At 58.0% G+C, this 113,018-nt stretch carries 111 protein-coding genes, 3 tRNA genes, 1 pseudogene and 1 riboswitch (1 of these 116 running past the window's edge); of the genes and pseudogenes, 57 read left to right on the top strand and 58 right to left on the bottom strand.

What is annotated here, in order from left to right; translation table 11 throughout:
- The 3 genes from ACR0DY_RS12525 to ACR0DY_RS12535 form a co-directional block, all read right to left on the bottom strand.
- A partial coding sequence (locus ACR0DY_RS12525) for an ABC transporter ATP-binding protein (protein WP_480898391.1) occupies positions 1–920 on the bottom strand: 920 nt, incomplete at its 3' end.
- 1 nt (position 921) lies between these two features.
- Positions 922–1,971 carry an ABC transporter ATP-binding protein gene (locus ACR0DY_RS12530; protein ID WP_480481603.1) on the bottom strand — a complete coding sequence of 350 codons (1,050 nt, stop codon included), beginning with the start codon at positions 1,969–1,971 and terminating at the stop codon, positions 922–924.
- Positions 1,972–2,033: 62 nt separating this feature from the next.
- Positions 2,034–3,773: an ABC transporter substrate-binding protein gene (locus tag ACR0DY_RS12535; protein WP_480481601.1), complete on the bottom strand. Its 1,740-nt coding sequence runs from the start codon at positions 3,771–3,773 to the stop codon at positions 2,034–2,036.
- Between the two features lie 474 nt (positions 3,774–4,247).
- Between ACR0DY_RS12535 and ACR0DY_RS12540 the strand changes: the two genes are divergently transcribed.
- On the top strand, positions 4,248–5,030 hold the full coding sequence (locus ACR0DY_RS12540; RefSeq protein ID WP_480476380.1) for a DeoR/GlpR family DNA-binding transcription regulator: 783 nt from the start codon (positions 4,248–4,250) through the stop codon (positions 5,028–5,030).
- Positions 5,031–5,095: 65 nt separating this feature from the next.
- Here the strand turns inward: ACR0DY_RS12540 and ACR0DY_RS12545 are convergent.
- The 6 genes from ACR0DY_RS12545 to ACR0DY_RS12570 all read right to left on the bottom strand — a co-directional run bounded on the left by ACR0DY_RS12545 (position 5,096) and on the right by ACR0DY_RS12570 (position 9,920).
- Positions 5,096–5,170 (bottom strand) — tRNA-Glu (locus ACR0DY_RS12545).
- Between the two features lie 26 nt (positions 5,171–5,196).
- Positions 5,197–5,271: transfer RNA gene (locus ACR0DY_RS12550), tRNA-Glu, on the bottom strand.
- 98 nt (positions 5,272–5,369) lie between these two features.
- Entirely contained in the window at positions 5,370–7,112 is a 1,743-nt protein-coding gene (gene recJ / locus ACR0DY_RS12555) for a single-stranded-DNA-specific exonuclease RecJ (protein WP_480481599.1), read from the bottom strand.
- A gap of 93 nt (positions 7,113–7,205) precedes the next feature.
- Positions 7,206–8,189: a class II fructose-bisphosphatase gene (glpX, locus tag ACR0DY_RS12560; protein WP_267366140.1), complete on the bottom strand. Its 984-nt coding sequence runs from the start codon at positions 8,187–8,189 to the stop codon at positions 7,206–7,208.
- A 69-nt stretch (positions 8,190–8,258) separates the two neighbouring features.
- Positions 8,259–9,545: a homoserine dehydrogenase gene (locus ACR0DY_RS12565; RefSeq protein WP_267366139.1), complete on the bottom strand. Its 1,287-nt coding sequence runs from the start codon at positions 9,543–9,545 to the stop codon at positions 8,259–8,261.
- Between the two features lie 126 nt (positions 9,546–9,671).
- Positions 9,672–9,920, bottom strand: coding sequence for a hypothetical protein (locus ACR0DY_RS12570; RefSeq protein WP_480481597.1), 249 nt, complete (start codon positions 9,918–9,920; stop codon positions 9,672–9,674).
- 102 nt (positions 9,921–10,022) lie between these two features.
- On the opposite strand from ACR0DY_RS12570, the gene ACR0DY_RS12575 reads away from it, so the two are divergent.
- Positions 10,023–10,610: a TetR/AcrR family transcriptional regulator gene (locus tag ACR0DY_RS12575; protein WP_267366137.1), complete on the top strand. Its 588-nt coding sequence runs from the start codon at positions 10,023–10,025 to the stop codon at positions 10,608–10,610.
- A 21-nt stretch (positions 10,611–10,631) separates the two neighbouring features.
- Here the strand turns inward: ACR0DY_RS12575 and ACR0DY_RS12580 are convergent, their stop codons facing one another.
- Complete coding sequence (locus ACR0DY_RS12580) at positions 10,632–11,543, bottom strand: pirin family protein (protein WP_480481595.1); 912 nt, start codon at positions 11,541–11,543, stop codon at positions 10,632–10,634.
- 157 nt (positions 11,544–11,700) lie between these two features.
- Here ACR0DY_RS12580 and ACR0DY_RS12585 point away from each other — a divergent pair, with 157 nt between their 5' ends.
- Positions 11,701–12,180, top strand: coding sequence for a hypothetical protein (locus ACR0DY_RS12585; RefSeq protein WP_480486079.1), 480 nt, complete (start codon positions 11,701–11,703; stop codon positions 12,178–12,180).
- Here the strand turns inward: ACR0DY_RS12585 and ACR0DY_RS12590 are convergent.
- The 3 genes from ACR0DY_RS12590 to ACR0DY_RS12600 are packed head-to-tail and all read right to left on the bottom strand — an operon-like array spanning position 12,142 to position 14,907.
- Positions 12,142–12,738, bottom strand: a complete 597-nt coding sequence (locus tag ACR0DY_RS12590) for a TadE/TadG family type IV pilus assembly protein (RefSeq protein ID WP_480481591.1) — start codon at positions 12,736–12,738, stop codon at positions 12,142–12,144. The genes ACR0DY_RS12585 and ACR0DY_RS12590 overlap by 39 nt on opposite strands.
- 4 nt (positions 12,739–12,742) lie before the next feature.
- Positions 12,743–13,273, bottom strand: coding sequence for a TadE/TadG family type IV pilus assembly protein (locus ACR0DY_RS12595; protein ID WP_480481589.1), 531 nt, complete (start codon positions 13,271–13,273; stop codon positions 12,743–12,745).
- Entirely contained in the window at positions 13,270–14,907 is a 1,638-nt protein-coding gene (locus tag ACR0DY_RS12600; RefSeq protein ID WP_480481587.1) for a pilus assembly protein TadG-related protein, read from the bottom strand. Before ACR0DY_RS12600 ends, ACR0DY_RS12595 begins: the two co-directional genes overlap by 4 nt.
- A gap of 335 nt (positions 14,908–15,242) precedes the next feature.
- Between ACR0DY_RS12600 and ACR0DY_RS12605 the strand changes: the two genes are divergently transcribed.
- From ACR0DY_RS12605 to rpoD, 4 genes are all read left to right on the top strand, one after another.
- A complete protein-coding gene (locus ACR0DY_RS12605; protein ID WP_480481585.1) occupies positions 15,243–16,673 on the top strand; it encodes a Glu/Leu/Phe/Val family dehydrogenase in 1,431 nt (476 codons plus the stop codon).
- 119 nt (positions 16,674–16,792) lie between these two features.
- A complete protein-coding gene (locus ACR0DY_RS12610) occupies positions 16,793–17,089 on the top strand; it encodes a hypothetical protein (protein WP_267366003.1) in 297 nt (98 codons plus the stop codon).
- Between the two features lie 80 nt (positions 17,090–17,169).
- A complete protein-coding gene (gene dnaG, locus ACR0DY_RS12615; protein WP_480898394.1) occupies positions 17,170–19,119 on the top strand; it encodes a DNA primase in 1,950 nt (649 codons plus the stop codon).
- Positions 19,120–19,233: 114 nt separating this feature from the next.
- A complete protein-coding gene (gene rpoD, locus ACR0DY_RS12620) occupies positions 19,234–21,216 on the top strand; it encodes an RNA polymerase sigma factor RpoD (protein ID WP_480898395.1) in 1,983 nt (660 codons plus the stop codon).
- Positions 21,217–21,394: 178 nt separating this feature from the next.
- Here rpoD and ACR0DY_RS12625 read toward each other — a convergent pair whose 3' ends face one another.
- Complete coding sequence (locus tag ACR0DY_RS12625) at positions 21,395–22,414, bottom strand: helix-turn-helix domain-containing protein (RefSeq protein WP_480545694.1); 1,020 nt, start codon at positions 22,412–22,414, stop codon at positions 21,395–21,397.
- A 393-nt stretch (positions 22,415–22,807) separates the two neighbouring features.
- Between ACR0DY_RS12625 and ACR0DY_RS12630 the strand changes: the two genes are divergently transcribed.
- The 6 genes from ACR0DY_RS12630 (at position 22,808) to ribD (ending at position 26,351) form a co-directional block, all read left to right on the top strand.
- Complete coding sequence (locus ACR0DY_RS12630) at positions 22,808–23,197, top strand: thiol-disulfide oxidoreductase DCC family protein (protein ID WP_480898450.1); 390 nt, start codon at positions 22,808–22,810, stop codon at positions 23,195–23,197.
- A 2-nt stretch (positions 23,198–23,199) separates the two neighbouring features.
- Positions 23,200–23,745, top strand: a complete 546-nt coding sequence (locus tag ACR0DY_RS12635) for a DUF4166 domain-containing protein (protein WP_480898398.1) — start codon at positions 23,200–23,202, stop codon at positions 23,743–23,745.
- A 78-nt stretch (positions 23,746–23,823) separates the two neighbouring features.
- Positions 23,824–24,228, top strand: coding sequence for a hypothetical protein (locus ACR0DY_RS12640; RefSeq protein WP_480486072.1), 405 nt, complete (start codon positions 23,824–23,826; stop codon positions 24,226–24,228).
- A gap of 21 nt (positions 24,229–24,249) precedes the next feature.
- Complete coding sequence (locus ACR0DY_RS12645; protein WP_480486070.1) at positions 24,250–24,663, top strand: secondary thiamine-phosphate synthase enzyme YjbQ; 414 nt, start codon at positions 24,250–24,252, stop codon at positions 24,661–24,663.
- A gap of 120 nt (positions 24,664–24,783) precedes the next feature.
- The gene (gene nrdR, locus ACR0DY_RS12650) at positions 24,784–25,254 is read left to right on the top strand and encodes a transcriptional regulator NrdR (protein WP_267367325.1); all 471 of its coding nucleotides are present in this window, start codon (positions 24,784–24,786) and stop codon (positions 25,252–25,254) included.
- Positions 25,251–26,351, top strand: coding sequence for a bifunctional diaminohydroxyphosphoribosylaminopyrimidine deaminase/5-amino-6-(5-phosphoribosylamino)uracil reductase RibD (gene ribD, locus ACR0DY_RS12655; protein ID WP_480486068.1), 1,101 nt, complete (start codon positions 25,251–25,253; stop codon positions 26,349–26,351). The genes nrdR and ribD overlap by 4 nt, the downstream gene beginning before the upstream one ends.
- Before the next feature lie 2 nt (positions 26,352–26,353).
- Here the strand turns inward: ribD and ACR0DY_RS12660 are convergent, their stop codons facing one another.
- The 3 genes from ACR0DY_RS12660 to ACR0DY_RS12670 form a co-directional block, all read right to left on the bottom strand.
- Complete coding sequence (locus tag ACR0DY_RS12660; RefSeq protein ID WP_480870327.1) at positions 26,354–28,354, bottom strand: capsular polysaccharide biosynthesis protein; 2,001 nt, start codon at positions 28,352–28,354, stop codon at positions 26,354–26,356.
- A gap of 3 nt (positions 28,355–28,357) precedes the next feature.
- Positions 28,358–29,491, bottom strand: a complete 1,134-nt coding sequence (locus ACR0DY_RS12665; RefSeq protein WP_348540319.1) for a polysaccharide biosynthesis/export family protein — start codon at positions 29,489–29,491, stop codon at positions 28,358–28,360.
- An 80-nt stretch (positions 29,492–29,571) separates the two neighbouring features.
- A complete protein-coding gene (locus ACR0DY_RS12670; protein WP_480545691.1) occupies positions 29,572–30,870 on the bottom strand; it encodes a capsule biosynthesis protein in 1,299 nt (432 codons plus the stop codon).
- Between the two features lie 141 nt (positions 30,871–31,011).
- Between ACR0DY_RS12670 and ACR0DY_RS12675 the strand changes: the two genes are divergently transcribed.
- The 6 genes from ACR0DY_RS12675 to ACR0DY_RS12700 all read left to right on the top strand — a co-directional run bounded on the left by ACR0DY_RS12675 (position 31,012) and on the right by ACR0DY_RS12700 (position 35,655).
- Positions 31,012–31,599, top strand: coding sequence for a riboflavin synthase (locus ACR0DY_RS12675; RefSeq protein WP_480486061.1), 588 nt, complete (start codon positions 31,012–31,014; stop codon positions 31,597–31,599).
- Between the two features lie 104 nt (positions 31,600–31,703).
- On the top strand, positions 31,704–32,825 hold the full coding sequence (ribB, locus tag ACR0DY_RS12680) for a 3,4-dihydroxy-2-butanone-4-phosphate synthase (protein ID WP_267365297.1): 1,122 nt from the start codon (positions 31,704–31,706) through the stop codon (positions 32,823–32,825).
- Positions 32,826–32,827: 2 nt separating this feature from the next.
- Complete coding sequence (locus ACR0DY_RS12685; protein ID WP_480545690.1) at positions 32,828–33,379, top strand: 6,7-dimethyl-8-ribityllumazine synthase; 552 nt, start codon at positions 32,828–32,830, stop codon at positions 33,377–33,379.
- Positions 33,376–33,858 carry a transcription antitermination factor NusB gene (nusB, locus tag ACR0DY_RS12690; protein WP_480481565.1) on the top strand — a complete coding sequence of 161 codons (483 nt, stop codon included), beginning with the start codon at positions 33,376–33,378 and terminating at the stop codon, positions 33,856–33,858. The genes ACR0DY_RS12685 and nusB overlap by 4 nt, the downstream gene beginning before the upstream one ends.
- A 59-nt stretch (positions 33,859–33,917) precedes the next feature.
- Complete coding sequence (locus tag ACR0DY_RS12695; RefSeq protein WP_480481563.1) at positions 33,918–34,223, top strand: hypothetical protein; 306 nt, start codon at positions 33,918–33,920, stop codon at positions 34,221–34,223.
- 265 nt (positions 34,224–34,488) lie between these two features.
- The gene (locus tag ACR0DY_RS12700; protein ID WP_480545689.1) at positions 34,489–35,655 is read left to right on the top strand and encodes an adenylate/guanylate cyclase domain-containing protein; all 1,167 of its coding nucleotides are present in this window, start codon (positions 34,489–34,491) and stop codon (positions 35,653–35,655) included.
- 387 nt (positions 35,656–36,042) lie between these two features.
- Here the strand turns inward: ACR0DY_RS12700 and ACR0DY_RS12705 are convergent, their stop codons facing one another.
- Positions 36,043–36,468 (bottom strand): SRPBCC family protein, encoded by a 426-nt coding sequence (locus ACR0DY_RS12705; RefSeq protein ID WP_267365293.1) that lies wholly within the window; start codon positions 36,466–36,468, stop codon positions 36,043–36,045.
- Complete coding sequence (locus tag ACR0DY_RS12710; protein WP_480476940.1) at positions 36,465–36,785, bottom strand: ArsR/SmtB family transcription factor; 321 nt, start codon at positions 36,783–36,785, stop codon at positions 36,465–36,467. The genes ACR0DY_RS12705 and ACR0DY_RS12710 overlap by 4 nt, the downstream gene beginning before the upstream one ends.
- Positions 36,786–36,899: 114 nt before the next feature.
- Here ACR0DY_RS12710 and ACR0DY_RS12715 point away from each other — a divergent pair, with 114 nt between their 5' ends.
- Complete coding sequence (locus ACR0DY_RS12715; protein WP_480481559.1) at positions 36,900–37,331, top strand: MmcB family DNA repair protein; 432 nt, start codon at positions 36,900–36,902, stop codon at positions 37,329–37,331.
- Positions 37,332–37,335: 4 nt separating this feature from the next.
- On the opposite strand, the gene ACR0DY_RS12720 is transcribed toward ACR0DY_RS12715, so the two are convergent.
- On the bottom strand, positions 37,336–37,524 hold the full coding sequence (locus ACR0DY_RS12720) for a DUF6324 family protein (RefSeq protein WP_117869403.1): 189 nt from the start codon (positions 37,522–37,524) through the stop codon (positions 37,336–37,338).
- A 77-nt stretch (positions 37,525–37,601) separates the two neighbouring features.
- On the opposite strand from ACR0DY_RS12720, the gene ACR0DY_RS12725 reads away from it, so the two are divergent.
- Together ACR0DY_RS12725 and ACR0DY_RS12730 are read left to right on the top strand one after the other, a co-directional pair.
- Positions 37,602–38,084, top strand: a complete 483-nt coding sequence (locus tag ACR0DY_RS12725; protein WP_480545688.1) for an N-acetyltransferase family protein — start codon at positions 37,602–37,604, stop codon at positions 38,082–38,084.
- 48 nt (positions 38,085–38,132) lie between these two features.
- Positions 38,133–38,209, top strand: a tRNA-His gene (locus ACR0DY_RS12730).
- A 92-nt stretch (positions 38,210–38,301) separates the two neighbouring features.
- Here the strand turns inward: ACR0DY_RS12730 and ACR0DY_RS12735 are convergent.
- From ACR0DY_RS12735 to secG, 11 genes and pseudogenes are all read right to left on the bottom strand, one after another.
- Positions 38,302–39,108, bottom strand: a complete 807-nt coding sequence (locus ACR0DY_RS12735; protein WP_480545687.1) for an ABC transporter permease — start codon at positions 39,106–39,108, stop codon at positions 38,302–38,304.
- A gap of 91 nt (positions 39,109–39,199) precedes the next feature.
- Positions 39,200–40,087, bottom strand: coding sequence for an ABC transporter permease (locus ACR0DY_RS12740; protein ID WP_480545686.1), 888 nt, complete (start codon positions 40,085–40,087; stop codon positions 39,200–39,202).
- Positions 40,088–40,166: 79 nt separating this feature from the next.
- Positions 40,167–40,916 (bottom strand): transporter substrate-binding domain-containing protein, encoded by a 750-nt coding sequence (locus tag ACR0DY_RS12745; RefSeq protein WP_267365285.1) that lies wholly within the window; start codon positions 40,914–40,916, stop codon positions 40,167–40,169.
- Between the two features lie 34 nt (positions 40,917–40,950).
- Positions 40,951–41,727, bottom strand: a complete 777-nt coding sequence (locus tag ACR0DY_RS12750) for an ABC transporter ATP-binding protein (protein ID WP_267365283.1) — start codon at positions 41,725–41,727, stop codon at positions 40,951–40,953.
- 128 nt (positions 41,728–41,855) lie between these two features.
- A complete protein-coding gene (locus tag ACR0DY_RS12755) occupies positions 41,856–42,605 on the bottom strand; it encodes a phosphate/phosphite/phosphonate ABC transporter substrate-binding protein (RefSeq protein WP_480481552.1) in 750 nt (249 codons plus the stop codon).
- Positions 42,602–43,039 (bottom strand): tellurite resistance TerB family protein, encoded by a 438-nt coding sequence (locus tag ACR0DY_RS12760; RefSeq protein ID WP_209504296.1) that lies wholly within the window; start codon positions 43,037–43,039, stop codon positions 42,602–42,604. The genes ACR0DY_RS12755 and ACR0DY_RS12760 overlap by 4 nt, the downstream gene beginning before the upstream one ends.
- 20 nt (positions 43,040–43,059) lie before the next feature.
- Positions 43,060–43,509: pseudogene (locus ACR0DY_RS12765) on the bottom strand (tellurite resistance TerB family protein).
- A 180-nt stretch (positions 43,510–43,689) separates the two neighbouring features.
- Positions 43,690–44,460, bottom strand: coding sequence for an isocitrate lyase/PEP mutase family protein (locus ACR0DY_RS12770; RefSeq protein ID WP_480481550.1), 771 nt, complete (start codon positions 44,458–44,460; stop codon positions 43,690–43,692).
- A 160-nt stretch (positions 44,461–44,620) separates the two neighbouring features.
- The gene (locus ACR0DY_RS12775; protein ID WP_267365948.1) at positions 44,621–45,103 is read right to left on the bottom strand and encodes a bacterioferritin; all 483 of its coding nucleotides are present in this window, start codon (positions 45,101–45,103) and stop codon (positions 44,621–44,623) included.
- 112 nt (positions 45,104–45,215) lie between these two features.
- Positions 45,216–46,859: a CTP synthase gene (locus ACR0DY_RS12780; protein WP_209595839.1), complete on the bottom strand. Its 1,644-nt coding sequence runs from the start codon at positions 46,857–46,859 to the stop codon at positions 45,216–45,218.
- A gap of 160 nt (positions 46,860–47,019) precedes the next feature.
- Positions 47,020–47,382 (bottom strand): preprotein translocase subunit SecG, encoded by a 363-nt coding sequence (secG, locus tag ACR0DY_RS12785; RefSeq protein ID WP_209504291.1) that lies wholly within the window; start codon positions 47,380–47,382, stop codon positions 47,020–47,022.
- A gap of 150 nt (positions 47,383–47,532) precedes the next feature.
- Here secG and nthA point away from each other — a divergent pair, with 150 nt between their 5' ends.
- From nthA to ACR0DY_RS12810, 5 genes are all read left to right on the top strand, one after another.
- Entirely contained in the window at positions 47,533–48,147 is a 615-nt protein-coding gene (nthA, locus tag ACR0DY_RS12790; RefSeq protein WP_480486051.1) for a nitrile hydratase subunit alpha, read from the top strand.
- Complete coding sequence (gene nthB, locus ACR0DY_RS12795; RefSeq protein WP_480898400.1) at positions 48,144–48,821, top strand: nitrile hydratase subunit beta; 678 nt, start codon at positions 48,144–48,146, stop codon at positions 48,819–48,821. The genes nthA and nthB overlap by 4 nt, the downstream gene beginning before the upstream one ends.
- Positions 48,818–49,147 (top strand): nitrile hydratase accessory protein, encoded by a 330-nt coding sequence (locus ACR0DY_RS12800; RefSeq protein WP_480486048.1) that lies wholly within the window; start codon positions 48,818–48,820, stop codon positions 49,145–49,147. The genes nthB and ACR0DY_RS12800 overlap by 4 nt, the downstream gene beginning before the upstream one ends.
- A gap of 224 nt (positions 49,148–49,371) precedes the next feature.
- Positions 49,372–50,667 carry an adenylosuccinate synthase gene (locus ACR0DY_RS12805; protein ID WP_480481536.1) on the top strand — a complete coding sequence of 432 codons (1,296 nt, stop codon included), beginning with the start codon at positions 49,372–49,374 and terminating at the stop codon, positions 50,665–50,667.
- Positions 50,667–50,903 carry a DUF2842 domain-containing protein gene (locus tag ACR0DY_RS12810; protein WP_480481534.1) on the top strand — a complete coding sequence of 79 codons (237 nt, stop codon included), beginning with the start codon at positions 50,667–50,669 and terminating at the stop codon, positions 50,901–50,903. Before ACR0DY_RS12805 ends, ACR0DY_RS12810 begins: the two co-directional genes overlap by 1 nt.
- A gap of 200 nt (positions 50,904–51,103) precedes the next feature.
- On the opposite strand, the gene ACR0DY_RS12815 is transcribed toward ACR0DY_RS12810, so the two are convergent.
- On the bottom strand, positions 51,104–52,807 hold the full coding sequence (locus ACR0DY_RS12815; RefSeq protein ID WP_480826280.1) for a hypothetical protein: 1,704 nt from the start codon (positions 52,805–52,807) through the stop codon (positions 51,104–51,106).
- A 219-nt stretch (positions 52,808–53,026) separates the two neighbouring features.
- Here ACR0DY_RS12815 and ACR0DY_RS12820 point away from each other — a divergent pair, with 219 nt between their 5' ends.
- Complete coding sequence (locus tag ACR0DY_RS12820) at positions 53,027–53,638, top strand: thiamine diphosphokinase (protein WP_480898402.1); 612 nt, start codon at positions 53,027–53,029, stop codon at positions 53,636–53,638.
- Here ACR0DY_RS12820 and ACR0DY_RS12825 read toward each other — a convergent pair.
- From ACR0DY_RS12825 to ACR0DY_RS12840, 4 genes are read right to left on the bottom strand one after another with little or no spacing between them, the layout of a single operon-like run.
- Positions 53,583–54,497, bottom strand: a complete 915-nt coding sequence (locus ACR0DY_RS12825; protein WP_480481528.1) for a DMT family transporter — start codon at positions 54,495–54,497, stop codon at positions 53,583–53,585. The genes ACR0DY_RS12820 and ACR0DY_RS12825 overlap by 56 nt on opposite strands.
- Before the next feature lie 45 nt (positions 54,498–54,542).
- Complete coding sequence (locus tag ACR0DY_RS12830) at positions 54,543–54,959, bottom strand: GFA family protein (protein ID WP_480481526.1); 417 nt, start codon at positions 54,957–54,959, stop codon at positions 54,543–54,545.
- Positions 54,960–54,979: 20 nt separating this feature from the next.
- Entirely contained in the window at positions 54,980–56,353 is a 1,374-nt protein-coding gene (locus ACR0DY_RS12835; RefSeq protein WP_480481524.1) for an L-serine ammonia-lyase, read from the bottom strand.
- A 1-nt stretch (position 56,354) separates the two neighbouring features.
- Positions 56,355–57,056 carry a glutathione S-transferase family protein gene (locus tag ACR0DY_RS12840; protein WP_480545683.1) on the bottom strand — a complete coding sequence of 234 codons (702 nt, stop codon included), beginning with the start codon at positions 57,054–57,056 and terminating at the stop codon, positions 56,355–56,357.
- A gap of 167 nt (positions 57,057–57,223) precedes the next feature.
- On the opposite strand from ACR0DY_RS12840, the gene rpiA reads away from it, so the two are divergent.
- The 6 genes from rpiA (at position 57,224) to ACR0DY_RS12870 (ending at position 63,421) form a co-directional block, all read left to right on the top strand.
- Positions 57,224–58,012, top strand: a complete 789-nt coding sequence (rpiA, locus tag ACR0DY_RS12845; protein WP_480481520.1) for a ribose-5-phosphate isomerase RpiA — start codon at positions 57,224–57,226, stop codon at positions 58,010–58,012.
- A gap of 124 nt (positions 58,013–58,136) precedes the next feature.
- Positions 58,137–59,495 carry a glutathione-disulfide reductase gene (gene gor, locus ACR0DY_RS12850; RefSeq protein WP_480898405.1) on the top strand — a complete coding sequence of 453 codons (1,359 nt, stop codon included), beginning with the start codon at positions 58,137–58,139 and terminating at the stop codon, positions 59,493–59,495.
- 72 nt (positions 59,496–59,567) lie between these two features.
- The gene (gene hflK / locus ACR0DY_RS12855) at positions 59,568–60,710 is read left to right on the top strand and encodes an FtsH protease activity modulator HflK (RefSeq protein WP_480481516.1); all 1,143 of its coding nucleotides are present in this window, start codon (positions 59,568–59,570) and stop codon (positions 60,708–60,710) included.
- Positions 60,710–61,606: a protease modulator HflC gene (gene hflC, locus ACR0DY_RS12860; RefSeq protein WP_480476482.1), complete on the top strand. Its 897-nt coding sequence runs from the start codon at positions 60,710–60,712 to the stop codon at positions 61,604–61,606. The genes hflK and hflC overlap by 1 nt, the downstream gene beginning before the upstream one ends.
- Positions 61,606–61,800: a DUF2065 domain-containing protein gene (locus ACR0DY_RS12865; RefSeq protein WP_267363999.1), complete on the top strand. Its 195-nt coding sequence runs from the start codon at positions 61,606–61,608 to the stop codon at positions 61,798–61,800. The genes hflC and ACR0DY_RS12865 overlap by 1 nt, the downstream gene beginning before the upstream one ends.
- A 127-nt stretch (positions 61,801–61,927) precedes the next feature.
- A complete protein-coding gene (locus ACR0DY_RS12870; RefSeq protein WP_480486035.1) occupies positions 61,928–63,421 on the top strand; it encodes a DegQ family serine endoprotease in 1,494 nt (497 codons plus the stop codon).
- Positions 63,422–63,639: 218 nt separating this feature from the next.
- On the opposite strand, the gene ACR0DY_RS12875 is transcribed toward ACR0DY_RS12870, so the two are convergent.
- The 5 genes from ACR0DY_RS12875 to ACR0DY_RS12895 all read right to left on the bottom strand — a co-directional run bounded on the left by ACR0DY_RS12875 (position 63,640) and on the right by ACR0DY_RS12895 (position 67,875).
- A complete protein-coding gene (locus ACR0DY_RS12875; protein WP_480481510.1) occupies positions 63,640–64,308 on the bottom strand; it encodes a Crp/Fnr family transcriptional regulator in 669 nt (222 codons plus the stop codon).
- A gap of 114 nt (positions 64,309–64,422) precedes the next feature.
- Positions 64,423–65,028 carry an inner membrane-spanning protein YciB gene (locus tag ACR0DY_RS12880; protein ID WP_480545682.1) on the bottom strand — a complete coding sequence of 202 codons (606 nt, stop codon included), beginning with the start codon at positions 65,026–65,028 and terminating at the stop codon, positions 64,423–64,425.
- 16 nt (positions 65,029–65,044) lie between these two features.
- Complete coding sequence (locus tag ACR0DY_RS12885) at positions 65,045–65,947, bottom strand: EamA family transporter (protein WP_480476492.1); 903 nt, start codon at positions 65,945–65,947, stop codon at positions 65,045–65,047.
- A gap of 88 nt (positions 65,948–66,035) precedes the next feature.
- Positions 66,036–67,178: a signal recognition particle-docking protein FtsY gene (ftsY, locus tag ACR0DY_RS12890; protein WP_480537548.1), complete on the bottom strand. Its 1,143-nt coding sequence runs from the start codon at positions 67,176–67,178 to the stop codon at positions 66,036–66,038.
- A 58-nt stretch (positions 67,179–67,236) separates the two neighbouring features.
- Complete coding sequence (locus tag ACR0DY_RS12895; RefSeq protein WP_480481502.1) at positions 67,237–67,875, bottom strand: lysoplasmalogenase family protein; 639 nt, start codon at positions 67,873–67,875, stop codon at positions 67,237–67,239.
- 155 nt (positions 67,876–68,030) lie between these two features.
- Here ACR0DY_RS12895 and ACR0DY_RS12900 point away from each other — a divergent pair, with 155 nt between their 5' ends.
- Positions 68,031–68,411 (top strand): hypothetical protein, encoded by a 381-nt coding sequence (locus ACR0DY_RS12900; RefSeq protein ID WP_267363991.1) that lies wholly within the window; start codon positions 68,031–68,033, stop codon positions 68,409–68,411.
- Here ACR0DY_RS12900 and ACR0DY_RS12905 read toward each other — a convergent pair whose 3' ends face one another.
- Together ACR0DY_RS12905 and xseA are read right to left on the bottom strand one after the other, a co-directional pair.
- Entirely contained in the window at positions 68,412–69,053 is a 642-nt protein-coding gene (locus tag ACR0DY_RS12905; RefSeq protein WP_480505647.1) for a glutathione S-transferase family protein, read from the bottom strand.
- Between the two features lie 3 nt (positions 69,054–69,056).
- Positions 69,057–70,541 carry an exodeoxyribonuclease VII large subunit gene (gene xseA / locus ACR0DY_RS12910; protein ID WP_480481498.1) on the bottom strand — a complete coding sequence of 495 codons (1,485 nt, stop codon included), beginning with the start codon at positions 70,539–70,541 and terminating at the stop codon, positions 69,057–69,059.
- Between the two features lie 76 nt (positions 70,542–70,617).
- Here xseA and purD point away from each other — a divergent pair, with 76 nt between their 5' ends.
- Complete coding sequence (gene purD / locus ACR0DY_RS12915; RefSeq protein ID WP_480481496.1) at positions 70,618–71,886, top strand: phosphoribosylamine--glycine ligase; 1,269 nt, start codon at positions 70,618–70,620, stop codon at positions 71,884–71,886.
- A gap of 135 nt (positions 71,887–72,021) precedes the next feature.
- Here purD and ACR0DY_RS12920 read toward each other — a convergent pair whose 3' ends face one another.
- Positions 72,022–72,765 (bottom strand): FG-GAP repeat domain-containing protein, encoded by a 744-nt coding sequence (locus ACR0DY_RS12920; protein WP_480481494.1) that lies wholly within the window; start codon positions 72,763–72,765, stop codon positions 72,022–72,024.
- On the bottom strand, positions 72,765–73,088 hold the full coding sequence (locus ACR0DY_RS12925; RefSeq protein WP_209504265.1) for a 2Fe-2S iron-sulfur cluster-binding protein: 324 nt from the start codon (positions 73,086–73,088) through the stop codon (positions 72,765–72,767). Before ACR0DY_RS12925 ends, ACR0DY_RS12920 begins: the two co-directional genes overlap by 1 nt.
- A 127-nt stretch (positions 73,089–73,215) precedes the next feature.
- Between ACR0DY_RS12925 and ACR0DY_RS12930 the strand changes: the two genes are divergently transcribed.
- From ACR0DY_RS12930 to ACR0DY_RS12965, 8 genes are all read left to right on the top strand, one after another.
- A complete protein-coding gene (locus tag ACR0DY_RS12930) occupies positions 73,216–73,587 on the top strand; it encodes an OB-fold nucleic acid binding domain-containing protein (protein WP_480481492.1) in 372 nt (123 codons plus the stop codon).
- Positions 73,588–73,827: 240 nt separating this feature from the next.
- Positions 73,828–74,325 carry a hypothetical protein gene (locus ACR0DY_RS12935; protein WP_480481490.1) on the top strand — a complete coding sequence of 166 codons (498 nt, stop codon included), beginning with the start codon at positions 73,828–73,830 and terminating at the stop codon, positions 74,323–74,325.
- A 906-nt stretch (positions 74,326–75,231) separates the two neighbouring features.
- Positions 75,232–76,281: a sugar ABC transporter substrate-binding protein gene (locus ACR0DY_RS12940; protein ID WP_480545681.1), complete on the top strand. Its 1,050-nt coding sequence runs from the start codon at positions 75,232–75,234 to the stop codon at positions 76,279–76,281.
- A 167-nt stretch (positions 76,282–76,448) separates the two neighbouring features.
- On the top strand, positions 76,449–77,981 hold the full coding sequence (locus tag ACR0DY_RS12945) for a sugar ABC transporter ATP-binding protein (protein WP_480481486.1): 1,533 nt from the start codon (positions 76,449–76,451) through the stop codon (positions 77,979–77,981).
- A 12-nt stretch (positions 77,982–77,993) separates the two neighbouring features.
- Positions 77,994–79,154, top strand: a complete 1,161-nt coding sequence (locus tag ACR0DY_RS12950) for a sugar ABC transporter permease (protein ID WP_217354249.1) — start codon at positions 77,994–77,996, stop codon at positions 79,152–79,154.
- Between the two features lie 83 nt (positions 79,155–79,237).
- The gene (locus ACR0DY_RS12955) at positions 79,238–80,305 is read left to right on the top strand and encodes a substrate-binding domain-containing protein (protein WP_480486020.1); all 1,068 of its coding nucleotides are present in this window, start codon (positions 79,238–79,240) and stop codon (positions 80,303–80,305) included.
- Between the two features lie 60 nt (positions 80,306–80,365).
- A complete protein-coding gene (locus ACR0DY_RS12960) occupies positions 80,366–81,349 on the top strand; it encodes a carbohydrate kinase family protein (RefSeq protein WP_480481482.1) in 984 nt (327 codons plus the stop codon).
- A 34-nt stretch (positions 81,350–81,383) separates the two neighbouring features.
- A complete protein-coding gene (locus ACR0DY_RS12965; RefSeq protein WP_480486019.1) occupies positions 81,384–83,732 on the top strand; it encodes a glycoside hydrolase family 65 protein in 2,349 nt (782 codons plus the stop codon).
- Positions 83,733–83,783: 51 nt separating this feature from the next.
- Here ACR0DY_RS12965 and ACR0DY_RS12970 read toward each other — a convergent pair whose 3' ends face one another.
- Complete coding sequence (locus ACR0DY_RS12970) at positions 83,784–84,941, bottom strand: sugar-binding transcriptional regulator (protein ID WP_170451110.1); 1,158 nt, start codon at positions 84,939–84,941, stop codon at positions 83,784–83,786.
- A gap of 137 nt (positions 84,942–85,078) precedes the next feature.
- Between ACR0DY_RS12970 and ACR0DY_RS12975 the strand changes: the two genes are divergently transcribed.
- Positions 85,079–85,741: an HAD family hydrolase gene (locus ACR0DY_RS12975; protein WP_480481478.1), complete on the top strand. Its 663-nt coding sequence runs from the start codon at positions 85,079–85,081 to the stop codon at positions 85,739–85,741.
- 465 nt (positions 85,742–86,206) lie between these two features.
- On the opposite strand, the gene ACR0DY_RS12980 is transcribed toward ACR0DY_RS12975, so the two are convergent.
- The 4 genes from ACR0DY_RS12980 to ACR0DY_RS12995 all read right to left on the bottom strand — a co-directional run bounded on the left by ACR0DY_RS12980 (position 86,207) and on the right by ACR0DY_RS12995 (position 90,316).
- Positions 86,207–86,839 (bottom strand): tyrosine-type recombinase/integrase, encoded by a 633-nt coding sequence (locus ACR0DY_RS12980; RefSeq protein ID WP_174148044.1) that lies wholly within the window; start codon positions 86,837–86,839, stop codon positions 86,207–86,209.
- Positions 86,840–87,160: 321 nt separating this feature from the next.
- Positions 87,161–88,240, bottom strand: a complete 1,080-nt coding sequence (tcuB, locus tag ACR0DY_RS12985) for a tricarballylate utilization 4Fe-4S protein TcuB (RefSeq protein ID WP_480484173.1) — start codon at positions 88,238–88,240, stop codon at positions 87,161–87,163.
- A complete protein-coding gene (tcuA, locus tag ACR0DY_RS12990) occupies positions 88,230–89,624 on the bottom strand; it encodes an FAD-dependent tricarballylate dehydrogenase TcuA (protein ID WP_480898409.1) in 1,395 nt (464 codons plus the stop codon). Before tcuA ends, tcuB begins: the two co-directional genes overlap by 11 nt.
- An 11-nt stretch (positions 89,625–89,635) precedes the next feature.
- Entirely contained in the window at positions 89,636–90,316 is a 681-nt protein-coding gene (locus tag ACR0DY_RS12995) for a GntR family transcriptional regulator (protein ID WP_480484186.1), read from the bottom strand.
- 78 nt (positions 90,317–90,394) lie between these two features.
- Between ACR0DY_RS12995 and ACR0DY_RS13000 the strand changes: the two genes are divergently transcribed.
- Positions 90,395–91,459, top strand: a complete 1,065-nt coding sequence (locus tag ACR0DY_RS13000; protein ID WP_480487417.1) for an AbrB family transcriptional regulator — start codon at positions 90,395–90,397, stop codon at positions 91,457–91,459.
- On the opposite strand, the gene ACR0DY_RS13005 is transcribed toward ACR0DY_RS13000, so the two are convergent.
- The 5 genes from ACR0DY_RS13005 to ACR0DY_RS13025 form a co-directional block, all read right to left on the bottom strand.
- Complete coding sequence (locus ACR0DY_RS13005; protein ID WP_480484170.1) at positions 91,428–92,408, bottom strand: D-2-hydroxyacid dehydrogenase family protein; 981 nt, start codon at positions 92,406–92,408, stop codon at positions 91,428–91,430. The genes ACR0DY_RS13000 and ACR0DY_RS13005 overlap by 32 nt on opposite strands.
- Positions 92,405–92,641 carry a hypothetical protein gene (locus ACR0DY_RS13010; RefSeq protein ID WP_480545678.1) on the bottom strand — a complete coding sequence of 79 codons (237 nt, stop codon included), beginning with the start codon at positions 92,639–92,641 and terminating at the stop codon, positions 92,405–92,407. The genes ACR0DY_RS13005 and ACR0DY_RS13010 overlap by 4 nt, the downstream gene beginning before the upstream one ends.
- Before the next feature lie 51 nt (positions 92,642–92,692).
- Positions 92,693–93,781: a 4-oxalomesaconate tautomerase gene (locus ACR0DY_RS13015; RefSeq protein ID WP_480484168.1), complete on the bottom strand. Its 1,089-nt coding sequence runs from the start codon at positions 93,779–93,781 to the stop codon at positions 92,693–92,695.
- Positions 93,782–93,791: 10 nt separating this feature from the next.
- The gene (locus tag ACR0DY_RS13020; RefSeq protein ID WP_209194861.1) at positions 93,792–95,822 is read right to left on the bottom strand and encodes a tripartite tricarboxylate transporter permease; all 2,031 of its coding nucleotides are present in this window, start codon (positions 95,820–95,822) and stop codon (positions 93,792–93,794) included.
- A gap of 74 nt (positions 95,823–95,896) precedes the next feature.
- Positions 95,897–96,985 carry a tricarboxylate transporter gene (locus ACR0DY_RS13025; RefSeq protein ID WP_480484167.1) on the bottom strand — a complete coding sequence of 363 codons (1,089 nt, stop codon included), beginning with the start codon at positions 96,983–96,985 and terminating at the stop codon, positions 95,897–95,899.
- Between the two features lie 139 nt (positions 96,986–97,124).
- Between ACR0DY_RS13025 and ACR0DY_RS13030 the strand changes: the two genes are divergently transcribed.
- Together ACR0DY_RS13030 and ACR0DY_RS13035 are read left to right on the top strand one after the other, a co-directional pair.
- On the top strand, positions 97,125–97,793 hold the full coding sequence (locus tag ACR0DY_RS13030; RefSeq protein ID WP_480484166.1) for a response regulator transcription factor: 669 nt from the start codon (positions 97,125–97,127) through the stop codon (positions 97,791–97,793).
- A 53-nt stretch (positions 97,794–97,846) separates the two neighbouring features.
- Positions 97,847–99,157 (top strand): sensor histidine kinase, encoded by a 1,311-nt coding sequence (locus ACR0DY_RS13035; protein ID WP_480484165.1) that lies wholly within the window; start codon positions 97,847–97,849, stop codon positions 99,155–99,157.
- A gap of 329 nt (positions 99,158–99,486) precedes the next feature.
- Here the strand turns inward: ACR0DY_RS13035 and ACR0DY_RS13040 are convergent, their stop codons facing one another.
- Positions 99,487–100,185 (bottom strand): glutathione S-transferase N-terminal domain-containing protein, encoded by a 699-nt coding sequence (locus ACR0DY_RS13040; protein WP_480545677.1) that lies wholly within the window; start codon positions 100,183–100,185, stop codon positions 99,487–99,489.
- Between the two features lie 123 nt (positions 100,186–100,308).
- Positions 100,309–100,386: riboswitch (SAM riboswitch) on the top strand.
- Positions 100,387–100,446: 60 nt separating this feature from the next.
- Between ACR0DY_RS13040 and metZ the strand changes: the two genes are divergently transcribed.
- From metZ to ACR0DY_RS13065, 5 genes are all read left to right on the top strand, one after another.
- The gene (gene metZ, locus ACR0DY_RS13045) at positions 100,447–101,637 is read left to right on the top strand and encodes an O-succinylhomoserine sulfhydrylase (RefSeq protein ID WP_480898412.1); all 1,191 of its coding nucleotides are present in this window, start codon (positions 100,447–100,449) and stop codon (positions 101,635–101,637) included.
- A 244-nt stretch (positions 101,638–101,881) separates the two neighbouring features.
- Positions 101,882–102,985 carry a GTP cyclohydrolase FolE2 gene (folE2, locus tag ACR0DY_RS13050; RefSeq protein WP_480481445.1) on the top strand — a complete coding sequence of 368 codons (1,104 nt, stop codon included), beginning with the start codon at positions 101,882–101,884 and terminating at the stop codon, positions 102,983–102,985.
- Positions 102,986–103,268: 283 nt separating this feature from the next.
- Positions 103,269–103,907 carry a hypothetical protein gene (locus ACR0DY_RS13055; protein WP_480545676.1) on the top strand — a complete coding sequence of 213 codons (639 nt, stop codon included), beginning with the start codon at positions 103,269–103,271 and terminating at the stop codon, positions 103,905–103,907.
- A 59-nt stretch (positions 103,908–103,966) separates the two neighbouring features.
- A complete protein-coding gene (locus ACR0DY_RS13060; RefSeq protein ID WP_480481441.1) occupies positions 103,967–105,415 on the top strand; it encodes a TrkH family potassium uptake protein in 1,449 nt (482 codons plus the stop codon).
- Complete coding sequence (locus ACR0DY_RS13065; protein WP_480481439.1) at positions 105,415–106,989, top strand: 5-guanidino-2-oxopentanoate decarboxylase; 1,575 nt, start codon at positions 105,415–105,417, stop codon at positions 106,987–106,989. Before ACR0DY_RS13060 ends, ACR0DY_RS13065 begins: the two co-directional genes overlap by 1 nt.
- A 67-nt stretch (positions 106,990–107,056) precedes the next feature.
- On the opposite strand, the gene ACR0DY_RS13070 is transcribed toward ACR0DY_RS13065, so the two are convergent.
- The gene (locus tag ACR0DY_RS13070; protein ID WP_480545675.1) at positions 107,057–108,796 is read right to left on the bottom strand and encodes a serine protease; all 1,740 of its coding nucleotides are present in this window, start codon (positions 108,794–108,796) and stop codon (positions 107,057–107,059) included.
- A 207-nt stretch (positions 108,797–109,003) separates the two neighbouring features.
- Here ACR0DY_RS13070 and ACR0DY_RS13075 point away from each other — a divergent pair, with 207 nt between their 5' ends.
- Positions 109,004–109,936, top strand: a complete 933-nt coding sequence (locus tag ACR0DY_RS13075) for a glycine--tRNA ligase subunit alpha (RefSeq protein ID WP_480545674.1) — start codon at positions 109,004–109,006, stop codon at positions 109,934–109,936.
- A gap of 5 nt (positions 109,937–109,941) precedes the next feature.
- On the opposite strand, the gene ACR0DY_RS13080 is transcribed toward ACR0DY_RS13075, so the two are convergent.
- Entirely contained in the window at positions 109,942–110,574 is a 633-nt protein-coding gene (locus ACR0DY_RS13080) for a MarC family protein (protein WP_480898416.1), read from the bottom strand.
- 78 nt (positions 110,575–110,652) lie between these two features.
- On the opposite strand from ACR0DY_RS13080, the gene ACR0DY_RS13085 reads away from it, so the two are divergent.
- The 3 genes in view from ACR0DY_RS13085 to glyS are tightly spaced (at most 9 nt apart) and all read left to right on the top strand, a layout consistent with a single transcriptional unit that may run on beyond the window.
- A complete protein-coding gene (locus tag ACR0DY_RS13085) occupies positions 110,653–111,174 on the top strand; it encodes a DUF6446 family protein (RefSeq protein ID WP_480545672.1) in 522 nt (173 codons plus the stop codon).
- Positions 111,150–112,397: a sodium/glutamate symporter gene (gltS, locus tag ACR0DY_RS13090; RefSeq protein WP_480545671.1), complete on the top strand. Its 1,248-nt coding sequence runs from the start codon at positions 111,150–111,152 to the stop codon at positions 112,395–112,397. Before ACR0DY_RS13085 ends, gltS begins: the two co-directional genes overlap by 25 nt.
- A 9-nt stretch (positions 112,398–112,406) precedes the next feature.
- Positions 112,407–113,018, top strand: partial view of a glycine--tRNA ligase subunit beta gene (gene glyS / locus ACR0DY_RS13095; RefSeq protein ID WP_480898419.1) — the start only. The gene runs 1,608 nt beyond the window's last position; 612 of the gene's 2,220 nt are visible here — the first part of the coding sequence; it begins with the start codon at positions 112,407–112,409; its stop codon lies off the right edge, out of view.

The raw sequence follows: 113,018 nt of genomic DNA on the forward strand, positions 1-113,018 counted from the left end.
TGGCGGCCGATATCGGCGACCTTGGTCACATGCGCCAGAATGCCAGTGTCGCCGAAACCAACATATTCCGGGCGGATACCCAGATCGGTGCGTCCGCCGTTACCATGTGTGGGACCTTCCAGCATGACCTCGTGCCCTTCAAAAACGGCGCGGTCGCCTTTGGCTTCACATGGAAGGACATTCATGCCCGGCGAGCCGATGAAATGGCCGACAAATGTGTGCTGGGGCCGTTCAAACAATTCGACAGGTGTTCCGATCTGAACCACTTCACCGTCTTGCATTACCACCACCTCGTCGGCGAAGGTCAGCGCCTCGGTCTGGTCATGTGTCACGTAGATCATTGTGGCCTGCACGCGCTGGTGCAGCTCTTTAAGCTTGGACCGCAGTTTCCATTTCAGGTGCGGGTCGATCACGGTCAGCGGTTCATCGAACATCACCGCATTCACGTCGTCGCGAACAAGGCCGCGACCCATCGAGATCTTCTGCTTGTTGTCTGGGCTCAGGCCTGATGCGCGGGTGTTCAGCATATCCGTGACGTCCAGCATCTCGGCGATTTCCAGAACGCGACGCTTGATGGTTTCGGCGTCGACACCCCGGTTCTTCAACGGGAAGGCCAGGTTTTCGCCCACGGTCATCGTGTCGTAGATCACCGGGAACTGAAAGACCTGCGCGATGTTGCGTTGGTCCGGGGGCAGGGCGGTGACGTCCTGATCATCGAACATTATCCGACCTTCCGAGGGGGTAAGAAGACCGGATATGATGTTCAGCAGCGTGGACTTGCCACAACCTGACGGCCCCAACAGCGCATAGGCCCCGCCATCGCGCCACGTGACGTCGATTTCCTTCAGCGCATAGTCCTCGGGGCCTTTTGGTGACGGCATATAGCTGTGTCGAAGGTTTGAAAGCTTGATCTGTGCCATGTCAGGCCACCCTTTTGCCGTCATGGCTGAAATACCGGCAATGCGCCGGGTTCATATAGAAACTGTGATCTTCGCCGACCTGATAGGGATGCACACCAGCGGCGAGTGAAACCCAGGCTTCGTCACCATGCTGGAAATGCGCGCTGGAATCCGAACCTGACAGTTCGGTCACGATCACACGTCCGGTCAGTTCGACATCGGCGTCAGACGTACGAAATGGCGTCACGCGATGAGGGCGAACGGCGATCATATATTCCCCGTCGGCCATGCCCGAGGCTGCCCAGCCGACATTGCCTGCCAATTGCGCCCGGGCGCTGGAAACAGTGATACGGGCCACATTGATAGGCGGGTCCGAGAATACACGCGCCGCGGCGATGTTTTCCGGATTGCGATAGATGTCGGTGGTTGGGCCGAACTGGGTCACGCGGCCGTCTTCCATCAGCGCGGTGTAGCCTCCCAGCAGCAATGCCTCTTCAGGCTCCGAGGTGGCGTAGACAACGACGGCCCCGCGACCAGCGAACAGATCGGGCAGTTGTTCGCGCAACTCTTCGCGCAGTTTATAATCAAGGTTCGCCAGCGGCTCATCCAGGAAGACGGCGCGGCTTTCTTTTGCGATGGCACGCGCCAGCGCGGTTCGTTGTTGTTGCCCGCCCGACAGCTCGTGTGGGCGGCGGTGCAGCATGGGGCGCAGTTGCAGCAGATCGGCGGCCTCTTCCACGCGGCCATCGATCTCCGATTTAGCCATGCCAGCCACGCGCAGGGGCGAGGCGATATTGTCGAATACAGTCATATGCGGGTAGTTCACGAAGAACTGGTGCACCAGACTGATCTGCCGCTTTTGCGTGTTCAACCGTGTCACGTCCTGCCCGTCCATCAGGACCTTGCCTGAGGCGATCGGGTCCAACCCGGCCATCATTTTGATCAGTGACGTTTTTCCGGAACCTGTCGCGCCCAATAGCACGTTGAAATGGCCGGTTTGCAGCGTCAGGTTGGTTGGCTTGATATGGATGACGTTGCCGACCCGTTTGGTCGCGTCTTGAAGTTCAATCATCTGGGAAACTCGCGGGGCATTCAGGGGTAGGCCGGGCTTAAGCCCGGCCTACGATGTTGCTTTTACTGGGACTGCCAGCGCTTAACCAGTTCGTCATAGTTGACGGTCTGGCCCTGCGGCTTTTCGTTCTCCAGCTTGGCCTTGGGCGAGCCCGCTTTTTCCAGCCAGAAAGATGGGTCCTGCGGCTCGTTCAGGCGTGGACCGCAGCCGCCGTAGACACCGGCGCTTTCATCCGCGGCCTGCATACGGGCCATGGTGATGTCCATCTCTTCGGCCAGACGGTCCATCGCCTCTTGCGGGGTGAAGGCGCCCGAGTTCACGTCACCGATCTGCTGCCACCAGATCTGGGCCAGCTTTGGATAGTCCGGTACGTTGATGCCGGTTGGCGACCATGCCACGCGGTCAGGCGAGCGATAGAATTCGACCAGGCCACCCAGCTTGGATGCGCGTTCGGTGAACGACTCGTGGTTGACCGAGCTGTCGCGGATGAAGGTCAGACCCACATGGGACTTCTTCACATCAACAGTCTTGGACGTCACGAACTGGGCATAAAGCCAGGCTGCCTGCGCACGATCCGAGGGGGTCGATTTCAGGAACGTCCAGGAACCCACGTCCTGATAGCCAACCTTCTGGCCTTCTTCCCAGTAGGGGCCGTGCGGGCTGGGCGCCATCCGCCACAGCGGCGTGCCTTCGTCATCCACGGTGTTGTTGCCTTCGGACTTCGGCTTCACCATGTCGGCGGTAAAGGCGGTGTACCAGAAAATCTGCTGGGCCACGTTGCCCTGGCTCAGTGCCGGCAGCGACTGATAGAAGTCATAAGACGCCGCACCCGGAGGCGCGTAGGCCCGCAGCCATTCGTCCCATTTGCGGATCGCATAGACCGCAGCCGGACCGTTTGCAGCACCACCGCGCGACACCGAGGCGCCGACCGGGTTACAGGTGCCCGCTTCCATGCGGATGCCCCATTCGTCAACCGGAATACCGTTCGGCTCGCCCTTGTCACCAGCACCGGCCATCGAAAGCCAGGCGTCGGTCATGCGCCAGCCAAGGTCGGGCGCGCGCTTGCCGTAATCCATGTGGCCGTAGATCGCCACGCCGTCGACTTCTTTCACGTCATTGGTGAAGAACTCGGCGATGTCTTCATAGGCCGACCAGTTGACCGGAACGCCCAGATCATAGCCGTATTTCTCTTTGAACGCGGCCTTGTTGGCCTCGTCATCGAACCAGTCCTTGCGGAACCAGTAAAGGTTCGCAAACTGCTGGTCGGGCAGCTGATACAGCTTGCCGTCCGGCCCGGTGGTGAACTGAATGCCCATGAAGTCATCCAGATCGATTGTCGGCGAGGTTGTCGCCGCCCAGTCGCCGCCCATCATGTCGGTCAGCGGATAGGCCAGTTGCAGACGCGAGTGGGTACCAATCAGGTCACTGTCGTTGACATAGCCGTCATACAGGTTCCGACCTGTCTGCATCTGGGTCTGAACAGCCTGGACCACTTCGCCTTCGCCAAGGATCTGGTGATTGACCTTGATGCCGGTGATTTCTTCAAACGCCTTGGTCAGAACCTCCGACTCGTAGGAATGCGTCGGAATACCTTCGGACAGGACGTTGATTTCCATGCCAGCGTAGGGCTGTGCAGCTTGGATAAACCATTGCATCTCGGCCATCTGTTCGTCTTTCGACAAGGTCGATGGCTGGAATTCGTCGTCGATCCAACGTTGTGCTGCGGCTTCGTCGGCCCAAGCGGACCCGTGCCCCGCAATGACGGCAGCCGCCGCCACTGCGGAAAGTAGATGTCTCCGCATCTGTCTCCTCCCAAAAATTATGGTTCTCCGGCGGGAACCGGATGCAGAACAGCATCAGCGATTTTTTGCGTATGTGTCAAACTAAATTTTTAGTAATTGACGTTCAGGCACTCCGGAGCCGCATGAATTGAATTTGTTTCCACCGCTGTAAATGATTGTAACTATATAATTATGTTATCGAAATTTCAAAATTTCTCCGCGAGGGAAATAGGGAACTCCACTGAGACCCATTGCAAGCAAGAGATGACAGAGGGTGCGTTGAATTGCATCCGCGTTGCGAGAGGCATGGACACTGATCCGGCACTCGTGAGAAGTCAGGCAAACCAGCTTCCCGGATCATTACTGCTGAAACTCAGTGCTCACATGGCACCAATCCGTTCCGACAAAAGGCCAGTTGTGGCAATGCGGATGTAGCACTGCCTTGCCGTTCACGGTATTCCGTGTCCATATAAAGAAAATCTCCGGAGCCGGTTCGTGAAGAAGAATACCCTCAACACCCATCGTGAGCTGGAATTGCTTGATGCCCTCAGACGTTTGGGTGGAACGGCCCGGAATTCGGATTTGGCGAATATGCTCGGCGTATCCGAAGAGACGGTGCGCCGAACGATCAAAGCCTTGTCAAAGGCGGGTACGGTCGAACGCGTTCATGGCGGAGCTTACCTTGCCGGAGTGCAGGGCGCCCCCAACTTCTTTCACCGGATATCACAAGACGCGGATGAAAAGCGTTTGATCGCCGGGCATACCGCGAAACTGGTTCGCGATCAGATGACCGTTTTCCTGGATGTGGGATCGACAACCGCCTTCGTCGCGGAAGAGCTGCGACAGGTCAGCAACCTCACGGTAGTCAGCAACTCCATCGGTGTCGTTCAGACCTTGGCCGGGGTCAACGGAAACCGTGTGCACCTTTTGGGGGGTGAGTTGCAGATCGATGAAAGGGGGACGTTTGGTCACGTCACCCACAAGCAGCTGCAACGCTATGCTTTTGACATCGTGATCCTGAGCACGGACGCGATTTCCGACAGCAAAGGGTTTCTCTACCACAGCGCGGTCGAAGCGGATCTTGCATCGGTGGTGGTCAGGTGTGCGGACCAGGTTGTCATGGCTGCAGCACATTCCAAGTTTGGTGAAAGGGCACCTTATGTGGGGCCGGATCCTCGGCTGGTGCATTCGCTGGTCACGGATGCTGTGCCAAAGGGTGGGGTGGCCAGATTCCTTGACCGTTGGGGCATCGAAATTCAGATCGCTGATGACAGCTAGGTTGCTGTTTCCAGACGCGGCCCGGATGATCTTGCTGCTTTGGGATGGAAGAAGCTAAGGAAGAGTGGCAGCCCGTAGGGGAATCGAACCCCTCTTTCCAGGTTGAAAACCTGGCGTCCTAACCGATAGACGAACGGGCCACTTGGTATCAGGTCACAAGCGCAAATGGCAGCCCGTAGGGGAATCGAACCCCTCTTTCCAGGTTGAAAACCTGGCGTCCTAACCGATAGACGAACGGGCCACGCTGGCTTGTGGAGGGCCTTTTACGGTTTCGCCGTGACCCCCGCAAGCGTAAAAACGCAGGGACGGGAAAGTTTTTTAACGCACCAAAGCCGCGTGTTAACGGGCTTCCGCCGCGTCCTCCAGCCTGAGCTGCACAGATTGGCGACCGCCCCAGGTGTTGACCTCTAGCCGACCCGCAAAATGAAAGCGTGCACCGCCGTGATTTGACAGTTTTTCGCCCATCGGCCCGTCAAAAGCACCAAAGGCAATCGCATCCAGCCCGCCGCCCATTCCATCGGTCAGCGACAGTTTCAGATGCGATTCACCGACCCGCTTGGCAAAGCGAACCTGCAGGTCAGGCAACGCATAGCGCGGGGCCGGGGCACCGGCGCCAAACGGTCCGGCCTGTTCGATCTGCTCGATCAGTTCCACGGTTGCCGCGCCGGGCATCAACGCGCCATCCAATTTCAGATCCGCAGGTCCACCCTGGCTCGCCCCTTGTCTGGCCAGCAACTCGCTCAGGCGTTCCATTGCGGGTTCCAACTGATTGCGCATGACGGTCAAACCTGCGGCCATCTTGTGGCCACCTCCTTTGACCAGCAACCCTTCGGCCGCCAGACGCTGGATCGAAGCCCCAAGATCGACGCCGGAAACCGAGCGGCCCGAACCCTTGCCCTCATCCCCGTCAAAGCCAATCACAATCGCCGGTCGATCGGCTGTCTCCTTCAGCCGAGAGGCCACGATACCAACGACACCGGGGTGCCAGCCTTCGCCTGCCGCCCAGACCAAAGGGGCGTCCAAGCCACGCGCCTCGGCTTGCTCCAGCGCGGCGGCACGTACCGTGTTTTCAATGTCACGGCGCTCGGTGTTCAAGGCATCCAGACGTTCGGACAACGCCTGCGCCTCATGCAGAGAATCGGTGCTCAGCAAGCGCGCACCCAGATCGGCCTGACCGATCCGTCCACCGGCATTCACGCGGGGCCCAAGCAGAAACCCGAGGTGATAACTGTTCGGCGCGGTATCCATGCGCGAGATATCGGACAGCGCGACAAGGCCGGGGCGCTGCCGCTGTGCCATCACTTTCAGCCCCTGTCGCACCAGGGCGCGGTTGGCCTCGATCAGTGGTGCCACATCGGCAACGGTCGCCAGGGCCACCAGATCCAGAAGGGCCATCAGGTCCGGTCCCCTTGCGCCCGCGTCACGCAGCTGCCGACCGGCCTCGACCAGCATCAGGAACACAACGCCCGCCGCGCAAAGATAACCAAGATCGCCGCTTTCATCCTGTCGATTTGGGTTCACCACTGCGACGCAATCGGGCAGCGTCTCGCCCCCCAGATGGTGGTCCAGAACGATCACATCCGCCCCCGTAGCCGCCGCAATCGGATCATGGCTGAGCGTGCCGCAATCAACACAGATGATCAGATCATGCGTAGCCGCAAGCCCCTGCATCGCGGGAACGTTGGGGCCATACCCTTCGTCGATCCGGTCCGGCACATAAAGCGTCGCCTGCACGCCCATCTGCCGCAGCCAGACCAGCAGCAACGCGGCAGAGCTGCCGCCATCGACATCGTAATCCGCAAACACCGCAATTTTTTGACGATTGCGGACGGCTTCCAGAAAGCGCGTGGCGGCAACTTCCATATCCTTGATGGCCCGCGGATCAGGCAGCAATTCCTTCAGCTTTGGGTCAAGAAAGCCGGGCGCCTCCGATACCGGCACGCCGCGCCGGGCCAGAACCTGGCAAACGGCACGGGGCAGGTCGGTTTGCTGCGCCATCATCTCGGCCGCCCGCTCAATCTCCGGGCTGGGTCCAACCCAAAGCCGTCCCGTCAGTGATTGCTCGACTCCAAGAAAACTCATTGCTCGCCTCTCATGCGCCAAGGCCGGACCCTTGCGGACCCGGCCTCTTCACCTTTTCAGAAATACTCTCGCCGAAGGCAACGGCGCAAGCCGTTACGTGTTGTCATGCGGCCATGTCGGCGTGCGGTAGGACATGCGGCGCACCGACCCGGTCTTGGACCGCATCAGCAGCGTCGTGGTTTCCACCCAGCCGGGCTCGCGCTTGATCCGGGGCAACAAAGAGCCACCGGTCACACCGGTGGCGGCAAAGATCACATCCGCCGTCACCATCTCATCGCGTGCATAAACACGGTCCAGATCGGTGATGCCTGCCTTTGCGGCCCGGCCACGTTCGTCATCGTTACGGAACAACAAGCGACCAAAGATCTGCCCACCCATACATTTCAGCGCAGCGGCGGCCAGCACACCCTCGGGCGCGCCACCCTGACCCATATACATGTCGATGCCGGTTACTTCGCTTTCAGCGCAATGCATGACACCCGCCACGTCACCATCAGTGATCAGACGGATCGCGGCACCGGTTTCGCGCACTTCGGCAATCATCGCTTCGTGGCGCGGGCGTTCCAGAATGCAGACGGTGATGTCAGCGGCTTTACATCCCTTGGCCTTGGCCAGCGCTTCGACACGCTCGCGTGGCGACATGTCCAGGTTGACGACACCTTCAGGCAGCCCCGGGCCAACCGCCAGTTTGTCCATATACACATCCGGCGCGTGCAGCATCGAGCCGCGCGGGCCCATGGCGATGACGGTCAGTGCGTTCGGCATGTCCTTGGCAGTCAGCGTGGTGCCTTCCAGCGGATCCAGTGCAATATCCACACCGGGGCCATTGCCGGTGCCAACCTCTTCGCCGATATACAGCATCGGCGCCTCATCGCGCTCGCCTTCACCGATGACAACGACACCTGCGATATCCAGCAGGTTCAGCTGTTCGCGCATTGCGTTCACAGCGGCCTGATCCGCGGCTTTCTCATCGCCCCGGCCTACCAGCGAAGCCGAGGCCAGTGCAGCCTGTTCCGCCACCCTGGCCAGCCCCAGAGACAGCAGGCGGTCATTGAAATCGGTCTTGGCAGCACTCATGTTTCTGTATCCTCTGGTCAGTATAGCCGTGTCTTCCGGCATAGCTTGCGTTTCATGCAGGCCGCAAGGTCAAACCGCTTCAATCCGCAATGCAACTGGGTCGCCTGCAACCACATCGGTTTCGCGGAAACCCTCCAATGCGACGTCCAGCGCCGTTCGGGTGGTCTTATGGGTGACGATCAGCACAGGCGCTGTGCTTTCGGCATGTGCATATTGGCGCATCCGGTCGATTGACACCCCGGCATTGCCCAGAATGGCCGCAACCTTGGCCAATGCACCAGGTTTATCCAGCAGGCCCAGCCGCAGATAATACGGCGCAGGTCGACCGGTGACGGCGGGAACTGCGGTTTCAAGCGTGGTGGCTGGGCGGCCAAAGGTCGGGATCTGCAATCCACGCGCCAGATCGCAGACATCGCCCATCACAGCGCTGGCTGTCGGACCTTCGCCTGCGCCGGGGCCGCGCAGAACAACCTGCTCAACCGCGTCGCCTTCGATCACGACCATATTGGTGCCGCCTTCCAGCTGGCCCAGTGGCGAGTCGCTGGGTACCAGGCAAGGCTGCATGCGTTGCTCCAGCCCGCGCGCGGTGCGCTGCGCCACGCCAAGCAATTTAATGCGAAAGCCCATGTCTTCGGCCTGATCAATGTCGTCCAGGCTGATCTGCTGAATACCCTCAATCTCGATCCCGTCGAAATTCGGCTTGGTCCCAAACGCAATCGAGGATAGCAGAGCCAGCTTGTGCGCAGCGTCGATACCTCCGACATCCAGATTGGGGTCGGCCTCAAGGTATCCCAATTCGGCGCATTCATCGAAAAGGGCATTGTAGCCCTGACGCTGCGATTGCATCCGGGTCAGGATGTAGTTGCACGTTCCGTTCATGACACCCATCACGCGGGTGATCTCGTTGCCCGCCAGACCTTCGGTCAGGGACTTGATCACCGGGATACCACCAGCGACAGCGGCCTCAAACCGGATCACACGACCGGCGGCCTCGGCCTTTTCAGCCAGTTCCTGCCCGTGGATGGCCAGCAACGCCTTGTTGGCGGTGACCACATCCTTGCCACTGGCCAATGCTGCTTCGACCGAGGCTTTGGCAGGACCGTTCTCGCCACCCATCAATTCGACGTAAACGTCTATGTCGTCGCGTTTTGCCAGTGCAACCGGATCGGTTTCCCAGGCATAATCCGACAGATTCACGCCACGGTCCTTGTTCGGGTCGCGCGCGGATACAGCCACGATTTCAATCGAACGGCCTGTGCGGGCCTGCAACAATTCTGCATGGCGGCGGACGATCTTGACGACACCCACGCCGACCGTTCCCAAGCCCGCAATTCCCAGCCGCAGTGCCTGTGTCATGTCGTGGGTCCTTTTCCGCTCGAATTTTTCTGGTGTCGGATGCTAGTCCAATCAGCGCTGCCTTAGCGGGTTCAGGCCAAGGGTGCAATCCGTCACCGGGGGATAGTGGGGGTGATTTATGACGCGTCAGTTGGTTTGCGCGTTTTGTAGCGCCTGCGCCTTTTGGGCTAAGGCATTGCTGCGTTGGGTCAGATCGTCTTCGACTGCTGCTGCCTGATGGATCGGGTCCACCGGTGGCCCTAAGGTTTCCTGCAACGGAATAAGGCGCGGGTAGGGGGCGGATCTGACTGCAGCCGGTTCGCTGCCTTCCAACTCGGGAATGTCCGCACAGGCGGCGCAAAATAGAATAAGGGGCAAAACAGGCAGCAGTTTCATGTCGCAGGCTTTTCGGTCTTTGTTGCCCCATCGTGATGCACGTTTTGACGACATCGTTCAAGCGGGGTTCTATATGAACATCTGTTCATATACTGTAGACCCATGGCACGCACTCAAGGCTCACATTCCGACATAACCGGCCCACGTATCCGCAAGGCCGCGCTGCACCTGTTTGCGCGCTATGGGTATGCCGCTGTCTCGATGCGGCAGATCGCAAAAGAGGTCGGCGTACAGGCAGGCGCGCTTTATAACTATACGCCCGACAAACAGAGCCTTTTGCACCGGTTGATGCGCGAACACATGCAGGACCTGCTTGAGGCGCTTGATGCAATGGGCCGTTGCGACGATGCTGAAGACGCCTTGCGCCAGTTTATCGGCTTTCACATCCGCTTCCATTTGCAGCGCCCGGACGAAGTTTTCATCGCCTATATGGAGTTGCGCAATCTTTCGCCCGAAAACTTTGCTGAAATCGAAGACTTGCGGCGCCAATACGAAAACGTGCTGGAAAGCATCCTGGATTCAGGGCAGCAGGCCGGACAATTCGCAATTTCGGACACGAAGATTGCAACGCTGGCCGTGATTGCCATGCTTAACGGCGTGATGACCTGGTACCGTTCGGGCGGTCGCCTGTCACTGGACGAAGTCGAAGAGATCTATTGGAACATGGTGCACAAGGCCGTGACGGCCTGACAGGGTCAAACCGTCACGCTGTTAGTGCGCGGGGCGAATGAACGTGCCATTGCGCAGCTCGCGAAATGCCTGTTCCAGTTCGGCCCGCGTGTTCATCACGATGGGGCCATGCCACGCGACGGGTTCGTTGATCGGAGCCCCAGAGATCAGCAGGAACCGCACACCTTGGGGGCCAGCCTGAACGGTGATTTCATCGCCCGTGCCAAAACGGACAAGCGTGCGATCCCCTGACATGTCGCGGATATTGACCTCTTGCCCGGCGATTTCCTTTTCCAACAGCACACCTGTCGGCTGCGAGGCATCGGCAAAGGCGGCCTGACCCTGAAACACATAGGCGAAGGCACGGCGGTACGTATCGATCCGGAGGGTTTTCTTCACACCTGCCGGGACAGAGATATCCAGATACTGCGGGTCAGCAGCTATCCCGTCAACGGGTCCGGTCTTACCCCAGAACTCACCTACGATCACCCGCACTGTGGTGCCATCGTCATCGGTGATTTCGGGGATGTCCTTGCTTTGAACGTCCTGATAGCGCGGGGCGGTCATCTTCTGATCCGAGGGCAGGTTGCCCCACAACTGGAAGCCGTGCATCTGGCCCGAGATGTTGCCGCTTGGCATTTCCTGATGCAAGATACCGGATCCTGCGGTCATCCATTGCACATCACCGGCGCCAAGCGTGCCGGTGTTACCCAGCGAATCCGAATGCTCGACTGAGCCGGTCAGAACGTAAGTGATCGTTTCAATTCCCCGGTGCGGGTGCCAGGGAAACCCGGCCTGGTAATCCTGCGGGCGTTCATTTCTGAAATCATCGAACAGCAGAAAAGGATCCAGTTCGGACGGATCCTGAAACCCGAATGCACGGTGAAGTTTGACACCAGCCCCTTCCATTGTGGGGATGGCTTTGCGTGTTTCCAACGTCGGTCTAAGGGACATGTTCGCCTCCGTTTCATCCGGGCAGCATGTAATCTCTGCGCCACGGCAGTCAATTCGCATGAAATAACCGGACCTGTGCGAAATTGTTTTGCGGCCAAGCCTCTGTTGTTTCCGGCGCAAAATGGCTAGATCGAAGCGGATCAGACAGGAGACATCCATGCAGGACGACGTGTTGGCAACGATTCAGGCCTCATCCCCCAGACGATGGACCGGGGTAGGGATGCTGACAACGGTTGGAATGCTGGTTACCTATGTCGCGCTGGCATCGCCACCCGCACCGGTTTGGCAGGTGTTTCTGTTTTTCGTTGGCGGTGCATCGCTTTGGCTGGCGCTTCGCGTTTGGCGCGCCACAGAAGACTGTATCGAACTGACGCGGACCGAATTGCGAACGGGGTCGGGTCAGATCATCGCAGAAGTGGCCGACATTGAAACGGTAGATCGGGGTGTGTTCGCCTTCAAACCGTCAAACGGCTTTCTGGTCCGTACGCGAAACAAGGCGGCGAACCGCTGGGCTCCGGGATTGTGGTGGCGGGTTGGTCACCGGGTTGGCGTGGGCGGCATGACATCTGCCGCCGAAGCCAAGTTCATGTCCGAAATTCTATCCGCTATTTGTGCAGACGAACGGGGTCTGGGTTAAGTTACAAGCAACTTCGTTTGTAAAGCGGGGACGGGTAAAGATGAAGTTCTCAAAGGTGATACCTGTCGCAAAATCCCAGCCCGGTCGGAACGTGGGGATGTATTCATTGGACGTTTCAACCAGAATAACGGTGTCCTGATTGGGCATTGGCGGCAGGCGGTCTTCGATTTCATCGATCCTGTTGTCATCCCATTCCTGATCAAAGCCGCGTACGGTCGACCAGCGCACATAATGGCGTTTATCGTCCTCATCGTAAACGATAAGAGAAACCCGCATTTTCACGTCTGACCGGTTATTGATCATCTTGCCCGCCAAATCGTGCAACGAGTCGATATACACATCGGTCACGGCCTGCGTTTCACGCGAAATCAGGTCGCTGATCGTATAAGCTGCCTTCAGATTGGATGCGCTTTGACGAAACCCCTCGAATGCTGTGAACGTGAACGTAATCGTCCATAACATCAGCGGAAAAATCATGAGGGCTTCTACGGTCAGAATGCCACTTTCGTCTTTCTTGAAGACTTTGAAGCGCTTCTTCAGGTTTCGGAATACAGACATGATCTTACAGTGGCTCCTGTACGAATGCTGTTGTTGCGGTCACCGCGTAGTGACCGGTAGCGTCCGGGACAAGCTTGGCAATGGCTGAGGTCTCAAGAACCGGATCTATGCGCAAACAGGCCCGCAAGATCATCAACTCGTTGGATTGCCCGCTTTTGAAATCCAGAACCGGTTTGGGATCTTCGGAACTGTCCGTGCAGGGGATGCTGTCTGAAAGCACGATACCAGCGAACGCGTCCTGCTTGACCATTTGCAGTCGCAAATTCCCTGTACAATCCTTGATTCCGGACACTTCGCAAATCCGATTTCTGATTACGTCGTGATCCCAGTTCGTACCGGTGCCCAGCCGAATATCCCTTACGATCAGGTCCACCCCACGCTCCAAAGCAGCATGCCGCATCGTGATGATGGACAGTTCGGCTCCTGCCACGAGAAGCGCCAGGAAGAAGGGTACGAGCATGATGAACTCGATTGTCGCATTGCCTGCCTCGGATTGTCGAAATAGGCGGAGCATCGACAGCTTTCTGCTGATCATTGGGTTAGCCTCAGCTTGCGGATCGACGATGCGATGGATTCAAAGGCTTTCTCAAGGTTCAGGCCACTTACGTCATAGACGTGGCTGTCAGAGCTGGCACAGTCTTTGAGGGTCCTGTACCCGCTTCTGGGCGCCTCGAACGCGATACCGTAAACGATGATGCCCTGATCCTTGGCCGCATCACAAATGTGCTTGGTGCGCTGGTTCTTGGCCGACGTTTCAACTTTCGCGTAGGCCTTTGAATACCATTCCGCCCAACCGCTGGACTGCCAGTAATAGTTGTACCGTGCGTTCCATGCCAATGATACTCGGTTAAACAGTTCAGGATATGACAACCGAACGGCTGTTCCAGGTTCTTCGTTCAGCTGCGTCTCAGGTTCCGGGTTTCCGTAGGGATGATCCGCCCAAACGTCTTGCTGAGGCCAGAAAAAATTCGGACGACCCTGAGAATGGTACACGGTGTATTCATCAGCTTCCGGGTTGTACCAAACGTCTGACATACCTTCGCGCAGCGATGGGTTAAGCATGTATTGATCGGTGTTCTGACCATCGGTCATAACAATGGCGATCTTCAGAACGTCGGTGCCATAGTCCGAGGGACGGACCGAGAATTTTGATGGCACAATTGTTGTACCTGCATAGGATGGATCCTGTTCCAGCGACAGGTCGCGAACAATTCCGCGCATGCTCGGGTCCAGCAGGGCAGTTCCCCACTTCATCCCAATATCGATCGACGTGTTCCCACCGGGGGTGAGGGACGCAATCTGAGCAAGCAGTTTGTTCATATTGTCGGTGACAGGGGTGATTGCACTTCCTGCGCGGACCGGACAAACGGGCAGGTCGATTGACCCTTCAGAATAGGTGAAAGGATCGAAATGGGCGGTGCGCTCCAACGTGTCATCGCGTTCCAGATCAGAATCGCTGTACTGTTCCGGAATGAAGTTTACGCAGTGCGAATAGCTGTGCTCCTGCGTGACATTTGTGAACTTGTCCAGGATTGGCGCACCCGCGTTGACCTGCGTTGCATAAGGAACAATCGAGATTGAAATCTGTGTTTCGTCAGGTTTGTCCAGCATGAGCCTTACAAATTCCGACGCAGCTTCTCTCAACACTGCGATTTTTGTTTTCGATGGTGTGGCAGACGAGCGCGACATAGAGCCGGAAATGTCGAGAACCAACGAGATTTCTACAGCGCCAATGGATTCTTCAGCCGCACTGCTGGCAACAAGGCCCAGTTCAGTGACTTTGCCGAACCTCAGATAGCGGGTCGGAACAACCGCTTCGGCTGTAGCACTTACTTTTTTAGAGCCGAACCCTTCAACAACCGTCGTAATGGCGTTCAGATTGCCCAGCCCGGCCTTGTCCATGTAAGAATCGACAACCGCCTTGGCAGGAAGATCCTGGTCAAGGTCAGCGGCAGCAAGCACAGCGCGGTCCAGGGTGGATTGCAGGCTGGCGCGGTCACGCTCATACTTCATGACATCCATGGCCATGCCGGTAATTGCCAGCATCAGGACCACCATGAACAATACGAAGATAGTGAAGACGCCATCTTCGTTCCGAGCGAACTGCTCTAACTTGAACGTTTTGCGCTTCGGTTTCGAGCCGTCGTTACAAAGCAAGGAATTTAGCATTCTGGTTACTCCGCCTCACACGTCGAATTCGTGCGTCAAAGAAAAAGAGATTTGGGACAAAGTTAATTTTCAAACGTGGCGTGAATTGGGCGAAAAAGGCTTGGTTTTGGCCTTTTTACGTGCCGAAGGGGTATAATTTGGACCGTTTCAGGTGATCTGTCGATGAAATGAAAACAATTCGTTAAGGAGTTGGCCGATCTGAGCGACTCACCCTAGGGCAACTAAGCGTGCGTTCATAAAATGATTAAAAAAAGTGCATTGTTTGATTGCAGCAGGCCGCCAGTGGTGCGACAAAACGTCGTGACGCATCGTCATGTACCGCTACGGAGGATTTTATGACCGGCATCAAAGAACCCAGCTTTCGTGAAAGTGTTGACCTGATGTTCAACAGGGCAGCCGCCCTTATGGAGCTGCCGCCGGGGTTGGAGCAAAAGATCCGTGTCTGCAACGCAACCTACACAGTTCGATTTGGCGTGCGGCTGCGTGGTGAAATCCATACCTTCACTGGTTACAGGTCTGTCCACTCGGAGCATATGGAACCGGTCAAGGGCGGTATTCGATATGCCACTGCGGTTAACCAGGACGAAGTCGAAGCTCTGGCTGCGCTGATGACGTATAAGTGCGCACTTGTCGAAACACCGTTTGGTGGCTCCAAGGGTGGGCTTTGCATTGATCCACGAGAATATGAAGAGCATGAGCTGGAACAGATCACGCGGCGCTTTGCGTATGAGCTTGCAAAGCGAGACCTGATAAACCCATCGCAAAACGTGCCTGCGCCCGATATGGGCACTGGGGAGCGTGAAATGGCTTGGATGGCTGACCAATACGCGCGGATGAACACAACGGACATCAATGCGCGCGCCTGTGTGACAGGAAAGCCGCTGAATGCCGGTGGTATCGCGGGGCGGGTCGAAGCGACTGGGCGCGGTGTTCAATACGCGTTGCGCGAGTTTTTCCGCCACCCTGAAGACATCCAGAAAGCAGGCTTGTCAGGTAAACTGGATGGTAAGCGCATTATCGTGCAGGGGCTTGGTAATGTAGGTTATCACGCTGCAAAGTTCCTCAGCGAGGAAGATGGCGCGCGCATCACCGGAATCATCGAATGGGATGGTGCGCTATTTAATCCCGACGGGATTGACGTCGAAGCCGTGCGTCAGTGGATTGTCAAACATGGCGGCGTAAAAGACTATCCCGACGCGACCCATTCCGCTGAAGGCGCGGCAGTGCTGGAGGCTGAATGCGACATTCTGATCCCGGCGGCTTTGGAAGGTGTCATCAACCTGTCGAACGCCGATCGGATCAAGGCACCGCTGATTATCGAAGCTGCCAATGGTCCGGTAACCGCTGGCGCGGATGAAGTCCTGCGTAAGAAGGGCACAGTGATCATCCCCGACATGTATGCCAACGCAGGCGGTGTGACAGTATCCTATTTCGAATGGGTCAAGAACCTTAGCCATATCCGCTTTGGCCGGATGCAGCGTCGTCAGGAAGAGTCGCGTCACGAACTGATCGTCAGCGAGCTGGAACGGCTGGACCGGTACCTGGGCGATGCATGGTCTATGTCGCCGGACTTTAAGGCCAAGTACCTCAAAGGCGCGGATGAGCTTGAGCTGGTGCGCTCGGGTCTCGATGACACAATGCGCATTGCTTATCAGTCGATGCGTGAGGTTTGGCACAGCCGTGATGATGTCGAGGACCTGCGCACGGCGGCTTATATCGTGGCGATTGACCGTGTTGCGAAAAGCTACCGCGCCAAAGGTCTCTGAATCAGACAGGCGGGGTGATCAATTCGCCCCGCCTGCATCGGCTGCGGCTTGAATGTCCATGACAGCCCGTTAGGTTGACGGGCAATCTACGTCAAAGAAACGAATCTCCGGAGAATTCCATGTTGCGTATCGCTTTTGTTGCGGCTCTGTTGGCCACCCCTTTGGCCGCTCAGGAAACCAAGGAACAAAGCTGCAAGTACCAAGCTGATGTGGTGGCTGCGGTTCAAAAGGCGCGACTGGACCGTGTAAAAGAACGTGACGTTGTACAAGCGGTGGCGGATAGCGGCCCGACATGGCCCGAAAACTACAATGCTGCAATCCCGCTGATCACACCTTGGGTTTATGAGCAAAAGATGCGGGACGTGCGCAAGAAAGACCTGGGCGCGGCGTGGCTTGAACTGTGCCTGCAACAATAATCCACAACTCGGACATTTCCTTGTGGACAACCGCGCGCCTTCCTCTTGGCGCGCGTTTTCATTTCTGGCAGGTTTAGCAGATGTCATTGCCCCCCGGATTTCTGGACGAATTGCGCACGCGGCTCAGCCTGTCTCAGGTTGTCGGGCGCAAAGTCATGTGGGACCAGCGCAAGTCCAATCAGGGCAAAGGGGACATGTGGGCGCCTTGCCCGTTCCATCATGAAAAGACGGCCTCGTTCCACGTGGATGATCAGAAGGGGTTTTATTACTGCTTTGGCTGTCACGCCAAAGGCGACGCGATCAGTTTTGTGAAAGAGACCGAGAATGTCTCGTTCATCGAAGCAGTCGAGATTCTGGCCCGCGAAGCCGGGATGCCGATGCCTGCGCGCGATCCGAAGGCGCAGGAAAAACAGGACCACCGCACACAGCTGGCTGAAGTGATGGAGCAGGCAGCGCAGTTCTTCCGCCTGCAGCTCAAGACCGGGGCAGGAGCCGCCGCACGAGACTACCTCACGCGCCGCGGGTTGAACGCGCAAGCGCTGGACCGGTGGGAGATTGGATTTGCCCCGGACGATTGGCAGGCGCTGTGGGACCATCTGCGCGGCAAGAACGTGGCCGAGGACCTGATCCTTGGGGCCGGGCTGGCCAAGCCGTCAAACAAGGGCAAAAAGCCTTATGACACCTTCCGCAACCGCATCATGTACCCGATCCGCGACCCGCGCGGACGTTGCATCGCGTTTGGCGGGCGGGCGATGGACCCCAATGACAACGCGAAATACCTGAACTCGCCCGAGACCGAGCTGTTCGACAAAGGGCGCAGTCTTTACAATCAAGGCCCGGCTCGACAGGCGGCAGGTAAGGGGCAGCCGCTGATCGTGGCCGAAGGTTATATGGATGTGATCGCGCTGGCCGAAGCAGGCTTTGGCGCGTCGGTTGCCCCATTGGGTACCGCCATAACCGAACATCAGCTGCAACTGCTCTGGCGGATATCGGACGAGCCGATCATTGCGCTGGACGGCGACACAGCAGGTCTGCGCGCTGCGATGCGGGTGGTTGATCTGGCTTTGCCGATGCTCGAAGCTGGAAAGTCGCTGCGGTTTGCCCTGATGCCCGAGGGCAAAGACCCCGACGACCTGCTGCGCGCCGAAGGGGCAGGCGCTGTGAAGGCCGTGCTGGATGGTGCCATTCCGATGGTCAAGCTGCTGTGGCAGCGCGAGACCGACGGCAAGGTGTTCGACAGTCCTGAACGCAAGGCGGCTTTGGACAAGTCCCTGCGCGAGAAAATCAAGCTGATCCGCGACCCATCGATACGGGCGCATTATGGGCAAGAAATCAAGGACCTGCGCTGGCAGTTGTTCCGTCCGCAACGGCAGCCGCAATCCCGGCAATGGCAACCGCGCGGCAAATGGGTGCCGCCAAAACAACCCGCCACGCCCGGCGCGCGGTCCTCGTTTCTGGCCTCGTCCGAGAATGCCGAGATTCAACTGCGCGAAGCGGCCATTCTGGCTATTGCCGCGCTTAACCCCCAAGTCGTCGTGCAGTTCGAACACCAACTGGAAGAGATGGAATGCCGCGATGTTGATCACGCCGCATTGCGAACTGCAATTCTGCGCCACGCGATCGATGACCCGGACAATCTGAAGGACCACATTGCCGAAACTTTAGGGCCTGAGGCCCTTGAAAACCTGCTGGCCCTTCGCCATGTCGCCGTAATCCCCTGTGTGTTCAAACCAGGCGACGTCGAAAAGGCCGAGATGACACTGGCCGAAGAACTCGCGAAAATCAAAGCGCTCCGGGGGTTGGATGCTGAGATTGCCGAAGCCGCAGAGGAGTTGTCCGATCTGGCCGATGAGGCGCTGACATATCGGCTGGCGCAAGCGGCAGAAGAACGCAATCGGACAAGCCGAAGCCAGAATGAGGACAAGGCCATATTCGACATCGCCGACAACGGGGCGCGAATCAACCGCGACGAGAAAGACGCGTTCGAGGCGATTATGTCCGGCATCAAATTCGAGCGGAAACGCCGGTAAAATGGTGTTTTCGTAAGGCACTGGAAAAGAAAAACAGGTAAACGGGTGGTCGAATCACTTCTACGCGCTAATGATTCGGTTCAAACGAATCACCCATCCCTGCAGGAGCATTGAATGGCCGCCAAAGATACGACCGAAGATAGCAAATCCGACGAGCAGGAACAGGAAATCTCGCTGGACATGAGCCAGGCCAACGTCAAGAAGATGATCGCCGAGGCCCGCGAGAAAGGTTACATCACCTACGATCAGCTCAATCAGGTATTGCCGCCTGATCAGGTCAGTTCGGAACAGATCGAAGACGTTATGTCGATGCTGTCCGAGATGGGCATCAACATCATCGAAGATGAAGAGGCCGAAGAGGAAGAGAACAAAGGCTCGACCGATTTGACAACCACAGAAAGCAACCGTGAGGTTGCGTTGGCAGGGGCCGCCACCGAAAAGCTGGACCGCACCGACGACCCTGTTCGCATGTATCTGCGCGAGATGGGTTCGGTTGAACTGCTCAGCCGTGAGGGCGAGATTGCCATCGCCAAGCGGATTGAAGCAGGGCGCAACACCATGATCGCAGGCCTGTGCGAAAGCCCGTTGACCTTCCAAGCGATCACCATCTGGCACGATGAATTGTTGTCCGAAGACATTCTGCTGCGGGATGTCATCGATCTGGAAACCACGTTCGGCAACCAGCTGGACGAAGACGGCGACGCGCCAGTCGTTGATGCGTCTGCCGTGCAGGCTGCAAAACCTGCAAGAGAGGCCGGGCCGGAACTGGATGCGGATGGCAACCCGATCACCAGCGACGACGATGATGACGAAGACGATCAGGTCAATATGTCGCTGGCTGCGATGGAAGCGGCATTGAAGGATCAGGTTCTGACCACGCTGGAGCGGATCTCAACCGATTTCGCGATGCTGTCCGAAATGCAGGACAGCCGCATTTCGGCCACCTTGAACGAGGATGGCACGTTCAGCGAAAAAGACGAAGAGACCTATCAGAAGTTGCGGGCCGAGATTGTGCAACTGGTGAATGGTCTTCACCTGCACAACAACCGGATCGAAGCGCTGATCGACCAACTTTACGGTATCAACCGTCGCGTCATGTCGCTGGACAGTTCGATGGTGAAGCTGGCCGATCAGGCACGGATCAACCGTCGCGAGTTCATCGACGAATACCGCGGGCGTGAACTGGACCCCAACTGGCTGGCCGAAATGGCGGAAAAGCCGGGCCGGGGCTGGCAGATGTTCATCGAACGCTCGACCGCGAAGGTCGAAGAGCTGCGCAACGACATGGCTCAGGTCGGCCAATATGTGGGTCTGGACATCAGCGAATTCCGCCGCATCGTTCAGCAGGTCCAGAAGGGCGAAAAAGAGGCGCGGCAGGCCAAGAAGGAAATGGTCGAAGCCAACCTGCGTCTGGTGATTTCGATCGCCAAGAAGTACACGAACCGCGGCCTGCAATTCCTTGATCTTATTCAGGAAGGTAATATCGGCCTGATGAAGGCGGTAGACAAGTTCGAATACCGCCGCGGCTATAAGTTCTCGACCTATGCAACGTGGTGGATTCGTCAGGCTATCACGCGTTCAATCGCGGATCAGGCGCGCACGATCCGTATTCCGGTTCATATGATCGAAACGATCAACAAGCTGGTCCGGACCGGTCGCCAGATGTTGCACGAGATCGGCCGCGAACCGACACCTGAGGAACTGGCCGAAAAGCTGCAAATGCCGCTTGAGAAGGTTCGCAAGGTGATGAAAATCGCCAAAGAGCCGATTTCGCTGGAAACTCCGATTGGTGACGAAGAAGACAGCCAGCTGGGTGATTTCATCGAGGATAAGAATGCCGTGCTGCCTCTGGACAGCGCCATTCAGGAGAACCTCAAGGAAACCACCACACGGGTCTTGGCCTCGCTCACCCCGCGTGAAGAACGTGTGCTGCGGATGCGTTTCGGCATCGGTATGAACACCGACCACACGCTTGAAGAGGTGGGTCAGCAGTTCAGCGTGACCCGCGAACGTATCCGCCAGATCGAAGCGAAGGCGCTGCGGAAGCTGAAGCACCCCAGCCGATCCCGAAAACTTCGGTCCTTCCTGGATCAGTAAGTATCAAGGCGCCTCTCCCGAGGCGCCTTTTTTTATTCCGGACACTCTTCACGATGGCCTGTTCTCCCATCACATTGGCGGGAACGCACAAGGGCTGGACCTTCTGTCCTTCTATATCCGTTCTGTCCACTCATGGGACGGGCCGGGGCGAGGTTTTTCAAGCTGATGACCCCCGGTCTCACGTCCGTATCGGGTGTTCTGTTCGCGTCTTGAACGCGCTGGGCGGCTGGCCTGTCCAACGTTTGAAAGCGGTCGAAAATGCGGCCTGATCCGCATAGCCCAGCGAATAGGCGATTTCGGACAAGGGCATTTCATTCTTGATAAAGGTCTGCGCCAGGTCGCACCGCAGATCGTCGACAACATCGCGATAGCTGGTGCCTTCGTCCCTGAGGCGCCTGCTGAAGGTTCTAAGGCTCATCCCCAGATCAGCCGCGAGGCTTTCGGCCTGCGGGATTGCGCCGGGCAGGGATCGGGTAACCAGCCCTTCGACCTTGGCACGGGTCAGATGTTTGGGCGCGCCTCTCTCAGAAAGCAGGCGATCTGCATATTCCAGCAAGTGCTCTCTGAGTTGGGGGTCATAAGTCGGTACAGGCAGGTCCAGCGCTGAAAGAGGCAGGATAATCTCGAGGTTCTCAGCCCCAAAGGTCACGGGAAAACCGGCAAGCTTTTCAAATCTTCGGGCGTGGTCACCGACCCTGTGCTGAAACCGAATTTCTATCGGATAGAGATTGACTTGCGTCAGGTTCCGCATTCTGGCCAGGGCAGCAAATATCAGGAATTCGGTGCGTCTGTGATACCGCGCAAATCCGGGGTCTTTCCACTCGGCTTCCAAGGTCGCAAAGTTACCCGCGACGCGCAGGTTAAGCGCGATGGCAGGGTCGATGATACCGTGAAAGCGCGAGAGGTTCTCCATCACCTGTTTCAGGTCGCGGGAATACTTGCTGATATAGGCGGTCACGGTCGAGGCTGATGTAACCTCAAGACCCGTGCGGGCCGCAAACGTTATGTCATGGGTGGCGTCACATGCATAACGGATAAACAAAGCCTCGCTTTGTACGCTGTAGGTTGAAACCGGCGGCGCGATATCCTGAGGGCGCAGCCCTGCCATTTTCAGGACATCGCAGGACATGTCGCCATTACCGGAATGGCGGTCCAGTGCCTGAATAAACAAATGAAGACGGCCGATATCGACATCCATCGCGAAACAGTACCTCAAATTTTCAAATACATAGGCAGACTATCAGAGAATTTTCTTTCATGATCGACGGTGCTGACAAGTGGGTTCTTCGCTAAAACAAGCCATCTCTGGCGGTATCTCGAAAATTTTTGACCAATATGGACAAGCGTCGCCACGTGTAACGAACCACTTCAGCAGTGTTGCCGGGTCCAGACCTTTATGGGGATGAGGTCAGAGCCTCGGGGAAATCACCAGCCTCTGGTCAAGGCTCCCCGGCACGCCCCCACACCTTTCGTACATGTCGCATTGCTTCGCTCAGGTGGTTTTGTCAGGCTGGCTTTAAGTCAATAATTCCGGTGTAAAACCTTGCAAGATAATTTCATTAATACAGGGGTTTATGACCAAAACCTAATTGTGTTTGACGGTGAATGCGTGCTGTGTTCGGGGTTTTTCCAATTTATGCTGAAACGTGACCGGCGCCATGTTTTCCAATTTGCAACGGCGCAATCCCCGCTTGGGCAAAAACTATATCGTGATCTCGGCCTTCCCACACAGGATTTTCAAACAAATCTGGTCGTTGTGGATGGCGCTGTTTTTCAGCATCTGGATGCGTTTGCAGCGGCGATGCAACAGTTGCGCGGCCCGTGGTCGCTGTTCTCAATGTGCCGGTTTCTGCCTCGGCTTATCAAGGATCCCGCCTATCGCCTGATCGCACGAAACAGATACGCGTTCTTCGGGCGTTCCGAGACATGTCTGGTTCCCGGTCCCGATATCAGGGTTCGTTTTGCCGAAAACGGGTACTAGCGATGGGCGATCCCTTTCTTAAGGCGATAGGATCGACCGAAAGGTTGCCAAAGGCGGTTCGAGATCTGCACATGAGCGAGGGCTGCTTTGCAGGATGCTGCGACATCGAACGTGGCAAAGGGATATGGGTTGCCCTTGTAACACGTCTGGCAGGGTTTCCGCAAAACGGCAAAGACATCCCCGTTTCCCTGCAGATTGATTCAAATGGCGAAATCTGGTCATGGGACCGGAAATTCGCGGGCCACAAAACCCGATCAACTCTGAAATATGATACGAAAAGAGAGTGTGTTCGGGAATCTTTCGGCGCGGTCTCGATTTGGTTGCAGCCCATTTGGCAGGAAAACGGGATGCATATCAAAATTCTCCGCCTGACCGTGTTTGGCATCCCGATGCCATCTTTTTCCTTGCCGCGTTCAAGAACGCACGAATGGCAGGACAAAGCGGGGCGCTTTCGGTTTGATGTGTCTGCGGACGCGCCGGGACTGGGGTTGTTGATCAGGTACCAAGGATGGCTCACGCCGGTTCACGCAACGCATGAGACGGATTAAACAGAACGTGAGCGACCCTGTGCCGACGAAGCTTATGGCCTAACCTTTTTGAGACACACAATCAGGGAAGAAATGACAATGAAACATACACGGACATTTGCCGCGATTGCCGCCCTGGCGTTCAGCATTCCAATGACGGCTGACGCGGCACCGCACGGGTACCGGACCGAGCCGATAAACGCCACCGATTTCGAAGTTATTCCGCGCGGCGACCAGCGTACCGAAGGATACTGGTGCGCGGCAGCGGATTATGCACGGCGTACATTGGGCGCGGGCTGGCGCGATCGGATCTACGTGTTGCGCGGGTATGGGCCAAGCGTCACCACCGGTCGTAAAACGGCGGTTCAGTTCTCGACCAAGCCGCCCCAGAATGTGGGTGCACAGCCAAGCAGCTTTGTTACAATCGGTTTTCAACCTGGCACCAGCATGTCTGTACAAGGCGCGAATGCCAGGTGTAACTATCGACCGTTCTATAACGACTGACAAAACGGCGAGACACCGCGAATGCAGACTGAATTTGTAATCCGGACCCAAGGATCAGGTCTTTACGAATTCACGTCCGAGGTGACGCAGTGGCTGGGGCAGGTGGCGACGGATGGCTTACTGACGCTTTTTGTTCGCCACACCTCCTGTTCATTGCTTGTTCAGGAAAACGCAGACCCCGAAGTTCAAACTGATCTTCGGGCGTTTTTCGAAAGGCTGGTGCCGCCGTCCAATCACCCGGCAATGTCGTATCTTCGGCATACTTATGAAGGCCCCGACGACATGCCAGCGCATATAAAGGCTGCGCTGTTGCCGGTATCCTTGTCGATACCTGTGGTGCAGGGTCGCCCATGCCTTGGAACATGGCAGGGAATATATCTGTTTGAACACCGCACGGCACCACACCAGAGACGGATTGCAGCGCACCTTGTCTGACCCTTTATCTAGCGGTTGAAATTTCCGACTACCCAAACTCTAGTTGCTGCCCTATAGTTGTGGATAAGTAAGTCGCAGCGCTTACAAAAAGAGGCGGAACAAGGGACGAGGAGACGGCGGATGCGCTGCCCGTTTTGCGGAAATATCGATACTCAGGTAAAAGATTCACGTCCGGCAGAGGACCACGTGGCAATCCGCCGACGCCGGTTCTGCCCGGCCTGTGGCGGGCGGTTCACGACCTATGAGCGTGTGCAGCTGCGTGATTTGGTTGTCATAAAGACCAATGGTAAGCGCGAGGATTTCGACCGCGACAAACTGGAACGTTCGATCCGCATCTCGATGCAGAAACGGCCAGTTGATCCCGAGCGGATCGATCAGATGATTTCGGGTATCGTGCGTCGGCTGGAAAGCATGGGCGACACGGATATCCCGTCCCACAAGATCGGTGAGATCGTTATGGAAGCTCTGGCGCGGATCGATACCGTCGCGTATGTTCGCTTTGCGAGTGTGTACAAGAATTTCCAGGCGGCCGATGATTTTGAGGAGTTTGTCCACGAACTGCGCCCGCCGCAGCCACCGACGGACGAGTGAGCGAAAAAGATAAGCGTTTCATGGCGCTGGCCCTGTCACTGGGGCGGCGCGGTCAGGGGATGTGCTGGCCAAACCCTGCGGTGGGGTGTGTTATCGTGCGCAAAGGCCGGATTGTCGGGCGCGGTTGGACCCAGCCGGGCGGCCGCCCCCATGCCGAAACCGAGGCTTTGGCGCAAGCCGGGCAGGCCGCACATGGCGCGACCGCCTATGTGACTTTGGAACCCTGCGCCCACCACGGCAAAACACCCCCCTGTGCCGAGGCTTTGATTGCTGCGGGTGTCGCCCGTGTCGTGGCAGCCGTGGAAGACAGCGATCCGCGTGTCGCGGGGCAGGGCTTTGCCAAGTTGCGCGAGGCCGGAATTAAGGTCGTAACCGGTGTCCTCGCAGAGCAGGCGGAACGTGATCTGGCGGGCTTCTTTCTGAAGACCGAACAGGGCCGACCTTTCGTGACCCTCAAGCTGGCCAGCAGTTTTGACGGGAGGATCGCAACCTCGACCGGGCACAGCCAATGGATTACCGGGCCACAGGCGCGCCGCGTTGTCCATGCCATGCGTGCGCGACACGACGCGGTGATGGTCGGAGCGGGTACAGCGCGGGCTGACGATCCCTCACTGACAGTTCGGGATCTTGGCATTGATCATCAGCCCGTGCGCGTTGTGGTTTCGCGCCATATGGATATATCCCTGATGGGGCATTTGGCCCGCACGGCATCAAAGACACCTGTGTGGCTCTGCCATGCGCATCACCCGGATGCCGAGCGCGCGAAAGCCTGGGAAGGATTGGGCGCAAAGCTGATCCCCTGTGCGTTGAAAGATCATCAGGTTGACGCGGTCGATCTGCTCCAACAGTTGGGGCAAGCCGGTCTGACCAGCGTCTTCTGCGAAGGTGGGGCGGCGCTGGCAGCGTCGCTGCTGGCCGAGGATCTGGTGGATGAACTGGTCGGATTTACCGCTGGATTGACCATCGGAGCCGAAGGTCTGGCTGCCGTGGGAACATTGGCTTTAACGACACTGGACGCCGCGCCACGGTTCGAACTGGTTGAAGCGAAAGTGGTGGGTGGGGATATCCTGCACCGTTGGCGCAGGGCGTCGGACTAGGTTTAGCGCCACAAGTGCGCATGTGTCGCAAACGCGCCCTGAAGTTTTGACAGAACTCGATTGAACGGACCGGTCGGAGCACAAGTGCCCTGCGCCAGACGTTCAACTGCAACCTCGACCGGGCAGGGTTGCCCCGTGACCGGGTCGAAATAACGAGGGTAATCAATCAGGGTGGCATGGACGAGGCCCATCAACGTTGGTCGTGCGCCACGCCGGGCGGGAACAACCCCCAGATCCGTGGTCAGCCCCCAACCCGCATAAAAGGGCGCGCCCAGAGTTGTAACCTTCACGCCGCGCAGCAAAGCCTCGAACCCCAGAAGCGATGTCATGGTCCATACTTCCTGCACGTGCGGCAACAATGACGCGGGGTCTGTTTGGGTTAAAACAATGTCTGCAATCGCCTCGGCATCGATCCTGCCTTCGCGCAGACCCGCTTCGACATCGGGGTGGGGTTTGTAAATCAGGATCGCGTCGGGATTGGCATCGCGCACAGTTTTCAGCAGGTCCAGATTGTTGCGGACCGCGCTGGTACCCAACAGGATCGAGGCGTCGTCCTCGACCTGTCCGGGCACAAGAATACGATGGCCTTCGGGCAGGGGGCTGGTCGGATTGCCGGTATTGTATTTGCTCAGGCCTTCGGCCAAAAGGTTTTCGACAAGACGTTCCGCGCGCAGGTCCTGATCCGGCCTCAACGTTTCACGCAAAGTGATCAGCTCTTCCAACTGGCTGGGTTTTGTCGGGTCGTAGTAGATACCGATCTCGTCTGTCACCAGCGACAATGGCGGGACCAGTGCCGCCCCAAGCCCGCGTGAACGCAGGAACCCGTCTTCGACCCGAACCGCCCCTTCGGTGTTCCTTGCCTGGCTGGCCCATACCATGTGGGGGCGGTCCGGTGTGCCGGGTTGAGATGCCGTAAAGCGCAGCTTTCCATGTTGCCCGAAAAACTGTTGCAGATGCCTGCGTTTCCACAAGCGCATCCCGGATGCCGTCCAGCCGTTCTTGTCCTGTCGCCAGGCGCGGGTATTTGCCTCTAACGTGTCCAGTACCGTTTCCAGCTCGCACAGCTGATCGCGATAGGGGTCATACCAAGTCGGGTACAGCAGCATGGCGGCCGCGAACAATTGCGCCCGTGTCAGGCTGCGCTGGCGGCGCGGAACGGGTCTGTCATCCTGCGTCAGGCCCCATCCGGCATAGAAAGGTTGGCCGAACACACGCGGTTTGTGGCCTGCCAGAATTGCCTCAAACCCCAGTTGTGAGGACACGGTGTAGACAGCAACAGCCCCTTCAAGCAACGGCCATGGGCTGATCGGGTCGCTGAACCGCGTTATCCGGTCTGACAGGTCCTGATCGGTAAAATGCCCCTGACGGTGACCCGCCAGTGTTTCAGGATGCGTCTTGATCAGGATGCGCGCGCCGGGGTTTTCCTCCTGCGCCAAGACAAGCATTTCAAGAAACCGGGCGCGGTCCGCTCCGCTTGCTGTTACCGACGCATCGCCGACCGTCTGATCAATCACCAGAACATAGCCCGGATCGGGTGGTTCAAGATCGAGATCGAAGGCGGAATACTTGCTGAGGTTAAGCTCTCTGATCCGCGTGATCGCGGCGCGGGCCCGGTTCAGCAGGGCCGTGTCATCCAGAGGGTGCGTGGCCAGCATTGTTTCAAGTTCAGACGGCGTGGCGGCATCGAATTGCAGGCCGGAACGATCCAGCAACAGCCCCGAAGGGGGCTCGCCATTCCGGCCCGGGTGCAGAGATCTGAGAAAGGCGTCCTCGACCCGCAGAATCGGGGCAGCGTGTTTTTCAGCAATCTTAAGACCGCGATGTGCTGTCGGGCTGTTGCCCCAGACGCCTACGCAATCGCCTTCTTTCGGAAATCCCAGTCGAATGTCGTAACCCGAAAGCGACAGAATTCGTCTCAGACGTTTCTGGGTCAGAAAGCCGCCGTTATAAACAAACAGCCGATTTTGCCCGCTCCCGGCTGACGTGTCGGGATCGGGCCGCATGCATCAATTGCCGGTTAGCGTGGCAACGTTTGCAACGGGAGTCAGACCGCCTGCGATAAGTGAGATCGACTTGCTCCACTGCGCATAGGGCGCTTCGGTCACGTAGATTGTATCATCATCCCGGATCACGAAATCGCGTGCAATGAACAGGCCGTTGGGGGCTGTCAGGTTCAGCAGGTAGATCATGCGCTGATCCCCTTTGAGGTCGGCGCGTCCGGTGATACTGCGGGCGACATCCTGACGTTCCTTGCGCAGAATGAATATTCCCGTTGGATCCGAGGAAAGCGTCAGCAGACCACCGACCTGCGCCAAGGCTTCCAGTGCCGACAGATCCTGACTTTCAAATGCCACGCGCGACTGGCCCCCGGTTGCGCCAAGGGCGATATACGATCTGCTGTCCTCTTCCACCAGAATGCGGTCGCCACCGCGCAGGGCGACGTCCAGCTTGGGGTTGCGGAACAGGTCCTCGTACCAAACGGTACCCTTCTGATCGCCCCGGATCAGGGTCACCAGCGCGATGTCCGACGCGACCGAGACCCCGCCCGCCTGGGACAACATACCAAGCAGCGATCGGGTTGGCCGTTCAATCGGATAAATGCCCGGTGCGGCGACCGTGCCCGTCAGCGAGACGGTGGACCCGTCACCCGCGACGCGCCGTACTTCGACCTGCGGGTCCGGCGTTTGTTCCTGAAGCTTGTCTGTGATCAGAACGCGCAGCTGTTCCGGCGTGTTTCCCGCGGCCCGAATCCGGCCTGCATAGGGGACAAAGATAAATCCGTCACTATCAACCTGAACCTCGTTCAACGCGGTCGCAAGACCGGTTTCGCCTGACAGCAAGCCATCGTCGACGTTTTCCCAGATGGTCAGCCCCAGCACGTCACCAGGGCGGACGGTATCTGCGGTCAATGTCTGGGCACTGCTGAAGGAGGACGAAAAGCCGTACTGAGGAATGGCGGACGTCGCGCGTGTGACATTGTCGTCAACTTCAACGACATATGCGTTGCCCCCGTTTTGAACTGAACCGGCCAGAATTTCGGATTTGTTCGGTCCGGATTTTGGTAGCTGGCACGCAGCCAGCAGACCAATTGCAGCCACAAGGGACACACCCCGCATCCATCGCCTAGGAGAGACTTTCACCGCCCGATATCCTCAGTCTTTTGTAGTTGCGTGCAGACTAGCTGGTAAGTTGCTTAACTTCCAGTCACACACCACCCGTTTCATTCGACGACTTTCAACTGTGTCGTTCGCGCCTCGTTCGTATTCAGGACCGATTGGTAAGGATCGTTGGTGTCCAAAAGCATATCCACGGCGCGGCGCAGCAGCTGTCGGCGCCCTCGTCTTGAATAGAACCCGCCGGGTACCTGACTGGTTTCCAGAAGAAACTGCCGATAACAGCGATAGGCTTCGGCATCCGGGTGGCAGGGATCGGCGAAAAACGCTGCGATCGGCTGCTGTGAGACGAAATCGGGCTTGTCGTAAACCGAACGCCCGAAAATGCGCAATGGAATACCCCGCCACAGGACCTGCTGTCCAGCGGTGGAATTCACGGTGACGGCCGAACTTGCCTCATCCAGCAATCTGGCCAGCTTGCCGCCCGGCACATAATGAACCCGGTCGCTGATGCCATGTTTTCCGGCTATCTCGCGGGCCCGGCGTCGCAACGGTTCGCGATGGTTTTCCAACGGGTGTTCCTTTACCACCAGCCTGTGATGGGCGGGCGCGCCTTGTGCAAATCCTTCGATTACCAGCTCAAGAAATTCACACATACCCGAAAAGCTGGAATGAGCCTGCACCGAACTGTCATGCCCAAGCTGCAACAGTACCAGATGATAGGGGTATCCGCCCCACCTGACCCGCGTCGTCGCCAAACTTCGCTGAAGACGGTGAAAAGGCATCAAAAACAGCCGCTTGAGGTACAATCTGAATTCCTGCGAGACAGGCAATTCCCTGTGCGGTTGAAAGTTGCGGTAACGACTGTTCAGGGCCATCACGAACCAATGATAAAGGGCGCCATAGAAGATATGGTGCCGCATGTCTCCCCAATGCGACGGGGGCGGCGGTGCCTTTCGGTCGGACAGGGCCATGGCCTGACGCATTTGCTGAATATCCAGCGACATCAGCCTTGAGTTTCCATTTGACCCGTTCCGCTCATAAGTCACCCACCAGGGGCGCAGATACCCTTCCTCGAATACATGTACGGTAACTCCGCACGACCGCGCGATTTCGACCGCACGCGCATGGATGGGTCTGGTGTCGCCATATAGAACAATATCCGTAACGGCTTTTTCAGCGATCAAAGAGGACAGTGTTGCGGGCCAGTTTTCCGGTTTGTCCTGAAACGGGATGTAACTCGCCTTGTCGAACCAGAACGCCTGATCACCTGCATTGAACCCAACCCGCCAGACCCGGGCCCCCGTGGCGCGTAACATACGCCCCAAGGCCGGGAAAAAAGGTCCGTGCGGGCCCTGAAGGAACAGGAAGACCCGATCATGAGACCTTGAAGGCGGGTGCGGCATCCGAACTGCTCGTATTGTTGTTGTTGCCAAAACTATGCCCGTTTGGTGGGTGTACGGCAAGGCAGGGCTTGCCCGCGCGGCCCGTTGGCCTTACCTCGACGGTGAAAGTCAGGCACAGGTTAGGAACTGAGGGTTAACGGAATGTTTACAGGGATCGTCACCGACATGGGCACCGTCGCCGAGCTGGAGCAGCAGGGAGACCTGCGTGCGCGGATCAGGACCACCTATGACACTGCGGGCATCGATATCGGGGCCTCGATTGCCAGTGACGGTGTGTGCCTGACCGTGATCGCGTTGGGCGACGATTGGTATGACGTCCAGATCAGCGCGGAAACCGTTTCGAAAACCAATCTCGACACCTGGGCTGTCGGCAAGCGTGTCAATCTGGAACGCGCCCTGAAGGTTGGTGACGAACTGGGCGGTCACATCGTTTCGGGCCATGTGGATGGCGTAGCCGAGGTGATCGCGATCAAGGAAGACGGCGACAGCACCCGCGTCACCTTGCGCGCGCCAAAGGATCTTGCACGGTTCATCGCGCCCAAAGGGTCGGTGGCACTGAACGGCACATCCCTGACGGTCAATGACGTGACAGACTGCGATTTTGGCATCAACTTCATTCCACACACCAAAGAGGTCACCACTTGGGGTGACGTGCAGGTCGGTGACAGGGTCAATCTTGAGATCGATACGCTGGCCCGTTATGTGGCGCGTCTGGCCGAAATGTCCTGATAGGATACGTCGCGTCGGAACAGACCTGCGCCGTTTGTGGACTGGTCTTTGTGCCCTCAGTGGTCTATTCCGCCGTTCAAACATGCCATGCGAAAGGCTGCCCAATGAGCTTTGAGACACCCGGCCCGGTCGAGGCCCGGCTGCGCGACGCGATCAGCCCGATCGAAGACATTATTGAAGAGGCGCGTGCGGGCCGGATGTATATCCTGGTCGACCACGAGGATCGCGAAAACGAGGGCGATCTGGTGATTGCTGCCGAGTTCGCCGATGCCGAGGCCATTAACTTTATGGCCACCCATGGCCGTGGCCTGATCTGCCTGCCGATGACGGCAGAACGGGTCGAAGCACTTGGGCTGCCGATGATGGCGGTGAACAACTCATCCCGGCACGAAACCGCATTCACCGTGTCCATCGAGGCGCGCGAAGGGGTCAGCACCGGGATCTCTGCCGCCGACCGTGCGCTGACCGTGGCAACTGCGATCAACGAGCAGAACACGATGGCCCATATCGCGACACCGGGCCACGTCTTCCCCTTGCGCGCCAAGCGGGGTGGGGTGCTGGTGCGTGCCGGTCATACCGAGGCTGCCGTTGATATCTCGCGTCTGGCCGGCCTGAACCCCTCGGGCGTGATCTGCGAGATCATGAAACCCGACGGCACCATGGCGCGTCTGCCCGATCTGGTTGAGTTTGCGCAAGAGCACAACATGAAGATCGGCACGATCAGTGACCTGATTGCCTACCGGTCGCGCAACGACAATCTGGTGGTTGAAACCTCGCGTCAGATGGTGACGTCAGAATATGGCGGCGAGTGGGAAATGCGGCTGTTCACCGATCAGACCCATGGCATCGAACACGTGGTCATGATCAAGGGCGATATCACCACACCCGAACCGGTGTTGACCCGCACCCATGCTCTGCACGAGGCCCCCGATATTCTGGGTCTTGGTCCGAAATCATCGCGCGAACTGCCGCGCGCCATGGAAAAGATTGCTGAAGAAGGACGGGGCGTGGTCTGCCTGTTCCGTCAACCGCGCAACTCGCTATATGCGACGGGTGACGAGGGGCCGCGCACCATTAAACAAACCGGTCTGGGGGCCCAGATCCTGTCCAAGATGGGAATTCAGGAACTGGTTCTGCTGACCGACTCGCCAGAAACCGTATATCTGGGGCTTGACGCGTTTGGCCTGTCCATCGTCGGTACCCGTTCGATTTTGAAGGAAGACTGATCATGGCTGCTCAAGACGAACATGGCGTTCTGCCGACACCGACATTTGACAAGCCGGTCAAGCTGCTGATCGTGGCGGCGCCGTTTTATCGTGCGATTGCCGATAACCTGATCACGGGCGCGAAGGCCGAAATCGAAGCCGCGGGCGGAACCTGCGAAGTGGTCGAGGTGCCCGGCGCGCTGGAAATCCCGACCGCCATCGCAATGGCCGACCGTCAGTGCAACTTTGATGGCTACGTCGCGCTGGGCTGCGTCATTCGCGGCGAGACCACGCATTACGAAACCGTTTGCAATGACTCCAGCCGGGCCATCCAGTTGATGGGCCTGCAGGGCCTGTGCATCGGCAATGGCATTCTGACTGTGGAAAACGACGCGCAGGCCGAAGTCCGCGCGAACCCGAAAAAGATGAATAAAGGGGGTGGGGCTGCTGCTGCGGCCTTGCATCTGATCGCGCTCAGCCGTAAGTGGGGCTCTTCCCAAAAGGGCGTTGGTTTCAAACCGCCGTCCGAGTCCATCCTCGTGGCGGGCGACAGCAACGGACCCTCGACAGCATGACCAAGACAGACGCGCCGAAACCGGCCAACCAGAAACGCCTGATGAAATCCGCCGCCCGGCTTTATGCCGTGCAGGCGCTGTTCCAGATGGAACAGTCCGGGCAAACGACCGAAGCTGTCGTGAATGAGTTTCTGGATCACCGTTTTGGCGCTGTCTATGAGGGTGAGGAAATGTTGGACGGTGATATCAGTGTCTTCCGCTCGTTGGTCGACAATGCGGTGAACTATCAGGCGGCCATCGACCAGATGACGGACCGTGCGCTGGTCGCCAAATGGCCGATCGCTCGGATTGACCCGACCTTGCGGGCGCTGTTCCGTGCGGCTGGGGCAGAGCTGACCCAAAGCGACACGCCGCCAAAGGTTGTCATCACTGAATTTGTTGACGTTGCGCGTGCGTTTTTCCCGGAAGGCAAAGAGCCGAAATTCGTCAATGCTGTGCTGGATCATATGGCCCGCGAGGCACAGCCCGAGGCATTCTGACGCCTTTACGAGAACCAGATATGCGCTAACTTGAATGTCATAGCGCAAAGAGGTTCGCCATGCCCAAACTGATCCGCCTTTATATCACGCAAGTTGCCTGGGGCTTTGTCATTTCGGCTGTGTTTGTCGGCGTCCTGTTGGCGCTGAATGTCGCAAACCTGCGCCATCTGATAACCAGTTCGGAAATCGGTCTTATCGCTTTGGTGATGATCTGGTTCATGAACGGCATTGTCTTTGCCGGTGTCCAGTTCGCCTACAAGATCATGAGCATGGCAGAAAAGCCGCAAGGCCCGCGCCGGGGAACACCGGTTTTAGATGATTTGAAACCAGTTGCGATCAAGCAAGAGGCGAGTGTTTCACGCTAATTTTGATGCCAGGCTTTATCACACCAAGCCTCTTATGGGTTCTCTGGCATATCGTGAGATGGTTGCGCCGACATTGACTGTTGCAGCTTCAAAGCAGATGCAGCCGCTGTCACGTTTGTATGCGGTTGATTTCAGCCTATCGCGGATATTCAGAATGGCGTATCTGGGGCCTTGGTCTGAACATATTCCTTCAATATAGCGCTTTGAATAACCTGCTAATAGGAAGGGACTTTGATCATCTTGTCCAAGAGACTAGTTTGACAACATGGCCTCCGTACCACAATTAACCGACTGGATGATTACCGAAGGACGCCGCTCAGGCGACCCCGTGAAAGTAGTTTCTCATTTCTGCTCGTCATTAGTTGACGAAGGCGTTCCACTCTGGCGAGTCAATATTGGTCAGCGGTTCGCCAATCCGTTACTTATTGCATGGGGGATAGTCTGGACCCCTGACCGGACCGACAGCTACGACGTAACTCATGAAACGATGTCGACAGACGGGTATGTTGGCAGCTCATTTGAGTACATTCTGGAGCACAGAAAGCCACTTCATAAAAGTCTGCGACAACTTGATCCAAGGACCGAGCATTCATCGTATCTTGAATTCGCTGAGTCGGGTGGCACAGACTACTATGCCACCCTTTTGTGTTATGGTGATGGATCTCTGCACGGCTGTACATTTGTTACACAGGACCCAGACGGTTTTTCACCGCAACATCTGGAATTGATTGAGGAAGCTCTGCCTGCTCTATCGTCCGCCTTGGAACCCGTCACAATGCGCAAGTCAGCCAAGGGGCTGCTACGAACATATCTTGGTGATGGGCCCTCTGATGCGGTTTGGAATGGGCGGATCAAGCGGGGCGAACGAACGACAGTTGATGCAGTTGTCATGTTTTCTGATTTGCGAGGTTTCACGGCTCTTTCGGAAGCCGCTCCCGAGGTGGATGTTTTTGACGCGCTGAGCGGTTACTTTGATCTGGTTGTGCAATCCGTAGAAGAGAACGGCGGCGATGTTCTCAAGTTTATGGGTGACGGTATTCTCTCGATCTTCACCATCGCAACTCAGGTTGACCACGCCGACCGATGCCGAAAGGCTGCGCAAGCCGCACAAAGTGTATTGGCCGGTTTGACGACGCTCAACAGTCGCCGCGTTGAGGCTAATAAGTCGTCTTTGGATGTAGGAATCGGGATCAATGTTGGGCAAGTCAGCTATGGCAATATCGGCAGTCCGGGAAGGCTTGATTTCACGGTTCTCGGGGGCGCAGTGAACGTTGCCAGTCGCATAGAAGGTCTAACCAAGTCTATCGGTCACAGAGTGCTGGTAACATCAGCGATTGCTGGGACCTCACCTGATCTGTTTTTGCCTTGTGGGGTTCACGAAGTTCGTGGCCTTGCTAATCCAATCGAATTGTTTTCTCTCATCGAAGGATAGCCTTGAACCAGTTTGCATGAATATTCTTGGGGCCAGGGAATGGGTGCTATGTTTCAACAGGAAGGCTGGTACACTAAGTCAGCATTGCTTTTGGAAGAATTGGGCTATCAGAGCGGATTAATTTGATCTGCATGGCATCCAGGCGTGTAAAGACCGACGTTGGTGGTGCTCTGAGCCAATTCAGCAATGTGGCGGGACCACCAAACAACCGTGTGGTTTGATTCCCGAGGACCTGTATATACAGGTGGGCGCCAGGTAATCAGGCCAGGACCTGAACAGAGCCAGCCCCCTCGGAATTGCTTAAGGCCACCAGAATGCTACCTGTCACAAGAAGGGCAGAACCCGCCACGCGCTTAAGTAGGGCGTCTGACGGGTTCGCACAAGGGGTCAGGCATCAACAGTTTCGTGCAATGCCGTGCGCATCTTGCCAAAGTGCTCGTCCCAACCCTTGTCCAGCGCCAGGATCAGGCCAAAGGCATCGGCCCCCTGCGGCAGGCCTTCATGCCGCAGGTCAAGGCGCGTCCCGCCTGCCACGGGTTCCAGGGTCCACTTGACGACGCTCACCGCGTCGCCCATCGGTTTTACGGTGAACGTGTATTCCAGATATTTTGGAGGGTTGGCAACGCGAACCTCACCCCAGATCAACAGGTCGCCGCTTGTTGTGCCAAACATCTCCAGCTTTTGACCCGCGGTCAGAGGATGTTTCGGTTTGTGGAACCATTCCGCCAGGCGATCCGGGTCTGTAAGATAAGCCCAAACCGTTTCCGGCTCGGCCCTCAGAAAGATCGATTTCTTCAGAACTGCATCGGTCATTTCGATTTCCTTTCAACAGCTTCCTTGAGAGAGTTGAGGCGATCGTCCCAGAACTGGTCAAAATATCTGAGCCAGTCCAGAACGGGGGCCATGCCTTGTGGTTCAAGTCGGTTAATGCGTTCGCGGCCACGGGTTTCAACGGTGATCAAGCCGCCGTCGGATAGCACGGTCAGATGCTTTTTGACCGCGGCCCGGGTCATGTCGAACCGGTCTGTCAACTGCCCGATGGTCATGTCCTGAGACGAGAGCAATTGTACAATGTCCCTACGTGTGGGATCGGCCAGCGCACGGAACGCGTTTTGAGTTCGGTTATCCATAAGCAACCCCAGAACAGATACCATTTGGTATCATATTAATGCGATACCAAATGGTACCATGTCAAGCGCGATGCAGTACTTTACTTTTGTTCACCAATTGTTCACATTTGGGGTATGTTGTTAGATTTGCAGCCCGGACAGAAGCTCGCGCGTGGCGTCGCACGCCACCTTGCCGCGCATGGTTTTGTTTCTGTTGAAGAATTCGTTCCGGCACGTGGTCTGCGTGTCGATGTGATGGGGCTGGGTCCCAAAGGTGAGCTTTGGGTGATCGAATGCAAATCCAGCCGTGCCGATTATCAATCGGATGCCAAATGGCAGGGCTATCTGGAATGGTGTGACCGATTCTTCTGGGCCGTGGATACCGAGTTTCCGACCGATCTGTTACCTGACGAAACAGGATTGATTATTGCTGACGCCTATGATGCCGAGATCGTGCGCATGGCGCCCGAGGACAAGCTTGCCCCGGCGCGGCGCAAGAAGATGATCCAGAAATTTGCAACAGATGCAGCACGCCGTCTGCATGCGCTGCGCGATCCGCGCTTGTAAAACCTCAGCCTTTGACGGCGAGGGCGGCCTGTATCGCGGCGCGGATCTCGTCGGCGATTTCTTCGGCTTCCTCGGGGTCGAAATCCATCGGAATCTCGATGCCGTCGGCTTCGATGAACAAGCGTACCATCCCCTGATCGGTCGGGCCGATTTGCAGGTTGGCCTGAATATCGCGTTCGGTATTGATGCCCATCGATGCCTCCGAGACTGAGCATTCGTGCTAGCGCGCACGGGGTTGAGAATCAAGTCACCTTTGCGGTCAGATAAGACATGGATAAAGTGGTTCTCAGAACGTTTCGCCCCGATGATGCCGCGTGGCTGGTCGAACAGCACGGGTTGCTCTATGCGCACGACGAAGGATTTGATGACAGCTTTGCCCCGTTGGTTGCGCGCATCCTAGAGGAGTTCATTGCCGACAATGACCCGTCCTTTGAAAAAGGCTGGATTGCTGAACGGGCTGGGCAAAGACTGGGTAGCATCTTCTGCGTGCGTGTTGACCAGACAACCGCCAAACTGCGCCTCTTCCTGCTTGTCCCCGAGGCGCGCGGACTTGGGTTGGGGAAACGGCTGTTACAGACCTGTACAGACTTCGCACGCGAGGCTGGATATCGGGAAATGGTTTTGTGGACCCATGAAAGCCATACGGCTGCCTGCGCGCTTTACAGGGCGTTTGGCTGGGAACTGATCGACAGCAAACCGGTGCATTCCTTTGGCGTCGATCTTGTCGAACAAAGCTGGAGAATTCGGCTTTAATCCTCTTGCATTCCCCCGGCGCGTTCGGTACATCGCCCCTCACAAAGTGCCGCCTTAGCTCAGTTGGTTAGAGCGCTGGATTGTGGATCCAGAGGTCCCCTGTTCAAGCCAGGGAGGCGGTACCATTCCCCCCAAATCGACTGTCCGTGCTCGCATCACCAAGCGTATTACAAGCGTAGTGTAGGCTTGAACGCCGGAATTTGCGGCGCGCCGTCTTTTAGCGCGCCAGGTTCAGTTTGAACCGCATTTTTGCCCGATTGGCGGTGGGCAGGTGGCGGTTCAGGCGTTTGTTGATCAGGCCAAATCCCCCGACAATCACCAATGTCAGCAGGATGAAATAGAACGCCAGAATTGGATAGGGGATGAAGGGGTTGAACGTTTTGTCCGCGAAATAGCTGGCGTAATAGAGCGCGTCGCCACGTTGTTGCCAGGCCGGAAAGGCCGAGAAGAAGACCAGCGTGGTGGCATGGAACAGAAAGATCGCTTCGTTCGTATAGGCCGGCCAGGCCAGACGCAGCATGGTGGGCCAGACGATCCGCCGAAACCGCGACCAGCCGGACATGCCATAGGCATCTGCCGCTTCGATATCTCCCTTGGGGATCGAGCGCAGGGCACCGTAAAAAATCTCACCCGAATAGGCTGCGGTGTTCAGGAACAGCACGATCAGCGCCCCGAGCCAGGCCGAGGTGAAGGCGTCGAACATCGGATATGTTTTCTTCAGCGACAGGAAGAAGAAATAGGCAAAGAAGAACTGGATAAAGAGAGGCGAGCCCCGGAACAGAAAGATGAACCATTCGGCAGGTTTGCGCAGCCATTTGTTGGTCGAGGCTTTGCCGACGGCCAGCGCGGTGGCCAGAAAGAACCCGGTCGCCAGCGCCATGACGCCGAAATAGATGTTCCAGATCATGCCCGAGCCGATCAGGGTGAACTGTTCGCACAGGGTGAAATCGGTCTTGGGCAGCAGGCGTTCGCCAAAGCCAAGCGACCGCAGGCCGTAATCCTGAATGGTCTGGATGCAGCTCATGCTCGGGCTCCTTGGAAAGGAGATTGCGGGCGCGAAAGAGATTGCTGTGCAATCGCGTGCGGCGCCCGGTTGCGGTCTTGAACGCGGATCATCATGCCGTGGTCTCCTTGCGCAGAAGCTCTCCGCCGGAAGTGGCCTGTCCGTGGGACAATCGCCGCATCAGTTTTTCCAGCCCAATTTCCGAGAAACGGGTCATGCCAAGGTAGAAGATCAGCAGGAACAGGAAATACCACATGCGCCAATCGCCATGTGGATATTGCGTGAATTTCGAGGTTTTGGTGCCGCCAAGTTCGCGCGCCCAATACACGATATCTTCGACGCCCAGCAGGAAGAGCAGGGGTGTCGCCTTGATCAGCACCATCCATAGATTTGACAGGCCGGGCAGCGCGTAAACCCACATCTGAGGTACGAGGATTTTCCAGAAGGTCTGGCGGCGATTCATGCCATAAGCTTCGGCCGTTTCCAGTTGCGCATGTGGTACGGCGCGCATTCCGCCGAACAGGACATTGGCCGCAAAGGCGCCAAAAACGATAGAGAAGGTGATGACCGCAAGGAAAAACCCATAGGTTTCATGCATCCATTCAGGCGCGGTCCCGAGTGGCAGCTTGGCAGCCTGACAAACAAGGAAATCATTGCCCTGGCGGATTGGGTCGGTCCAGTCCGGGCACAATATCTTATGCCGCGTCCACTCGAACGCCTGATCCAGTGCGATGACGAAAAACAGGAAAAACGCAATGTCGGGCACGCCGCGCACAATCGCGATATACCCTTTGCCCAGCCAGCTGAGCGGGGGGAAATGCGAGCGCGCCGCCATGGCACCTGCAAACCCGAAGCCAAGTGCGACGGGCGCGGTCACAGCCAGCAAGGCCAAAACCTTGATGAAAGACAGGTAGAACGACCAGTGTACGCCATTGGTCAGGTAGCATGAAAACCAGCGGAACGTGCCCAGCGTGTCAGGATCAGCGCAGTACGAGAACATATGGCGTCTTTCCAACGTCTGTTCCGGCTAGGCCGGAATCGGCCCGGTGCCGAGGCACCGGACCGGGATTGGTCAGGTCTTAGTTGGTGACGACCGAACCGTCAGTACCGTATGTGGCGGTGCCTTCACCGAACCACTTGATCAGCATCTCGTTCAGCGTACCGTCGGCTTTCATCGAAGTGATGGCTTCGTCGAACTTGCCGCGCAGTTCACCGTCGCTTTCACGCAGGCCCATGCCGACGCCGCCGCCCAGCGGAACCGGATCGCCGATAAAGACCAGCTCACCGCCCGATTCCTCGACCAACGGCACCAGATAGTCGCGGTCGGCCAGAACGGCATCGGCTTCGCCGTTACGGACGGCTGCAATGGTTTCTTCCGGGGTCGCGAATTCAACCAGGGTTGCACCGGATTCGGCAACGTGGCCTGCCTGGATCGTGGCGGTTTGCGCAGCAACGACACCACCGGTTACGTCTGCCGAGTCAGAGGTCGCGACATAGGCCGACGCGGTCGGCGGGTAATAGTCTTGGGTAAAGTCGATGACCTCATCACGTTCGGCAGTGATCGACATACCGGCGATGATGGTGTCGTAGTTGCCCGAGACCAGGTTCGGAATGATCGAATCCCAGTCGTTCTTGACCCATTCACACTCCAGGTTAGCGCGTTTGCACAGCTCGTCGCCGACTTCACGCTCGAACCCGTCGATTTCACCTGCATCGTTGATGAAGTTGTACGGAGGGTAGGCGCCCTCGGTGCCCATGCGGACCGTGTCGGCCATCGCGATACCAGCAGTCAGCGCCAGGGCTGCAGTGGACAGAATCAGGTTTTTCATTGGTTACTCCCCAGTTTTGGTTCTGTTCTTGAAGTTAAGCCGCTTGAGTAGCGGAGAGAAAGCCCCGAAGCCGTTCGGATTCGGGTGACGTAAAGATATCTTCGGGCAAACCTTCTTCCTCGATCAGGCCCTGATGAAGAAATACCACGTGGCTCGAGATATCTGCCGCCATTTTCATGTCATGGGTCACGATGATCATGGTGCGCCCTTCTGCGGCCAGATCCTTGATCACCTTGATCACTTCCTGTTCCAGTTCGGGATCCAGCGCCGAGGTCGGTTCGTCGAACAACAGCGCCTGCGGTTCCATGCACAGCCCCCGCGCGATCGCGGCACGCTGTTGCTGACCGCCGGACAATTGCGCCGGATAGGCGTCGCATTTGTCGCCAATCCCAACTTTCTCAAGGTATTTGCGCGCGCTGTCTTCCACTTCGGCCTTGTCGCGGCCCAGAACGGTCACGGGGGCTTCCATCACATTTTGCAGGATGGTCATATGCGCCCACAGATTGAACTGCTGAAACACCATCGACAGGTTGGTGCGGATGCGCAGAACCTGCTTGGGGTCCGCGGGGCGACGCCCATGGCTATCGCCCGACCATTTGACAGGCTCGCCTTTGAACAGGATTTCACCCTGCTGGCTGTCTTCCAGCAGATTGCAGCAGCGCAGCAAAGTTGATTTTCCTGACCCCGATGACCCGATCAGCGAGACCACGTCGCCGCCATGTGCTGTGATATCCACCCCCTTCAACACTTCCAGATTGCCGAAGCTTTTGTGAAGGTTTTTGATTTCGATGACGGGAGCGATTTCTGTCACGGGCAGTCCAGTAGTTTGTGGTGTTGGTGCGGTAATAGGGCCGAAAAATTTGCTCAATGCAATGCGCAATTCGCAAATTCAGGGTCGGAAACAGCCAAAATGACCAAATGCACCGGACAATTTGGTCATCAGATTATCCGCTGTGCGCATGGCGGTGGCGGGGTCGGTACGGACAGGTACTCCTCCGCCGGGATGTCGATCAGCCCCTGAATATGCAGCGTTTTGCGGTCGTGTTCGGCAAGGCCGACTATTGCGGTTCGAACTGCGTCTGCGACCAGATCCGCGTTTTGGTCGGGTCCAGTAATATAGGGCAGGGTTGGTGTAGGAGAGGTTTTTGCCAATTCGCGCAGGCTTTTGCCCAGATCGGTATGTTCCTGCAACATCATCCAGGTCAATGCATCCAGCGCGGCGAAATCTGCCTTCCCGTCCGAGACCGCCTGCGCTGACAGCGCGTGACCGCCTGTTTCCAACAACGACGCAGGATTCAGGTTCTCTCGGGATAGATGCGTGATCGGTGCTGCCCAGCCGGATTGAGACAGCGCTTCGTTATACGCGAAGATACCGTCAGTCATGCCCGCCAGCGTGCGGTTGTCGTCGCGCCGCGCCACAAAGACCGAGCAATAATGCCCGGCAGGACAACCGGGCAGGCCGTAATCCGGGGTGCCCACCAGTTGAACCCGACCATGCAAGCGTGTGCGATAGGGCATTCCACAGGTCTGCGCCAGCACCAGTTCGGGATCAAGCCAGACCTGCCAAACATCGGTGTCTCGGGTCAGCTGTTCTGGCCCGCATCCCAAATGCGCACGAATCAACCCCCAGAACCGATCATTGGCGGCCTGAACCTCGGGCATGTCATACATGCCAAGCATGGCGATCAAGATTTAGCGGCCTTTTGCCGGGCCAAAGCCGAATCCACGTCGCTGACCCCTAGTAAGCTGACAACCAGACGCAGCAGCGAGTCCTCCTCACCCGTACGGTGGCCATCAGCCAGCGCCACCGACCACAGCGCCTGAACCACCGCCAGCCGGTTTTCATAAGCGACAGCTTCTTTGATGGCACGGGTAAAACGGACCGTGTCGGGGGCCTCGGCCTCAAGATCTTCGGCACGGGCGCGCAAAGCCGCGCTTTCGAACGGGGACAAACCGTATCGTTCAGCCGAGATGCGGTCGATGCGCGCCATCTCAGAATCAGAATAATCGTTGTCAGATCGTGCCAGACGCACCAGCAGGGCCGTCAGGGCCAGGCGGGCATCATCTTCGACAAGCGGGTCGGGCTTGGGCTGTGTGAGCCTGGAAAGAAAGTCGCTGAACATGGGTAAGATATAGCGGGCGCTTAACTCACATCCAAGCGGCTTTGGACGCGCTCGCGCGCTGCCTGACTGTCATTATAGCTCAGGCCCATGGCAATGCGGGCTTCTTCGACGATCTTTATCTCGCCCTCGTCCGAACTGCCATCTGCCAGAACGATTTCCCACAACGCGTCAAGGGCTGCCAGCCGCTCTTTTAGGTCCGTGGTTTCCCGGATCAGTTTGCCGAACGTATCAGTTTCCGGTGCCGCAGCATGGAGCTTTTCGCAGGTGGCCCGAACCTTGGCCGCCTCAATCGCGTTATGCTACTAAAGACGAGCCAGTATCTTGTCGATCAGACTGATCTCTTCCAGCTTATAATCGCGATCTGCCTGCGCGACGCGCACCATCAGAGCACCCAGAGCAAGTTCTGCATCCGGGTCCGGCAATTGTTCATGATGAGGCGGTCTGAGCGCCTTAAAGAACCTTTTCAACATAACAAACACCTAGACGACAGGTCGTGATCGGCCAAGCACGAAATGCCGGTCTTGCTATAGTATTGCGTGTGTCCCGCGCTGAACCAGAGCTGCGCGGCACCGGGTACACACCGGCCAACAATCAATCATTGCCCAATATCCATGAGTTTCAATTTGTCCTTAAGAAACAAAGGCCTGCGTTTACCAGGTCAGCGCCTCTTTGGTTGCGTTCTGCAACCAGGCCAGCATCTGGCGATAGGGGACCGGGCCGTAGCTGATCCGCGCGACCCCGAGCTTTGCCAGAGTGGCCGTATCCGGCGTGCCGGGCAGAGCGATGATATTGACCGGCAACGTGGTGGATTCGCAAAGCCGGGCGATCAGGGCTTCGTTCTTTAGCCCGGGGGCAAAGAATCCGCTGGCGCCTGCGTCAGCATAGGCATTGGCACGGGCAATGGCCTCATCCAGCATCGTGTCGTCATGGGTGTCCGCTGCGGCCTTCAGGAAGATATCTGTGCGCGCATTGACATAGCCGGGAATGCTTGCGCGCGCGCAAGCGTCGCACATCGCTTCAACGCGTTTGGCCTGAGTGGCGATATCGTAGAGACCGTCACCACCGATGATCTGGTCTTCAAAGTTGAACCCGACAACACCGCAGTCAAGTGCGCGCCGAACGTTTTGCGCGATCCCTTGCGGGTCTTCGGCATAAGCCCCCTCGAAATCCAGTGTTACCGGCAAATCAATCGCCGCAACGATGCGGCGTACATTGTCCAACGCGGCCTCAAGTGGAATGTTCTGCCCGTCGCCATAGCCCTGCGCCATGGCAACAGGGGCACTGCCGGTCGCGATGGCCTGGGCACCAGCGTCCCGAACGGCGCCAGCGCTGCCAGCGTCCCAGATATTGAACAGAATGACAGGATCGCCCTTCTTGTGAAGGCTGGTAAAGGTCACGGCTTTCTGGGACTGGCTGGTCATCGGAACTCTCCTGTTGTCACGTATCCTACAGCTAACGCTGAGAAAATGACCCGGCCAGAGTTTTTGCACCCAGCCAGGTCAATTTAAGGTGACGGCACAGGCACAGATTGCGTCAGCTTCGCAAAGCACCTGTGACATCCACCGGTTTGAAACCAAGGTCTCAGGCGTCGCCCGCAGCGCCAGAGACGAATTTCGCGCTAAACGCAGATTCGCCCAGACGTTGCAGAAGGCTCAGCTGTGTCTCCAGCCAGGCTTTATGACCTTCTTCTTCCATCAGGATGCGTTCGAACAGTGTACGCGAACCAACATCACCAACTTCGGCCGCCTGTTGCGCTGCATTGGTGTAGAAGTCGACGGCCTCACTCTCGTCTTTGAGATCAGAGGCGAACATCTCTTCCAGCGTGCCCGCTGCGGCTGGGCTTTTCTGAAACGCAAGCTCGGGGGTTCCACCCAGAAACAGGATACGTTCGATAAAGGCGTCAGAATGCACCAACTCTTCCTGCATCTCGCCCCGCATTTTCTCGGCCAGAATATCAAGGCCCCAGTCGTCCAGAACATGCGCGTGCAACTGGTATTGGTGCGCGGCAGTAAGCTCCATATGAAGCGCTTGCTGAAGGTTGGTGATCGTTGTTGCGTTGCTCATCGGAAATCTCCTGAAACCGTGAAATGCAAAAGCAGAAAACCTGCCTCTCCACACAGTTAAGAGGTCAGCCCCCACGAAACAACGTGGGGTGACAGTCCGACACAGTCAGGGATCAAACCAGGCGCGAGGTGTCTTTCGCGGCCCGCACAAATTCGCGAAACAGCGGATGCGGGTCAAACGGCTTGGACTTCAATTCCGGATGGTACTGAACGCCAATGAACCACGGGTGATCCGCCCATTCCACGATTTCGGGCAGACGTCCGTCCGGCGACATGCCCGAAAACTTCAGGCCCGCTTTTTCAAGCTTGTCGCGATACTTGATGTCCACCTCATAGCGGTGGCGGTGACGTTCCTCGATCTGCGTGCCGCCATAAACCTCGGCCACTTTGGATCCATCCGCCAATACTGCGTTGTAAGCCCCAAGGCGCATTGTGCCGCCCTTGTCGTCGCCGACCTTGCGCTCGACCTTGTGGTTGCCCTGTACCCACTCCTTGAGGTGATAGACCACCGGTTCAAACCGTTTCTTCCCGGCCTCATGGTCGAATTCCTCGGACCCGGCTTCGGTAATACCCGCAGCGTTCCGCGCAGCCTCGATCACCGCCATCTGCATGCCAAGACAAATGCCCAGATAGGGAACCTTGTGCTCGCGCGCATATTGCGCCGCCTTGATCTTGCCTTCGGTGCCACGCTCGCCAAACCCACCGGGGACAAGGATGGCGTGGAAGCCTTCCAGATACGGGGCCGCGTCTTCGGTGTCGAAAACCTCGGCATCCACCCACTCGATCTTGACCTTCACGCGGTTGGCCATACCGCCATGGGTCAGCGCCTCGGCAATCGACTTATAGGCGTCCTCAAGCTGCGTATATTTGCCGACAATGGCCACTTTCACTTCGCCCTCGGCGTTGTGGATGCGGTCGCTCACATCTTCCCATTTGGCCAGATCGGGCTTGGGAGCGGGGCTGATCTGGAAGGCATCCAGAACGGCCTGATCCAGCCCCTCGCGGTGATAGGCCAGCGGCGCGTCGTAAATGGTGGACAGGTCCTGTGCCGCGATCACGCTGTCTGGGCGCACGTTACAGAACAGGGCCAGCTTTTCCCGTTCCTTGGTCGGGATCGGCCCTTCGGACCGGCAGACCAGAATATCGGGGGCCAGACCGATCGAACGCAGTTCTTTAACCGAGTGCTGGGTCGGCTTGGTTTTCAACTCACCCGAGGCCTTGATGTAAGGCAGCAGCGTCAGGTGCATGAAAATGCACTGCCCGCGCGGCTTGTCCTGACTGAACTGGCGGATGGCTTCAAAGAAGGGCAGGCCTTCGATATCGCCCACAGTGCCGCCAATCTCGCACAGCATGAAATCAACCTCATCCTCGCCTATGGCGATGAAATCCTTGATCTCGTTTGTGACGTGCGGGATCACCTGAATGGTCTTGCCAAGGTAATCGCCACGGCGTTCTTTCTCGAGCACGTTCGAATAGATCCGCCCGGAACTGACCGAGTCGGTCTTGCGGGCAGCCACGCCGGTGAACCGTTCGTAATGGCCCAGGTCCAGATCGGTTTCGGCCCCGTCATCGGTGACGAACACTTCGCCATGCTCAAACGGCGACATCGTGCCCGGATCGACGTTCAGATAGGGGTCCAGCTTGCGCAGACGCACCGAATAACCGCGGGCCTGCAACAAAGCGCCCAAAGCTGCCGAAGCCAGCCCTTTGCCCAAGGACGAAACCACACCACCGGTGATGAAAATAAAACGTGCCATAGTTTTTCGGCTGCTCCCGTGAGACGTCAAAATCAGCTGCCCGGCGGTTCCGAAAAACCGCTGCATCACGGGACTTCACGTATAAAGGATTCGCGCCAAAAGCGCAAGAGAACCGCAAGATGCTGTTGCAGTCCTCTCTCAGGTTTCTAGGTTTTGTGGATCAATCCGCCTGCGGGATCAGCGGCGCGTTGTCGTCCTGTGCCGGCGGCAGAAGATCATCAACCGACGGAATAGCCGGAGCGCTTTCCTCGGTCGAAGCCGGTGCCGGAACGCCCAGACGGTCGATTACCGAGCTGCCCGAAGATTTCTGAGCCGCAAGAATGGTCAGTGTGATCGAGGTGACGATGAAACACGCTGCAAGTATCCAGGTCAGCTTGCCCAAAGCCGTCGCTGCCGCGCGACCGGTCATCGCACCACCGCCACCGCCCATGCCAAGGCCACCGCCTTCAGACCGCTGCATCAGGACAACGGCGATCAGGCCCAGAGCCAGAAGAAGATGGATGATGAGAACGACGTTTTCCATGGTGGTCCTGTACAGCGTGGCGTGTATCGCGTGGTACTTATGCAAGTTTGCCAGCGGGGGCAAGTCAGGAGTTGGCATCAACTTCCTTGATGTATCCCATCACGTCAAAGGGACTGGACAGTGCGTTGAGTTGTGACGCAGGCTGCGGCCATGCCACATGACGATCACGACCACCCGCATGCCCTGTTGCCACCCGAACCCGCATTGCGCGTCAAAGCGCTTGAGACGATTCTGACTCGCAAAGGGCTGATCGATCCGGCGGCTCTGGACGAGATCATCGACACCTATCAGAACAGGATCGGGCCGCAAAACGGTGCGCGCGTAGTTGCCAAAGCCTGGAGCGACCCTGCCTTCAAAGCTGCCCTGCTTGAAGACGCCACTCCGGTCGTAGCCGACCTTGGCTACTATGGCCGCCAGGGCGAACATATGGTGGTGGTTGAGAACACACCGGATCGGCACAACATGGTCGTCTGCACCCTGTGCAGCTGTTACCCTTGGCCACTGCTGGGTATCCCGCCCGGATGGTACAAGTCCGACGCCTACCGAGCCCGCGCGGTGCGAGAACCGCGTAAGGTGCTGGCCGAGTTCGGCGTCACCTTGTCCCAAGACACCTCTGTACGGGTTTGGGATTCGACGGCCGAAATTCGCTACCTTGTCTTGCCCATGCGCCCTGTAGGCACAGAGGGGATGAACGAAGAGGGGCTTGCCGCGCTTGTGACGCGCGACAGCATGATTGGCACGGGCCTTCCAAGGGTGCCCGCATGACCCGCGTTCACGATATGGGAGGACGTTTCGGTGACGGTCCGATAAACCCCGAGACAGAGGAAGCGCCGGTCTTTGCCGAAGACTGGCACGCCCGCGCTCTTGCGGTGACACTTGCATCCGGTTTTCTGGGGCAGTGGAACATCGACGTTTCGCGCCACGCGCGAGAACGCCTGTCCCCGAAGGATTACGCCCGGTTTTCCTATTATGAGAAATGGATATCCGGTCTGGCCGATCTGCTGGTCGAAAAGGGTGTTCTGACATTGGATGATCTGCGTGGCGCGAGCGGCGACAACCCGCATCCCTTGGCGGACAGAGCACTCAAGGCGGAAGCGGTGTCCGCTGCGCTGGCCAAAGGCGGGCCTGCGGACAGGCCTTCCAATGTCGCGGCGCTGTATTCTGTGGGGCAAGAGGTTGTCACGGTCCAACCGGCGGCAAATCGCCTCGTGGATGGAGGTCACACGCGCCTGCCTGTCTATGCATCCGGTGCCAGGGGCCGAATCCTGCGCCTGCACGGAACCCATGTTCTGCCCGATTCCAATGCGCATGGGTTGGGTGAGGCGCCAGAGCCGATTTATGCAGTGGCTTTTGCGGCATCAGAACTCTGGGCCGCCCCCGAACATCCCGCTGACCAGGTGGTTCTGGACCTCTGGCAAAGCTACCTGCAACCGGCATGAACGACTGTATCACATACGGAGCCCCCGAGCCGGTTTTTGCTGAGCCCTGGCACGCTCAGGTCTTTGCCGTCACAGTCGCGCTGAACGAGGCCGGGCGGTTCGAATGGGCGGATTGGGCGGCGCGTTTTTCAGCGACATTGAAACGCAACGGGCTTGCCCGGGAACTGGATGGCGGTGACGATTACTTCCACGCATGGCTGGAAACGCTTGAAGCATTGCTGGCCGAACAGGGCGCTGCCATGCCGAAGGATGTGCTTGATCTGCGTAAGGCCTGGGAAGAGGCTTACCTGACCACTCCGCACGGACAACCTGTCCACTTGCGATGACAGGGTAGGGGGGCTCTGCCCCCGCCGCCCGTTCCGGGCGCCTCCCCCGGGATATTTAAAGCCAGGTGAAGTAGGGGATCCGCTCTTCATCTGGCTACAAATATCCCCGCCGGAGGCATCGCGCGCCTGCGCGATTTTCCTCTGCGGCGAAATATCGGTTTCCCTGCCGTTTTTGCCCCGCTATATGAGCCGGGTTTGATCACTCAGCACGAAAAGGACCGGATATGGCCAACGTGGTTGTTGTCGGCGCCCAATGGGGCGACGAAGGAAAAGGCAAGATTGTCGACTGGCTCAGCGAAAGGGCGGACGTAATCGCGCGTTTTCAGGGCGGTCACAATGCCGGTCATACGCTGGTGATCGACGGCGAGGTCTATAAGCTGCACGCGCTTCCTTCGGGTGTGGTACGCGGCGGCAAGTTGAGCGTTATTGGCAATGGGGTGGTTCTGGACCCCTGGCATCTGGTCAATGAGATCGCAACCATCCGGGCGCAGGGTGTTGAGATTACGCCCGACACGCTGATGATTGCCGAAAACACGCCGTTGATTCTGCCGATTCACGGCGAGTTGGATCGTGCGCGCGAGGAAGCTGCGAGCAAAGGCACCAAGATCGGAACAACCGGTCGTGGAATTGGCCCGGCCTATGAAGACAAGGTTGGGCGGCGTTCCGTTCGCGTTGCCGATCTGGCGGACGAAGCCACGCTGGAGGCCCGCGTGGACCGCGCATTGCAACATCACGATCCGTTGCGCAAGGGTCTGGGTATCGAACCGGTTGACCGCGACGCGCTGGTTGCTCAGCTCAAAGAGATCGCGCAACAAATTCTGCCGTTTGCGGCACCTGTCTGGAAAGTGCTGAACGAAAAGCGCAAGGCCGGGAAACGCATCCTGTTTGAAGGGGCGCAGGGCGCGCTGCTGGATATCGATTTTGGCACTTATCCCTTTGTAACGTCTTCGAACGTGATTGCGGGTCAGGCGGCAACCGGTGTTGGAATCGGTCCGGGCTCGATCAATTTCGTGCTTGGCATTGTTAAGGCCTATACCACCCGCGTTGGAGAAGGGCCGTTCCCGACCGAGTTGGAAGACGCAGACGGTCAGCGTCTGGGTGAACGCGGGCACGAATTCGGGACGACAACAGGCCGCAAGCGCCGCTGCGGCTGGTTCGACGCCTGTCTGGTGCGCCAGACCTGCGCAACCAGCGGCGTGAACGGCATATCGCTGACCAAGCTGGATGTTCTGGACGGGTTTGAGACCCTTAAGATCTGCACGGGGTATCAGCTGGATGGCGAGCGTTTGGATTACCTTCCAACCGCAGCTGATCAGCAAGCCCGCTGTACCCCGATTTATGAAGAAATGCCGGGGTGGAGCGAATCGACCGAAGGCGCGCGCAGCTGGGCCGATTTACCTGCAAATGCGATCAAATATGTACGTCGGGTCGAAGAACTGATCGAATGCCCGGTGGCACTTTTGTCCACCAGCCCGGAGCGGGATGACACCATTCTGGTGACAGACCCCTTTGCCGACTGATGAGCGAAAAACAGAAGACAGGGTTGAGTTACAAGGCACGCCGGCGCTGGTCGCTGGTGATCCTTGTGCTTGGCCTTCCGCTGTACATCATCGCTGTTGTGACGATCGTGAACTTGCTGGGGCGTCCTCCGATCTGGATTGAGTTGCTGGTTTATATCGTGCTGGGCATCCTTTGGGCCCTGCCGTTCAAGTTTGTGTTTCGCGGCGTCGGTAAAGAAGACCCCGATCAGTCCTAGCGCTCGTCAGGTACGTGTAAATGACCGGGCCTGCTGAGCACTGCGCAGGATTACGCGCGGTCCTCGGAGGTATTTTGTCGGCTGTCTGGTATCAGTCGAAACGCTCGGGCTTTGTCATTCAGGGCAGGAGTATGGTCCAACGGCAAAAAGCAAAAAGGCCGGGGGTAAACCCGGCCTCGCTTGTGAACCTTCCAGTGTGATCAGCCAACGGCACGCTCGTCATCGGGGCGAAAACCGATCAGGTTGGACGCCGCGAAACGCCCGCCTCCGGCTTTCTCGATCTTGCCATCGCGCAGCAACTGTCCAAAAGAACGCAGGCTTTCTTCGCGATTGAACTCGTCCTGTTTCAGTGAACGCACCTTGTTCATCAGCTGCGGGCGCGAAAACTGCTCCTGACCTTCGATGAAGGACAGATATGCGGCAGCCGCTTCCAGAAGATCAGGCAGCGATTGCGCACCCTGTTCCTGTGCAAACTGTGCGAAACCGCCTTCCTCCGATCCGGTTGCTTCCTGGTCTGCGGTGACACGACGTGGCGAGACCGGGCTTGCGGATGTTCCGTGTTCATCCACCCGCTGCTCGGCCACCAGCTTGAGCGGCGCTGGAGCTTCCGGTGCCGGACGCATGCTGGTTACCTTGATTTCGGGTCGCCGTGGGCTGACCACGGATGCCAGATCGCCGCGATATTCCCGGTCGGCCGCCTCTTCCGAGCGTGCCTGACCGTCGCGGTCGGCTTCGGTGGCTGCGACGGCGGTGCGCAAGTGCGAATAGGTTTCGCGCGCATCGCTGCTGCTGGGGTCATCCATATGCTCGCCGGTCTTTGCCATCAGGCGCGACATATCCTGATCGGGATCCGCATCGTCCGCCAGTTTTTGGCTCGAACGACCGGACAGGTGCTGTTCGATCTCGGAAATTTCGGTCAGCAGGTGCATTTCGTCGTCTGCCGTCAAAACACCCTGCGCCAGGTCTTCCTCGACCGGTTCATCGTCGGATTCAATTGCTACGTCTTCTACGTTGAGGATGTTGGGGGCATCCTCTTCGTCGAAATCGTCTTCGGCAACGTCTGCAAGATCAGCGAACAGAGGCTCGGCGGCGGTCTGATCCGCCACCGGTGTGTCTTCGATCTCGTCGATTTGCAAGGGCTGGGGGGTCAGGGGCGCCTGCAAGTCAACGGTTTCTTCGATCTGAGTTTCAGCAACTTCGGGGATCAGCGCATCAGCTGTCTCAGCCGCTTGTGGTTCCGCGGCCTCCTCGTCAAGCGCCTCGTCAACCGCAGGTGCCGCCAATTCTTCGGTTTCCTGGGCTTCAGGCTCTTTGGGTTCGGCAAAGTCATCCGCGCTGAGAGCACCAGCCTCAAACGCGGCGGCCACAGCATCTACCGGAGGAGCGGATTTGGCCATCAGAGACGAGTCTTCGTCTTCGGAATACTCGGCAGCGGGCACATCGGAATGAGAGACGACCGCGCGAATACGCTGCAGTTTCGCCGCGATGCTGTCAGCAGCCGGGGGCGGGGTGTCTGCGACAGGTTCTGCCTCAGCGAACGCGGTCTGCGCAGGGGTCGGTTGTGGCTGAACATGAGCGGGAGTTTCGGCTACATTGACTGCGGCCGTGTGCGGGGCCGGTTCTTCAGCAGCAACTGGCGCTTCGGTTGTCTGAGTGGCACGCAGCAACAGGCCGGATTCGTTCTGACGGGCTTCGACGCGCTGTGATGCGTCACGCCGGGCGATGCGGGTCAGCATTTCGGCATCAGGTTGCGGGGGTTCCGAACCGAAGTAACGGTCATCCGCTGCGAGATCGCGGAAATACTCGGCGATGGCTTTCATCGTTTCAAAGGAATCATCAAATCCTTCCAAAGTGCAGGAGAAGGTTCCATATGAAACGGTTAATACCTTGTTATTCTGTACCATCAGACGCACGTCCTTTACAAACTACGAGAGCCCACTTACCCGGAATCGGGAGCACACGAAGGCTCTGAACTTTATGCATGAACCTATCATTTTGTGGTCTTAATGTGTCCAAATCCGGGAAAAATGGCCAATCTTAGGAAAATCGAGCCAATTGTACGCTCTATCGATCCAATCGGGCTGTTCGGAGGGGGATTTATCGGATCTGGAGACCTGAATCTGGTGCTGAATCGCGTCAATTCGGTCGTTGCCGCCGATGGCGGAGCGGACATTTTGACAGAATCAGGCCGGATTCCCGATGCGGTGATTGGTGACTTCGATTCGCTGAGCAAAGCGACGCAAGCCAAAATTCCCACGGATCGCCTGTTTGCCATCCGCGAACAGGACAGCACCGATTTCGACAAGGCCCTGCGCAATCTGCACGCTCCGCTGGTTCTGGGGGCTGGGTTTCTTGGCGGGCGACTTGATCATCAACTGGCCGTTCTGAACGTTCTGGTCCGGCGGCAGGATCAGGCCTGCATATTGCTGGGCGAACGTGAACTGGTTTTTCATGCGCCGCCAGAGATCAAGCTGCCGGTTGCGCCCGGCGATGTGGTCTCGCTGTTTCCGATGCAGCCGGTGACGGGGCGCAGTACCGGGCTGGAATGGCCGATTGATAATCTGGCCTTTCAGCCGGACGGGCAGGTGGGAACATCCAACCGTGCACTGGCGCCTGTCGAGCTGAAGATGGATGGGCCGGGCCTGCTGGTGATGATCCCGCGCACAGCACTTGATCCGCTTATGCAGGTGTTTCTGTCGGGGCAGACCGGGCGCTGGCCCGCTCGCGCAGAATGACGTACAGGCCTGCGGCAATGGTGATGACGATGCCAGCCGCAGCCAATCCATCGGGCAGGTCGTTGAAAATCACCCATCCGATCAGGGTTGCAACCGGGATTTCCAGATATTGCATCGGGGCCAGTGTGGCAGAGGGCGCATAGCGCAGCGACCACGTCATCAGCAGATGCGCGACCGTACCCAACACCCCGATCGCAATCAGCAGCCAGTTCAGATCGCTGGATGGCAGGGTCATCGAGAGCTCCTGAATGTTCATTTGCGTGCCAATCAGAAGGAGCGGTGCCAGAAGGATCGTCGCAAATACGCCGGACACGGCTTGCAACGACACCGGATCGGTCTCTTTCGCGACTTGCCGGGTGACCAGCATGAACAAGGCAAAAACCACGGCAACGATCAGTGGCAGCAACGCAGGTGCACCCACCTCGGCAAAGCTGGGTTGAATGACCAGCAATGTGCCGATGAACCCAACGACGCAGGCGGCAAGACGGCGGGAACCGACCTCTTCCTCCAGAACATATCTGCCCAGCAGCAGCATGATGAATGGCATGACAAAGGCAATTGCAACGGCATCCGCCAAGGGCAGGAATTGCAGCGCGCTGAACATGGCCGAAATGCCGATGATATGCAGCAGCGTCCGTAGCAGGGTCAGCCGCAGGATGCGGCCGCGCATCCGCCAGGGTCGCCCCGTCACCGCAACCAGGGGGATCAGGATCACCGCTTGCACCGCGAAACGCACCATGACCAGCAGACCCAGCGGTGTGGTTTCACCCAAAAGCTTCGCCATCGCATCCCCCAAGGGTGCGAGCACGCAAAAACCAAGCATCAAAAAGATGCCAAAGACGGGTCTGTCCTGGGTCATGAGCGCGACGCTATCTGTTTCGCGACGCAGAGGGAAGCGCTGTTGTCAGCGGTCGGGCAGGGGATGAACCTTGGTGTAATCCGGCCCGATGCAGGTGGGCAAACCATCCTCCAATTTCAGCCATTTCAGCTTTTCTTCATGCGCGACATGCAACGTAGGTTCCAGTGTGTCAGGAGAGTCCAGTGTCGCGACATAAAGGTGCATCACATCCGACATGGCGGTTGAACGGAAGGACATTGGCGTGCCGCAGTGCGGGCAGAAGCTGCGCTCGACACCGGGAGAGGAGTTGAAATGCTTGGGCTCTTCACCGGTCCACCGCCAATGGCCATCCCGAACTCCGAAATACGTTGTCATCGGCGCTGCGCATTGGCGACGGCAACTGTCGCAATGGCAGGTGACGCATGACAGTACCGGAGGGTCGACCTCGAACCGGATCTTGCCGCACAGACAATGTCCACGCATGTCGCCCCTCGCTTTCTGTTTCAGCAATTCGGTACGTTCACAGCCAGACCACCCAGCGACGTTTCCTTGTATTTCTCATGCATGTCATGGCCGGTCTGGCGCATCGTCTCGATCACTGCGTCCAGCGGCACGAAATGCTGACCATCCCCGCGCAAGGCCAGCGAGGCGGCTGAGACCGCTTTGATGGCCCCCAGCCCGTTACGTTCGATACAAGGAACCTGAACCAAACCGGCAACAGGGTCGCAGGTCATGCCCAGATGATGCTCCAGCGCGATCTCAGCGGCATTTTCCACTTGCTCGGGGGTTCCCCCCATCACGGCGCAAAGCCCGGCTGCCGCCATGGCAGCCGCGCTGCCAACTTCGGCCTGACATCCCGCTTCGGCACCCGAGATCGAGGCGTTGTATTTCACCAACCCGCCAATGGCCGCTGCGGTCAGCAGGAAATCTTCGATATGGCTTTCGGACGCGCCCGGTACGTGATCCAGGTAATAGCGCAGAACAGCGGGCAGAACACCTGCGGCCCCGTTGGTGGGCGCGGTGACAACCTGCCCGCCCGCCGCGTTTTCCTCGTTGACCGCCATGGCATAGACGCTCATCCAGTCGTTGATCGTGTGCGGCGCGGTCAGGTTCATGCCGCGTTCGGCCATCAACGCATCATAGATGCCTTTCGCGCGGCGGCGCACTTTCAAACCGCCCGGAAGGATGCCGTCGGTGGTCAAGCCGCGTTCGATACAGGCATTCATGACGTCCCACAGGCGAGCCGAGCCTTTGGCAAAACTGTCAGCGCAGCCCCGCGCGATCTCGTTCGCGCGCTTCATCCCGGCTATGGTCTTGCCACTGGATTTGGCCATCTCAAGCATTTCTGCGGCGGATTTGAACGGGAACGGGACCGGGTCGCCTTCATCGGTGTCTTTCCCTTCGGCCAGTTCTTCCTCGGTCAGGACAAAGCCGCCGCCGATCGAATAAAACACCTGCCGCAGGATGACATCGCCCTGTGCGTCGGTAGCCATCAGGATCATCCCGTTGGCGTGCCCGGGCAAATTGTTGTCGTAGTCAAAAATCAGATCCGCCTTGGGATCGAAATGAAGCGTCGGCAGGCCTTCGGGCGTTACGGTGTGCGTGCGTGCTATATCGGCCAGCGCGGCCTCGGCCTTTTCGTTGTCATAGGTGTCGGGAACAAAGCCCGCCAGACCCAGAATGGTCGCCCGATCGGTCGCGTGGCCGACGCCGGTGAAGGCCAGCGAGCCGTGCAGCGAACCTTTCAGGCCCGTAAATTCAAAGGGGGACGCGCGCATCATGTCCAGAAAGCGCGCCGCGGCCACCATCGGGCCCATTGTGTGTGATGAAGACGGGCCAATGCCCACTTTGAACATATCGAAGACAGATAGGAACATATCAGATAGCCGAGCCTTCCGGGGGATTAGCGTAAGTAGGGGATGTGAAGGGTGTAACGCCCAAACCTTCCGCAGCGATTGCCGAACGGGTGGCGGGGCATGTCTCAAGGTGCAGAAGCACTTTCTGCAAATGTGGCGTGTCGGCCAGTTGATACCAGCTGCGGTCAGCACTTACGGGGTACAGGGCCATCCAGCGCATCATGCAGGCGACATAATAGGTCAGAACCGATGGGACACCTGCGCGAAACCACTCAGGCCCGCGTTGCGCCAGCGCATCCAGCAGCCGCAGGTGCTGCTGCAACCGGGGTCGGATGCCCGCGCGCAGCGTGTCGGCCTGTGAGGCGTCTATGTATTTTTCAGCGTAGAACAGGATGCGAAGATCCGCATGCAACGTGTTGGACGCGAAGAACAGCCATTTCAGAAATCCGGCGCGTTCAGGATCATCCGCCGCCGGGGCCAATTGACCATGGCGCTCTGTCAGCCAAAGCAGGATCGCCGCAGTTTCAAAGATCGGGCCCTGCGGCGTTTCCAGAACCGGGATCAGCCCGTTGGGATTAAGCGACCGATACGCGTCGCTGTCCTGCTCGTTCTGGCGGCGGTCCACCACCACGGTTTCATAAGCTACGCCCATCTCGTTCAGCGCCAGCCGGATCACCAGCGAGGCGTTGTCAGGGGCGTAATGCAGGCGGTACCGGGTCAACATGCGCGCAACTTACAGCGCAAAGATGTGGGTGTAAGACATGATTGCGACTTTTCCGACAGGAAACGCGTAGTCCTGAGACATCTTAACACCAGTCGGATCGCAAAATGGGGTCGCAGTCGTCTGACGCATTCCCTATAACTCGGTCAGAATAAACTGGGAAAGCTGCCATGACCAGAGATCTGTCGCCAATCGACACCGCGAAATATGTTGCCGCGTACCGTGCCGCCGACATGGTCGAAGACGGGATGCGTGTCGGTCTTGGAACAGGATCGACAGCCGCCTGGCTGGTGCGCCGTCTGGGTGAACGGGTGCGCGAAGACGGACTGCGGATCAAGGGTGTTCCAACCTCGACCCGCACGGCGCAGCTTGCCCGCGAGGTTGGTATCGATGTCATCTCACTGGATCAGGCCGGTTGGCTGGACATGACCATCGACGGCGCGGATGAGTTCGATCAGGACCTGAACCTGATCAAGGGCGGTGGCGGTGCGCATCTGCAGGAAAAGATTGTGGCCACGGCCAGCGACCAGATGATCGTCATCGCCGATGCAGGCAAAGAAGTTGAAACTCTGGGGGCCTTTCCGCTGCCTGTCGAGGTCATTCCCTTTGGCTGGCAGACAACACGCACATTGATCGAGGAAGCTCTGGATACGATGGATGTGCTTGGGACATCCTCGGCGCTGCGCATGAATGGCGAGGCCCCGTTTGTGACCGATGAGGGCAACCACATCCTTGACCTGCACCTCAAGCGCATCGGCAACCCGCGCCAGATGGCGCTGATCCTGAACCAGGTGCCCGGTGTTGTGGAAAATGGCCTGTTCATCGACATCTGCGACAAGGTCGTGATCGGCCATGGCGATGGCCGGGTCGAGCTGCGTGATATCAACGCGGGTACGGTCGCAATGGATCAGCTGCTCAGCAGATCGCGCGATAACCTGTTTTCCGATTTTTCGGACTGAGTATCGTGCAGGTCCCTCCGGCAAGTGGCTATGAAAGTTCGAATTTTCCACGCCGGGGGTTGGCACAGGGTTTTTTACACCCAGATATCCAGAGAATTTTGCAAGTTGAACGAAGGAACCCGGCATGAGCTTTGACTATGATCTTTTTGTCATCGGTGGAGGTTCGGGCGGGGTCCGCGCGGCGCGTGTTGCGGCGGGTGAAACCGGCGCCAAGGTCGCGCTGGCCGAAGAAGACCGGTATGGCGGCACCTGTGTGATCCGGGGCTGCGTACCCAAGAAGCTGATGGTCTTTGCCAGCGAATACTCGGGCATGGTCGGGGACGCGCAGGCCTATGGCTGGGACATTCAGCCCGGCGCGTTCAACTGGAACAGTTTTCACGGCAAGCTGGTGGCCGAGCTTGATCGGTTGGAAGGGATATATCGCAATATCCTGAAGAACAACGGCGTCGAAAGCTTTGACCATCGTGCGCGCCTTGTGGATGCCCACACGGTCGAGCTGGCCGACGGAACCCGCAAAACGGCCAAACACATTCTTGTCGCCACCGGCGGTCGCCCGGTTGTTCCGGATTTTCCGGGCTCGGAACTGGCGATTACGTCGAACGAGATATTCCACCTGGACAAGCTGCCCGAAAGCATCCTGATCGTTGGGGGCGGTTATATTGCCTGTGAATTTGCCGGGATCATGAACGGGCTGGGGGTCAGGACGACTCAGTTCTATCGCGGCGCACAGATCCTTCGGGGGTTTGATGACGAGGCGCGTGGACTGATCAGCGAAGAAATGTGTCAGAACGGCATCGACCTGCATCTGGGCACCAATGTGCTCGAGATGAAAAAGCAGGGCGACAAGATCTGGGTCAAGGCCACCAACGGCTCCGAGCAGAGTTTTGATGTGGTGATGTATGCCACGGGCCGTGCGCCGAATGCCGATAACCTTGGGCTAGAGGCTTTGGGCGTTGAACGCGGCCGTAAGGGCGAGATCATCGTGGATGAATACAGCCAGACCGCTGTGCCCTCGATCTATGCCATTGGCGATGTGACCGACCGGGTGAACCTGACACCGGTTGCGATCCGTGAAGGGATGGCTTTTGTGGAAACCGTATTCAAAGGCAATCCGACACCGGTGGATCACGACTTGATCCCGACTGCGATCTTCACTCAGCCTGAGATGGGTACCGTAGGCCTCAGCGAAGAAGAGGCGGCAGCGCAGGAACCAATCGAGGTCTATGCCACATCTTTCAAGCCGATGCAGAAATCTTTTGCTGGCGGCACGCAGCGGGTGCTGATGAAACTCATCGTCTCTCAGGCGACGCGCAAGGTGTTGGGTTGCCATATTGTCGCCCCCGGTGCCGGCGAGATGATCCAGCTGGCGGGAATCGCCGTAAAGATGGGCGCGACCAAGGAAGATTTTGACCGTACGGTTGCAGTTCACCCGGTCGTGGCCGAAGAACTGGTGACAATGCGGCAACCTGTGCGCACGGCTTGATTTGCAAGCGCGCGCACACACGTTACAAGGGAACCCGTGATCACACGGTCCAAAACGAAGGAAAAGATACTTATGGCGGGCAACAGCGGCGGCCCCTGGGGGGGCGGAGGCTCATCCGGTGGCGGAGGAAATCGGGGTAACAACGGGGACGGGCGCAAGCCCCCCGAAAGCGATGGCCCGCATATCCCCGAGATCGACGAACTGATGAAAAAAGGCCAGGAACAGCTGCGCGTCCTCATGGGCGGCCGTGGCGGCGGTGGCCGTGGCGGTAGCGGTGATCAGGGCGGTGGCGGTCCGGCCTTTACCAAGGGCACAGTTGCGATTGGCCTTGTTGCAGCTGCAGTAGTCTGGGGGCTTGCGAGCTTTTATACTGTCAAACCCGAAGAACAGTCTGTCGAACTGTTTCTGGGCGAATTCTCGGCCGTCGGCAATCCGGGCCTGAACTTTGCGCCATGGCCGTTTGTAACCGCCGAGGTCATACCGGTGACCCGCGAACAGAACGAAGACATGGGTGGCGCGCGTGGTAGCGACGATGGCCTGATGCTGACCGGCGACGAGAATGTGGTCGACATAGATTATCAGGTTGTCTGGAACATCAACGACCCGGCCAAGTACCTGTTTAATCTGCGTGATCCGCGCCAGACGATCCGAGCCGTGTCCGAATCCGCGATGCGTGAGATCATTGCGCAAAGCGAGCTTGCACCGATCCTTAACCGTGATCGCGGCGTAATCGCCGACCGTTTGCAGGTGCTGATTCAGGATACAATGGACAGCTACGATTCGGGTGTGAACATCATTCGCGTCAACTTTGACAAAGCCGACCCGCCACAGGACGTGATCGCCTCCTTCCGCGATGTCCAGGCTGCCGCGCAAGAACGTGACCGGTTGCAGAACGTGGCAGACGCTTATGCCAACCGTGTGCTGGCCGAGGCACGCGGTGAAGCCGCACAGATTCTGGAAGAGGCTGAAGGGTACCGCGCCCAACAAATCAATAGTGCTCAGGGTGAGGCCAGCCGCTTTAGCGCGGTTCTGGAAGAATACTCCAAGGCACCGGACGTGACTCGCAAGCGTCTGTACTTGGAGCGGATGGAACAGATTTTGGGTGACGTCGACAAGATCATTCTAGACCCGAGTTCGAGTGGACAAGGGCAGGGCGTCGTGCCCTACCTGCCGCTGAATGAGCTGCGCCGTAGTCCTTCTGGGGAGAGCAACTGATGCGTAAGACGACATTTATTTTGCCGATCGTTTTCATCGCGGTAGTCGGTGTTCTTTCCTCGATTTTCATCGTGGACGAGCGCGAACGTGCTCTGGTTCTACAATTTGGCCGCGTTGTCGCGGTGAAGGAGGAGCCAGGTCTGGCGTTCAAGATACCGGTGATTCAAGAAGTAGTGCGCTATGACAACCGCATCCTGTCCATCGATGTCCACCCGCTGGAAGTTACTCCGCTGGATGATCGTCGTCTGGTGGTTGATGCGTTTGCGCGTTATCGAATTTCTGATCTGGAACAGTTCCGTCAGGCCGTTGGCGTCGGTGGTATCCCGGTGGCCGAGGATCGTCTGGACCGCATTCTGCGTGCTGAAACCCGCGAAGTACTGGGTTCGGTTTCCTCGCGTGACATCCTCAGCTCGGACCGTGCAGCCTTGATGCTGCGCATTCGAAATAGCGCGATTGCCGAAGCGCAGGCGTTAGGCGTCACCGTAATCGACGTGCGCCTGAAAGCGACCGACTTGCCGCAGGCCAACCTTGAGGCCACATTTGACAGGATGAAGGCCGAGCGGGAACGTGAAGCGACAGATGAACGCGCACGTGGTAACGAGGCGGCGCAACGTGTGCGCGCGCAGGCTGACCGGACTGTGGTTGAACTGGTGTCGGATGCGCGCCGTGAGGCTGAGATCACCCGCGGTGAAGCCGACGCCGAACGCAACGCGATCTTTGCCGAAGCTTATAGCGCCGATCCGGAGTTCTTTGAATTTTACCGCTCGTTGACGGCCTATCAGAATGCGCTGCAAGGCGGTAACAGCTCGCTGGTGTTGAGCCCGGATTCCGAATTTTTCAATTACCTGGGTTCACCCACAGGGCGGAGTGTTCCGGCGGCTCCGGTCTCTGAATAATGGGCATGATCCTTCTGGCCTTCGGGCTGGTACTGATTGTCGAGGGGCTGGCCTATGCGCTGGCCCCTTCGCTTATCGAGCGGATGCTGGAGGCGTTGCGCGCCATGCCCGAACAGGCCCGGCGTCTGGCCGGGTTGCTTTGTGTTGTCAGTGGTTTGATCCTGCTCTGGGGGGCATATCAACTGGGCTTTTGACGGGGCGGTTTCACGTGCGGGTGATTTCCCTGCGATCCCGAGTTGCTCACCGGGTTAAACTGACTACATTGGAAACTAAGAAAGGCCGAAACAGGCCTTGGCAAGATTGTCGACAAGGAGAGCTCAAGTGCAGGCGAAAGCGCGCAGTTTATCCGTCCGGTGGGACGACGTGAGTGTTTGGATGCGGCTGTTGTGGCTGGCCTTTGCCGGTACGCTGCTTGTGCTGGCGCAGTCGGTTTCCGCTCAGGCCAGAGGCGAAAGCCTGGCGCCCTTGGCCGAAAAGATCAGCCCGGCCGTGGTGAACATCACCACAAGCACCCTGATCGAAGGTCAGACAGGTCCGCAGGGCATCGTGCCCGAGGGGTCTCCGTTCGAGGATTTCTTTCGCGAGTTTCAGGATCGCAACGGCGGCAATGACAACGGCCCGCCCCGACGCAGCAACGCCCTTGGGTCGGGTTTTGTGATCTCTGAAGATGGTTACATTGTCACCAACAATCACGTCATTGCGGAAGCTGATGAAATCCTTGTGGAATTCTTCCCCGGCGACGGGCAGCCCAAAAAAGAACTGGTGGCCAAGGTCATCGGAACCGATGAGAAAACCGATATCGCGCTGCTCAAGGTCGAAGCGTCCGGCCCCTTGAAATACGTGCAATTCGGCGACAGCGACGTGGCGCGTGTGGGTGATTGGGTTATTGCCATGGGCAACCCGCTTGGTCAGGGCTTTTCTGTATCCGCTGGTATCGTATCCGCCCGCAACCGGGCGCTCAGCGGATCTTATGACGACTACATCCAGACGGATGCGGCGATCAACCGGGGCAACTCGGGCGGTCCGTTGTTCAACATGGACGGCGAAGTGATCGGCGTGAACACCGCCATCCTGTCGCCCAACGGTGGCTCGATCGGCATCGGCTTTTCGATGGCGTCGAACGTGGTAGTGAAGGTTGTCGATCAGCTGCGCGAGTTTGGTGAAACCCGGCGCGGCTGGCTGGGTGTCCGCATTCAGGACGTGACCGAGGACATGGCCGAGGCCATGGGGCTGGAAAAGCCCGGTGGCGCGCTGATCAGCGATGTTCCGGAAGGCCCCGCCCAGGAGGCCGGTCTGAAAGCAGGCGACGTGATCATCAGCTTTGACGGTGTCGAGGTCGAAGACACCCGTGGTCTGGTCCGTCAGGTTGGCGAAACAGAAGTCGGCAAAGCTGTCCGGGTCATTGTGCATCGCGATGGCGGCACGCAGACAATTCTGGTCACGCTGGGACGCCGCGAAGACGCAGAAAGCAAAGAAGATGACGAAGAAGAAACGCAGGATGCTCCGGTCGAAGAAAACGCCGATATTCTCGGGCTGACCATCTCCCCGCTCACAGATACGCTGCGTGCGGATATGGGATTGGATGCAGATGCCCAAGGTCTGGTGATTTCGAATGTCGATGAAGCGTCTGAGGCTTACGCGAAAGGGTTGCGTGCGGGTGACCTGATCACGGAAGCGGGTCAGCAAAAGGTGGAAACCATCGCGGACCTGGAAGCCCGAATGGACCAATCGCGAGAGGCTGGGCGGAAATCCCTGCTGCTTTTGGTCCGCAGGGGGGGCGAGCCGCGATTTGTGGCGCTAAGCCTGGAAGAGTGATTTGAATAGGCCGGGACAAGCGCCCGGCCTTTTTCATTGCCTGAACACCTGAAGAGGCATGCAGAAAGAAAATGAGCCATACGCAGTAATTGCGTATGGCTCAGATACAGGGAGAGATCAGTGGACAGATATCGGGGATGATTCTCTGACCTCCTACGGTAACAACTTCACCTTAGGTCAACACGAACCCTCTCGTATGTGAACCAGATCACACTGGTTCAGATAAGTTCGGAATCGGCCAGTTCCCGCAATGCGTCGAAATCCTGAATCAGCAATCCGCCGCGCGAGGATTCGACAATATTGTCGCGTTTCCAGATCGAGATTGTCTTGGAAACGGCCTCGCGCGTAGCCCCGACAAATTCGGCAAGCTCGCTCTGCGACAGGGTGATGCGCTGCGTCGGGTCGTCCTGCAATTCCGACAGATGCAGCAGCTTTCGGGCCAGTCGAATGGGCATGGGCAAAAAGACCTGCTCGTTCAGCTGCAACCCCATCCATCGCATCCGCAGCCCGGCCAACCGGATCAGATCCACGGCAAGGTCAGGCTGTTTTCTGATCTGGTTCATGACGTCATTGCGACGCACACGCAGGACGCGCGATGGCTCGGCCGCCGCAATAGTCGCCGTGCGCGGGCCGTTGTCAAACAGCGCAATCTCGCCAAAAACTTCACCTGGGCGCATCAGCGTCAATGTCAGTTTCCGGCCGCTCATCGCCAGAAAGGACACTTCAAGCGTGCCTTCCAGAATGGCATAGAGCGAATCCCCTTCATCGCCTTGTTCGAAAAGGGTTTCTCCTTGAGCCAGCGAGATGTCGGTCGCCTGCGCGGAAAGCATCTCTCTAAGCCCGTCGGAGGCTTCGGAAAGGAAGCCGCTGGTGGGAAAGGCCGTCATGTATACACCGATCTTGGGCAAGGTGTGAGTGTGGGTGGTGACACAACTTCCCATAGCTCGGCGGCTAAGCCAAGAATTTTGTTTGATTTTGCAGGTATGGCGACGTCAGAACAGCTATTTCTGTTCCGGGTCGTCCATATAGCGTTGCAGGATGCTGAATTGCAGCATCAGGAAGGCCATCAGCGCAATGGGAAATCCGAAGGTTTCGATCTTGACCCAAAGGTCGGTCGACATGGTGCGCCAGACAAACTCGTTTGCGGCGGCCAGAACAGCGAAACAGGCGCAAAGGCGGCGTGTCAGAATCATCCAGCCTTCGTGCTTCATAGGCAGCATTTCATCCAATACGTAGGCCAGATAAGATTTCTTTTGCAGCAACCCGATGCCAAGGATCAGGGCGAACAGGCCATAGACAAGCGTGGTTTTCATCTTGAAAAACCGCTCGTCATTGAACCATGCGGTCAGGCCGCCAAAGAAAATGACCATGAAGGCCGTGAAAATCTGCATCCGGCTGAGTTGGCCGGTGAGGTACCACAGGATACCCATTGCCCCCAGCATCAGGGGGACGAAGATAATCGTGGCGATGATAAAGCCGGAATATTCGGTACCACCGATCAGAAAGCTGTCATCACGCAAGCGCAGGTAGATGAAGAAGAAGGCCAGCGGCGGGCCAAGCTCCAGCACCTGTTTCAGAAATGGGTTGACGTCTTTTTTGCCTGTCATCGGTATGTCCTGCTGCTTACCCGCCCATTTCAACTATTACGGCGCCGAGTGCAATCAATGCCATCAATGCAATGCGTCTTGGACCAACGGTCTCCTTCAGGACAAGCCAGCCGATGAGCGCCGCAAAGACGGTTGAGGTTTCGCGCAGCACGGCGGCTTCGCCGACTTTGTCCAGTCGTGTGGCCAGCATGATCGAACCGAAGGACAAAGGCGCGATGATGCCGCCGGCCAGACCCCGCAGCATCAGCGGGCCGGGCGCAGGGCGATGTGTCATCGCGCGCCATCTGAGGAAGGCGTAGACCGGCATCGCCGCGCCGTCGATCATGAAGAACCAGGCCAGAAATGTGAACGGGTCGGCAGTGGCACGTATGCCATAGGCGTCATAGGTGGTGTAAAGGGCGACAAACAGCCCCGTGATGATCGCGAGGACCAGCGCAATCCCCAGCGTGTCACGGTTGGTTTCGAGAAACCGGAAATTATAGGCGGCCAGGCCGAATATCCCGGCCAGCAGGGTTGCGACGCCCAGCCACTGCACGGTCGAGAATGTTTCACCGAACAGAAGATAGGCACCAATGACCGTAAACAGCGGGCCTGTCCCGCGCACGACGGGATAGACGACCGTGTAGGACCCTTTGGTGTACGCCGCGGCCTGCAGCGTCTTGTAGGCAATGTGGATCAGCCAGACGAGGGCGAAGATCGGCCACATATGAGGTTCAGGCCAGGGCACCACGAAAAAGGCAAACGGGGCGGCCATCAGACCATAGCTGGCGTCAATAGCGCCGCGGGACAGCCATGGATCATGACGGCCTTTCTGCAGCGCCCCGAACGCGGCGTGCAGGAAGGCGGCCATCAACGCCAGTGCCAGCGCCAGTTGGTGACCGGCTTCGGTGCCTTCAAGTGAGATCAGCCAGTCGCTCAAATACGCAGACCTTTTGTAGGGCGGAGAGGGGTGGGGGCTGTCTGCCCCCACACCCCCGAGGATATTTGGGGCCAGATGAAGTGGCGGATCAGCCCTTGTCGAGCCCGGTCAGGGCGGCGGCGAATTCTTCGGGATCGAAGGGGGCAAGGTCATCGATCTGTTCTCCCACCCCGATTGCATGGATCGGCAGGCCGAACTTGTCGGCCAGCGCGACCAGCACACCGCCCTTGGCGGTTCCGTCCAGCTTGGTCATGATCAGGCCCGAGACATCGGCCAGCTTGCGAAAGGTTTCCACCTGGCTCAGCGCGTTCTGACCTGTGGTGGCGTCAAGGACCAGCAAGGTGTTGTGCGGTGCGGTCTCGTCAACCTTGCGGATGACGCGGACGATCTTGGCCAGTTCCTCCATCAGGTCGGTGCGGTTTTGCAGGCGTCCGGCGGTATCGATCATCAGCAGATCCGCGCCTTCGGCCTGAGCCCGGGTCAGCGCGTCAAAGGCGAGGCTGGCGGGGTCCGAGCCCTCGGGCGCGGTCAGAACCGGAACCCCGGCGCGGTCGCCCCAGACTTGCAGCTGTTCGACGGCCGCAGCGCGAAAGGTGTCACCGGCGGCGATGACGACTTTTTTGCCAGCCTGCTTGAACTGGCTGGCCAGTTTGCCGATGGTCGTGGTCTTGCCCGAGCCGTTGACGCCGACGACCAGCACCACTTGCGGGCGTTTGGGATAGATCGGCAGGGGCCTGGCCACGGGCTCCATCACGCGGGCCACTTCCTGCGCCAGCAACTGTTTGATTTCCCGGGTCGAGAGTTTGCGCCCAAAGCGCCCCTCGGCCATGTTCGAGGTGACACGCAGGGCGGTGTCGACGCCCATGTCAGAAGCGATCAGCAGCTCTTCGAGTTGCTCGAGCATGTCGTCATCCAGCGTGCGGCGCATTTCAGTGGCGGCGCCGCCGCGGCTGAACAGACGGTTCAGGATGCCTTTGGATTCGGGAATTTCCGGCGGTGGGGCAATGGGCTTGGGGTCCGCCGGGGCGGGGGCAGGTTGTTCAGCCGGTTCCTGCGCCGGTTCAGGGGCCGGAATTTCCGGGACCGGTTGCGGCTCGGGCTCAGGTTCGGGGAGGACAGGGTCGGGTGCGGCGGTTTCCTCGCCACCATCCTCGACGATGGCGTCCAGCCCCTGTTCGAGGCGGGATGAGGATTTGAACAGCTTGTCCTTTAGCTTTGAGAAAAACGCCATATTTGGTCTCCGCAGGTGTTCCTTTCACCTAATGCGGATTTGCGGCAGTTGCAAAGGGTCACGCAAAAGCGAAGACGAAACCAAATTGCGCGCCCCAGTAGAGCGGCCAGATCAGATAGGGCGTCAGCTTGTGGGCGGGGTGGTTCGCAGGCAGCAGGAACTTTTCCGTAGCAAGGATCAGATCAGACGCGATGAAGGCGATTGCAGCCGGGAACGCCCATCGCAAGGCACCTGTCTGGGGCAGCGCCAGCACGGTGATCCCCATGCCAAGGATGATCGGGATATAGGCCAGAACAGGGCCTTTCAGGTCTCCGGCGCGGGGGGCAAGCAGTGTGGCCATGACAATGCCCAGAATGACCAGAGACCACACGATCGCGGGGGCATCCCAGATCAGGCTGGCGGAGCTGGCAGGATGCGACAGGAACAGGGCGATATAGGCCAGATGCCCGGCGGCAAATGCGGCAATGCCGGCCATGAACGTGGCATCCGTTTCACGCGACAACAGCGCGTCCCCGGTTGCGCACAGGGCAAGTGCAACGGCGAGCATCCATGGGCTGCCCTGCAGAACCGCAATGACTGCCAGCGCGGCGACCGAGGTGGTTTTCAGCACAGTGCGCAAGGAACTGGCTGGTCGGGCCGTCAGGGGCAGGTATCCCAATGCGCAGCCAAGGGCGATCCAGAAGAGAAGGGTTGTCATGTCACCTCACCGCGGTTTTCGAATACCTTCATCCCGAGCGCGGCATATAATCAAGCGCTTACGTTGAGTTAAGCATGTTTCCCCAACCCCTGGCCAAAGGGTGAATGGCATAGCGGGATCGCATCTGACACAATGGGCGTATGTTCCGAGCGCTGATGATTCTCGCCTGCTTTGCCGCACCGCCCGCTGCGGCCCAGACCCCTTTGTCCGGCCCCGAATTCGACACCTATACGCAGGGCAAGACCCTGTTTTACGGTTTCGAAGGGCAGGTTTACGGGGTCGAACGCTATTTGCCCAACCGTCGCGTGATCTGGTCATTTCTGGATGGCGATTGCAAGGAAGGTGTATGGTATCAGCAGGAAGAGCAGATTTGTTTCATCTACGAAGACCGGTTTGATCCGCAATGCTGGGTCTTTACGCGATCCGGCGGTGGCCTTGTCGCGCAGTTTGAAGGCGACCCGCAGGCGACCGAACTGTACGAGGCGGAAGATATCGGGGAAGAAATGGTGTGTTATGGCCCCGACGTCGGTGTCTGACTAGGTCACCCGAAGCTCATCATAGCTGAGCATGACATGCTGCTGATATGCAGGTCTTTCTGTCAGCTTATCGTAATAGCGCCGCAGGTTGGGCAGGACCGCGCGGGATATCGCGATGTCGTAATAGCGATAAAGGATATGTCCCAGCTGAATATCGGCCAGCGTCAGATCGGGCCCGCACAGGTAGGTGTTTTCTGACAGCCGGGTATCGGCAAGTACCAGTTTGCTATCCAGCGCGGCAACGGCCTGCTCAATCGCGTTTTGGTCCTGCTCTGCCGGGGCGGTCCGGACAACCTGCCAGAACACGGGCACCGTGAAATCCATCGCAACGTTGATCTTGGCCCATTCCGCCCATTTGTCGATTTCAGCCCGTTGGACCGGGTCGCGTGGCCAGAACGCATTCCCGCCATAGGCATTCGCCAGGTAGCGCAGGATTGCGCCGGTTTCCCACAGCGGTGGGTGATTGCCATCCTGTAGCACTGGGATGGTGCCGTTCGGGTTCAGCTTGCGAAAGGCATCGGTGTCCAGCCCGCCGAATCTGTGCCCTGCATCGTGGCGGTGAAAGCGCAGATCCATCTCTCCGACGCACCACATCAGGGCCTGAACATTCGATGACGTTTTGCGGCCCCAGATTGTCAGCATGGCTTAGAACAACGATCCTTGATCTGGTGTATCCGGTTTGGATTTCCGGTTGGTCTGCTTTGCGGCTGTCCCGGTGCCAAGAATGCCATCGGCGAATTCGATGTCCAGCACCGTGTGTTTTGCGGCCTCGGCCTTGGTCGTGATGACATTCCCATCTGCGCGAACCACGGCATATCCGCGTTCCAGCGTCGCCTTGTAGCTGAGCGTTTCGCGCAGGCGGTCTGTGGCCTCAAGCTGATGTTTCAGACGATCCAGCCGCGTGGTCTGCGCCGCGTTCATCCGGTCACCAAGCCGGGCAAGGTTTTGCGCGTGCTGGCCGATCTCGCGTTGAATTGGGCGCAGGGACAGGCGCGACGACAGGTTGCGCAGTGATTCCTGCCGGGCCGAGACCAGACCGCGCAGAGTTGACGGGCGCAGATGGGCTGACAGTTCCACAACTTGCAGGCGGCGGTTTTGCACTCCTCGCGTCAAAGCCGGGGTCAGGCGATCCGCAATCAAATCAAGGCGTTGCCGGGGGGAGTTCAACAGGCTGTCCGGGCGCGGCAGGGCGCGGGACAAATCGCGCAGCCTTTGCGAACGGCGCTGCACCGCGTCCGTTGCCGCGCGCGACAGGCGGGCGCCTTGCTCGCCGGTCCAGGCCAGCAGTTCGATGCGGACCGGCACGGCCAGCTCTGCCGCAGCTGTGGGTGTAGGCGCGCGGCGGTCCGAGACGAAATCGATCAGGGTCGTGTCGGTTTCATGCCCAACGGCCGAAATCAGCGGTATGTCCGATGCGGCGGCGGCTCGCGCGACACTCTCTTCGTTGAAGCCCCAAAGATCTTCGATCGACCCACCGCCACGGGCCACGATGATCAGGTCAGGACGGGGCAGTGCGCCGCCGGGTGTCAACTGGTTGAACCCTTCGATGGCGCGGGCAACCTCGGGGGCGCAGTTTGCGCCCTGCACGGCCACGGGCCAGATCAGCACCTTTCGCGGGAACCTGTCCCGAAGCCGGTGCAGAATGTCACGGATCACCGCGCCCGAAGGCGATGTCACGACGCCGATGATCTGCGGCAGATACGGCAGGGGCTTCTTGCGCTCGGGCGCAAACAAACCTTCGGCCTCAAGCTGTTTCTTGCGCTTTTCCAGCAAGGCCATAAGTGCGCCCTGACCGGCAACGGCAACTTCATCGACATTCAGGTTGTATTTGGATTGCGCGCCAAAAGCGGTCAGGCGACCAGTGACGACAACCTCCAGCCCTTCCTCTGGCACGACCGAGAGGCTGGAAACTTGACCTTTCCATGTCGTGCAGGCCAAAACGTTCCGGTCGTCCTTGATGTCGTAGTACAGGTGCCCGGACCGGGCCTTGAACACGCGGCCAACTTCGCCGCGCACACGGATTCGCCCGAACGCGCCTTCCAGCGTGCGCTTCACCTCGCCCGAGACCTCGGAAACCGTGTATTCAGGTGTGTTTTGGCCCGGAATCGGGTCATCAAGCAGGTCGGACATTTCAGCGCCTTGTTTCAATTGCTCACCCAGCTTAGAACGCCGCGCAGGCGAGGCCAAGCAGATCGGAGACGACCCCATGAACATCCTTATTCTCGGCAGCGGCGGGCGCGAACACAGCCTGGCCTGGGCAGTGATGCAAAACCCAAAATGCGACCGTCTGATCGTGGCGCCGGGCAATGCCGGGATCGCTCAGATCGCGGAGTGTGCCGCTCTGGATATCGAAAACGGTGGGGCAGTTGTCAGCTTTGCCGAGGAAAACGCGATTGATTTCGTGATTGTCGGCCCCGAGGCTCCCTTGGCCGCCGGAGTGGCGGATCGCCTGCGCGAAGCCGGGGTGCTGGTTTTCGGACCGTCTGCCGAAGCGGCCCGGCTGGAGGCCTCGAAAAGCTTTACCAAGGAAATCTGCGACGCGGCACACGCGCCCACCGCCGCTTATGCGCGGTTCACCGCGCCCGAGCCCGCCAAGGCCTATATCCGCGAACAGGGCGCGCCCATCGTGGTCAAGGCCGATGGTCTGGCCGCCGGCAAGGGCGTGATCGTGGCCATGGACGAAGACACGGCGCTTGACGCCATTGACGACATGTTCGGCGGTGCCTTTGGGGGGGCCGGGGCCGAGGTCGTGATCGAAGAGTTTATGGACGGCGAAGAGGCGTCTTTGTTTGTTCTGTGCGACGGCCAAGACATCCTGTCCATCGGCACGGCCCAAGACCACAAGCGGGTGGGCGAAGGGGATACCGGTCTGAACACCGGGGGGATGGGTGCCTATTCTCCGGCGCCGGTTCTGAGCGCGGAAGTTGAAGCGCGCGCGATTGAAGAGATCGTGCGCCCCACCATCGCCGAGATGAAGCGCCGGGGCACACCGTTTCAGGGAATTCTTTATGCGGGGCTGATGATCAAGGACGGCCAGCCGCGCCTTGTGGAATATAACGTCCGTTTCGGGGATCCGGAATGTCAGGTCCTGATGATGCGTCTGGGCGCGCAGGCGATGGACCTGTTGCATGCCACCGCCGAAGGGCGGCTGGGCGAAATGCGGGTCAACTGGGCCGATGATCACGCGATGACGGTCGTGATGGCGGCCAAAGGTTATCCGGGAACCTACGAGAAGGGCACGGTCATCAAAGGATTGGACGGCTTGCCCGAGGACAGCAGCAACATGGTGTTTCATGCGGGCACAAGCGAGGCTGCGGGGCAGGTGCAGGCCGTCGGCGGGCGCGTTCTGAACGTGACCGCGCGCGGAAAAACGCTGCAAGAGGCGCGCGACCGGGCGTACCAGATGGTTGATGCCGTGGATTGGCCTGAAGGGTTCTATCGCAGCGATATCGGCTGGCGCGCTTTGGAGGGATGATCGGGCAGGGGGCTTTGCCCCCTCGGCCTTGCGGCCTCCCGGCACTGCGCGGGTTCGCGGTCGAAATCGTCCGCTGGACGATTTCTTTTCAACCACTCACCCTCCAGGATATTTTTGGCCAGATGAAGAGGCTGATCAGCACTTCAGGGCTGATGTGAGATTGTCGCGCTGTTTGAGCGGGCGCAAGTCCGTCAGGTGCCAGCCATCCTGATAGGAAACACGGATGATCCGCGACCAGTCGGCGCTGGCGAGGATCATTTCGGGATGGTCGCCGCAGCTCCGCAGGCCGCCGGAAATGAAATCCTCACCGATCTTGTGGTTGGTCAGGCCGGGCAGAACAGCGATTTCGGTCAGTCCACCATCTTTGAAGCGCCAGATGCGCAGGGTTTTGGCCAGGTGGGGGCGGTCGACATAGGCGATCTCGATATTGCCATCACCATCCAGATCAGCAGCACCGACCGGGGCGAGCCAGCGGAAACGTGCGCCGATATGAGGAGTGGCCGCTATTTTTTCGCCAGCGGCGTTGTAGATCGCAAGCTGAGCGCCTGTTGTGTTCTGCGTTTCAACGACAATTGCTTCAACCGCGCCGTCCTTGTCGATGTCTGCCAGACGCGGCGCAAGGTCTTCGAATACACGGTCCTGTGGCAGACGAACCGTTACGACTGTGTCATCGACCACAAGCTCCAAAGCGCCGTATTCGATATTGTCGCCCAAAACACCATGCGCGTATCGCGTGGTTGGTTCCGTGAAGCGGGCGTCGGTGATGGTGTCTGCCGTGACAGCGATTGGCAGCGCGCACCACAGGCCAAAAGGGAGCAAAGCGCTGCGCACCCGACATTGCCACAGGCGGGCGGGCTGACGCGGCGCTTTGGACAGCATCAGATCTGCTTTTCGGGCATCTGGACAATCAGACCGTCCAGCGCGTCGGTCACCTTGATCTGGCAGGTCAGGCGCGAGCGGGCCGGGTCAGGCTCATAGGCGAAATCCAGCATATCCTCTTCCATGTCGTCCTTGGCCGGGATCTTCTCGACCCAGTCGGGGTGGACATAGACATGGCAAGTCGAGCAGGCGCAGGCACCGCCGCAATCGGCCTCGATGCCGGGAATATTGTTGTCACGGGCCCCTTCCATGACGGTCAGTCCGTTGGCGACCTCGACAGTGTGCTCGGTACCGCCATGCTCGACATAGGTGATCTTTGCCATTGCGTGCGTCTTCCTTTTGCGATGTTCGAAACCTTCCTTAGTGAAGGGAGTTAGGTGTTTCCAGCCTCATTTGCGACTCCTCACGCCGTGTCTGGACTTTCCTGTATTTTGTTCTATCTTTGTTCTTATGCTTGTTGCCCCTTTTCTCCGCGCGGTTTCAAACCGGGACTGGCCGCGACCGCCGTCCTGTCTGTCCTCCGCCCAGCTGGAGGCCCCGCCCGAAGGGGCGCGTGTGGCCGTGGCCGGGCTGGTGATCCTGCGGCAGCGGCCGGGGACGGCCAAAGGCGTGATCTTTCTGACGCTTGAGGATGAGACCGGGATCGTCAATGTGGTGGTCTGGCGCAAAATCTACGAACGCTTCCGCCGTGCGGTGATCTCGGGGCGGTTGCTGAAGGTGACAGGCCGGATGCAGCGGGCGCATTCGGTGACCCACGTGATCGCGGAAGAGATCGAGGATATCTCGGGCATGCTGGACCTGCTGGTGCAGGGGCAGGGTTAGGTCTGTCGTGCGGATCAATCCTAAATTGTCCGTCGCCGTGCCGCAAACCCGCGCCTGAAGAACGGGCGATATGTTTTCTTTGCCTCAAATGCGCGATTAAGGCGCTTTTCCGCCACTTGAACGCGGGATGGTCGACTCTCCGGCGCCGGGCGCGTAGTGACACGCATCTTTGCGCATCGGCTTGTGTCAAAGCTCGGGCCGGATTGCGCATCACTCAACGTCTTTTCAGAGTCAGTTCGGATGCCCAACGCAACGCACCAAGGATCGCTCGAAAATACCGTCTCTCGGGACGAAAGCCGGATTTCCGACCGTCTGGCAGAGCTCTCGGAACTCACGCGTTCAGCGGGATATGTTCATACCGCCCGAATGATCGATGAGGCGCTAAGCGCTTATTCCTTCGAACGCAGACAGGCTGAGACTGCAAAAAGGCTTCGGTCAGAGTTGCAGCAACTCAAGCGGATTGAGGCGTCGCGCTCGTCTGACGAAACGGATCGAAAGCCGCATTTGGTTCCGAACTTTCGGTCCCGGCGGTCGGCAAAACCCGATGGGATGCTGTTCGACAGGGCCGAGCGTTCTGACGGCGCAGCCCAGAAAGCCGGGGCGCGCAAAGGGCAGGCCGCATTTGTCCTGACGACCCGGATGCGTGTTGACGGGCGGAACGTTGCAAGGCTGCGCAATGGGCACTGGACAGGAATTTCCATGTCTTTCCCCGCGGAACCTGAATTCCAGTTTCGCTGACAGGTCGCCCCACGCCAAGGATTCTCCGCCGGGGGCGTTGCAGGGCCGGATGCAGAGGGCGCATTTGGTAACCCATGCGATCGCGGCAAGGATCGAGGATATTCCGGGGATACAGGATGTGTTGGTGTGGGGGAGAGGGTTAGTCCGCTTAGCGGACTTTGCTGCCATTGCCATTTCAGGTGTTTGCTAATGCAGCATTCTATTGCAGCTGCGGCACGCTCATCGCTGCGATGCAGCCGATGTCGTCAGAGCGGTCATTCAATGCCAGTCTGAGGCGCGAAATTCGAACCGCCCTTTCGCTGCAACCACGACCGACTAACGAGAAGCGGGAATATACCGTCATTGGCGTTCGTGATCTGAACGGCCGCTTTTTTGTCCTTCGCGCCGGCGGCGAAAACAGCAAGGATAAACCGGACCTTCGCTGCTCTCGCGAAAAGCCATTCCCAGTCTTGCTTAGCGGTCATTCGACGACGTCTGCGTGAATTAACTTATTGGTCCGCTTGAGCACGCAAACAGAGAAACCACCGGACGGTGTCGGCCTGGCTATCTCATCAGGATGTTTGATTGCCGAATTCGCGGCTTTGCAACCCGCTTTGCGATTATGGCACAGCTCTGTCGCGGCCTGCCCAAGAGGATTCAATGTATTCAATTAGTGAGTGGCAATCTATTATGGTGTTGTTAAATATGTAAAATTCCTTTGGGCGCAGGAGTCTCAATGGCATTGTGAATATTTATGCTTTCTAAATATACAAATTCTCCTCTCAAACTTCACCGCTATGTTAGCGTTATCGCTTTGGGATTGATGCTTGTTCTTACCGGTTAGCCGATATCCAGCACAATTTGCGAAGCATTTAGCGTTGCCGACCCAATTGGACCGGCAGCCAAGGAACATACACTGGAGGAAATATGTCCCTTTTGCAGACCATTACCCGTAGAGCTGCCTTGCTTTCTGTCGCCGCCGTTGCACTAACCGCGGGGACAGCATATGCGGGCGATGTCAAAATTGGCTTTCTGCTGAAAACCATGCAGGAAGAGCGCTACAAGCGTGACCGCGCCGCGTTTACTGCGAAAGCTGAGGAACTGGGCGCCGAAGTTATCTTTGATTCAGCGAACAATGACGAGCTGACCCAGCTGGCTAAGTTTGAAAACATGCTTGCCAAGGGCGCAGACGTCATCGTGTTGCAGCCTGTGAACACCGGTACCGCCGGAAGCATGGTCAGCATGGCAAACAGCGAAGGTGTGCGTGTCGTCGGGTATGACTCGATGCTCGTGGACGGGCCGCTGGATGCGATGGTGATGCAAGACAGCTGGGCCGTGGGCCGCTTGCAAGGCGAAGCCATGGTCGAATGGCTGCAGGAGAAGAATGGAGAGGTGTCCGGCAAGATCGCCTTGATTCAAGGTCAACCGGGCGACTCCAACGCGATTGCCATGAGCAGCGGTGTGTTGGAGATTGTCGAAGCGAACCCGGGGTTGGAACTGGTAACAAATCAGGCGCATGAAGGTTGGTCATCTGAGAAGGCCATGGCGACTGCGGAAAACACGCTGACCTCTAACAGCAATAGCATCGACGCGTTTATCGCCAACAACAGCGGCATGGCCCGTGGTGTTATCGCGGCACTGGAAGCACAGGGGCTGGCGTCATCTGACAAAGTATTTGTAGCCGGATCCGATGCCGACCTGGCAAACATCCAATACGTGGCGCAAGGCAAGCAGGCTGTAGAAATTTGGAAACAGATCGATCCACTTGCGGAAACCGCGGCAGAAGTTGCAGTGGCGTTGGCTAAGGCGCCGGACACTGCTCCTGCTGATCTGGTCGAGGTGGACAAGGTTATCAACAACGGCTTCACCGATGTGCCAACAATCGTGACCCCGATCACGCTTGTGACACAGGACAACATCGATGACACGATCATCGCTGGCGGCTTCTACTCCAAGGAAGAAGTCTACGGGAACTGATCCTCGGGACCTTTTCCTGAAGGAGGGCGTTTCGCCATCTGGCTCCCTATGCGTGTACTCCCCGCGCGCAGCTTTATGGTGCCCTCCTTCCTTAACCCGTCACGGAGAAACTGCCGGTCAGGGTGGGGAACGTCCGAAATACCTTTCTGAATGTGATGGGAAAAAGCATGTCTGAAGTCGTCCTGAAAATGCAGGGTATCATCAAGGATTTTCCCGGTGTCCGCGCCCTGAACAATGTCAATTTCGAAGCCCGCTCGGGTGAGCTTCTGGCGCTGATGGGAGAAAACGGAGCGGGCAAATCCACGTTGATGAAAGTGCTCAGTGGAGTTTGGCCCTATCCGACCTACGAAGGCGATATCTATTTGCGCGGCGAAAAGGTCCGATTCGCGAATACAAAAGAGGCCGAGGCAGCAGGCATCGGTATCATCTACCAGGAACTCAACCTGATCCCCGGTTTGTCTGTCGCCGAAAACATCTTTCTGGATCGCCAGTTCACCGATGCCAAGGGCAGGATCAACTGGAACCAGACCTTTGCCGAAACCCAGAAGCTGCTGACCGAACTGGGCATCAATGACATTCGCCCGACCGATCTGGTGCAGAACATCACTGTGGGCAAACAACAGATGGTTGAGATTGCCAAAGCTTTGTCGCTCAAGGCCGAGATACTGGTGCTGGACGAACCGACGTCGGCGCTGACAGATAAGGAGGTCAAGGATCTCTTCCGTATCATCCGCAAGCTGAAAGCCGACGGTGTCTGCATGTGCTACATTTCGCACAAAATGGAAGAGATTGAGCAGATCGCCGACCGGATTGCGGTTCTGCGCGATGGCCAGACCATCGGTGACGTCACGCCTATCGCGGATATCACGCTTGATCAGATCATCGCCCGAATGGTTGGACGCGACATCAAAGATATGTTCCCCAAGGTCGATTTCACACCGGGTGAGGTGACTTTGGAGGTCAACGATCTGTCCGTCACAAACCCCGACCTGCCTGGCAGCTATCTGGTCAAGAACGCCAGCTTCGTTGCCCGCAAAGGCGAGATATTGGGCATCTCCGGGCTAATGGGCGCTGGCCGGACCGAACTGGTTGGCGGTGTATTCGGTGCTTATCCGGACCAGACCACCGGTGAAGTGAAGCTGAACGGGCAAAAGCTGGACATCAAATCGCCGAAGGACGCCATTGATGCCGGCATCGCGCTGCTGACCGAAGATCGTAAGGCTTTGGGGCTGTTTTTGGACAAATCCATTTCCTTCAACACGACGATTTCCTCGCTTGAGACGATCAGTTCAAAGGTTCTGGGCATTATCAACACCCAGCAGGAGCGCAAGATCGTTAAGGAATATGTCGACCAGTTGGGCGTTAAAACACCGTCGATTGACACGGTCATCGGTACGCTGAGCGGCGGCAACCAGCAGAAAGTCATCTTGGGTAAGTGGCTGAACTCACGGCCGGATGTGTTCATTTTGGATGAACCCACACGTGGGATCGATATCGGTGCCAAGGTCGAGATTTACAAGCTGCTGAACGAACTGGTCCTACAAGGTGTCACCGTCATCATGATTTCTTCGGAACTGCCTGAGGTCTTGGGCATGTGTGACCGGATTCTGGTGATGTGCGAAGGCGAGATCGTGTCAAACTTTGGACGGGACGATGCGAAGAAAGAAGCAATCATGGCGTATGCCACCGGCAGCGCATAAGGGAGGAAGCAAATGAGTGCTGACAGCAACGTTGCAGGTGTTGGCGTCAATGGCGCCAAGGAAAACCACCTGATAAACTTCATAAAGGACAACGCGACGCTAATTGCGTTGATCGTGCTTGTCGTTGGGCTCAGCTTTGCCGACGACGCATTTTTCACCGCGAGGAACCTTAGCAACCTATCCCGTCAGGTTACCATCATCGGGATCATTGCCGTAGGCATGACCATGGTCATTCTGATTGCGGGTATTGACCTATCCGTTGGCTCTGTCGTCGGGTTATCAGCGGTCGTCTGTACGCTCATGATGCAATGGGGCGTGCCGACCATATTGGCGGTACCTGCAACCCTTTTGATCGTGGGTGTTGGAATAGGTCTGTGGAACGGGTTCTGGATAGCCAAGTTCAACATACCCCCATTCATCATAACCCTTGGAATGCTGACTATCGCACGCGGTTTGGCACTGACCCTGACCAATGGCAGTTCTGTACCGGTAACGAGTAATGTGTTTCCATTGATTGGTGGTGCTTATATCCCGCCGATGATGTCCAGTATCGTGCTGATCGTGTGTGCTGCGCTTGCTGTTTATTCGATCTTCCGAGATGTTCAGCAAAGCAAGGCGCATGGCGTCGAAGTGAATATGCAGGAGCTGCTGGTCAATGGGGCGGTGATGATTGGTGGTTTTGCTTTGGCCTTCCACGTGTTCACCAGCTACAAAGGGATCCCCGTTCCTGTTGCGATCTTTGCAGTCATTGCATTTGCCGGGATCTATACGCTGAACAGCACCCGTTTTGGTCGCCGCCTCTATGCGCTTGGCGGAAACGAAGATGCGGCTCGCCTGTCCGGCATCAACGTCGTCCGCACCAAGATGATTGTCTATACGGTCATTTCAGTCCTGTCGGCCCTAGCTGGAATTATCCTGGCCTCGCGTCTGAACGGTGCCTCGCCCAATCTTGGAACGATGTTCGAACTTGACGCGATCGCCGCGGTCGTTATCGGCGGTACCAGTCTGGCGGGTGGTTCTGGCAAGGTGAGTGGAACCATCATCGGTGCCCTGCTGATCGGGGTCCTGAACAACGGCATGAGCCTGCTTGGTGTGGTCACGTTCTATCAGTTGATCATCAAGGGCCTGATCATCATCCTCGCCGTCTGGTTCGATGTGATGCAGAAGAAATAATGTTGCTGGCCTGCCCCCGGTCACACGCACCGGGGGCAAAGCCAAAATCCCCGAAAACTTGAATGACAGTTGGGAGGTAAGCGATGGTCCAGTCCATTTTAGCAACCTTACGCACAAACGGCCTCAGAGCTTTGGGTTTGGCCGGCCTTCTATCCGCATCGCTGCCAATGATCGCGGCAGCGCAGGACAACGCTACAATCGGGTTCCTGCTCAAGACCATGCAGGAAGCCAGATACCAGACTGACAAATCCCTATTCATTGCACGCGCGGAATCCCAAGGCGCAGATGTGATCTTTGATAGCAGCGGCAATGATCCATTGCGTCAGTTGCAGCAGGTTGAGGAAATGCTGGAATCGGGGGTGGACGTTCTGGTCCTGCAACCCGTCAACACCGCAACCGCTGGTGCCCTTGTTGATTTGGCCCACGATCAAGGCGTCAAAGTGGTCGGGTACGACTCGATGCTGCAGGACGGGCCGCTTGACGTCATGGTCATGCAAGACAGTTGGGCTGTCGGGCAGCTTCAGGCCGAAGCCATGGTGGACTGGCTGAACGACACCCGCGGTGAGGTCAAAGGCCGGGTCGCCCTGATCCGCGGTCAGCCTGGTGATGCCAATGCCGAAGCGCTCAGCAGCGGTGTGCTGAAAGTGATTGCCGATCATCCGGGGCTCGAACTTGTTGCAGATCGCAGCCACGTGGACTGGTCACCGGATATGGCCAGAGACACTGCCGAAAACCTTCTGGTCGAATATGACAACGACATCGATGCATTCATTGCCAATAACAGCGGGCTTGCTTTCGGGGTTCTGGCAGCATTGTCGGACGAGGATCTAGCATCGGCGGATCAGGTCTTTGTTGCCGGTTCAGACGCTGATCTGCGGAATGTCCAGATGGTCGCAAACGATGTGCAGGCGCTGGAAATCTGGAAGCAAATTAAACCTTTGGCCTATGAGGCGGCGGATATTGCCGTGAAAATTGCGCAGTCTCCGGATGCGGAAGTTAGTGATTTGATCGGAGACCATACGCTAATTGACAACGGTTTCACGGAAATCCCGACGGTTATCACTCCTGTTTTTGCAGTGTCAAAAGATACGATCGACAGCACGTTGATCGACGGCGGGTTCTATACCAGCGAACAGATCTATCAGAACTGAAGCTGCTATAATCACGCATACGCCCGTCGACAAAACAGCGAATAAAAGCAAGGGACCGAAATGTCTGACAAGATCAATGTCGCAGTCCTTGGCCCGATCCCAAGGGACAACATCACCAGCTATCAGGGTGAGAAATTCAATAAATTTGGCTGCGCGGTCTATACAGCGGTCTGTATGTCCTCGCTGGCCGGTCCGGGTTCGCGGATCAACGTCGTCAGCCATGTACGCCGGTCAGACGTCGATAATGTTCGCAACTTGCTGTCTGAGTTTCCGTATCTGGATGTCGGCCATGTTACGGGCGACGCTGATCAGGGCGCGGTGATCGATCTTGTCTACGTCGATCAGAACCATCGCAACGAAAAGCAAACGGGTTTCATGAACCCGATCCTGCCCGACGACATCGAAGACCTGATGGATTGCGAGGCTTTCGTTTTCGTTCCGATCACGGATTTCGAGGTTCCGTTGGAAACGATTCGATACATCAAGGCCAACAGCGATGGTCTGGTTGTTTTTGATGCGCATGGCCCCACCAGCGGGTGTTCTGCACATGGCGAACGGTATCATAAATTCTGGATCGACCGAGATCGCTGGCTTCCACATATCGACCTTCTAAAGATGAATTTGGAAGAGGCTCAATGCAGTTGGTTCAAGGGAGAATACGGTTCTGACGAGTTGCAGGAAATAAGCGAACTCACGATGGACCAGTTGCCCAAGTTCGCCCAACACTGCCTGGATCTGGGCGTCAAGGCGCTCTACGTCACGCTGGATCAACACGGCTGCGCCGTCTACCACAAGGATGCAACCGGCCGGATGCGGGAACATCTGGTCAAGCGGGTGCTTGTCGAGGATGTGGTCGACACCACGGGCTGCGGTGACAGCTTTGCTGGTGGCCTGGCCTTTGGCTACCTCAAGACCCGCGACTTCGTCAAAGCCTGCCAGTTCGGCAACTGTGCCGGGGCGCAGCGCTGCTCGAGCAGCGAGCTGGATGTCTACGGATCACTGGAAGAAACCGAACGTCAGATTGCCGAAACCTACGGCGACTGAATTACCCGAAATATCACCCGAATGGAGCCCTGACATGCAGACAATGCTGAGCAGTAGCGACTGGCTGATTGAAGAAACCCAATTCAATCTGGATGAAGCGAACTTCAAGGAGACCATTTTCACGGTCGGCAACGGCTATCAGGGCACACGTGGATCGCTGGAAGAGGGTCACAAAGGAGAGCTGTCTGGCACCTATCTGGCTGGTGTTTACGATCACCATGACTCGACGGTGATCGATCAGGTCAATGTGCCGACCTGGCTGCCGCTTCGGGTTCGTGTCGAAGGTGAAATTCTGGATGTCCAAACGTGTAAAGTGGTCGAACACAAGCGCGTGTTGGATCTGCAGACCGGATTTCTCCACCGAGATACGGTTTTTGAAGATAGCAAAGGCCGTCGCACTCGCATCACCAGCATCCGATTTGCGAGTTTTGCCGATCAGCACATCTGTGGCATTCGCCTGACGGTTACGCCTGAGAACTACTCCTCGGAGATCACTGTCGAAAGCGCCCTTGATGCCCATCGATACAATCTGGACCGCCTGCCAGCTTATCAGGGAAATCCCGTCTTCCACCCCGAAGTTAAATGGGAGAAGTGGGCCAAAAGCCGGCACATGAAGGTCACTCAGTCACATGCAAGCAGCGATGCGTCCTATATCGAAACTCTGACACTGGACACTGGCATTTCGATTGGCATGGCGTCTGCCTTGGATTGTCCTGCCTTCAGCGAGTTCAAAGTCGCAAATCGTGGCTATGAGCAGGTTTCACAAACCGTTTCTGTCGAGGCGCTCAACGGGCAAAGTCTGACTTTCGAAAAGCTGGTGTCGATTTATACATCGCGAGATCTGAACGGCGCGGAAATGGCGGCCAAGTGCGAAGCCTCCCTTGAGACCGCGCATGCCAAGGGATTTTCCGCCTGTCTGAGCGAAAGCGCCGCAGCCTGGCGCGAAAAATGGGACGCCTGTGATTGTGTGGTGACGGGTGATCTAGAAGCAACGCGTGCAATGCGTTTCAACATCTATCATCTGCTGATTGCCGCAAACGAAAACGACCCGCGCGCGAACATCGGCGCCAAGTCCATGTCAGGCGAGGGGTATAAAGGGCACGTTTTCTGGGATACCGAGATCTTCCTGCTGCCATTCTACATTTTCACGCAGCCGGATACAGCCAAAGCCCTTCTGAAATACCGTTTCAACACGTTGAACGGCGCACTTGAGAACGCCCGAATGAATGGGCTTAAGGGCGCGCAGTACGCGTGGGAATCTGCTGATACCGGAGTAGAGACAACGCCAAAATGGACAGCGGACGGTGCGAACCGTATCTGGACCGGAGAAGAAGAGATTCACGTCACCGCATGCGTGGCATATGGCATCCTCAGTTATGTTGCGGCGACCGGAGACAGAGATTTCCTTCGCGATTTCGGTGCCGAGGTTTTGTATCAAACCAGCCGGTTCTGGATCAGTCGGCTGGAATGGAACAAAGACAAGGACCGGTACGAGCTGACAAATGTTATCGGGCCGGACGAGTTCCACGAACATGTCGACAACAACACATTCACCAATCGGATGGCGAAATGGCACCTTGAACAATCGGCTCGCGTTTTCGCAGAATTCAGCAAAACCACTTCAGCAGTTCATGACGAATTGCTGATACGGTTGGATTTAACCCGAAAAGAAGTGGATCAGTGGCTGGAAACAGCGGAAAAAATCTATGTTCCATTTGATCCCTCCCGCAATCTGATCGAACAGTTTGAAGGGTATTTCCAGCTCAAGGACATTCCCATCACCGAATGGGACAAAAACCGTATGCCAGTCTACCCCGAGGGGCATGATCACTTTTCACTGAATGGCTCGATGCTGCTCAAGCAACCTGACGTGATCATGTTGAATTATCTCTTGCCCGACGAGTTTTCAGACGAAATCAAAAAGGCGAATTACGCGTTTTACGAGAAACGCACGATGCACAAGTCATCACTTAGCCCGGCCATTCATTCGATCATGGGGATTGAAGTTGGCGACATTTCCTCGGCCCATCACTATTTCGAACGTTCTGCCTTTGTTGATCTGGTCAACAATCAGGGAAACACACAGGACGGGATGCATATCGCATCGGCCGGTGGCACCTGGCAGTCGCTTGTTTGTGGGTTTGGCGGGTTCCGGGTCAAGCACGGCAAGATGACGTTCAAACCCTGGCTGCCCGAGGCATGGTCCGGCATCCGGTTTAATCTGAAGTGGCAGGGGAATGACGTCGAAGTTCTGATTTCTCATGACGAGTGTCGGTTTAAGCTGATTGCTCCGTCCGGCACGAAAGAGGATATCGAGGTGATGGGCCATCCTGTTACTTTGATTGCCGGAGAGGAAGCGGTCTTAGCACCGCAGCCTGCGTGACAACCAAGATTTTTCTCGCAGGAATGGTCAAGGTGTGCCGAGGTGCTATCGTCAGTCTGCAAGAGCCTCAGCAACGCGCGTGTGCAGTTGTTCCGCTGCCGCGTGATCGATGAGCAATTCGTTAACAAGTCCCCGGGTGATCAGTTCGAATACCGTATCGCCTCGTTCCTTCTGAATCGCGACGACCACAACACCACTTTGATCAGGATCGTCAAATGCCCGATCTGCGATGGCTTTGACATGCTCTGTTTTGATCCCGGTCCACAGCCCATTCAGCTCGTCAATCAGGTCCATCTTGGCCTGTGAAATTTCGGTTCTCGGGATCAAAATACCGCCAAGGTCCCCGACGACCAATTGCCGGAGATCGTCAGCCCTTAACCCGCCAGCCTGAACCAGCTCTTCAAAACTGCCCAGAACCGGAGTGCTTGAAGACCCGACGCTGGAAATCAACATATCCATTTTATCAATCAATGCGTCTGGACCCGAAAACACGCGGTGAAATCCCGGGGTGTCAGAGATGTACTGCCAAATGGAACGGCGCATGGTCTCATCGTAGTGACGGGGTATGTATGCCGGGAAACCAGTGAGCTGAGGGCTATCCTCCGGCTGATCGTTAAATAGCTCATCAAACGTTCCGGCAAGCCGGCTGGCAGAGTATCCATGCTGAGCCAGCGACATCAATTCTGCGCAAACCGCTGCAAACTCAGTCTTTTGCGACTTATCTATGGGCTGCCTTGAGGCTGCAATCCCTTCTGCCAGAGACTTGATTGTTCGACCCCACGCAACGCCGATGACGTTCGATTTCTCGATCAGTTCTATCAATCGTCCGGATGCGGTTCGTCCAAACCTGGTACGGCGCTGTGACAGCGCAGCCTCGGTGTTCCCCGGGCCGCTTTCAAACACCCCAAGCCGAGGCGGTCTAAGCTTGTTCCTGTTGCAATATCGCTTCAGATCAGAATTCAACCCTGAAGGAGCCAGCATTTCGTCCATCTGGGCAATCCACTCGTCTGAGAATTGTTCTTTGACGAAGCGTTGTTCGATGACCAAGTAGTTTTGGCGTTCAGCGTGTTTCAGTAACCGCGATACATGCGGTTGAGACAGGCCACCAAGAATTGCTCCTATCTCTACCTGCGACATGTTGTGCGTTGCGCGCATATAGGCAGCGCACTGGGCGCGTTCTTCAAATGGAAGTTTTTTAACGTCGATCATTTGTTCAATATTGTTCGTTAGCAGGATCCTGACAGCGTGAATAACTATGCCATATAAACATTCACATGCCAGCCGATTGAAGAAAAATCCTTACATGCTACGTGTTTCTTGCACAGGCTCGAACCAGGAGATTCAGCATGCCGATCAAAGGACTGATCTTTGACCTCGATGGTGTTTTGGTCGACACCGTACCGGCGCATTTTGCTGCTTGGAAACGCATGTTCGAAGAATACGGGTATGAGTTTGGAAGGGCGGAATACCGGCGACTTGTCGATGGGCGCCCTCGTTATGACGGCGCGCGCGCGGTCATGACCCGGCATTCGGAGAATGAAGTCAGAACCGCCGCAGACAAAAAAAATGACTATTATGTTGAAATGATCGAGCGAGGCGAATTTCGTGTCTTCGATGCTGCTGTGCACCTCGTAAGACAATGCCAGTCGGAGGGTTACGGGCTGGCGGCCGCTTCCAGCAGCGCCAATGTCCGAGCCGTTCTCGAAAAAGCTGGTTTGTTGGATGCCTTTCCGGTTGTTATCGGAGGCGACGATGTCGAAAAAGGGAAACCCAACCCTGATATATTCCTCACCGCCGCCAGCGGGCTGGGGCTTAATGTGGATGAATGTATCGTGATCGAGGATTCCTCTTCCGGTGTCGAAGCGGCAAAGAATGGTGGTTTCTATTGCGTAGGTCTTCTTCATGAAGATCACGAGAGTGAACTAACGGCTGCGGATTGCGTCATTTCTTCGCTGGCCGAGGTTAACATTGAGCAGATAGATGGATCTAGGTCTGAGCGGTCGGTTTGAGTACTGTGTAGCGATATAGAATTGGATTTCTTGGGGGCAGATAGCAAACTACACCCAAGATTCAGTATCGTGTACTCAACCTCTCGTAACTTCGGTGTCCGAACTGGACTATTGGCCGCTTCAGCCAAGCTCCGATGCGGCCTTGAAACTGCTGGGACTGTTTGCGCGCGTGTAAGGCGTTTGGCTGAAGGCCCGGAAAATCCGCGAACTGTTCGACTGGCCTTCCCCCTGTCTCGCGCTGGCAGCGAACTGCAGGTTTGACGAACCGCAACGCAGCATTGAAGTTGTCCAATGGACGGCAGCTCCGGGCCGTCCTCAATATCGCTAACGTCGGGTTTCAATGGTTGTCCGGCAATTACGTCTGCGCAGCATCCGGCACTCTGGGCTCGAACCGAACCACTGCCGCGGTGCGACCGTAGGTCTGGTCTGAATTGGCGAACGGCAAGAGCCGCCCGCCATGGTGGTTCAAATGTCGATTTGCTCGGCGATACTCAGCGCATCTTCAAGTTCGACACCAAGATATCTGACTGTGCTGTCAACCTTTGTGTGCCCGAGCAACAGTTGAACCGCCCTAAGATTTCCGGTTTTGCGGTAGATTTCCGCTGCTTTGGTCCGGCGCAGCGAATGGGTGCCGTATCCGCTGGGCTCCAGCCCAATCGCGGCCACCCAATCCCGCACAAGCCGGCCATATTGGCGTGTTGAGATATGCGGGCGGTCGTGAAACCGGCTGGGAAACATGAAACGGCAGCCGAGCATCTCCGGTGACTTGATCCATGCGGCAATGGTATCCCGCGTGTTTTCAGAGAGTTCAAACTGAACAGGCCGCTTGGTTTTGCTCTGGATCACGGACACGCGTTCGCGAACGCGATCATCCCTCACCAGGTCGGCGACGGCCAGTTTCACCAAATCGCATCCGCGAAGCTTGCTATCAATGGCCACGTTGAACAGCGCAAGATCGCGCAGGTTGCCCGCCAGCTCGAGCCGCGCGCGGATCGCCCAGACCTGTTTCGGCAACAGTGGTCGTTTCTGGCCGATAATCCGGCCCTTGTTCCAGGCTCTTCGTTTCGGGGTGACAGCGGGAAGTTGGACTCTTGGCATTGTGCGCCCTCCAATCCTCCCGCCAAACCCAGACATCAGCACAGCGCTGACGCCTCAGTTTACTGGTGGTTTGAATGGCCGTTGTCAGCTTGCTGCTTCATTGGCGAACGACGCAAACGCATTGGGCAGCTTCGAGCCCAGAGTGCAAATTGCTGCGGTCGGCCCAAATACGTGCGAAGCGTGCGTCGCTGCCGTTGGTCCTACAATGGACGGCCCATTCCGGACGTTGACCGCCACTCGAAGTGCCGCAACGCAGAGTTCTTCACAATCATATTTGATCCTATTGCATGTTCTTTCTGCTCACTCAGACGCGACGGGCTGTTAACGGACCATGGACGCATCTCTTTTTCGTTGTGCGTCTCGGACCAGCGCCGCAAGCCGATAGAAGCCGTGTGCCATTTTTGTGTAGGGCGTCAGCAGGAAGAAGGTCAGGACCGATCCGAGGTGGATGGCCAGCAGTGCGGGCATCAGAGGTGTTGAACCGAGGGCGTAAAGAACCAGCCCGCTGAGCCCCACAAACCCGAGCAACAGGATGAAGCCGATATCCCCGCCCCAGGCCGACGGATCGCCGAGGTCTCGGTCTGACTTTAGCTTGAGCAGCGCCATCGCACCGCACCCCACCGTCAGCAGAAGCCCCCCGGAAATCCCGAACAGTTTCGGCAACGACCAGAACCCGTAAGGCGCGTACATTCCGAAGACATAGTGCATGATCGTCGCCACCGAGGTCGACGCAAAGCACAGCAGAAAACCATACATAACAGCGTGGTGGATGTGACGTCGGCCCTGACTGAACCGGTCTTCGTCCTCAAAGTTACAACCCTCGCCATGGCCTGCGGCCAGATCCTGCATCTTGCCCGCGCGTTTGAGCGCAACCGTCAGATCAGACATCTGGATCGGTTTGCCACCAACCTCTGCCCAATAGCGCCTCAGGCTGAAGGCGATACTGAACAGAGGAAGCAGGAATGCAGGCGCAAAGATCGCGACCATCGCGTTGTGGGACAGGACGGCATAAAACCCTTCGCCTCCACTGGAACCGATGGCGCGGGTCGCCCAGAACAACAGGGCAAATCCGACCACCAACGCCAGGGCGATGGCTCCGCCATGGGTGTGGAACCGGCGTGCCAGCGGCTGCGGCCAGGCGAAGCTTTCCCAACTGTCTCGCCGCACTTCAGCCAGCGCCTTGGGCAGGTTCAGGTCAAACGCGTGCGGGGCGGTGTACTGACAGGCGTAGTAACAGCCCCGGCAGTTGTGGCACAGGTTGGCCAATTGCGTGATGTCCCCATCCGAGAACGCGCGCTCTGCGTGCAGCGACGGGAAGACCGAGCAATAACCCTCGCAATAGCGGCAGGCGTTGCAGATCTCGGCCTGGCGGCGGGCTTCCTGAATAAGATCAGTTTGCATAAGCGGCGGCCTCTCGTCCTGCGATGCGTCCAAAGACAGTTCCGATGGTCATGCCAAAGCCCGCCAGATAGCCTTGCCCAAGGATGGACCCGGCCATCGTTTCCCCGGCCGCCCAAAGGTTTTTGATCTTGCCGCTTGGGGTCGAGCACTGGGCTGTCTCGTCAACCTTCAACCCAAGATAGGTAAAGGTCACGCCGGTCCGCATCGAGTAGCCGTAAAACGGCGGTTCGGTAATTGGGCGCGCCCAGTTGGTCTTGGGCGGGATCAGGCCCGAGGTCGCCACCCCGTCCAGTTCGGTCGGATGAAACCCGCTGGTGTCACCGCAGGCGGCGTTGAATGCGCTGACGGTTGCTTTCAGTTTCTCCGCGGGCAGGCCCATCATCCCGGCCAATTCGTCCAACGTGTCCGCCTTTAGCGGAGGGAACACGGACGGCATGAACAGGTTCAGCGATTTGGCGTCGATGATGGCATATCCCACCTGATCCGGCTGCGCCGCCACCAAACGGCCCCAGATCGCGTAGCGTTTGGGCCAGACGTCTTCGCCCTCGTCATAGAACCGCTCGGCATGTTTGTTCACGACGATGGAAAACGGAACGCAGTCCAGACGGGTGACGATGCCGCCGTCGAATTTCGGCGCGCGCCCGTCGATGGCAACGGCGTGGCATTGGGTCGGGTCGCCAACGCTTTCTACTCCTTGGTCCAGTAGATCAGACAGGACAACGCCTCGGTTGTAAGGCGTTCCCCGGATCAGGAAGTTCTTGGCAGGTTCACCCCAGGCTCGGGTGAGCCAATCCGTGTCGGCCTGAAAGCCGCCGGAGGCAACGATGACCGCCTTGGGCGCGATGCGATGAGACTGGCCTTCATAGCTATAGTCGACCCACTCGATCCGATCACCATTCAGTTCCAAATGCGTGACGGCGGCTTCGTACAGCACATCTACACCCAAACCTGCCGCCGTGCGGTAATAGGCATTCACCAGAGATTTGCCGCCCCCCATGAAAAACGCATTGGTCTGTGCCAATGACAATGTGCCGGAAAGCGACGGCTGAAACCGGACCCCGTGTTCTTGCATCCAGGGAAGGCATTCTTCCGACGTGCGGATCGCCAACCGGGCAAGATGTTCATCGGTTTTTCCACCGGTGACTTTCAGCAGATCCGAGAGGTATTCGTCTTCGCTATACGCCTCGACGAGCGGACCCAACGGGCCCGAATGCATGCAGCGAAAATTGCGCGTATGGCGTGAGTTTCCGCCGCGATAAGGTTTTGGCGCCGTTTCAAGGATCAGAACACGGGCGCCTGCCTCGGCTGCAGTCATCGCAGCGCAGAGAGCCGCATTGCCGCCACCGATCACAGCGATATTGTAAGCTTCCTTTGGGGTGGCCATATCCTGTCTACCTACTGGCTTTCGTCGATTGAGCGGTCGCGGTCCTGCAACGCGCGGATGCGCATCCGCTGCGCAGCCTGAATATGCGCGCGCATCTCTGTCTCGGCCGCTGCGCCATCGCGGGCTTTCAAAGCCGCCATGATGCGCCGATGCTCGGCCACTGCGGCCTCGGCGCGGTCGCTATCCAGCAATTGCGAGGGACCCAGGATCAACAGCGCCTTTTGCAAGGACAACATGGATTTTGCCAGAAATCGGTTCTTGGCCGCATCCAGAAGTGTTTCGTGAAAGATCTTGTTGATTTGGGCCGCATCGGGGCCAGTACCCGCCTCGGCCAGCCGGTCGTTCAGAACTTCAAGCTCGTCCAGTTCGACATCAGACGCCGCGCGGGCTGCCAGACGGGCCGCTGTCCCTTCAAGCACGGCGCGCATCTCATAGAGTTCCATGACCTCGGCGTAATCCAGACTGCGCACGGTGGCACCTTGCCGTGGCACATGCGTGACCAGCCCGTCGGCCTCCAACTGCCTTATCGCCTCGCGTACCGGGGTACGGCTGACGCCCAACCGTTCAGACAGCTCAATCTCACGCAGCCGGTCGCCGGGCAAAAGAGTGCCCTCGCGAATCTCGCCCAGCAGGCGCTGATACGCAGAATTGCCTTGTGGGCCAGGTTGTAACGGGTCGTCCTGAAGGGTCATCGCAGGCTCTCTTGTCATCTTGCGTCCAGTTGTATACACATGGATACATTATAAGTCAATGAAGCTGGAACGCTTACCTTGCACAGCCAAACTGATACCCCCTCTCTTCTGACGAAACGGGCCGTCACGCTCGGCCTGGCGGTGTTGGGCACAGGGGTATTTTGGGCGCTAAACCTGCCGCTACCTTTTCTGTTCGGGCCAATGAGCGCATGTTTGATTGCAGCTCTTGCGCACGCACCGATGGAAGGCTTTGGACAGGTCTCGGTTGCCGCCCGCACTATACTGGGCGTGGCGGTAGGGGCATCGATTACGCCGGCTCTGTTTGCTGAATTGCCAAAAATGGCCGCGTCAATTGCGCTGATCCCGTTCTTCATCCTGCTAATCGCGCTGGTAGGTGTGCCATTCTTTCGCAAATTCTGGGGCTTTGACTCCACAACGGCTTTCTACGCAGCCATGCCGGGCGGTTTGCAAGACATGATCATCTTTGGCACTGAGGCGGGGGCCAATCCGCGTACCTTGTCCTTGATCCACGGTACGCGCGTGCTGATCATCGTGACGTTGGCCCCCTTGTTCCTCACCGTGTTCTATGATGCCCAACTCACCAATCCGATTGGCGAGCCCGCGCACAACCTGCCAATACATGAATTGGCGCTGATGGTTCTGGCCGCCATTATCGGCTGGAAAGGCGGGGAGCGGATCGGCCTGTTCGGGGCGTCAATCCTGGGGCCAATGATCCTTACGGCCGCCTTGTCACTGGGCGACTTAATTCATACCCGACCGCCTCGCGAGGCCATCCTTGCAGCGCAGTTTTTCATTGGCTGCGGAATTGGTGTGAAATTCGTAGGTGTCACATGGGTCGAACTACGCCGGGTAGTGGCAGCGGGCTTCGCCTATGTCATTGTCCTTGCCGTCCTGGCAGCCACTTTCACCGCCGTTGTCACCACCTTGGGACTGGGCCAACCTGTCGAGGCGTTTCTGGCCTTCGCGCCCGGTGGGCAGGCAGAGATGACGGTGCTGGCCATCGTCTCGGGCGCGGATTTGGGCTTTGTGATCACCCACCATCTGACAAGGATCGTGCTGGTGATCATTGGTGCGCCCATCGCCGCGAATCTTATTCTGCGTTGGTCCAAACCTCGGGGTTGATCATGTGGACCGGAGCGCCTTCGGCATAGGCGTTCACCTGATCGAAAATATCCGCGAATTGCAGGTCGAACTCGTCTTCAGTGACAAAGCCGATATGTGGGGTCGCGATCAGGTTGGGATGTGACAAAAGCGGGTCGGTCGAATCAATCAGTGGCTCGGAATCAAACACATCAATCGCCGCTTTGCCGGGGCGACCGACTTTCAGCGCCTCAAGCAAAGCACCAGGTGCGATCAGCCCGGCTCGCGAGGTGTTCACAAACAGCGCCTCCGGCTGCATCTGTGCGAAATCCGATGCGGTGATGATCCCGCGCGTATCCGGTTTCAAGCGCACATGGACCGAGACAACATCGCTGCTGCCAAAGAACGCTTCACGGCTGGGCGCGACCTGTGCGCCATCCGCCTGCGCACGCGCCCGGCCTTCTACGGATGACCACCAGACCACATTCATCCCAAAGGCCTCGGCATAACTTGCAATGGCGCGAGCAATGCGGCCATAGCCATAGAGCCCCAACTGACGCCCCCGCAGCGTCTTGCCCACGCCCGCCTGCCAGTGCCCTGCTTTGACCGAGGCCATTTGTGCGGGCAAATCCCGCATCCCGACCATGATTAGCGCCCAAGTAAGTTCAGCTGCAGCATAAGACGGCGTTCCGCCGTGCATGTTTGAGCACAGCAGCACGTCTTGATCTGTACAGGCTTCGACATCGACATGCGGATAAACGCTGCGCTGGCTGATAAGTTTCAGGTTTGGTAATTTCTCCAGCAAGGCGCGGGTGACTTTGGTACGTTCGCGGAACAGGACAAGCACCTCCGCGTCATGCAGTCGTTCGGCCAGAGTGTCAGTTTCTTCGACATGATCCGTCCATAACGTCACCTCATGACCGGTGAGTTTCTCAAAACAAGGCAGGCCACGCAGCGTGTCAAACCAGTCATCAAGAATGTGGACCTTCATCGGCTTTCTATACCCTGCTCGGTGTACAGTTTTCTTGGCGTCGGCACAAAATGACATGTGTTGAGAGCGGAAAGTGCATTGCGGACCCGTTCGCTTTGATCCAGCAGATGGTTGAACTGCTCATCGCAGCCAGCAATCGGTGTCGGGTAGTCCGCGATGTCCCGCCGTAGGGCCAACTGCGCCAACATGAGTTCCTGACGCGCGATATCGAGGCATTCCGAGTAGTTGTCCATCGTGTCACTCCCACTATGTATACAATAGTATACTATTTGGGTTGCACTTGATCAACTCCCGTTCCAAACAGACTCAGGCACATAAACATGCCCGTCCGCCAACTTGCGCGCGGTCCGCACCAAACCCGCCGCGTTCACTGTGAACCCGTCGGTGGTGGAAAAATCCACCAACACGTCGATATTGCCCGAGGCGTGTTCCAGAACGACTTCAGCCGGGCTTGTCGTGGGGCGATCCAGCAAACCGTCGGCGACGGTTCCGGGAGTCAAAGCGCAAGACGCCATGCATTGCGCGCCGGTGACCGCCATGGTCGGGTGGGTTTTCCACGGCATGAAATACCGCACTGCGAGCGTTCCGCCTTCTCTGGCCGGAGCAACAAGGCCGAACTTAGGGGTGACCGATTTGGACACATCCCCCATACCCATCCGCTGCCCTGCTTCGATCCTAACGGCCTCCATCCGGTCAAAGAACGCGCGGTTTGCGTCCAGCTCATTGGCGCTCTCATAGCCCGTCAATCCGAAGTCTGTGGCGCGGGCGATAGCCATCGGCATAGCGACATCCATGCAGGTCAGTTCGACGCCCTGAACTGCATCGCGCAGGTTGCCCGTAGGCAGGAACGCTCCGGTGGCCGAGCCCACCACGCCCATGAAACTCAACTGCACCGGCGCTGAATGACCGGGAACGCCGGCGATCTCCGCATCACCCTCATAGGTCAATTCGCCCCCGGGTGTATTCACCTTGGCCACGATCCGAGCCCCAGTGTTGACGGCCCGAATGCGAACTTCAGTTTCATCACCCTGCGGTTTGAACAAGCCCATCTCGATGGCAGCAGGGGCAACGCCAGACAGGATATTGCCGCAAGTGGGTTTGAAATCGACCAGCTTGTCCTCGACCGAGACCTGCGCGAAGAAATAGTCGATATCGGCCCAGTCATCCTCGCCGACCGACAGCATCGCGACCTTTGTGGTCACCGCCGCGCCGCCGCCGATGCCGTCGATGTTCAGCGACTGCCCGGACCCAAGAGCGGCGATCAACACCTCGGCCAGCGCGTCCAGATCCTCAGGCAAATCCGAGCGGCGGAAATACGGGCCTTTCGACGTGCCGCCACGCATCAAGATATAAGGGATTGCGGTTTGAGTCATTTTGAACCCCTCACTTCAACGGCCAGGGCAGGCTGACCATGTCCTGCAACAGACCTGGCGGGAAATCGCGGTTCAGAGCGCCCGCCATCAGGCACATGAACCCGATGCCGCAGGCGGTCAGGATCAGAGTCATCTGCCAGCTGGACCCGGCGCGGATACGGAGAAAGGCGATCAGGAACCCTATCAGGGCGAGGATGAAGCCCACCACCCACGTGGCCGCGATCAAACTGGCGAACCACGCCAGAGTGGACCACAGACCGTGGGGTGCGCTGGCGTCTTCACCGGCGATTTCCTTGTCGGCAAAGATCACGTCGCCTTCGGGACGTCGCATCATCTGGATCAGAAGGATCACGCAACAGAATAGCGAGACGCTGCCGATAACCAGCGGGATGATCTTGTCGGTCATATTGTAGTCGGGGATCATGTTGGCGTTGACCAATGCGACGATCAGATAGGCCATGATCACCAGCAGAAAGATAAGCGGCGCGCGTTTGGTACCGGCCTGAACATCACCCTCGGCCATGATCATCTTGGCCTGCCGGATACCCAGAATGACCGAAACAACCGTGACCACGATCAGCACGATGACGATAGGGCTGAAGACATATTCCATCCCCTCGCCAAAGCTTTTGCGGAACCGGAATGAGGCGATCTGGAACGCCTGATTGGTGAACTTCTCAACCGGGTTCGACAGAACGAAACCGATCAGGAAGGCCGGGCGCGACCAGTCGAAACGGCGTAAAAAGATGCCGATCAGGCCGATCACGAACAGGGCCAGCAAGTCTTCGAAGTTTTGGCCGGATTGGAACGCCGCAAAGCTGATCAACATGAACAGGAACGGCGCCAGATAGGTGAAGCGGATCGTGGTCAGCTTGGCGATCCCGCCCGATGCCGCGATGCACAGGATGGTCCCGACGACGTTGGCCAACGCCAGCAGCCAGACGATCGAATAGGTGATGTCGAGATTGTCCTTGAGCATGCTCGGACCGACCTCGATATCGCCTGACCCCAGCAAAGCCACCGCGCCGATGAAGATCGCCATCGAGCCTGAACCAGGGATGCCAAACAGCAGAGTTGGCACCAGCCCTCCACCCTCTTTGGCGTTGTTCGAGCTTTCCGGGCCGATGACGCCGCGCACTTCGCCTTTGCCGAAATTGCTCTTGTCCTTGGTGGATTGCACCGAGTGACCGTAGGCGATCCAGTCGACAACCGAGCCGCCGAGGCCGGGAATGACTCCAACAATCACGCCAATGATCGAACAACGCACCGACAGCCATATATTTGCGAACCAGTCTTTGACGCCGTCCAGCCAACCGGCGCCCAGTGAGGCCCCCTTGGCAATCGACCGATCTTGACGCAGCAGCGATACGATCTCGGGCACCGCAAAGATACCCAGGCCAACGATGACCAGCTTCAAACCGTCCGTCAGATAAGGAATGTCGTAAGTTGCCATGCGCAGCGAACCGCCTGCATCCGCCTCACCAATCGTGCCAACCATCAGGCCCAGACCGGCGGCGGCGACTCCTTTCAGCGGGATCCGCCCGGCCAAAATGGCGACCATCGACAGGCCGAGAATTGTGATCATCAACATCTCGGGCAGGCCGAAGGCCAGAACGATGGGTCGCGCGATAAGTATGAACATGGTCAGGAAGGTCGCGCCGACGAGCCCTCCGAATAGGGACGAGGAAAAGGCTGCTGACAAGGCCCGTGCAGCCTCGCCCTTTTTCGCCATCGGAAAGCCGTCCAGCACGGTGGCCTGCGAAGCAGAACTGCCGGGGATGCCCATCAAGACGGACGCAAACGTGTCCGAGGTCGGCACCACCGCAACCATCCCGATCATCAGCGCCAGACCAAGGATCGGGTCCATTCCGAACATGAAAGGCAACAGCAGGGACAGACCGGCAATACCGCCAAGCCCCGGAAAGACGCCCACAGCCAGCCCCATGACGACGCCGAGAATGAGATACCCCAGAACGATGGGTTGCAGGATCAAACCCCACGCGTCACCAAGCGCAGGTAGAGCGGTGGCGAAAACCTCCATAGCGGCCGCCTTTCATAAACTGTTTTGTATGTAGAGAAACGCACGCCCTTCGTTGGGCGCGACGACGTGTCAGCTTAGTTCAGCTCGACGCCGTAGGCCTCTTTCAGCCAGTTCAGGACGTATTGCTTGGCATTGTCATCCACATTGGTCGCCGTCTGCAGAGCAGATTTCGAGCCGTCGCCGACGAACACCGGATACTTGCCGACGTGCTTCGAGGAGATATCAGCAAAATCACCCCGCTCGGTCACTGCTTGGAACGCTACGGTATAGGCGTCGACGACCTCTTGCGGCGTGTCACCGGGCAGGAAGGCCAGCTTCTGAACCGGGAAACCTGCCACGAAGAAGGCTTTCCATGCGTCCCATGCCTCACCACTGGTTTCGCAGCCATCGGTGGCCTCGCAGACCTCCTTGAAAGTCGGAATGTCCGGGAAGGTCGGGTCACGAACGATATTGCCATCAGCATCCAATGCGCCCCAAGTCATCATGGGAACGGCCTGACCGGCTTCGACCAACGGAGCCGAGCCGCCCAGAAAACCGGACGAGGTCTGGTAGTCGATATTGGCTTCGCCACGTTCGAACATCAGGCGACCATCACCACGGCCTTTGATGCCAAAGACCGGCTCCACATTCATACCCAACATCTGCCACGCCAGCAGCGGGACCAGATCCAGCCGGGTCGCGCCCTGCGAGCCGTAGATGAAATTGGTGTCTTTCAGCGCATTGGCAGAGCCATCGAATTTGGCTCCGTCCTCTGCGTTCAGATAGGCGACACCGCCGGTGCCCGACGCCATGACAGGAATCCAGTCATTGTATTCATAGCGGACGCGCGGGTCACTCAGCAGATAGGGGAACTGTGTCGAGCCAGAGGTGCCGAACAGCAGCGTGCCGTCGTCATGGCTCTGCTCCTGAAACCAGTTCGCACCCTTGGTCGATCCTGCACCGGGCATGAATTTAACCACAACGGTTGGCTGACCCGGCAGAGCCTCGGACAGAAGCGGCGCAAAGAAGTTGGCCCATTTAGCCGACCCGCCCGTTTCCGAGAACGGAATGACCCATTCGATGGTCTTGCCCGAGAAATCGACCTCGGCGGCGGCAGGTGCAGCGAATCCGGCAGCGGCGATCAGCCCCACGACGGCACGACGAGTGAAGTTGGAAATGGCCATTAGTTCCTCCCTGTTGACCAGACAACCACGTCAGCGTCCTTCGCACCACCGTGATTGCAAATAGAACTGCGGGGTTGATTCCCCCTCCCATCTGGCGATCATGGAACGCCAACCTTGCGCGAAACTTGCGGGAGACCTGATGCGGATCGTCATCGTCGAGGATAACGAAACCCTCGCCAACGCAATTGCTTACCGCCTGCGGGATCGAGGCCATGCCGCGGATGTGCTGACTGATGGCGACGCCGCCGATTTGTATCTGGAGCAAGAAGGCGCAGATCTGATCGTTCTGGACATCAACCTGCCGGGTCGGTCTGGGCTTGAGATTTTGCGGTCCCTTCGCAACCGGGGTGACAGCGCGCCCGTCATCCTGCTAACCGCGCGCACCGAGACCAGCGACCGCGTTTCGGGTCTGGATATGGGCGCCGACGATTACTTAGTGAAACCCTTCGAGATGGATGAACTCGAGGCCCGCATCCGTGCCCTGTCCCGCCGCAAACAACTGGATTACGGTGCGCGCGAAACGATCGGAGACCTGGAATTCGACCGCACCGCCCGGCAGGTGAGCGCAAAGGGCCAAGTCCTCGATGTGCCGCGTCGGGAAATGGCTGTGCTTGAGTGCCTGCTGGAACGTCGCGGCAGGATCGTCCCCAAAAGTCAGTTGATCGACTACGTCTACGGCGTGGGAGCCGATGTCGACGATTCGGCCGTCGAGCCGCATGTGTCACGACTGCGCAAGCGCCTTCAGAACCTTGGCATCCGGATCAAGACCGCCCGTGGCCTTGGATATCTGCTTGAGGTGCAGAAGTGATCCGGCACGGCTCACTCAGGCTCAGGCTTTTCATTCTGATTCTGACGCCCTTGGTGCTGCTTGCAATCCTGCTTGGATACTGGCGCTACACGGTGGCTCAGCAAACGGCGCAGGAGCTTTTTGACGACAGCCTGTTGTCCGCCGGTCTGGCTATATCGCGCGATGTGGCGGTTTCAGAAGGCGATGCCCTGTCGCCCACCACGCGCAGCTTGATCCGCGACGCATCGGGCGGAGAGATTTTTTATCACGTGACCGGACCCGGTGGCATCTACGTCACAGGGTATGCATACCCTCCGACCGCTGCAAACCCGTCTGAGCAAGACGCGTACCAGCCGAGGTTTTTCGAGGCGATCTATCGGGATGAGCCGGTGCGCGTACTGAAAATGACCGAGCGCGTCACACTTGATAACCTGGTGGGCGATGCGACAGTAACAGCTTGGCAACGCGTTGCGGATCGCAACGCCTTTGCCAACGAACTGTCGATCCGCGCCGCGATCCTGATGGGTATCCTGCTGGCCACCCTTGCTGTTGTCGTGTGGTTCGGCGTCGCGCGAGGGCTGCGGCCCTTGCTGGATTTGCAGGATGCGATCGACCTACGCTCACCTGACGACCTGAGCGAAATCAAACGCCCGGTCCCGGTCGAGGTTCATGGCATTGTTCAGACCTTGAACCGGCTGTTTGGACAGGTCGAGCACAGCATCAACGCCCATCAGGTGTTTATCTCAGAAGCCGCGCATCAGCTGCGAAATCCGGCGGCAGCGGTCCAGTCCATGGCCGAGGCGTTGCGGGACGCAAAAACGGATGAGGACAAGGACAAACGGATAATCGAGCTGGTGGCAGCGGCAAAGAATTCGGCTACAGTGGCGGAACAACTATTGTCGCTGGAACGACTGCGGCAACCTACGCATCAGGATCAGATGGACAAGATTGATTTCCGTGCGGTTGTGGAAGAGGCCTGCGCTGATATGGGCGTTCATATCCTCGCAAAAGGGATCGATTTTGAAGTCACATTGCCAGAACCAACAATCTTGGTCTCGGGAGATCGGATCTTTTTGGCAGAGGCTATCAAAAACCTGCTGGACAATGCGCTTAAGCACGGCGGCGCTAAACTGAGTCAAATATCAGTTGTACTGCGTTGTGACGCGGGGAACGTCAAACTAACCGTATCTGATGACGGAACCGGCCTTTCACCCGACCAAAGCGAAGCCGTTTTCAGTCGATTTTCGCAGCTGGAATATTCCGAAGGTAGCGGTTTAGGGTTGTCGATTGTCTCAGCTGTCGCGAAGCGTCACGGAGGAGTGGTCGCAATCAACCAAGCCGAAAAAGGAGCAAGCGTTACGCTCGAGCTTCCCATAGCCCTGTAGTTTGTTTCAATTTCTGCTCGGAACCCGAAACCTGTCACAATCAAAGAGAGTTTTTCGATTACAGCGAATGACCGGTTTCCACCCCAGGTGCCGGGCACGGTGGTCTTGATACGTCTTCACCGGACTTTGAAGCCTTTTGCAGCGAAATGGCGCTTGGTCCGCGCTGTGTGATTTCGCGGTTTCAGAATTGCTGCATGTTGCATGAATGGCCGGATTTCCCGCCGCGCCGCGACACGAGAGTTTGCGCGCATGCAAAAATTTTCTGTTCTGCGAGCGCATGCAGCACGAAAATTCAAGGTCAGGTGAGGCCTCAAAGCAGCCCATAAGTCTTACCGCTTGAACAAAACGCTCTGCGCCTGCTTGTCCCGGTGATCCCCTCGCAACTCGGCATACAACGCGCGTCCGGCCTGAACGGCTGGGCGGGCGCTGACGGTCTCCAGCCAGCGGGCAAAGTGCGGTTTGTCCTCCAGCACCTGCTGCTGGCCTTCCCACAGGCTGGCCCAGCCCCAGATCGACATGTCGGCGATGGAATAGAAATCGCCCGCGACATACTCGTTTTCGGCCAGCCGCCGGTCCAGTACGCCGTAAAGCCGCGCGACCTCGGTGCGGTAGCGGTCCTTGGCATAGGGCAGGTCCTGCGGCGGGTCCAGTTGCGGGGCGTATTTCAGGAAGTGATGCGCCTGACCGGCCATCGGGCCAACGCCGCCCATCTGCCACATCAGCCATTCCTCGACCGCGATCCGGTCGCGTTCGGTCGTGCCATAGAACCGCCCGGTCTTGCGGGCCAGATACATCAGGATCGCGCCGCTTTCAAAAACCGAAACAGGTGCGCCGTCCGGCCCGTCGGGATCGACGATGGCGGGCATCCGGTTGTTGGGCGCGATTTTCAGGAACGCGGGGTCGAACTGGTCACCCTTGCCGATATTGATCAGATGGGTGGTGTAGGGCAGCTCCATCTCCTCCAGAGCGATGGAAACTTTCCAGCCATTCGGTGTCGGCCAGAAATACAGATCAATCGGGTCAGCCATGTGTTCTCCTGATGTTGACGGGGATCATGCGGGTTTCTGCCGGTTCGGCAAGTACCGCTTACGAAAGCGTGACCAACGCGCAGGCCGGGCTTGACCGCGAACCGCCCGAGGCGTATTGCGATCCTCAAGCTACGTGGCGATTTGTTACCGGATTGCGGGCCACGCTAAACAACACCGCTAAAAGGTCAGGATGAAAGACCCCTTTCGCTTGGCCGCGTCTGGGGTTTTTTGTTTGCCTCCCCCGAGGCTGAAAGGAATGAGATGAGCGAGAACTGGAACAAACGCACCCAAGCCGTCCATGGCGGCATCCGTCGCAGCCAGTATAACGAGGTGAGCGAGGCGATTTTCCTGACGCAGGGTTTCGTCTACGAAAGCGCGGAACAGGCCGAGGCCCGGTTTCTGGAATGTGGCCCCGACGAGTTCATCTATGCCCGTTACGGCAACCCAACCGTGTCCATGTTCGAACAACGCATCGCGGCGCTGGAAGGTGGCGAAGATGCGTTTGCGACGGCCTCGGGCATGGCCGCCGTCAACGGCGCTCTGACCTCGATGCTGAAAGCCGGGGACCATGTCGTTTCGGCCAAGGCGCTGTTCGGCTCGTGCCTCTATATCCTTGAAAACATCCTGAGCCGCTATGGCGTGGACGTGACCTTTGTGGACGGCACCGATCTGGAGCAGTGGAAGGCTGCAATCCGCCCGGACACCAAGGCCGTTTTCTTTGAATCCATGTCGAACCCCACGCTTGAGGTGATCGATATTGCTGCTGTGGCCGATCTGGCCCATGCGGTCGGTGCTGTTGTGGTGGTGGACAACGTGTTTTCGACCCCGGTGTTCTCACGCGCGATCCAGCAGGGTGCGGATGTGGTCGTCTACTCAGCGACCAAGCATATCGACGGGCAGGGCCGTGCGCTGGGCGGTGTGATCATCGGAACCAGGGACTTCATCCGCGGAACAGTTGAACCCTATCTCAAGCATACCGGTGGCGCACTGAGCCCGTTCAATGCGTGGATCATGCTCAAGGGTCTTGAGACGATGGCGCTGCGGGTCAATGCGCAGGCCGAAAGCGCGCAAAAGATTGCCGAGGCACTGGAAGGGCACCCGGCATTGGAACGGACGCTTTACCCCGGTTTGAAAACCCATGCCCAGAACGCACTGGTTCAGACCCAGTTGGGCGGCAAGGGCGGGACTGTGCTATCGCTGGACATCAAGGGCGGCAAGGATGCGGCGTTTGCCTTCCTGAACGCGATGACCATCCCGGTGATTTCGAACAATCTGGGCGATGCCAAATCCATCGCGACACACCCGGCGACAACAACGCACCAGCGTCTCAGCGACGCGCAGAAGGACCAACTGGGCATTACACCGGGTCTGATCCGCTTTTCCGTCGGGCTTGAGGATGCCGGTGACTTGCTGGCCGACCTTCGGCAAGCGTTGGAAGCATCGCAGAAATAAACCAAAGCCCCCGCGTCCTTTTTGTACTGGGGGGCAGGCTGCGTGCTTAAGCAGCCACTTTGTTTCGGGCGGCAGCCAGGCGCGCCGCCCGCTGTTCCCACCTTCAAAAGGCGCTAACTGTTGCGAGATGACGGTTTTGCGCCGGATTTTTCAATCCGGGCTGCTATTGCCGACGTATCGGGTTAGACTGGTATTAGACCATCAGTCATATATAGTCCGACGACCAACCAAGGAACCGCCGCTGATGAATGTTCACCCGCGCGACATTGATGAAAAACCGGATCGGGACAAGGCCGCCGAGGCTTTGAACGTTCTGCGGCAATGGGCCAAATCTGCCTCGGAAGCCGAGATAAACCAGCTTGACCCGGCTGTGGCCCGGCTGCTGCCCGGTTTGGCAGCGGGCAACTATCCGCCTTTTTCGCGCGCTTACCCCGATGACTTTACCGTCGATGCGGCGTACCGCGCATCCTTGCCGGATTTGCAGAACGGCCCGTCCAGCCTGATCCGTGGGGCCAAACAGCAGATCCAACATGTGGGTATTTCGAACTTCCGCCTGCCGATCCGGTTCCACCGGAAAGAGGGCGAAGACCTGACGCTGGAAACCTCGATTACCGGCACGGTCAGCCTTGAGGCCGAGAAAAAGGGCATCAACATGTCCCGGATCATGCGGTCTTTCTACAAACATGCGGAACGGACGTTCAGCTTTGAGGTCATGGAATCCGCTCTGGACGATTACATGTCCGATCTGGACAGCTTCGACGCCCGTATCCAGATGCGCTTTTCCTACCCGGACAGGATCAAAAGCCTGCGCTCGGGCCTTGAGGGGTACCAGTATTACGATATCGCGCTGGAACTGGTCGAACAGAACGGTGTGCGTCAGAAGATCATGCACCTTGACTATGTCTATTCCTCGACCTGCCCCTGTTCGCTGGAACTCAGCGAACATGCCCGGTCGATGCGTGGTCAGCTGGCGACGCCGCATTCGCAGCGCTCCGTCGCGCGGATTTCGGTTGTCGTGGATTGCGATGCAGATTGCCTGTGGTTTGAAGACCTGATTGCGCTGTGCCGCCGTGCGGTTCCAACGGAAACGCAGGTCATGGTGAAACGCGAAGATGAACAGGCTTTCGCCGAATTGAACGCAGCCAATCCGATCTTCGTCGAAGATGCCGCGCGCCTGTTTTGTGCCGAGTTGCTGGCAGATCATCACGTCGGCGATTTTCGCGTTGTCGCAAGCCATCAGGAAAGCCTGCACAGCCATGACGCCGTGTCGATTCTAACCGAAGGCCCAACCTTCGCCGCGTCCAGCCTTGACCCGAAACTGTTCACGACCCTGTTTCACGTTGGCTGAACGTCTCGGGTAAGTGGCTAGAATTTAATCAGAGATTTACCTGATCGGCGCTCATTCGCCGCAGCGCAGCAAAAATGCTGCAATTGCGCGAAAAACTCCTGTATCCTGACGGGGAATGCAGCTTCGGCACACCGGCGCGCTCAATGGTGTGTCACCCGAAAGGAAGCCGAGACGTGAGACGCCTTGGACTGCAAGACCCCAACCTCCGCCCGGACCACCCGAGCGGGCAGGGCGCTTTACCCTCACTCTTCTGGCTGCATCGTTTTTACAGGAGATCTATGGAATGAATCCGATTACCCAACCACTGGAGCTTCAGGCCGCGGCTATACGCATGGCTGGCTATGCGATCGTCAACCAGATCAAGATTGCACAGATCATGACCCGTTCGGCGCTTGAACTGCCGATGGTGCCGGTCCACGCCCTGCATCTGGCAGCATCAGCACCGGGTCCAGTTGTGGAAGCTCCGGCGGAAAAAACGGCGGCCAAACCCAAACCCGCCGTGGCGCGCACGAAACGCGTACCGGTGAAATCATCAACGCCCAAGAAAAAGCTGGCCCGCAAACCTGCACCGGCCAAGCCGGCGGCCAAACCGGTCGAGTTTTCAGCCAGCCCGCGGCCCAAGGCGGCACCCCCGGCGGCAGCCAAACCGACACCAGCGGTTAGTGATGAAAAAGCAGTGAAGCCTGTTGAATCCGCGGCGACACCTGCGACCGAAACCGTGTCGCCCGTAACGCCCAAGCCCACCCCTGCGACACCGGCGCCTGTTCAGGCAGCGCAGGTCAAGCCGACACAGGCCGATCCTGCCCCGGCCAAGGTGCAGGCGAAACCAGCCCCGGCGACGGAACCGCGCAAACCGCAGGCGCGAAAATCACGCGCCCCGTCAAAACCGCCTGTGATGCCCGGAACAGATGTCAAAAACTGACGGGTAAACCGGGATCATCTGCTTGACACGGTCGGGTTGGCACGCCAACCCTGCGCGTCATGATGGATCTTCGCCCGGTCGGATATGTGATTGGCTTGCTGGTCGCCATTCTTGGGGCGACCATGCTGCTGCCTATGCTCGCGGACCTGATCGAGGGGCGCGGCGAATGGCCGGTATTTCTGGAAAGCGCCATTATCACGACGCTGACCGGGACCGTTCTGGCGATGAGCTGCTCGAACGGTGTGGGCGAAGGGCTGACCATCCGCCAGACCTTCCTGTTGACAACCGGTGTTTGGGCGGCGCTGCCCCTGTTTGGGGCAATTCCGTTTCTGTTCGGTGAAACCGAGCTGCGCTTTGTCGACGCGTATTTCGAGGCGATGTCCGGCCTGACAACAACAGGTTCAACGGTGATTTCCGGGTTGGATACCCTGCCGCAGGGGCTATTGCTGTGGCGTGGTATCCTGCAATGGCTGGGGGGTATCGGGATCATCGTTGTCGCCATGGTGTTCCTGCCCGAACTGCGTGTCGGCGGCATGCAGATCTTCCGCTCGGAAGGCTTTGAAACAATGGGTAAAATCCTGCCTCGCGCGCAAGAGATCGCGGGTCAGATTTCGCTCATCTATGTTTTCCTGACACTGGTTTGCGCGCTGGTTTACGCCGGTCTGGGAATGAACTTTTTCGATGCGCTGGTACATGCGTTGACAACGCTTTCGACCGGTGGGTTCTCGAACTATGACGCCTCGTTCGGAACCTTTTCGGGCCCCGCCGAATATGCGGCGTCGGTGTTCATGATATTGGCGGCGCTTCCTTTTGTGCGCTATGTCCAGCTGGCAAACGGCCATACAGCGTCCTTGTGGAAAGACAGTCAAATTCGCGCGTTTCTGGCGACCATTCTGGTTCTGGTCATCATCATGTCGATTTTCCTGACATCGGTCTTCCCGCATCACTGGGAACAGGCGTTTCGGGAATCTCTGTTCAACATCACCTCGATCATCTCGGGCACCGGCTATGCCAGTGTCGATTACATGGGTTGGGGCAGCTTTCCGATCATGATGTTCTTCCTGATCGGCCTGATTGGCGGCTGCGCGGGTTCGACCGCATGCTCGATCAAGATATTCCGCTACCAGCTGCTATTCGCCTCGATCAAAAGTCAGATCAAACGGATCAGGTCTCCGCATGGCGTGTTCGTGCCGCTCTATGATGGGCGGCCCGTGGGGCAGGGCATTCTGACCTCGGTGATGAGCTTTTTCATGTTCTTCGTCCTGTCGATGGGCGTGCTGTCCTGGGCGCTGGCGCTGACCGGCCTGGACTTCATCACAGCCGTTTCCGGGGCGGCGACCGCGCTGGCCAATGTCGGTCCCGGTCTGGGCGATCAGATCGGACCAGCGGGTAATTTCGCAAATCTCAACGACACGGCCAAATGGTTGCTGACAATCGGGATGCTGGTCGGGCGGCTCGAGCTGTTGGCCGTTTACGCGATCTTCACCGTTCAATTCTGGAGAGGCTGATGAAAAGACCCCTTGGCGCGCAGATTTCGCATATGCTCAAGGATCGTGGCGTGGACGTGATTTTCGGCATACCCGGCGTTCACAATCAGGAATTGTACCGCGGCATCGAAGAGGCTGGCATCCAACATGTTCTGGCCCGTCACGAACAGGGGGCGGGGTTCATGGCCGATGGGTATGCCCGCGCAACCGGCAAGCCGGGGGTTGCCTATGTGATCACCGGGCCCGGCCTGTGCAACATCATGACGCCGATCGGACAAGCCTACAGCGACTCGGTGCCGATGCTGGTGGTGTCGTCCTGCCTTGATGAAACACAGGCCTTGCGCGGCCAGTTGCACCAGATGAAGGACCAGCGCCTTGCGGCCGGAACCGTTGCCGACTGGTCGGCACAGGCCAACACGGCCGAGGCCGCCTATGCGCTGGTCGAACGCGCCTTTGAAGAATTCGAGCTGTCGCGCCCGCGCCCCAAGCACATTCAGGTGCCAATCGCGCAGTTGCAGGCCGAGGCTGATCCGGCACCTTTCCCCAGCCAGCCCGCGTTGCGCACCAAAGCGTTGCCGCCTGACGTATCGCCTGTTGTCTCGATGCTGAACCTTGCGCGCAGGCCGCTGTTCATTCTGGGGGGCGGTTGCAAGTCCAGCGACTGGCGGCAGATTCTGACACAGCTTGGGGCTGCCTGCTTTACCACTTATGCAGGGCGCGGGCTGCCAGGCGCAAACTATCCGCTGGATTTCGGCGCATCCCTGCCGCGCCCCGGCAGCGCCGAGGTTATCGCCTCAGCGGATCTGGTCATCGCGGTCGGCGCCGAACTGGGCGAGGTCGATCTGTGGCGCAGCGACCTTGGGCATTCGGCAACATTGATCCGGGTTGACCTTGATCCCGAAGTCCTGTCCGACCACCATCGCGCCGCGATCAAACTGCAAACCGACAGCGAAAGCTTTGCCCGCGCCTTGTGGCAGGCGACCGAAAACCTGAAACCGGCAACCGGCTGGTCGCCCGACGAAATTTCCGAAACCCGTGCCCGGTGGCGGGCCGAGGTGGATGCCGAACGGCCCGGAATTGTAGCAGTGGCCGATGCGCTGCGCGCGGCGATGCCCGCAGATACCATGATCTATTCCGACATGACCCAATTCGCCTATGTCGCGAAAGAAGTGTGGGACATGGCCTATCCGCATCACTGGCATCATCCGACCGGGTTCGGAACGCTGGGCTATGGTTTGCCGGCTGGAATTGGCGGCGCGGTGGCGCGGCGCGGCAAACCAACGGCGGTTATCGCCGGGGATTACGGGTTCCACTATACGATGCAGGAACTGGGTGTTGCGGTCGAACTGGGTTTGTCGCTGCCGATCATCCTGTGGGACAATGGCAAGCTGAAAGAAATCGAAGACAGCATGGTCCGCAGCCAGATCGCGCCCAATGCGGTCGTGGCGTATAACCCGGATTTCTGCAAACTGGCCGAGGCTTTTGGCGCGCTTTCCTCAGCCCCTTCATCTCTGGCTGAGATGCAGAGCGCGGTTCGCGCGGCGTTCGATGCGCCTGTCCCGACCTTGATCCACGTGACCCCGGACATTCTGTAACAAAAAGCGCCGCATCTTCATGCGGCGCTTTGGTGTTTCAACGTCTGGTTTCAATGTCTGCGCGGGCTCAGTCCCAGCAGTGTACCAGAACCGTCATTCCGGTCGCGCGCCGGTTCAGCTCGTTAGGGGAAATCCGGGTGGTTTCCTCGCTCGACTGCCCGGAAACACCGGCTTTCGTCAGGATTTCTGTCAACCGCTCGACCGTCGCCGCAAGGCTGACAGACGCGGGCAGGGTGCGCCCCTCGGACGGTGTGGGCAGCAGCATACCAACCACGTTGCCGCTGTCGTTGAAGACCGGCCCGCCCGCATCTCCGGGCTGAGCGTTCAGCGCCAGCCGTTTGACACCTGTCTCGCCGTTCAGGCCGCGGATATCCGCGATTTGGCCGTAGGTCAGCGTCGGTGCGCCCAAAGCCCCCTGATAGGAAAAGCCGGATACGGCCACTTCGGACTGGATGCGCGGCTGGGTGGTGCTGAAAGCAGCAACACTCATCGGTGCAAGGGCTTTTGCAGGGCGCAGGACCGAAACACCAAGTTCCGGGTCCGTCAGCGCCAGTTGCACCTCCTGATCCCCCTCCAGGGTGATCCGGGTGCAGCTTTCGGCGGCTTCGGATACCGTCAGAACCGTACCGTCCGCGCCAGCGAAAAAGCCCGACCGCGACAACCGGGGCTTGCGGATCTGAAGACCCGAGACCAGATCGATGCGCTGTTCCGCATCCGCACCGGCGGCGGCATCCAGAACCGCGTCCGTTGTGCTCAGGCTGGTCGCCATCGCAGCCAGAACACGCAGGCGGCGCGCCTCGTCCCCTTCGGGCCAGACCAGCGTAAAGCCCTTGATTTTCCCATCGGCCAGCCGCGCCTGCGTGAATGACACGATCCCATTGCCGCGCCCTTCTAGGGTGAACTGGTCGCGGCCCAGCTCACGCGGGCCGTTCAACGGTACAATCTCAAGCGACTGCATCACCTCGTAAAGGGCGCGCAGCGTGTTCTTGTCACCCTCCTGACTGATCAAAAGGGCCTGGGCGTTCATATCCGAGGCGCTTTTGAAATGTACGAACGGAGCTTCATAGCGGTCAAAGCTGACTGTACCCAACGGCATGTCCAGCGCAATTCCGGCCGCGTCGTCGGAATACCGGTCCATCCCGGCCGAGATCAGCGGCGCGTTGTATTCATCCATCAGGGCCTTGCGCTGCACCGTGGTTAGAACGCCCGTCGCTTCATACCCGTTGAACCGCTGCCAATCGCCCATCGACCGGCGGGTTCCCTGACCGAAAGCACCATCAATGGTCGAATTATAGAAACCCGCCGCCTGAAGGGCCGTTTGCAGGTCTTTCCGTTCCTGCGCGGTCAAAAGGCGCTCGGATTGCAGCGCCTGTGCGCGGGTTTCATCCGAAACCTGTGGGGTCGTGATTGTCAGGGTTTCTTGCGGCTGTGCTGCCGGTTCCGTCGGCGCGCTTACGACGTCGCGGTTTACCGCGTTTTCGCCGACGGGCCAGAATTGCTGCCCCAACGCGCTTGAAAACGCGACAAAGCTGTCACGCGGGATCTGCCCCTCGGCCCGGTATACGCGCAAAACCTGCTCGGCATCGCCGCGCGAATAGGGGCCAATGACGATGGCATACCAGCCACTGTTCAGCCGAAACCCGTTCACATCGGGCAGGGTGCTGGCATAGACTTGCGCCCGGTCCTGCGCTTCGCGCAGCGACGGCTGCGCCTCGACCTGAACCCAGACGCCGGGGTCTTGTTGTGCGGTCGCGGCGCGCAGGCCGACCAGAAGAAACAAAAGAATTGCTGAAAATACGCGTGTCATTGTCTGCCCGTGTTATGCGGTGTTTGTACTGAGGTGCAGAATACGCGATTTCATTTGCCAAATACCATGCTGAGAATGCGGGGAATTTGTGGTGTGGCCGCGCAGATACAGCCACAGCCCAAAGCCCCGTTGACGCCCCTCGGCCCCTTGCATAGGAAGGGCCAAACCGACCGGAACCGGGCGCACGGGGCGCCCAGAGGGAATGTCATGACCGAACCGACCAGCGCACCGCGTTCATTTCAGGAAATCATCCTCAGGCTTCAGTCCTACTGGGCCTCGAAAGGCTGTGCGATTCTGCAACCCTATGACATGGAGGTCGGGGCAGGGACGTTCCATCCCGCAACCACCTTGCGGGCGCTGGGGTCCAAGGCATGGGCCGCAGCCTATGTTCAGCCGTCGCGCCGTCCCACGGATGGGCGCTATGGCGAAAACCCCAACCGGCTTCAGCATTACTACCAGTATCAGGTGCTGATCAAACCCAGCCCTCCGGATTTGCAGGAACTGTATCTGGGCAGCCTTCAGGCCATCGGCATCGACATGGACCTGCATGATATCCGCTTTGTCGAAGACGACTGGGAAAGCCCCACACTGGGCGCATGGGGGCTTGGCTGGGAGGTTTGGTGTGACGGAATGGAAGTCAGCCAGTTCACCTATTTCCAGCAGGTCGGCGGCCATGACTGCACGCCTGTCTCGGGCGAGCTGACCTATGGGCTCGAGCGTCTGGCCATGTATGTGCTGGGCATCGACCACGTGATGGACATGCCGTTTAACGATCCGCAATCCCCCAGCGCTTTGACCTATGGCGACATCTTCAAACAGACCGAAGAGGAATACGCCCGCTGGAACTTTGACGTCGCCAATACCGAGGTTCTGCTGCGCCATTTCGAAGAGGCCGAGGCTGAATGCGCCACGATCCTGGCGCAGGCGCATGACGACCCGAAAACCGGCAAGCGCATCATCATGGCGCATCCGGCCTATGACCAGTGCATCAAGGCGTCACACATCTTCAATCTGCTGGATGCACGGGGTGTGATCTCGGTCACCGAACGGCAGGCCTATATCGGGCGCGTGCGGGCGCTGGCCAAGCAATGCGCGGATGCCTTTGTGCAGACCGAGGCCGCCGGGTTCAGCGCCGGATGAGGCGATCAGGCCAGTCCCGGCAACAGGGCTTTCAGGCCGTCCGCGATCATGCTGACGGCGATAGCCGCAAGAATCATCCCCATAAAGCGGCTCATGATCACGCGCGCGGTGTCGGACAGGCGCTGGGCCAGCCAGGCCGCATTCCAGAACGTGATCAGAAGCAGGCCAACAACGGCAAGGAATACGCCTGCATAAACAAAGGCTTCTACGGGCTTCTTGATCTGGTGCGCATACAGGATCAGCGTGGTGATGGTGCCGGGGCCGACCAGAATGGGAAAGGCCAGCGGATAAAAGGCGACGGTGTCGGCTTCGGGGTAAGCGTCCTTTTCCCCCTTCGTCCCGTGATGAGAGGTGCTTTCGTGTCCGTTCAGCATGTTCAGACCGATCATCATGACAACCAGACCACCGGCGACGCGCAGATGATTGACGCTGATGCCAAAAAGGCCAAGCGCCTGACTGCCGACCAAGGCAAAGGCACCGCCAAGGATCAGGCAGTAGATCACGGTTTTGACCGCAATCTTGCGCTGTTCGGCGGCAGACAGGTCCTGAGTGACGCTCAGAAACACCGGCAGGTTGGTGACCGGGTTCATGATCGCAAACAATGCGCCGAAAAATCCGACGGCAAAGGTGGATTCCATCGCGTAGACCTCGTTTCTGCCTGTTCCCCGATGAAACCTGTCCTATTTTACAAGAACTTGAAAGAGGCGGCCTGAAAGATGACGGGAAAACTGCTGGCAATTCTTCTGCTGCTGTCGGCCATCGTGGCAGGCGTCGGCATGTATTATCTACAGGTCTACGGCTATTATTATGAGGTCGAACCGCAACCGGGGCAGGACGTTGCCCTGATGACGGATGCAGGCGGTGTGCCGGAACCCATCGCCTATTCCGGGTTTCAGGCAATTGACGCCGACAGTTCGCCTATTCGGTATCGCGCCTGTTTCGAGACCGAATTGTCGCCGGACCAGATGGCTGGATACGTGCCTGTCGAAAACTCCGAACCCCTGACCGCACCGGGATGGTTTGAATGCTACGATGCGGTGTCTTTGGCGGATGCGCTTGAATCCGGGCAGGCGCGGGCGTTCATGGGGGTGAAGAACATCCATTTCGGCGTCGACCGGATCGTGGCGATCACCGAAGATGGCAAGGGTTATGTCTGGCACGCGTTGAACAATTGCGGTGAAAAAGCCTATGACGGTACCGTCGTGGGCGAGGAATGTCCGCCGCGCCCGGAAAACTGAAGGAGCAGACCGTGGGCCATGTCATAGAAATCCCCGATTTCCTGACGGCCACTCTGGGGTTTGCGGTCTATCTGATCGGGGCCGAGATCAATGCCCGTGTCGCTACCCTGCGCAATTTCAACATCCCCGAACCCGTGACAGGGGGCCTGCTGGCCTCGCTGGTGGTTCTGACGCTCTATCTGGTCTTCGGGATCGAACTGTCCTTTGGCCTGACAGCCCGCGATTTCCTGCTGGTCCTGTTTTTTGCCGGGATCGGCCTGAACGCCCGTCTGTCTGACCTCATTGCGGGCGGTAAGCCGTTAATCTTGCTTTTGATTCTCACTCTGACGACGATAGTCTTTCAGAATGTGATTGGCGCGGCTGGGGCGGTGATCTTCGGCTATCCCGCACAGGCCGGTGTGTTGTTCGGATCGGCGGCCCTGATCGGTGGGCACGGTACGGCAATCGCATGGGCGCCGGATGTGGCGCAGGCAACGGGGCTTGACGGCGCGACCGAACTGGGTGTGGCCGTCGCCACCCTTGGATTGGTGCTTGCCGCGCTGGTTGGCGGCCCGATCGCGCGCCTGCTGGTCGAACGGCGCGGCCTGACGCCTGACCGCCCTGACGAAGAACCCAGCGTCGGATTGCCGGATGAGCATGACGGGCACACCGCAAACATCGATCATCTGACCGTCATGCGCGTCTTGCTGCACCTGAACCTGGCGATCATCTCGGGATATGCGCTGAATGAATCAATTGCCGCCGCCGGGCTGAAACTGCCGCTGTTCGTGCCCTGCCTGATCATGGGCATCGTGATCGCCAATCTGCGGGACGCGCTGTTTCCCGATGCTCCGAAAGTGTCGCGCACACCGTCGCTGGCGCTGATTTCGGAATTTGCGCTGGGCGCGTTTCTGGCAATGTCGCTGATGAGCCTGCAACTCTGGACCATCGCGCAGCTGGGCATGGCCATTGCCGTGATCATGACGGCGCAGACGGTGTTCGCGGTGCTGTTCGTCCTCTGGGTGCTGTTCCCGGTCATGGGGTCCAACTATCGCGCCGCAGTACTGGCCGCCGGGTTTGGCGGCTTTGCGTTGGGGGCCACACCCACTGCTATCGCAAATATGACGGCCGTGACCAAGCGATATGGCCCATCGCCTATTGCCTTTATCGTGCTGCCCCTTGTATCCGCCTTCTTTGTGGATATCGCCAATGCCATCGTCATTCAGACGATCGTCAATTTCTAAGGACCGACAATGCCCGACCTGCTGATCGAACTGTTCTCCGAAGAGATCCCCGCACGGATGCAAGCCCGTGCCGGCGAGGATCTGAAAAAGCGGATTACCGATGGTCTGGTCGAGGCCGGTCTGACCTATGCAAGCGCGGCCGCCCTGACCACGCCCCGCCGCCTGACGCTGGCGGTCGAGGGGCTGCTGGCGAAAAGCCCCACCATCCGGGAAGAACGCAAGGGTCCAAAGGTCGGCGCGCCTGATAAAGCAATCGAAGGGTTCCTGCGCGGCGCGGGACTGACCCGTGATCAGCTGGAAGAACGCGAAACCCCCAAGGGCGCCATCTATTTCGCCACCATCGAAAGGGCTGGTCGCCCCGCGGCCGAGATCATTGCCGAGGTGCTCGAAACCACCATCCGCAATTTCCCTTGGCCAAAATCCATGCGCTGGGGCAGTGGCAGCTTGCGCTGGGTGCGCCCGCTGCATTCGATCCTGTGCATTCTGACGGATGAGACCGGGGCGCAAGTCGTGCCAATGGATGTCGACGGCATTTCGTCCGGCGACACCACAGCAGGCCACCGCTTCATGGCGCCCAGCCGCTTTTCGGTCACGTCTTTCGACGATTACGCGGCCAAGCTG

This window comes from Ruegeria sp. O6 (assembly GCF_056535045.1).

Bases quoted from the DNA above. Each gene is read 5' to 3' on its own strand.
- ACR0DY_RS12530 (WP_480481603.1), bottom strand. From the start codon at position 1,971: ATGATTGAACTTCAAGACGCGACCAAACGGGTCGGCAACGTCATCCAT.
- ACR0DY_RS12535 (WP_480481601.1), bottom strand. From the start codon at position 3,773: ATGCGGAGACATCTACTTTCCGCAGTGGCGGCGGCTGCCGTCATTGCG.
- recJ (WP_480481599.1), bottom strand. From the start codon at position 7,112: ATGAGTTTTCTTGGAGTCGAGCAATCACTGACGGGACGGCTTTGGGTT.
- glpX (WP_267366140.1), bottom strand. From the start codon at position 8,189: ATGAGTGCTGCCAAGACCGATTTCAATGACCGCCTGCTGTCTCTGGGG.
- ACR0DY_RS12565 (WP_267366139.1), bottom strand. From the start codon at position 9,545: ATGACACAGGCACTGCGGCTGGGAATTGCGGGCTTGGGAACGGTCGGC.
- ACR0DY_RS12570 (WP_480481597.1), bottom strand. From the start codon at position 9,920: ATGAAACTGCTGCCTGTTTTGCCCCTTATTCTATTTTGCGCCGCCTGT.
- ACR0DY_RS12575 (WP_267366137.1), top strand. From the start codon at position 10,023: ATGGCACGCACTCAAGGCTCACATTCCGACATAACCGGCCCACGTATC.
- ACR0DY_RS12580 (WP_480481595.1), bottom strand. From the start codon at position 11,543: ATGTCCCTTAGACCGACGTTGGAAACACGCAAAGCCATCCCCACAATG.
- ACR0DY_RS12585 (WP_480486079.1), top strand. From the start codon at position 11,701: ATGCAGGACGACGTGTTGGCAACGATTCAGGCCTCATCCCCCAGACGA.
- ACR0DY_RS12590 (WP_480481591.1), bottom strand. From the start codon at position 12,738: ATGTCTGTATTCCGAAACCTGAAGAAGCGCTTCAAAGTCTTCAAGAAA.
- ACR0DY_RS12595 (WP_480481589.1), bottom strand. From the start codon at position 13,273: ATGATCAGCAGAAAGCTGTCGATGCTCCGCCTATTTCGACAATCCGAG.
- ACR0DY_RS12600 (WP_480481587.1), bottom strand. From the start codon at position 14,907: ATGCTAAATTCCTTGCTTTGTAACGACGGCTCGAAACCGAAGCGCAAA.
- ACR0DY_RS12605 (WP_480481585.1), top strand. From the start codon at position 15,243: ATGACCGGCATCAAAGAACCCAGCTTTCGTGAAAGTGTTGACCTGATG.
- ACR0DY_RS12610 (WP_267366003.1), top strand. From the start codon at position 16,793: ATGTTGCGTATCGCTTTTGTTGCGGCTCTGTTGGCCACCCCTTTGGCC.
- dnaG (WP_480898394.1), top strand. From the start codon at position 17,170: ATGTCATTGCCCCCCGGATTTCTGGACGAATTGCGCACGCGGCTCAGC.
- rpoD (WP_480898395.1), top strand. From the start codon at position 19,234: ATGGCCGCCAAAGATACGACCGAAGATAGCAAATCCGACGAGCAGGAA.
- ACR0DY_RS12625 (WP_480545694.1), bottom strand. From the start codon at position 22,414: ATGGATGTCGATATCGGCCGTCTTCATTTGTTTATTCAGGCACTGGAC.
- ACR0DY_RS12635 (WP_480898398.1), top strand. From the start codon at position 23,200: ATGGGCGATCCCTTTCTTAAGGCGATAGGATCGACCGAAAGGTTGCCA.
- ACR0DY_RS12640 (WP_480486072.1), top strand. From the start codon at position 23,824: ATGAAACATACACGGACATTTGCCGCGATTGCCGCCCTGGCGTTCAGC.
- ACR0DY_RS12645 (WP_480486070.1), top strand. From the start codon at position 24,250: ATGCAGACTGAATTTGTAATCCGGACCCAAGGATCAGGTCTTTACGAA.
- nrdR (WP_267367325.1), top strand. From the start codon at position 24,784: ATGCGCTGCCCGTTTTGCGGAAATATCGATACTCAGGTAAAAGATTCA.
- ACR0DY_RS12660 (WP_480870327.1), bottom strand. From the start codon at position 28,354: ATGCGGCCCGATCCCGACACGTCAGCCGGGAGCGGGCAAAATCGGCTG.
- ACR0DY_RS12670 (WP_480545691.1), bottom strand. From the start codon at position 30,870: ATGCCGCACCCGCCTTCAAGGTCTCATGATCGGGTCTTCCTGTTCCTT.
- ACR0DY_RS12675 (WP_480486061.1), top strand. From the start codon at position 31,012: ATGTTTACAGGGATCGTCACCGACATGGGCACCGTCGCCGAGCTGGAG.
- ribB (WP_267365297.1), top strand. From the start codon at position 31,704: ATGAGCTTTGAGACACCCGGCCCGGTCGAGGCCCGGCTGCGCGACGCG.
- ACR0DY_RS12685 (WP_480545690.1), top strand. From the start codon at position 32,828: ATGGCTGCTCAAGACGAACATGGCGTTCTGCCGACACCGACATTTGAC.
- nusB (WP_480481565.1), top strand. From the start codon at position 33,376: ATGACCAAGACAGACGCGCCGAAACCGGCCAACCAGAAACGCCTGATG.
- ACR0DY_RS12695 (WP_480481563.1), top strand. From the start codon at position 33,918: ATGCCCAAACTGATCCGCCTTTATATCACGCAAGTTGCCTGGGGCTTT.
- ACR0DY_RS12700 (WP_480545689.1), top strand. From the start codon at position 34,489: ATGGCCTCCGTACCACAATTAACCGACTGGATGATTACCGAAGGACGC.
- ACR0DY_RS12705 (WP_267365293.1), bottom strand. From the start codon at position 36,468: ATGACCGATGCAGTTCTGAAGAAATCGATCTTTCTGAGGGCCGAGCCG.
- ACR0DY_RS12710 (WP_480476940.1), bottom strand. From the start codon at position 36,785: ATGGATAACCGAACTCAAAACGCGTTCCGTGCGCTGGCCGATCCCACA.
- ACR0DY_RS12715 (WP_480481559.1), top strand. From the start codon at position 36,900: ATGTTGTTAGATTTGCAGCCCGGACAGAAGCTCGCGCGTGGCGTCGCA.
- ACR0DY_RS12720 (WP_117869403.1), bottom strand. From the start codon at position 37,524: ATGGGCATCAATACCGAACGCGATATTCAGGCCAACCTGCAAATCGGC.
- ACR0DY_RS12725 (WP_480545688.1), top strand. From the start codon at position 37,602: ATGGATAAAGTGGTTCTCAGAACGTTTCGCCCCGATGATGCCGCGTGG.
- ACR0DY_RS12735 (WP_480545687.1), bottom strand. From the start codon at position 39,108: ATGAGCTGCATCCAGACCATTCAGGATTACGGCCTGCGGTCGCTTGGC.
- ACR0DY_RS12740 (WP_480545686.1), bottom strand. From the start codon at position 40,087: ATGTTCTCGTACTGCGCTGATCCTGACACGCTGGGCACGTTCCGCTGG.
- ACR0DY_RS12745 (WP_267365285.1), bottom strand. From the start codon at position 40,916: ATGAAAAACCTGATTCTGTCCACTGCAGCCCTGGCGCTGACTGCTGGT.
- ACR0DY_RS12760 (WP_209504296.1), bottom strand. From the start codon at position 43,039: ATGTTCAGCGACTTTCTTTCCAGGCTCACACAGCCCAAGCCCGACCCG.
- ACR0DY_RS12770 (WP_480481550.1), bottom strand. From the start codon at position 44,460: ATGACCAGCCAGTCCCAGAAAGCCGTGACCTTTACCAGCCTTCACAAG.
- ACR0DY_RS12775 (WP_267365948.1), bottom strand. From the start codon at position 45,103: ATGAGCAACGCAACAACGATCACCAACCTTCAGCAAGCGCTTCATATG.
- ACR0DY_RS12780 (WP_209595839.1), bottom strand. From the start codon at position 46,859: ATGGCACGTTTTATTTTCATCACCGGTGGTGTGGTTTCGTCCTTGGGC.
- secG (WP_209504291.1), bottom strand. From the start codon at position 47,382: ATGGAAAACGTCGTTCTCATCATCCATCTTCTTCTGGCTCTGGGCCTG.
- nthA (WP_480486051.1), top strand. From the start codon at position 47,533: ATGCCACATGACGATCACGACCACCCGCATGCCCTGTTGCCACCCGAA.
- nthB (WP_480898400.1), top strand. From the start codon at position 48,144: ATGACCCGCGTTCACGATATGGGAGGACGTTTCGGTGACGGTCCGATA.
- ACR0DY_RS12800 (WP_480486048.1), top strand. From the start codon at position 48,818: ATGAACGACTGTATCACATACGGAGCCCCCGAGCCGGTTTTTGCTGAG.
- ACR0DY_RS12805 (WP_480481536.1), top strand. From the start codon at position 49,372: ATGGCCAACGTGGTTGTTGTCGGCGCCCAATGGGGCGACGAAGGAAAA.
- ACR0DY_RS12810 (WP_480481534.1), top strand. From the start codon at position 50,667: ATGAGCGAAAAACAGAAGACAGGGTTGAGTTACAAGGCACGCCGGCGC.
- ACR0DY_RS12815 (WP_480826280.1), bottom strand. From the start codon at position 52,807: ATGGTACAGAATAACAAGGTATTAACCGTTTCATATGGAACCTTCTCC.
- ACR0DY_RS12825 (WP_480481528.1), bottom strand. From the start codon at position 54,497: ATGACCCAGGACAGACCCGTCTTTGGCATCTTTTTGATGCTTGGTTTT.
- ACR0DY_RS12830 (WP_480481526.1), bottom strand. From the start codon at position 54,959: ATGCGTGGACATTGTCTGTGCGGCAAGATCCGGTTCGAGGTCGACCCT.
- ACR0DY_RS12835 (WP_480481524.1), bottom strand. From the start codon at position 56,353: ATGTTCCTATCTGTCTTCGATATGTTCAAAGTGGGCATTGGCCCGTCT.
- ACR0DY_RS12840 (WP_480545683.1), bottom strand. From the start codon at position 57,056: ATGTTGACCCGGTACCGCCTGCATTACGCCCCTGACAACGCCTCGCTG.
- rpiA (WP_480481520.1), top strand. From the start codon at position 57,224: ATGACCAGAGATCTGTCGCCAATCGACACCGCGAAATATGTTGCCGCG.
- gor (WP_480898405.1), top strand. From the start codon at position 58,137: ATGAGCTTTGACTATGATCTTTTTGTCATCGGTGGAGGTTCGGGCGGG.
- hflK (WP_480481516.1), top strand. From the start codon at position 59,568: ATGGCGGGCAACAGCGGCGGCCCCTGGGGGGGCGGAGGCTCATCCGGT.
- hflC (WP_480476482.1), top strand. From the start codon at position 60,710: ATGCGTAAGACGACATTTATTTTGCCGATCGTTTTCATCGCGGTAGTC.
- ACR0DY_RS12865 (WP_267363999.1), top strand. From the start codon at position 61,606: ATGGGCATGATCCTTCTGGCCTTCGGGCTGGTACTGATTGTCGAGGGG.
- ACR0DY_RS12875 (WP_480481510.1), bottom strand. From the start codon at position 64,308: ATGACGGCCTTTCCCACCAGCGGCTTCCTTTCCGAAGCCTCCGACGGG.
- ACR0DY_RS12880 (WP_480545682.1), bottom strand. From the start codon at position 65,028: ATGACAGGCAAAAAAGACGTCAACCCATTTCTGAAACAGGTGCTGGAG.
- ftsY (WP_480537548.1), bottom strand. From the start codon at position 67,178: ATGGCGTTTTTCTCAAAGCTAAAGGACAAGCTGTTCAAATCCTCATCC.
- ACR0DY_RS12895 (WP_480481502.1), bottom strand. From the start codon at position 67,875: ATGACAACCCTTCTCTTCTGGATCGCCCTTGGCTGCGCATTGGGATAC.
- ACR0DY_RS12900 (WP_267363991.1), top strand. From the start codon at position 68,031: ATGATTCTCGCCTGCTTTGCCGCACCGCCCGCTGCGGCCCAGACCCCT.
- ACR0DY_RS12905 (WP_480505647.1), bottom strand. From the start codon at position 69,053: ATGCTGACAATCTGGGGCCGCAAAACGTCATCGAATGTTCAGGCCCTG.
- xseA (WP_480481498.1), bottom strand. From the start codon at position 70,541: ATGTCCGACCTGCTTGATGACCCGATTCCGGGCCAAAACACACCTGAA.
- purD (WP_480481496.1), top strand. From the start codon at position 70,618: ATGAACATCCTTATTCTCGGCAGCGGCGGGCGCGAACACAGCCTGGCC.
- ACR0DY_RS12920 (WP_480481494.1), bottom strand. From the start codon at position 72,765: ATGCTGTCCAAAGCGCCGCGTCAGCCCGCCCGCCTGTGGCAATGTCGG.
- ACR0DY_RS12925 (WP_209504265.1), bottom strand. From the start codon at position 73,088: ATGGCAAAGATCACCTATGTCGAGCATGGCGGTACCGAGCACACTGTC.
- ACR0DY_RS12930 (WP_480481492.1), top strand. From the start codon at position 73,216: ATGCTTGTTGCCCCTTTTCTCCGCGCGGTTTCAAACCGGGACTGGCCG.
- ACR0DY_RS12935 (WP_480481490.1), top strand. From the start codon at position 73,828: ATGCCCAACGCAACGCACCAAGGATCGCTCGAAAATACCGTCTCTCGG.
- ACR0DY_RS12940 (WP_480545681.1), top strand. From the start codon at position 75,232: ATGTCCCTTTTGCAGACCATTACCCGTAGAGCTGCCTTGCTTTCTGTC.
- ACR0DY_RS12945 (WP_480481486.1), top strand. From the start codon at position 76,449: ATGTCTGAAGTCGTCCTGAAAATGCAGGGTATCATCAAGGATTTTCCC.
- ACR0DY_RS12950 (WP_217354249.1), top strand. From the start codon at position 77,994: ATGAGTGCTGACAGCAACGTTGCAGGTGTTGGCGTCAATGGCGCCAAG.
- ACR0DY_RS12955 (WP_480486020.1), top strand. From the start codon at position 79,238: ATGGTCCAGTCCATTTTAGCAACCTTACGCACAAACGGCCTCAGAGCT.
- ACR0DY_RS12960 (WP_480481482.1), top strand. From the start codon at position 80,366: ATGTCTGACAAGATCAATGTCGCAGTCCTTGGCCCGATCCCAAGGGAC.
- ACR0DY_RS12965 (WP_480486019.1), top strand. From the start codon at position 81,384: ATGCAGACAATGCTGAGCAGTAGCGACTGGCTGATTGAAGAAACCCAA.
- ACR0DY_RS12970 (WP_170451110.1), bottom strand. From the start codon at position 84,941: ATGATCGACGTTAAAAAACTTCCATTTGAAGAACGCGCCCAGTGCGCT.
- ACR0DY_RS12975 (WP_480481478.1), top strand. From the start codon at position 85,079: ATGCCGATCAAAGGACTGATCTTTGACCTCGATGGTGTTTTGGTCGAC.
- ACR0DY_RS12980 (WP_174148044.1), bottom strand. From the start codon at position 86,839: ATGCCAAGAGTCCAACTTCCCGCTGTCACCCCGAAACGAAGAGCCTGG.
- tcuB (WP_480484173.1), bottom strand. From the start codon at position 88,240: ATGCAAACTGATCTTATTCAGGAAGCCCGCCGCCAGGCCGAGATCTGC.
- tcuA (WP_480898409.1), bottom strand. From the start codon at position 89,624: ATGGCCACCCCAAAGGAAGCTTACAATATCGCTGTGATCGGTGGCGGC.
- ACR0DY_RS12995 (WP_480484186.1), bottom strand. From the start codon at position 90,316: ATGACCCTTCAGGACGACCCGTTACAACCTGGCCCACAAGGCAATTCT.
- ACR0DY_RS13005 (WP_480484170.1), bottom strand. From the start codon at position 92,408: ATGAAGGTCCACATTCTTGATGACTGGTTTGACACGCTGCGTGGCCTG.
- ACR0DY_RS13010 (WP_480545678.1), bottom strand. From the start codon at position 92,641: ATGGACAACTACTCGGAATGCCTCGATATCGCGCGTCAGGAACTCATG.
- ACR0DY_RS13015 (WP_480484168.1), bottom strand. From the start codon at position 93,781: ATGACTCAAACCGCAATCCCTTATATCTTGATGCGTGGCGGCACGTCG.
- ACR0DY_RS13020 (WP_209194861.1), bottom strand. From the start codon at position 95,822: ATGGAGGTTTTCGCCACCGCTCTACCTGCGCTTGGTGACGCGTGGGGT.
- ACR0DY_RS13025 (WP_480484167.1), bottom strand. From the start codon at position 96,985: ATGGCCATTTCCAACTTCACTCGTCGTGCCGTCGTGGGGCTGATCGCC.
- ACR0DY_RS13030 (WP_480484166.1), top strand. From the start codon at position 97,125: ATGCGGATCGTCATCGTCGAGGATAACGAAACCCTCGCCAACGCAATT.
- ACR0DY_RS13040 (WP_480545677.1), bottom strand. From the start codon at position 100,185: ATGGCTGACCCGATTGATCTGTATTTCTGGCCGACACCGAATGGCTGG.
- metZ (WP_480898412.1), top strand. From the start codon at position 100,447: ATGAGCGAGAACTGGAACAAACGCACCCAAGCCGTCCATGGCGGCATC.
- folE2 (WP_480481445.1), top strand. From the start codon at position 101,882: ATGAATGTTCACCCGCGCGACATTGATGAAAAACCGGATCGGGACAAG.
- ACR0DY_RS13055 (WP_480545676.1), top strand. From the start codon at position 103,269: ATGAATCCGATTACCCAACCACTGGAGCTTCAGGCCGCGGCTATACGC.
- ACR0DY_RS13060 (WP_480481441.1), top strand. From the start codon at position 103,967: ATGATGGATCTTCGCCCGGTCGGATATGTGATTGGCTTGCTGGTCGCC.
- ACR0DY_RS13065 (WP_480481439.1), top strand. From the start codon at position 105,415: ATGAAAAGACCCCTTGGCGCGCAGATTTCGCATATGCTCAAGGATCGT.
- ACR0DY_RS13070 (WP_480545675.1), bottom strand. From the start codon at position 108,796: ATGACACGCGTATTTTCAGCAATTCTTTTGTTTCTTCTGGTCGGCCTG.
- ACR0DY_RS13075 (WP_480545674.1), top strand. From the start codon at position 109,004: ATGACCGAACCGACCAGCGCACCGCGTTCATTTCAGGAAATCATCCTC.
- ACR0DY_RS13080 (WP_480898416.1), bottom strand. From the start codon at position 110,574: ATGGAATCCACCTTTGCCGTCGGATTTTTCGGCGCATTGTTTGCGATC.
- ACR0DY_RS13085 (WP_480545672.1), top strand. From the start codon at position 110,653: ATGACGGGAAAACTGCTGGCAATTCTTCTGCTGCTGTCGGCCATCGTG.
- gltS (WP_480545671.1), top strand. From the start codon at position 111,150: ATGTCCGCCGCGCCCGGAAAACTGAAGGAGCAGACCGTGGGCCATGTC.